The organism is Pseudonocardia sp. ICBG1142, from assembly GCF_020496255.1.
Taxonomy (GTDB): Bacteria; Actinomycetota; Actinomycetes; order Mycobacteriales; family Pseudonocardiaceae; genus Pseudonocardia.
This window is the reverse complement of the sequence record NZ_JAHLJC010000030.1, coordinates 1,239,765-1,351,528: the sequence shown is the minus strand read 5'-3', so window position 1 is coordinate 1,351,528 and position 111,764 is coordinate 1,239,765. Positions and strand designations below refer to the sequence as shown.

General features: G+C 74.5%; 108 protein-coding genes and 2 riboswitches (2 of these 110 cut by a window edge). Of the genes, 55 read left to right on the top strand and 53 right to left on the bottom strand.

Translation table 11 applies throughout. The annotated features are described in order from the left end of the window. Positions 1-618 carry the 3' portion of a TetR/AcrR family transcriptional regulator gene (locus KPL59_RS20700; protein ID WP_020626904.1) on the top strand. Its footprint begins 60 nt before the window's first position, so only the last 618 of its 678 coding nucleotides appear in the window; the start codon falls outside the window, past its left edge; it ends in the stop codon at positions 616-618. Between the two features lie 6 nt (positions 619-624). On the opposite strand, the gene KPL59_RS20695 is transcribed toward KPL59_RS20700, so the two are convergent. Further along, positions 625-1,644: a hypothetical protein gene (locus KPL59_RS20695; protein ID WP_226358096.1), complete on the bottom strand. Its 1,020-nt coding sequence runs from the start codon at positions 1,642-1,644 to the stop codon at positions 625-627. A gap of 86 nt (positions 1,645-1,730) precedes the next feature. On the opposite strand from KPL59_RS20695, the gene KPL59_RS20690 reads away from it, so the two are divergent. Further along, on the top strand, positions 1,731-1,868 hold the full coding sequence (locus KPL59_RS20690; protein ID WP_020627609.1) for a hypothetical protein: 138 nt from the start codon (positions 1,731-1,733) through the stop codon (positions 1,866-1,868). A 2-nt stretch (positions 1,869-1,870) separates the two neighbouring features. On the opposite strand, the gene KPL59_RS20685 is transcribed toward KPL59_RS20690, so the two are convergent. The 4 genes from KPL59_RS20685 to metE form a co-directional block, all read right to left on the bottom strand. Then, positions 1,871-2,689: an ABC transporter permease gene (locus KPL59_RS20685; protein WP_226361724.1), complete on the bottom strand. Its 819-nt coding sequence runs from the start codon at positions 2,687-2,689 to the stop codon at positions 1,871-1,873. After that, positions 2,686-3,630, bottom strand: a complete 945-nt coding sequence (locus KPL59_RS20680) for an ABC transporter permease (RefSeq protein WP_226361723.1) — start codon at positions 3,628-3,630, stop codon at positions 2,686-2,688. Before KPL59_RS20680 ends, KPL59_RS20685 begins: the two co-directional genes overlap by 4 nt. Then, complete coding sequence (locus tag KPL59_RS20675; RefSeq protein ID WP_226361722.1) at positions 3,627-5,153, bottom strand: ABC transporter substrate-binding protein; 1,527 nt, start codon at positions 5,151-5,153, stop codon at positions 3,627-3,629. Before KPL59_RS20675 ends, KPL59_RS20680 begins: the two co-directional genes overlap by 4 nt. 166 nt (positions 5,154-5,319) lie before the next feature. Next, positions 5,320-7,620 (bottom strand): 5-methyltetrahydropteroyltriglutamate--homocysteine S-methyltransferase, encoded by a 2,301-nt coding sequence (gene metE, locus KPL59_RS20670; RefSeq protein ID WP_226361721.1) that lies wholly within the window; start codon positions 7,618-7,620, stop codon positions 5,320-5,322. A 126-nt stretch (positions 7,621-7,746) separates the two neighbouring features. Further along, positions 7,747-7,956: riboswitch (cobalamin riboswitch) on the bottom strand. Positions 7,957-8,186: 230 nt separating this feature from the next. Here metE and mdo point away from each other — a divergent pair. The 3 genes from mdo (at position 8,187) to KPL59_RS20655 (ending at position 12,442) form a co-directional block, all read left to right on the top strand. Continuing rightward, positions 8,187-9,479 (top strand): NDMA-dependent methanol dehydrogenase, encoded by a 1,293-nt coding sequence (gene mdo / locus KPL59_RS20665; protein WP_020626210.1) that lies wholly within the window; start codon positions 8,187-8,189, stop codon positions 9,477-9,479. 136 nt (positions 9,480-9,615) lie between these two features. Then, the gene (locus tag KPL59_RS20660) at positions 9,616-10,887 is read left to right on the top strand and encodes a MoxR family ATPase (RefSeq protein ID WP_226358102.1); all 1,272 of its coding nucleotides are present in this window, start codon (positions 9,616-9,618) and stop codon (positions 10,885-10,887) included. A 13-nt stretch (positions 10,888-10,900) separates the two neighbouring features. Next, a complete protein-coding gene (locus KPL59_RS20655; protein ID WP_226358103.1) occupies positions 10,901-12,442 on the top strand; it encodes a VWA domain-containing protein in 1,542 nt (513 codons plus the stop codon). A 38-nt stretch (positions 12,443-12,480) separates the two neighbouring features. On the opposite strand, the gene KPL59_RS20650 is transcribed toward KPL59_RS20655, so the two are convergent. Then, the gene (locus KPL59_RS20650; RefSeq protein ID WP_226361720.1) at positions 12,481-13,476 is read right to left on the bottom strand and encodes a zinc-binding alcohol dehydrogenase family protein; all 996 of its coding nucleotides are present in this window, start codon (positions 13,474-13,476) and stop codon (positions 12,481-12,483) included. Positions 13,477-13,607: 131 nt separating this feature from the next. Here KPL59_RS20650 and KPL59_RS20645 point away from each other — a divergent pair, with 131 nt between their 5' ends. Both KPL59_RS20645 and mftM read left to right on the top strand, forming a co-directional pair. Beyond that, on the top strand, positions 13,608-14,210 hold the full coding sequence (locus tag KPL59_RS20645) for a hypothetical protein (protein ID WP_139318906.1): 603 nt from the start codon (positions 13,608-13,610) through the stop codon (positions 14,208-14,210). Positions 14,211-14,334: 124 nt separating this feature from the next. Continuing rightward, positions 14,335-15,045, top strand: a complete 711-nt coding sequence (gene mftM / locus KPL59_RS20640) for a mycofactocin oligosaccharide methyltransferase MftM (protein ID WP_020626205.1) — start codon at positions 14,335-14,337, stop codon at positions 15,043-15,045. Here the strand turns inward: mftM and KPL59_RS20635 are convergent. After that, positions 14,999-16,135 (bottom strand): DUF418 domain-containing protein, encoded by a 1,137-nt coding sequence (locus tag KPL59_RS20635; protein WP_226361719.1) that lies wholly within the window; start codon positions 16,133-16,135, stop codon positions 14,999-15,001. The genes mftM and KPL59_RS20635 overlap by 47 nt on opposite strands. Next, positions 16,125-16,724 (bottom strand): hypothetical protein, encoded by a 600-nt coding sequence (locus tag KPL59_RS20630; protein WP_226361718.1) that lies wholly within the window; start codon positions 16,722-16,724, stop codon positions 16,125-16,127. The genes KPL59_RS20635 and KPL59_RS20630 overlap by 11 nt, the downstream gene beginning before the upstream one ends. Before the next feature lie 110 nt (positions 16,725-16,834). Between KPL59_RS20630 and KPL59_RS37050 the strand changes: the two genes are divergently transcribed. Next, positions 16,835-18,076 (top strand): histidine kinase, encoded by a 1,242-nt coding sequence (locus tag KPL59_RS37050; RefSeq protein ID WP_226361717.1) that lies wholly within the window; start codon positions 16,835-16,837, stop codon positions 18,074-18,076. After that, positions 18,073-18,714: a response regulator transcription factor gene (locus KPL59_RS20620; RefSeq protein ID WP_075309853.1), complete on the top strand. Its 642-nt coding sequence runs from the start codon at positions 18,073-18,075 to the stop codon at positions 18,712-18,714. The genes KPL59_RS37050 and KPL59_RS20620 overlap by 4 nt, the downstream gene beginning before the upstream one ends. Positions 18,715-18,746: 32 nt before the next feature. Here KPL59_RS20620 and KPL59_RS20615 read toward each other — a convergent pair whose 3' ends face one another. From KPL59_RS20615 to thiC, 5 genes are all read right to left on the bottom strand, one after another. Then, positions 18,747-19,565, bottom strand: coding sequence for a xanthine dehydrogenase family protein subunit M (locus tag KPL59_RS20615; protein WP_226361716.1), 819 nt, complete (start codon positions 19,563-19,565; stop codon positions 18,747-18,749). Continuing rightward, entirely contained in the window at positions 19,562-20,122 is a 561-nt protein-coding gene (locus tag KPL59_RS20610; protein ID WP_020625950.1) for a (2Fe-2S)-binding protein, read from the bottom strand. The genes KPL59_RS20615 and KPL59_RS20610 overlap by 4 nt, the downstream gene beginning before the upstream one ends. After that, the gene (locus tag KPL59_RS20605; RefSeq protein ID WP_226361715.1) at positions 20,119-22,380 is read right to left on the bottom strand and encodes a xanthine dehydrogenase family protein molybdopterin-binding subunit; all 2,262 of its coding nucleotides are present in this window, start codon (positions 22,378-22,380) and stop codon (positions 20,119-20,121) included. The genes KPL59_RS20610 and KPL59_RS20605 overlap by 4 nt, the downstream gene beginning before the upstream one ends. Before the next feature lie 191 nt (positions 22,381-22,571). Continuing rightward, positions 22,572-23,423, bottom strand: a complete 852-nt coding sequence (gene thiD, locus KPL59_RS20600; protein WP_226361714.1) for a bifunctional hydroxymethylpyrimidine kinase/phosphomethylpyrimidine kinase — start codon at positions 23,421-23,423, stop codon at positions 22,572-22,574. Between the two features lie 195 nt (positions 23,424-23,618). Next, entirely contained in the window at positions 23,619-25,268 is a 1,650-nt protein-coding gene (gene thiC / locus KPL59_RS20595) for a phosphomethylpyrimidine synthase ThiC (RefSeq protein WP_226361713.1), read from the bottom strand. A gap of 199 nt (positions 25,269-25,467) precedes the next feature. Here thiC and KPL59_RS20590 point away from each other — a divergent pair, with 199 nt between their 5' ends. Next, positions 25,468-25,899: a nitroreductase family deazaflavin-dependent oxidoreductase gene (locus tag KPL59_RS20590; protein ID WP_149664357.1), complete on the top strand. Its 432-nt coding sequence runs from the start codon at positions 25,468-25,470 to the stop codon at positions 25,897-25,899. Between the two features lie 55 nt (positions 25,900-25,954). Here the strand turns inward: KPL59_RS20590 and KPL59_RS20585 are convergent, their stop codons facing one another. Together KPL59_RS20585 and KPL59_RS20580 are read right to left on the bottom strand one after the other, a co-directional pair. Beyond that, on the bottom strand, positions 25,955-28,066 hold the full coding sequence (locus tag KPL59_RS20585; protein WP_226361712.1) for an FtsX-like permease family protein: 2,112 nt from the start codon (positions 28,064-28,066) through the stop codon (positions 25,955-25,957). Further along, complete coding sequence (locus KPL59_RS20580; protein ID WP_226361711.1) at positions 28,063-28,845, bottom strand: ABC transporter ATP-binding protein; 783 nt, start codon at positions 28,843-28,845, stop codon at positions 28,063-28,065. Before KPL59_RS20580 ends, KPL59_RS20585 begins: the two co-directional genes overlap by 4 nt. Positions 28,846-28,995: 150 nt before the next feature. Here KPL59_RS20580 and KPL59_RS20575 point away from each other — a divergent pair, with 150 nt between their 5' ends. Both KPL59_RS20575 and KPL59_RS20570 read left to right on the top strand, forming a co-directional pair. Next, positions 28,996-30,159 (top strand): sensor histidine kinase, encoded by a 1,164-nt coding sequence (locus tag KPL59_RS20575; protein ID WP_226361710.1) that lies wholly within the window; start codon positions 28,996-28,998, stop codon positions 30,157-30,159. Beyond that, complete coding sequence (locus KPL59_RS20570; RefSeq protein ID WP_226361709.1) at positions 30,156-30,800, top strand: response regulator transcription factor; 645 nt, start codon at positions 30,156-30,158, stop codon at positions 30,798-30,800. Before KPL59_RS20575 ends, KPL59_RS20570 begins: the two co-directional genes overlap by 4 nt. A gap of 6 nt (positions 30,801-30,806) precedes the next feature. Here KPL59_RS20570 and KPL59_RS20565 read toward each other — a convergent pair whose 3' ends face one another. Beyond that, complete coding sequence (locus KPL59_RS20565; RefSeq protein ID WP_226358126.1) at positions 30,807-31,082, bottom strand: hypothetical protein; 276 nt, start codon at positions 31,080-31,082, stop codon at positions 30,807-30,809. Positions 31,083-31,189: 107 nt separating this feature from the next. Next, positions 31,190-31,771, bottom strand: coding sequence for a peptide deformylase (locus KPL59_RS20560; protein ID WP_075309834.1), 582 nt, complete (start codon positions 31,769-31,771; stop codon positions 31,190-31,192). Between the two features lie 204 nt (positions 31,772-31,975). Here KPL59_RS20560 and KPL59_RS20555 point away from each other — a divergent pair, with 204 nt between their 5' ends. Then, positions 31,976-32,293: a DUF3263 domain-containing protein gene (locus KPL59_RS20555; protein WP_226358127.1), complete on the top strand. Its 318-nt coding sequence runs from the start codon at positions 31,976-31,978 to the stop codon at positions 32,291-32,293. A 16-nt stretch (positions 32,294-32,309) separates the two neighbouring features. Continuing rightward, positions 32,310-32,942, top strand: coding sequence for a LytR C-terminal domain-containing protein (locus KPL59_RS20550; protein WP_226361708.1), 633 nt, complete (start codon positions 32,310-32,312; stop codon positions 32,940-32,942). A gap of 219 nt (positions 32,943-33,161) precedes the next feature. Here KPL59_RS20550 and KPL59_RS20545 read toward each other — a convergent pair whose 3' ends face one another. The 4 genes from KPL59_RS20545 to glp all read right to left on the bottom strand — a co-directional run bounded on the left by KPL59_RS20545 (position 33,162) and on the right by glp (position 39,093). Next, on the bottom strand, positions 33,162-35,495 hold the full coding sequence (locus KPL59_RS20545; RefSeq protein ID WP_226361707.1) for an AAA family ATPase: 2,334 nt from the start codon (positions 35,493-35,495) through the stop codon (positions 33,162-33,164). A gap of 24 nt (positions 35,496-35,519) precedes the next feature. Continuing rightward, on the bottom strand, positions 35,520-36,527 hold the full coding sequence (gene pssA, locus KPL59_RS20540) for a CDP-diacylglycerol--serine O-phosphatidyltransferase (RefSeq protein WP_226361706.1): 1,008 nt from the start codon (positions 36,525-36,527) through the stop codon (positions 35,520-35,522). A 10-nt stretch (positions 36,528-36,537) separates the two neighbouring features. Further along, on the bottom strand, positions 36,538-37,248 hold the full coding sequence (locus tag KPL59_RS20535; protein ID WP_060714270.1) for a phosphatidylserine decarboxylase: 711 nt from the start codon (positions 37,246-37,248) through the stop codon (positions 36,538-36,540). 603 nt (positions 37,249-37,851) lie between these two features. After that, positions 37,852-39,093: a gephyrin-like molybdotransferase Glp gene (glp, locus tag KPL59_RS20530; RefSeq protein WP_226361705.1), complete on the bottom strand. Its 1,242-nt coding sequence runs from the start codon at positions 39,091-39,093 to the stop codon at positions 37,852-37,854. Between the two features lie 217 nt (positions 39,094-39,310). Here glp and groL point away from each other — a divergent pair, with 217 nt between their 5' ends. Then, positions 39,311-40,939: a chaperonin GroEL gene (gene groL / locus KPL59_RS20525; RefSeq protein ID WP_020622657.1), complete on the top strand. Its 1,629-nt coding sequence runs from the start codon at positions 39,311-39,313 to the stop codon at positions 40,937-40,939. Positions 40,940-41,080: 141 nt separating this feature from the next. On the opposite strand, the gene KPL59_RS20520 is transcribed toward groL, so the two are convergent. After that, on the bottom strand, positions 41,081-42,046 hold the full coding sequence (locus KPL59_RS20520) for a YafY family protein (RefSeq protein ID WP_226358133.1): 966 nt from the start codon (positions 42,044-42,046) through the stop codon (positions 41,081-41,083). Positions 42,047-42,109: 63 nt separating this feature from the next. Here KPL59_RS20520 and KPL59_RS20515 point away from each other — a divergent pair, with 63 nt between their 5' ends. Then, positions 42,110-42,727: a TIGR03086 family metal-binding protein gene (locus tag KPL59_RS20515; protein ID WP_226358134.1), complete on the top strand. Its 618-nt coding sequence runs from the start codon at positions 42,110-42,112 to the stop codon at positions 42,725-42,727. 47 nt (positions 42,728-42,774) lie between these two features. Here KPL59_RS20515 and KPL59_RS20510 read toward each other — a convergent pair whose 3' ends face one another. The 3 genes from KPL59_RS20510 to KPL59_RS20500 all read right to left on the bottom strand — a co-directional run bounded on the left by KPL59_RS20510 (position 42,775) and on the right by KPL59_RS20500 (position 45,469). Further along, positions 42,775-43,368: a PspC domain-containing protein gene (locus tag KPL59_RS20510; RefSeq protein WP_226361704.1), complete on the bottom strand. Its 594-nt coding sequence runs from the start codon at positions 43,366-43,368 to the stop codon at positions 42,775-42,777. 101 nt (positions 43,369-43,469) lie between these two features. Beyond that, positions 43,470-43,724, bottom strand: a complete 255-nt coding sequence (locus KPL59_RS20505) for a hypothetical protein (RefSeq protein ID WP_226361703.1) — start codon at positions 43,722-43,724, stop codon at positions 43,470-43,472. 83 nt (positions 43,725-43,807) lie between these two features. Then, positions 43,808-45,469, bottom strand: a complete 1,662-nt coding sequence (locus KPL59_RS20500; protein WP_226361702.1) for a DNA repair helicase XPB — start codon at positions 45,467-45,469, stop codon at positions 43,808-43,810. Between the two features lie 362 nt (positions 45,470-45,831). Between KPL59_RS20500 and KPL59_RS20495 the strand changes: the two genes are divergently transcribed. The 4 genes from KPL59_RS20495 (at position 45,832) to KPL59_RS20480 (ending at position 52,141) form a co-directional block, all read left to right on the top strand. Continuing rightward, the gene (locus KPL59_RS20495) at positions 45,832-50,328 is read left to right on the top strand and encodes a nitrate- and nitrite sensing domain-containing protein (RefSeq protein ID WP_226361701.1); all 4,497 of its coding nucleotides are present in this window, start codon (positions 45,832-45,834) and stop codon (positions 50,326-50,328) included. Then, on the top strand, positions 50,325-50,753 hold the full coding sequence (locus tag KPL59_RS20490) for a roadblock/LC7 domain-containing protein (protein WP_020623626.1): 429 nt from the start codon (positions 50,325-50,327) through the stop codon (positions 50,751-50,753). The genes KPL59_RS20495 and KPL59_RS20490 overlap by 4 nt, the downstream gene beginning before the upstream one ends. 76 nt (positions 50,754-50,829) lie before the next feature. Continuing rightward, positions 50,830-51,543: a DUF742 domain-containing protein gene (locus KPL59_RS20485; protein WP_226361700.1), complete on the top strand. Its 714-nt coding sequence runs from the start codon at positions 50,830-50,832 to the stop codon at positions 51,541-51,543. Between the two features lie 28 nt (positions 51,544-51,571). Then, positions 51,572-52,141 carry an ATP/GTP-binding protein gene (locus KPL59_RS20480; RefSeq protein ID WP_086002304.1) on the top strand — a complete coding sequence of 190 codons (570 nt, stop codon included), beginning with the start codon at positions 51,572-51,574 and terminating at the stop codon, positions 52,139-52,141. 78 nt (positions 52,142-52,219) lie between these two features. Here KPL59_RS20480 and KPL59_RS20475 read toward each other — a convergent pair whose 3' ends face one another. Continuing rightward, complete coding sequence (locus tag KPL59_RS20475) at positions 52,220-54,550, bottom strand: helicase-associated domain-containing protein (protein WP_226361699.1); 2,331 nt, start codon at positions 54,548-54,550, stop codon at positions 52,220-52,222. Between the two features lie 126 nt (positions 54,551-54,676). Between KPL59_RS20475 and KPL59_RS20470 the strand changes: the two genes are divergently transcribed. After that, entirely contained in the window at positions 54,677-54,859 is a 183-nt protein-coding gene (locus KPL59_RS20470) for a hypothetical protein (RefSeq protein WP_020623622.1), read from the top strand. Between the two features lie 2 nt (positions 54,860-54,861). Then, complete coding sequence (locus tag KPL59_RS20465; protein ID WP_226361698.1) at positions 54,862-55,464, top strand: NTP transferase domain-containing protein; 603 nt, start codon at positions 54,862-54,864, stop codon at positions 55,462-55,464. Positions 55,465-55,536: 72 nt separating this feature from the next. Here the strand turns inward: KPL59_RS20465 and KPL59_RS20460 are convergent, their stop codons facing one another. Next, positions 55,537-56,142 carry a transglycosylase family protein gene (locus KPL59_RS20460; protein ID WP_020623620.1) on the bottom strand — a complete coding sequence of 202 codons (606 nt, stop codon included), beginning with the start codon at positions 56,140-56,142 and terminating at the stop codon, positions 55,537-55,539. 454 nt (positions 56,143-56,596) lie between these two features. Between KPL59_RS20460 and moaC the strand changes: the two genes are divergently transcribed. The 3 genes from moaC to KPL59_RS20445 are packed head-to-tail and all read left to right on the top strand — an operon-like array spanning position 56,597 to position 58,031. Then, entirely contained in the window at positions 56,597-57,106 is a 510-nt protein-coding gene (gene moaC, locus KPL59_RS20455; protein ID WP_226361697.1) for a cyclic pyranopterin monophosphate synthase MoaC, read from the top strand. Beyond that, the gene (locus KPL59_RS20450; protein ID WP_226361696.1) at positions 57,103-57,585 is read left to right on the top strand and encodes a molybdenum cofactor biosynthesis protein B; all 483 of its coding nucleotides are present in this window, start codon (positions 57,103-57,105) and stop codon (positions 57,583-57,585) included. The genes moaC and KPL59_RS20450 overlap by 4 nt, the downstream gene beginning before the upstream one ends. Next, entirely contained in the window at positions 57,582-58,031 is a 450-nt protein-coding gene (locus tag KPL59_RS20445; RefSeq protein ID WP_020623617.1) for a molybdenum cofactor biosynthesis protein MoaE, read from the top strand. The genes KPL59_RS20450 and KPL59_RS20445 overlap by 4 nt, the downstream gene beginning before the upstream one ends. A 174-nt stretch (positions 58,032-58,205) precedes the next feature. Here KPL59_RS20445 and KPL59_RS20440 read toward each other — a convergent pair whose 3' ends face one another. Further along, positions 58,206-58,769 (bottom strand): transglycosylase family protein, encoded by a 564-nt coding sequence (locus tag KPL59_RS20440; protein WP_075309808.1) that lies wholly within the window; start codon positions 58,767-58,769, stop codon positions 58,206-58,208. Positions 58,770-59,308: 539 nt separating this feature from the next. Here KPL59_RS20440 and KPL59_RS20435 point away from each other — a divergent pair. The 10 genes from KPL59_RS20435 to KPL59_RS20390 all read left to right on the top strand — a co-directional run bounded on the left by KPL59_RS20435 (position 59,309) and on the right by KPL59_RS20390 (position 70,539). Continuing rightward, a complete protein-coding gene (locus tag KPL59_RS20435; protein ID WP_226361695.1) occupies positions 59,309-60,202 on the top strand; it encodes a MoxR family ATPase in 894 nt (297 codons plus the stop codon). Between the two features lie 10 nt (positions 60,203-60,212). Then, on the top strand, positions 60,213-61,394 hold the full coding sequence (locus KPL59_RS20430; protein ID WP_226361694.1) for a VWA domain-containing protein: 1,182 nt from the start codon (positions 60,213-60,215) through the stop codon (positions 61,392-61,394). Continuing rightward, positions 61,387-62,502 (top strand): XdhC/CoxI family protein, encoded by a 1,116-nt coding sequence (locus KPL59_RS20425; RefSeq protein ID WP_226361693.1) that lies wholly within the window; start codon positions 61,387-61,389, stop codon positions 62,500-62,502. The genes KPL59_RS20430 and KPL59_RS20425 overlap by 8 nt, the downstream gene beginning before the upstream one ends. Positions 62,503-62,627: 125 nt before the next feature. Beyond that, entirely contained in the window at positions 62,628-64,010 is a 1,383-nt protein-coding gene (locus KPL59_RS20420) for an iron-containing alcohol dehydrogenase (RefSeq protein WP_226361692.1), read from the top strand. A 22-nt stretch (positions 64,011-64,032) separates the two neighbouring features. Further along, positions 64,033-65,433 carry a histidine kinase gene (locus tag KPL59_RS20415; RefSeq protein WP_308187925.1) on the top strand — a complete coding sequence of 467 codons (1,401 nt, stop codon included), beginning with the start codon at positions 64,033-64,035 and terminating at the stop codon, positions 65,431-65,433. 470 nt (positions 65,434-65,903) lie between these two features. Then, positions 65,904-66,524 carry a response regulator transcription factor gene (locus KPL59_RS20410; protein ID WP_226361691.1) on the top strand — a complete coding sequence of 207 codons (621 nt, stop codon included), beginning with the start codon at positions 65,904-65,906 and terminating at the stop codon, positions 66,522-66,524. 498 nt (positions 66,525-67,022) lie between these two features. After that, entirely contained in the window at positions 67,023-67,604 is a 582-nt protein-coding gene (locus tag KPL59_RS37775; protein ID WP_374111646.1) for a DUF222 domain-containing protein, read from the top strand. 640 nt (positions 67,605-68,244) lie between these two features. Further along, positions 68,245-68,700, top strand: a complete 456-nt coding sequence (locus KPL59_RS37770; protein WP_374111660.1) for an HNH endonuclease signature motif containing protein — start codon at positions 68,245-68,247, stop codon at positions 68,698-68,700. Between the two features lie 440 nt (positions 68,701-69,140). Then, positions 69,141-69,764, top strand: a complete 624-nt coding sequence (locus tag KPL59_RS20395) for a hypothetical protein (protein ID WP_226361689.1) — start codon at positions 69,141-69,143, stop codon at positions 69,762-69,764. A gap of 253 nt (positions 69,765-70,017) precedes the next feature. Next, entirely contained in the window at positions 70,018-70,539 is a 522-nt protein-coding gene (locus KPL59_RS20390; protein WP_075309798.1) for a gamma carbonic anhydrase family protein, read from the top strand. Positions 70,540-70,576: 37 nt separating this feature from the next. Here KPL59_RS20390 and KPL59_RS20385 read toward each other — a convergent pair whose 3' ends face one another. The 3 genes from KPL59_RS20385 to thiO form a co-directional block, all read right to left on the bottom strand. Beyond that, the gene (locus KPL59_RS20385) at positions 70,577-71,347 is read right to left on the bottom strand and encodes a thiazole synthase (RefSeq protein WP_255677222.1); all 771 of its coding nucleotides are present in this window, start codon (positions 71,345-71,347) and stop codon (positions 70,577-70,579) included. 2 nt (positions 71,348-71,349) lie between these two features. After that, positions 71,350-71,550 carry a sulfur carrier protein ThiS gene (gene thiS / locus KPL59_RS20380; protein ID WP_226361688.1) on the bottom strand — a complete coding sequence of 67 codons (201 nt, stop codon included), beginning with the start codon at positions 71,548-71,550 and terminating at the stop codon, positions 71,350-71,352. Next, on the bottom strand, positions 71,550-72,722 hold the full coding sequence (gene thiO, locus KPL59_RS20375) for a glycine oxidase ThiO (RefSeq protein ID WP_226361687.1): 1,173 nt from the start codon (positions 72,720-72,722) through the stop codon (positions 71,550-71,552). The genes thiS and thiO overlap by 1 nt, the downstream gene beginning before the upstream one ends. Continuing rightward, positions 72,719-72,828: riboswitch (TPP riboswitch) on the bottom strand. Its footprint overlaps the gene before it by 4 nt. A gap of 39 nt (positions 72,829-72,867) precedes the next feature. Between thiO and thiE the strand changes: the two genes are divergently transcribed. After that, positions 72,868-73,560 (top strand): thiamine phosphate synthase, encoded by a 693-nt coding sequence (thiE, locus tag KPL59_RS20370; protein WP_075309790.1) that lies wholly within the window; start codon positions 72,868-72,870, stop codon positions 73,558-73,560. Positions 73,561-73,576: 16 nt separating this feature from the next. On the opposite strand, the gene KPL59_RS20365 is transcribed toward thiE, so the two are convergent. Next, positions 73,577-74,890 carry a hypothetical protein gene (locus KPL59_RS20365; protein ID WP_226361686.1) on the bottom strand — a complete coding sequence of 438 codons (1,314 nt, stop codon included), beginning with the start codon at positions 74,888-74,890 and terminating at the stop codon, positions 73,577-73,579. Between the two features lie 161 nt (positions 74,891-75,051). Then, positions 75,052-75,720 carry a DUF3159 domain-containing protein gene (locus KPL59_RS20360; RefSeq protein ID WP_226361685.1) on the bottom strand — a complete coding sequence of 223 codons (669 nt, stop codon included), beginning with the start codon at positions 75,718-75,720 and terminating at the stop codon, positions 75,052-75,054. A gap of 154 nt (positions 75,721-75,874) precedes the next feature. Between KPL59_RS20360 and KPL59_RS20355 the strand changes: the two genes are divergently transcribed. Then, a complete protein-coding gene (locus tag KPL59_RS20355) occupies positions 75,875-76,675 on the top strand; it encodes an SGNH/GDSL hydrolase family protein (RefSeq protein ID WP_226352881.1) in 801 nt (266 codons plus the stop codon). A 64-nt stretch (positions 76,676-76,739) separates the two neighbouring features. Here KPL59_RS20355 and thpD read toward each other — a convergent pair whose 3' ends face one another. The 4 genes from thpD to ectA form a co-directional block, all read right to left on the bottom strand. Further along, entirely contained in the window at positions 76,740-77,663 is a 924-nt protein-coding gene (gene thpD / locus KPL59_RS20350) for an ectoine hydroxylase (RefSeq protein WP_226361684.1), read from the bottom strand. Between the two features lie 126 nt (positions 77,664-77,789). Beyond that, on the bottom strand, positions 77,790-78,185 hold the full coding sequence (locus KPL59_RS20345; protein WP_020625166.1) for an ectoine synthase: 396 nt from the start codon (positions 78,183-78,185) through the stop codon (positions 77,790-77,792). 7 nt (positions 78,186-78,192) lie between these two features. Continuing rightward, positions 78,193-79,446, bottom strand: a complete 1,254-nt coding sequence (ectB, locus tag KPL59_RS20340) for a diaminobutyrate--2-oxoglutarate transaminase (protein ID WP_020625167.1) — start codon at positions 79,444-79,446, stop codon at positions 78,193-78,195. Further along, positions 79,443-80,045, bottom strand: coding sequence for a diaminobutyrate acetyltransferase (gene ectA / locus KPL59_RS20335; protein ID WP_226352880.1), 603 nt, complete (start codon positions 80,043-80,045; stop codon positions 79,443-79,445). Before ectA ends, ectB begins: the two co-directional genes overlap by 4 nt. Before the next feature lie 325 nt (positions 80,046-80,370). Between ectA and KPL59_RS20330 the strand changes: the two genes are divergently transcribed. Continuing rightward, positions 80,371-80,679, top strand: coding sequence for a hypothetical protein (locus tag KPL59_RS20330; protein ID WP_149666278.1), 309 nt, complete (start codon positions 80,371-80,373; stop codon positions 80,677-80,679). A gap of 114 nt (positions 80,680-80,793) precedes the next feature. Here KPL59_RS20330 and KPL59_RS20325 read toward each other — a convergent pair whose 3' ends face one another. Further along, positions 80,794-81,534, bottom strand: coding sequence for an SDR family oxidoreductase (locus KPL59_RS20325; RefSeq protein ID WP_226361683.1), 741 nt, complete (start codon positions 81,532-81,534; stop codon positions 80,794-80,796). A 20-nt stretch (positions 81,535-81,554) separates the two neighbouring features. After that, the gene (gene tatA, locus KPL59_RS20320) at positions 81,555-81,830 is read right to left on the bottom strand and encodes a Sec-independent protein translocase subunit TatA (protein WP_226352879.1); all 276 of its coding nucleotides are present in this window, start codon (positions 81,828-81,830) and stop codon (positions 81,555-81,557) included. Between the two features lie 204 nt (positions 81,831-82,034). On the opposite strand from tatA, the gene KPL59_RS20315 reads away from it, so the two are divergent. From KPL59_RS20315 to KPL59_RS20300, 4 genes are all read left to right on the top strand, one after another. Then, the gene (locus KPL59_RS20315) at positions 82,035-82,904 is read left to right on the top strand and encodes a pre-mRNA-splicing factor SPF27 family protein (RefSeq protein ID WP_226352875.1); all 870 of its coding nucleotides are present in this window, start codon (positions 82,035-82,037) and stop codon (positions 82,902-82,904) included. Beyond that, positions 82,904-84,694: a choline/carnitine O-acyltransferase gene (locus KPL59_RS20310; protein ID WP_226361682.1), complete on the top strand. Its 1,791-nt coding sequence runs from the start codon at positions 82,904-82,906 to the stop codon at positions 84,692-84,694. The genes KPL59_RS20315 and KPL59_RS20310 overlap by 1 nt, the downstream gene beginning before the upstream one ends. Before the next feature lie 17 nt (positions 84,695-84,711). Continuing rightward, positions 84,712-85,686, top strand: a complete 975-nt coding sequence (locus KPL59_RS20305) for an NAD(P)-dependent oxidoreductase (RefSeq protein WP_226361681.1) — start codon at positions 84,712-84,714, stop codon at positions 85,684-85,686. Positions 85,687-85,806: 120 nt separating this feature from the next. Beyond that, positions 85,807-86,949 (top strand): hypothetical protein, encoded by a 1,143-nt coding sequence (locus tag KPL59_RS20300; RefSeq protein WP_226361680.1) that lies wholly within the window; start codon positions 85,807-85,809, stop codon positions 86,947-86,949. Positions 86,950-87,014: 65 nt separating this feature from the next. On the opposite strand, the gene KPL59_RS20295 is transcribed toward KPL59_RS20300, so the two are convergent. Beyond that, entirely contained in the window at positions 87,015-87,848 is an 834-nt protein-coding gene (locus KPL59_RS20295) for an alpha/beta fold hydrolase (protein ID WP_226352871.1), read from the bottom strand. Between the two features lie 108 nt (positions 87,849-87,956). Between KPL59_RS20295 and KPL59_RS20290 the strand changes: the two genes are divergently transcribed. Next, the gene (locus tag KPL59_RS20290) at positions 87,957-88,541 is read left to right on the top strand and encodes a hypothetical protein (protein WP_226352870.1); all 585 of its coding nucleotides are present in this window, start codon (positions 87,957-87,959) and stop codon (positions 88,539-88,541) included. Positions 88,542-88,587: 46 nt separating this feature from the next. On the opposite strand, the gene KPL59_RS20285 is transcribed toward KPL59_RS20290, so the two are convergent. Genes KPL59_RS20285 through KPL59_RS20275 form a run of 3 tightly spaced genes read right to left on the bottom strand, consistent with a single transcriptional unit; the run spans position 88,588 to position 90,868 of the window. Then, positions 88,588-89,127: a VOC family protein gene (locus KPL59_RS20285; protein ID WP_226352869.1), complete on the bottom strand. Its 540-nt coding sequence runs from the start codon at positions 89,125-89,127 to the stop codon at positions 88,588-88,590. Between the two features lie 5 nt (positions 89,128-89,132). Beyond that, positions 89,133-89,744, bottom strand: coding sequence for a CE1759 family FMN reductase (locus KPL59_RS20280; protein WP_060714240.1), 612 nt, complete (start codon positions 89,742-89,744; stop codon positions 89,133-89,135). Then, on the bottom strand, positions 89,744-90,868 hold the full coding sequence (locus KPL59_RS20275; RefSeq protein WP_020622882.1) for an LLM class flavin-dependent oxidoreductase: 1,125 nt from the start codon (positions 90,866-90,868) through the stop codon (positions 89,744-89,746). Before KPL59_RS20275 ends, KPL59_RS20280 begins: the two co-directional genes overlap by 1 nt. 81 nt (positions 90,869-90,949) lie before the next feature. Between KPL59_RS20275 and KPL59_RS20270 the strand changes: the two genes are divergently transcribed. Next, on the top strand, positions 90,950-91,411 hold the full coding sequence (locus KPL59_RS20270; protein WP_226352867.1) for a MarR family winged helix-turn-helix transcriptional regulator: 462 nt from the start codon (positions 90,950-90,952) through the stop codon (positions 91,409-91,411). 177 nt (positions 91,412-91,588) lie between these two features. Here the strand turns inward: KPL59_RS20270 and KPL59_RS20265 are convergent, their stop codons facing one another. Genes KPL59_RS20265 through KPL59_RS20255 form a run of 3 tightly spaced genes read right to left on the bottom strand, consistent with a single transcriptional unit; the run spans position 91,589 to position 94,361 of the window. Next, on the bottom strand, positions 91,589-92,614 hold the full coding sequence (locus KPL59_RS20265; protein WP_226352866.1) for an NAD(P)-dependent alcohol dehydrogenase: 1,026 nt from the start codon (positions 92,612-92,614) through the stop codon (positions 91,589-91,591). Then, a complete protein-coding gene (locus tag KPL59_RS20260) occupies positions 92,611-93,348 on the bottom strand; it encodes an iron-sulfur cluster assembly protein (protein ID WP_020622885.1) in 738 nt (245 codons plus the stop codon). The genes KPL59_RS20265 and KPL59_RS20260 overlap by 4 nt, the downstream gene beginning before the upstream one ends. After that, positions 93,345-94,361, bottom strand: coding sequence for an amidohydrolase family protein (locus KPL59_RS20255; protein ID WP_149666502.1), 1,017 nt, complete (start codon positions 94,359-94,361; stop codon positions 93,345-93,347). The genes KPL59_RS20260 and KPL59_RS20255 overlap by 4 nt, the downstream gene beginning before the upstream one ends. 170 nt (positions 94,362-94,531) lie before the next feature. Between KPL59_RS20255 and KPL59_RS20250 the strand changes: the two genes are divergently transcribed. The 5 genes from KPL59_RS20250 (at position 94,532) to KPL59_RS20230 (ending at position 98,742) form a co-directional block, all read left to right on the top strand. Then, on the top strand, positions 94,532-95,953 hold the full coding sequence (locus KPL59_RS20250) for a helix-turn-helix domain-containing protein (RefSeq protein ID WP_226361679.1): 1,422 nt from the start codon (positions 94,532-94,534) through the stop codon (positions 95,951-95,953). A 65-nt stretch (positions 95,954-96,018) separates the two neighbouring features. Continuing rightward, a complete protein-coding gene (locus tag KPL59_RS20245) occupies positions 96,019-96,177 on the top strand; it encodes a hypothetical protein (RefSeq protein WP_226352863.1) in 159 nt (52 codons plus the stop codon). 94 nt (positions 96,178-96,271) lie between these two features. After that, positions 96,272-96,895: a DedA family protein gene (locus tag KPL59_RS20240; RefSeq protein ID WP_020622889.1), complete on the top strand. Its 624-nt coding sequence runs from the start codon at positions 96,272-96,274 to the stop codon at positions 96,893-96,895. Between the two features lie 127 nt (positions 96,896-97,022). Then, positions 97,023-97,940 (top strand): undecaprenyl-diphosphate phosphatase, encoded by a 918-nt coding sequence (locus KPL59_RS20235; protein ID WP_226352862.1) that lies wholly within the window; start codon positions 97,023-97,025, stop codon positions 97,938-97,940. A 52-nt stretch (positions 97,941-97,992) separates the two neighbouring features. Continuing rightward, the gene (locus tag KPL59_RS20230) at positions 97,993-98,742 is read left to right on the top strand and encodes a DUF1345 domain-containing protein (protein WP_226361678.1); all 750 of its coding nucleotides are present in this window, start codon (positions 97,993-97,995) and stop codon (positions 98,740-98,742) included. Positions 98,743-98,768: 26 nt separating this feature from the next. Here the strand turns inward: KPL59_RS20230 and KPL59_RS20225 are convergent, their stop codons facing one another. Together KPL59_RS20225 and KPL59_RS20220 are read right to left on the bottom strand one after the other, a co-directional pair. Continuing rightward, the gene (locus KPL59_RS20225) at positions 98,769-99,635 is read right to left on the bottom strand and encodes a vWA domain-containing protein (RefSeq protein WP_226361677.1); all 867 of its coding nucleotides are present in this window, start codon (positions 99,633-99,635) and stop codon (positions 98,769-98,771) included. An 83-nt stretch (positions 99,636-99,718) separates the two neighbouring features. Beyond that, positions 99,719-100,696 carry a MoxR family ATPase gene (locus KPL59_RS20220; RefSeq protein ID WP_226361676.1) on the bottom strand — a complete coding sequence of 326 codons (978 nt, stop codon included), beginning with the start codon at positions 100,694-100,696 and terminating at the stop codon, positions 99,719-99,721. Positions 100,697-100,850: 154 nt separating this feature from the next. On the opposite strand from KPL59_RS20220, the gene KPL59_RS20215 reads away from it, so the two are divergent. Further along, positions 100,851-102,248, top strand: a complete 1,398-nt coding sequence (locus tag KPL59_RS20215) for an amidase (RefSeq protein ID WP_226361675.1) — start codon at positions 100,851-100,853, stop codon at positions 102,246-102,248. 45 nt (positions 102,249-102,293) lie between these two features. Here KPL59_RS20215 and hppD read toward each other — a convergent pair whose 3' ends face one another. Both hppD and KPL59_RS20205 read right to left on the bottom strand, forming a co-directional pair. Beyond that, a complete protein-coding gene (gene hppD / locus KPL59_RS20210) occupies positions 102,294-103,490 on the bottom strand; it encodes a 4-hydroxyphenylpyruvate dioxygenase (protein WP_226361674.1) in 1,197 nt (398 codons plus the stop codon). Continuing rightward, positions 103,490-104,536 (bottom strand): Glu/Leu/Phe/Val dehydrogenase dimerization domain-containing protein, encoded by a 1,047-nt coding sequence (locus KPL59_RS20205; RefSeq protein WP_226352694.1) that lies wholly within the window; start codon positions 104,534-104,536, stop codon positions 103,490-103,492. The genes hppD and KPL59_RS20205 overlap by 1 nt, the downstream gene beginning before the upstream one ends. Before the next feature lie 189 nt (positions 104,537-104,725). Between KPL59_RS20205 and KPL59_RS20200 the strand changes: the two genes are divergently transcribed. The 5 genes from KPL59_RS20200 (at position 104,726) to KPL59_RS20180 (ending at position 107,208) form a co-directional block, all read left to right on the top strand. Then, positions 104,726-105,340 carry a carboxymuconolactone decarboxylase family protein gene (locus tag KPL59_RS20200; protein WP_083695339.1) on the top strand — a complete coding sequence of 205 codons (615 nt, stop codon included), beginning with the start codon at positions 104,726-104,728 and terminating at the stop codon, positions 105,338-105,340. A 34-nt stretch (positions 105,341-105,374) separates the two neighbouring features. Then, positions 105,375-105,815: a CBS domain-containing protein gene (locus KPL59_RS20195; RefSeq protein WP_226352693.1), complete on the top strand. Its 441-nt coding sequence runs from the start codon at positions 105,375-105,377 to the stop codon at positions 105,813-105,815. Between the two features lie 87 nt (positions 105,816-105,902). Beyond that, positions 105,903-106,106: a CsbD family protein gene (locus tag KPL59_RS20190; protein WP_020621565.1), complete on the top strand. Its 204-nt coding sequence runs from the start codon at positions 105,903-105,905 to the stop codon at positions 106,104-106,106. Between the two features lie 124 nt (positions 106,107-106,230). Beyond that, positions 106,231-106,836, top strand: coding sequence for an NAD(P)H-dependent oxidoreductase (locus tag KPL59_RS20185; protein ID WP_020621566.1), 606 nt, complete (start codon positions 106,231-106,233; stop codon positions 106,834-106,836). A gap of 60 nt (positions 106,837-106,896) precedes the next feature. After that, positions 106,897-107,208, top strand: a complete 312-nt coding sequence (locus KPL59_RS20180; RefSeq protein WP_226361673.1) for a hypothetical protein — start codon at positions 106,897-106,899, stop codon at positions 107,206-107,208. 31 nt (positions 107,209-107,239) lie between these two features. Here the strand turns inward: KPL59_RS20180 and KPL59_RS20175 are convergent, their stop codons facing one another. From KPL59_RS20175 to KPL59_RS20165, 3 genes are all read right to left on the bottom strand, one after another. After that, positions 107,240-109,942: an acetoacetate--CoA ligase gene (locus KPL59_RS20175; protein WP_226361672.1), complete on the bottom strand. Its 2,703-nt coding sequence runs from the start codon at positions 109,940-109,942 to the stop codon at positions 107,240-107,242. A 119-nt stretch (positions 109,943-110,061) separates the two neighbouring features. Continuing rightward, positions 110,062-111,060: an LLM class flavin-dependent oxidoreductase gene (locus KPL59_RS20170; protein ID WP_226352688.1), complete on the bottom strand. Its 999-nt coding sequence runs from the start codon at positions 111,058-111,060 to the stop codon at positions 110,062-110,064. Next, positions 111,057-111,764 carry the 3' portion of a long-chain fatty acid--CoA ligase gene (locus KPL59_RS20165; RefSeq protein WP_226352687.1) on the bottom strand. It continues 894 nt past the right edge of the window, so only the last 708 of its 1,602 coding nucleotides appear in the window; the start codon falls outside the window, past its right edge; it ends in the stop codon at positions 111,057-111,059. The genes KPL59_RS20170 and KPL59_RS20165 overlap by 4 nt, the downstream gene beginning before the upstream one ends.

The window sequence follows — 111,764 nt, the reverse complement described above, 5'->3', positions numbered from 1 at the left end:
CGCGAGGAGATCGTCGAGGCGGCCGTCGAGGTCGGCGTCGACCGGCTGACCGTCGCCGCCGTGGCCGACCGGCTCGGCGTCGCGGCCGGCACCCTCTACCGCTACGTCGACGGCCTGGAGGAGATCGCCGGCGCGGCACTGGCCCTGGTGCTCGCCCGCACCCCGCTGCCCGACGCGTCGGCCGGCTGGCGGGCGTTCCTCGAGGCAGAGGCCGCACTCGCGTTCGACCTGCTGCTGCGCTATGCCGCACTCGCCCAGGACGTGGGGGCCGACCTCGGCGCGGTCGCCGGCGACCGGCTGGACCGGATCGTCGGCACGCTGCGGGACACCGGCGGCTTCGACACCGCGGCCGCGGTGCGGATCGCCGACGCCGTGCTCGACATCGTCGCCGACGGGGCGACCCAGACCCGCTGGGTGCGCGGCCCCGACGGCGGCCCCGGCGACCTGTCCGAGGCCGCGCGGGCCTACCTCGGGTCGGTCACGGAGGGGATCCGCCCGAGCCTGGAGGCGATCATGGCCGACCCGCACGAGCACGTGCTGGACAAGGTCGCCCTGGTCCTCGACGGCGTCGAGCTGCGCCGGGCCGCCGGGCGGCCCGGGTACGGCGGGGCCGGCTGAGCGGCCTCACCCGCCGTTGCGGTCGCCCTCCGGGTCGAGCAGGTCCCGGGCCGAGGTCCGGCCGCGCCAGGCGTCGAGCACGGCCGGGTCGACCCCGCCGGCGACGGCCAGCACCCGCAGCGCGACCGCCTGCGCAGCGCGCGCCGGCGCCGTCGCGGGGCGGGGGCCCGGCGGCTCGCCCGCGGCGACCGAGCGGACGACCTCGGCCGTGACCGCCTGCTGCTCCGGGTCGCCGAAGCGCTCCAGCAGCCGGTCGAAGCAGGCCGCGCGGGTCGGGTCGAACGGGATCGGCCGCCCGGTCAGGTCGGTGAGCGGGTGCGCCGGGTAGAGGTGCGCGCAGGGCAGGTGACCGGCGGGCACGGGAACGGTCGCCGCGTGCGTGCGGCCCTCGCGCAGCACGTGCGGGAGCAGGTGGGTGTGCGGCCCATCCGGGGAGCGGCCCTCCGGCGGCGGGATCGCGGCGTACACCTCGACCCGGCCGAGCGCGGTGGTGAACACCCGGTGCGGGCCCGCCGCGACCAGGGCGGCGGTCAGCGCGCCGTCGAGCGGGCCGCCCTCGGCGCGGCGCAGCAGCCCGAGCAGGTCGGGATCGGCCGTGCGCACGCAGGCGTCCACGGTGGCCGTACCGAGCCCGAGGTCGACGAGCACGGCGTCGCGGTCGGCCGGTCGCAGCGCGCAGCGGTCGGGGCCGAGCACGGTGACCGAGGTCCGCGCGGCCCTGCGTGCCGCGGCCGCGGGCAGGCAGAACGCGACCGCGTGGTTCCAGTGCTCGTGCGGGCCGACCGGCGTCCGGTAGGCCAGCGGCCGGGTCGCCGGGTGCGCCGCGATCCGGATCCCGCCGCGGGCGGTGACGACCGCACCCGGCCCGGACGGCACGACGGCCTCGTCGGGGGTCCGGACGAACTCGGCGATCGCGCCGGGCGCACCCATGCTCCAGCCCGCGTACGGGTCGGCCAGGTACGCACCCAGCAGCCCGGCCACGGCGTCCCCGGCCACAGCGTCCCCGGCCACGTCGTCCACGTCCACGCCTCTCACCCTGCCCCTCCGACGGGAGGGTTCACACCCCGACACGACCTGTCGCACAGTGATGGCAACAACGATCGGGAGGCATCGTGGACGAGCACCCGCACGACGGCCAGGAGTGCGCAGGCTGCGACTGGGAGGGCAGACCGGAGGCGTTCCGGTGGTTCCCCGAGCTGGGCAGGCCCCTCGACCCGGCGGGCGGGCGCGGCCAGGGTCACGCGGCCTGAGCTCACCGGGCGCCCACCCGTTCCCATCGGCGTCCCCACCACAGGGCCGTCCCGGCCGTCAGCACGACCGCCAGCGAGGGCACGAGCACCACCTGGGGCGCGCCGAACAGGTACTCGCGGCCCTCGGCCACCATCGCGCCCCACTCCGCGGTCGGCGGCTGCACGCCGAGCCCGAGGAACGACAGTCCGGAGACGGTGAGCAGGGTGCTCGCGAACCGGACGCAGGCGTGCGCGGCCAGCGGCGGGACGAGGTTCCGGGCGACGTGCCGGGTCAGGACCCGCCCGGGCCCCGCGCCGAGGGCGACCGCCGCCGTCACGTACTCCCGCTGCCGCTCGGCGAGGGCGAGCAGGTAGGCCTGCCGGGCGAACGGCGTCCAGGCGATCACCGTGACCGCCACCAGCAGGGATCCGACGCCCGGACCCAGCGCGACCGCGGCGAGCAGCCCGAACAGCACCACCGGGATCGCGGCCAGGACGTCGACCACCCGCATCACCGCCCGCCCGACCGGGCCCGCGACCGCGGCGAGCGACCCGACGGCGACCCCGACCACCCCGGTGACCAGCACCGCGGACAGCGCCAGTCCGACCGTCAGCCGTCCGCCGTGGACGGTGCGGGCGAGCAGGTCCCGGCCCAGCTGGTCGGTGCCCAGCGGGTGGGCCGCGGACGGGCCGGCGAGCATCCCGGCGAAGTCGACGGCGTCCGGGTCGGGCAGCGGCACCCAGAGCAGGCCTGCTGGAACGAGCATCGGCACCGGCCCCACCACGAGCAGGGCGGCCACCCCGGCCGCGACCCACCACGCGGTCCGCGCCCGGGCCCTCACCGCGACCCCGCCGAGCGCAGCACCGGGTCCAGGGCCGTCGCCAGCACCTCCACCAGCACCCCCGCGACCACCGCGACCGCGACGACGAGCAGCGTGCCCGCCTGCACCACCGGCAGGTCCTGCGCGACGACGGCCCGGTGCAGCAGGCGCCCCAGCCCCGGGATGCCGAACACGACCTCGACCACCACCGAGCCGCCCAGCAGCCCGGCGACGAACATCCCGGCCAGCGCGGTCACCGAGGTCGTCGCGAGCCGGGCGCCGTGCCGCCACAGGACCCGGTGCTCACCGAGCCCCTTGGCCCGCGCGACGAGCACGTGCGGCCGGGTCAGCACCCCGGCGCTCTCGGCGCGGACGAGCTGGGCGGCGAGCGCCGCCGGGTAGGCGGCCAGGGTCAGCACCGGCAGGACGAGGTGGGCGGGGTCGCCCCAGCCGAGCGCGGGCAGCGCCCCGGCCCACACCGCGAACACCAGCACCAGCCAGGGGGCGAGCACGAATTCCGGCACCGCGACCCCGGCGACGGTGCCCAGCCCGAGGAACCGGTCGAGCGCCCCGCCGGGACGGCGCGCCGCGTACACCCCGGCGGGGATGCCGACGACCGCGGCCAGAGCGAGGGCGAGCACCGCGAGCAGCCCGGAGACCGTCGCGGCGTCGGCGATCTGGCCGGCGACCGGGGTCCGCGCGACGTAGCCGTAGCCGAGGTCGCCGCGCAGCACCCCGCCCAGCCAACGCAGGTACTGCTCGGTGACCGGTGCGTCCAGCCCGAGCGAGGACCGCAGCCGCGCCTCGGTCGCCGGGTCCGGCACCGCCTCGGCGCTGCGGGCACGCAGGACCGCCCGCGCCGGGTCGACGCCGACCAGCCGCGGCAGCGCGAACACCAGCACCGACGCGGCCAGCAGCACCGGCCCGACGACGAGGAGCCGGCGCAGCAGGAGCCCGATCACCCCGTGGTCGGGGTGAGCTGCGGCAGCACCGGGCGGATCTGCAGCGGGTCGGGGACGAAGCCGGTCGCCCCGCGCAGCACGGCGGTGTTGAGCGGGTGCACGACCATGACGCCGACGGCGTCGCGGGTCAGCATCGCCGCGGCCTCGCGGAACATCCGCTGGCGGGCCGCCGGGTCGACGGTGGAGTTGAGCCGGTCGACCAGAGCGTCGTAGGCGGGGCTGCAGTACTGGTCGATCGCGTAGCTGCCGTCGCAGGTGTAGTCCGAGGTCAGCGTGCTCGCCGCGTCCGGGAAGTCGGACAGGTAGCTGCGCGAGTTGAGGAACATGTCGTAGTCACCGGCGAGGACCTTCGGCTCCTGGGCGTCGTAGTTCCCGACGGTGATCTCGACGCGCACCCCGGCGGAGGCGAGCATCGCCTGGATCGCGTTCGCCAGCGCGGGCAGCTCGGGCCGGTTCGGGAAGGTCCACAGCCGCACGGTCAGCGGGTTCTGCTCGGTGTAGCCGGCCTCGGCGAGCAGCTGCCGGGCCCGGGCGACGTCGGCGCCCGGCGGCGGAGCGGTCTCGCCCCAGGGGACGGCCCCGCCGAACAGGTCGGCCGCGGGCGCGGCCCCACCGGCGAGCACCTGCCGGGCCAGCACCGGGCGGTCGATCGCCGCGGTGACGGCCTGGCGCACCCGCAGGTCGTCGAACGGCTTGGCGGACTGGTTGAGCTGCAGCGGCACGGTGCGCGCGTTCGGGTACTCGACGACCGCGGCCCCGGCCGAGCGGACCTGGTCGAGCTGGGCCTGCGGCAGGCCCTCGGCGAACTGGACGTCACCGGACTGGATCGCGAGCGCCCTGGCCTGCGGGTCCTCGACGTAGCGGACGGTGACCCGGGCGGCGCCCGCCGGCTCGCCCCAGTAGTCGTCGTTGCGGACCAGCTGCGCGGAGTCGGTGCCGCTGACGGACTCCAGCACGAAGGGACCGGTCGCGGTGCGCAGGTACTCCGGCGCCCCGCCGCCGGTGTACGCGGCGGGCGCGAGGATGCCGAGGTTGCCGCTGGACAGGCGCAGCGGCATGACCGGGTCGGGCTCGGTGGTGGTGATGCGCACGGCGTCCGGGCCGTCGGGGGCGACGGCGAAGCCGATGCCGCGGATCGCCCGCGGCGGGGCCTCGACGCCCGCGACGTAGCGCAGCGCGGTGACGACGGCGTCCGGGGTGAGCAGGGAGCCGTCGTGGAACCGCACGCCCTGGCGCAGGGTGAACCGCCAGGCGTTGCCCTGCTGCTGCCACGCGGTCGCGAGCATCGGCGCCGGCCGGGCGTCGGCGTCGACGGTGGTCAGGGTCTCCGCGACGCCGAGGGACTGCAGCCGGGCGCCGTCGTCGGCGTCGAAGGCGTAGTCGGAGCGCGGCGGGAACTGCAGGGCCACGGTCAGCTCGCCGGACGGGTCCGGGGTCGCGGCACCGCCGCCCCCGCCGGCGCCGCATCCGGCGAGCAGCAGGGCGGCGGCCGCGAGCAGTGCGGCCATCTGTCGTGCGATCACCCCGCATGCCTACATCTGAGCACCTATTCAATCAATGCGGCGTGAGCAACGCCCTCGTCCCGCACGACTCCCCGCCCGAGTCCCCGCACGGGCGGGCCGTCCGTACCGAACCTCCGTACGGACGGCCCGCTCGTCACCCGTGACGAGTGGCCGGCGCGGACCGGGCTCAGCCGGTCGCGGTCGCCTCACGGACGCGGCGGGCCGCGGCGACCAGGTTGGTCAGCGCCGCGACCGTCTCGGGTTCCGCGCGGGTCTTGAGCCCGCAGTCCGGGTTGGCCCACAGCCGGTCCGGGCCGATGTGGCGCAGGGCCGCGCGGAGCTGGTCGACCAGCTCGTCGGTGGCGGGGACCTCGGGCGAGTGGACGTCGTAGACGCCCGGGCCGAGCCCACGCGGGACCCCCGGGCCGAGGTCGGCCAGTACCTCCATCCGCGACCGGGCCGCCTCGACCGTGGTGACGTCGGCGTCGAGCCCGTCGATCGCCCCCACCACCTCGCCGAACTCGGAGTAGCAGAGGTGGGTGTGGATCTGGGTGGTGTCGGCGACGGCACCGACGGCCAGCCGGAACGCGTCCACCGCCCAGTCCAGGTAGGCGGCCCGGTCGCGCTCGTGCAGCGGCAGCAGCTCGCGCAGCGCGGGCTCGTCGACCTGGACGATGCGGATCCCGGCCGCCTCCAGGTCGACGACCTCGTCGCGCAGGGCCAGCCCGACCTGCCGGGCGGTGTCGCCCAGCGGCTGGTCGTCGCGCACGAACGACCAGGCGAGGATGGTGACCGGCCCGGTGAGCATCCCCTTCACCGGCGCCTCGGACAGCGACTGCGCGAACTCCGCCCAGCCGACGGTGATGGGCCGGGGCCGCGACACGTCGGAGTGCAGGATCGGCGGGCGCACGCAGCGCGAGCCGTAGGACTGCACCCAGCCGTGGTCGGTGGTGGCGAAGCCGTCGAGGTTCTCGGCGAAGTACTGGACCATGTCGTTGCGCTCGGGCTCGCCGTGCACCAGGACGTCGAGCCCGATGTCCTCCTGCAGCCGCACCACCCGGACGATCTCCTGGCGCATCCGCTCGGTGTAGGTGCCGGTGTCGATCACGCCGGAGCGGTGCGCGGCCCGGTCGCGCCGGATCTGCGCGGTCTGGGGGAAGGAGCCGATCGTCGTCGTGGGGACGACGGGCAGGCCGAGCGCCTCGCGCTGGACCTTCGCCCGCACGTCGCCGTGGCTGCGCCGGTAGTGGTCGGGGCCGAGCGCGGCGAGCCGGGAGCGCACCCGCTCGTCGCGGCGCGCGGTGGCCGCGACCCGCTCCCTGGTGGCTCGTGCGGCGTCGAACTCCGCCGCGACCGCGTCCGGTCCCTCGTGCAGGGCGCGCCCGAGGAGCACGACCTCCTCGACCTTCTGCCGGGCGAACGCCAGCATGTCGACGACGTCGCCGGGCAGGGCCGTCTCGACGGTCAGGTCGTAGGGGACGTGCAGCAGCGAGCACGACGTGGAGACCTCGACCCGCCCTGCGACGCCGACCAGCCGCTGCGCCGTCGCCGGCGCCCGGTCCAGGTCGGTGCGCCACACGTTGCGCCCGTCGACGACGCCGGCCAGCACCACCTTCCGGTCCAGCCCGGGGACCGCCGGGTCGAGGGCATCGAGGTCGGCACCCCCCGCGACGAGGTCGAGCGCCAGCCCCTCGACGGCCGTGGCGGCGAGCGCGGGCAGCGCCGGGCCCAGCTCACCGAAGTACGACGCGACGAGGATCTTCGGCCGCCGGGTCGCCGAGGCGAGCCGGTCGTAGGCCCTGCGCAGCGCCGCGATCTCCTCCGGCGTCCGGTCGGCGGCGAAGGCCGGCTCGTCGAGCTGCACCCATTCCGCGCCCGCCTCGGCGAGCTCGGCGAGCAGGTCGCGGTAGACCTCGACGAGCGGCCCGAGCAGGTCCAGCGGGCGGAAGCCCTCCGGTGCGCCGTCGGCCGGTTTCGACAGCAGCAGGAAGGTCACCGGTCCGACCAGCACCGGGCGGGTGGTGACCCCGATGCGCAGGGCCTCCCGGAACTCGTCGAGGGCCTTGCGGCTGCCCGGCGCGAGTCGGGTGGCCGGGCCGACCTCGGGGACCAGGTAGTGGTAGTTCGTGTCGAACCACTTGGTCATCTCGCAGGCCGGGGCACCGGTGCGGCCGCGCGCCATCGCGAACAGCCGCTCCAGCGGGTCGGTGATGCCGGCGAAGCGCTCCGGCACCGCCCCGACCGCCAGCGCGGTGTCTCCGACGTGGTCGTAGAACGAGAACGTGTTGCCCGGCACCGAGCCGAGCCCGGCGTCGCGCAACCCGGTCCAGGTGTCGCGGCGCAGCCCGGCGGCGACGTCGTGCAGTGCCGACGCGTCGCTCCGCCCGGCCCAGTACGCCTCGGTCGCCCGCTTGAGCTCCCGGTCCGGCCCGATCCGGGGGTACCCCAGGACGGTACTGCCGATGGTGCTGCTGGAAGGAATGCTCACGGCCCTCTCTCCTCGCGAGTGCGGTGGAGGACCCGTCGCCGGCAGGGGGCGCCCGCGACCGCCGAGCACGACGGTGCCCGGTCGTCCGCCCGGCCCTCCCGCGAGGCCACGGATCCGCGCACGCCGGACGGCGCACGCACCGGCGGCAGGTCTTCGGACTCACGGGCGCACTGCTCACACCTACTGGCCGTCGCTTCCCGGGATCACTCCCAGTGCTGTTGACGGCGGTCGTTCCCGTTCACCGCTGCGGGGCAGTCCCGGATTCCCACCGGGTTCCCTCTTGCCTCGTGACGCCCCGTTCCCGGGATGACACGAACCGTCGGCGGACCGACCCTAACCCAGGACGAGCCCGGCGAACTGTTGCCGAACTCTCCCTGTTGCAATATGTTTGCAGCACTCAGCCCTCTCCACACGGATCGACGGGCGACCTCACCCTGCCCCCCTCCGTTCGGAGGGGTTTCCTGCCCGGTCTCCCGAGGGGTAATGCCGATCACCCCTGTGCGCGCGGCCACAGGGGTCCTAGCGTTCGGCCTCGACCCCATCCGCCTGCCTCAGAAAGGGCTGACATGCAGGTAGACGAGCTGCTCAAGCCGTTCCCCATCAAGGAGTTCCACCCGTTCCCGCGTGCGCTCATGGGCCCGGGGTCGCACGAGCTGATCGGCCCCGAGGCGCTCAAGCTGGGCTTCAAGAAGACCCTGGTGATGACGTCGGGCCTGCGCGGCACCGACATCGTCCACAAGATCGTCGAGTCGATGAAGTACCACGGCCTCGAGGTCGTGCTGTACGACAAGGTCGAGTCGAACCCCAAGGACTACAACGTCATGGACGCTGTGGGCCTCTACCAGCAGAACAACTGCGACTCCTTCGTCTCCATCGGCGGCGGCTCCTCGCACGACGCCTGCAAGGGCGCGCGCGTCTCGGTCGCCCACGACGGTCGCAACGTCAACGAGTTCGAGGGCTTCAACAAGTCCGAGAACCCGGCCAACCCGCCGCACATCGCGGTCTCCACCACGGCCGGTACCGGCTCGGAGACCTCGTGGGCCTACGTCATCACCGACACCACGACCGACCCCGACAACCCGCACAAGTACGTCGCCTTCGACGACGCGTCGGTCACCACCCTCGCGATCGACGACCCGGTGCTCTACTACGACTGCCCGATCGACTACACCGCGCAGTGCGGGTTCGACGTGCTCGCCCACGCCTCGGAGCCCTACGTCTCGCGGCTGGACTTCCAGCCGTCGCTGGGCAACGCCCTGCACGCCATCAAGCTGACCTCCCAGAACCTGCGCAAGGCCGTCTGGAACGGCCAGGAGCTCTCCGGCCGCGAGGGCATGATGTACGCGCAGTACATCGCCGCCCAGGCGTTCAACTCCGGTGGGCTCGGCATCATCCACTCGATCAGCCACGCGGTGTCGGCGTTCTACGACACCCACCACGGCCTGAACAACGCCATCGCGCTGCCCCGCGTGTGGGCGTTCAACATGCCGGTGGTCTACGAGCGCTTCGCCGACATCGCCGAGGCCATGGGTGTCGACACCCGCGGCATGACCAAGCCGCAGGCCGCCGACGCGGCGCTCGCCGCGTCCATCCGGCTGCTGCGCGACGTGGGCATCCCGGAGAAGTTCGCCGACGTCAAGCAGGACACCTACTCGAAGAACCGGCTCGGGGTCGGCCCGACCAAGTTCTACGAGAACGCGCCCACCATCATCGGCGACGCGGCCGACGTCGACCGGATCACCAACCACGTCCTCGGCGACGCCTGCACCCCGGGCAACCCGAAGGAGTGCACGTTCGAGACCGTCCGCCCGGTCGTCGACCACTCCATCAACGGTGACCTGGACGACCTGCTGACCTGATCCGCAGGTCAGGAGGTCCACCGTCGCACCGGCGGGCCCAGCCGTCCGAGGCGATACTCGGGTGGGTGGGCCCGCCGGCCGCGGCCCCGCTCGTCCCCGCACCAGAGCCGGTGCGGTCCGCGAAGGAGATACCCGAGTGTCCGAGGCTGTCGTCCCCACGGTGACCGAGGCGGCGGAGGCCGTCGCCTCGACCGGCCCCTTCGAGTCCGTCGACCAGGTGGTCGAGACCCTGCGGGAGCAGGGCTACATCGCCGACACCCGCCTGGCGACGACGGTGTTCCTGCTGACCCGCCTGGACAAGCCGCTGCTGCTGGAGGGACCCGCCGGGGTCGGCAAGACCGAGCTGGCCAAGATGCTCGCCGTCGCCACCGGGCGCCGGCTGCTGCGTCTGCAGTGCTACGAGGGCCAGGACGAGACCAAGGCCCTGTACGAGTGGGACTACGGCAAGCAGCTGATGTACACCCAGATCCTCCGCGAGAAGATCGGGCAGCTCGTCTCCGACGCCCCGGACCTCGCCTCCGCGGTCGACCGCATCGGGTCCCAGGAGAGCGTGTTCTTCTCCGAACGCTTCCTCGCGCCGCGTCCGCTGCTGGAGGCCATCCGCTCCGAGCAGCCCGTGGTGCTACTGATCGACGAGGTCGACCGCGCCGACGAGGCGCTGGAGGCCGTGCTCCTGGAGACCCTCGGCGAGTTCCAGATCTCCGTCCCCGAGATCGGGACCTTCGTCGCGACGCAGCGCCCGTACGTACTGCTGACCTCCAACAACACCCGGGACCTCGCGGCCGCGCTCAAGCGTCGCTGCCTGCACCTGTTCCTCGACTACCCGTCGGCCTCCCGCGAGCTGGAGATCGTGAAGTCGAAGAAGACCGGGCTGTCGGACCAGCTGGCCGAGGAGCTCGTCAACGTCGTGCGCGGACTGCGCGAGCTGGAGCTGCGCAAGTCGCCGTCGATCTCGGAGACCATCGACTGGGCCCGCACGCTGGCCGTCCTGGGCGTCGACGAGCTGAGCTCGCAGATCCTCTCCGACACCGTCTCGGTCGTGGTCAAGTACGACAAGGACGTCACGAAGGCCCTGGACGCGCTGCCGCGGCTGGTCGACCCGAACGCAGTCGTCGCCGAGCACGGACACGGGCACGGCCATGGACATGGACATGGACATGGCCACGACAGCGACCACGACGAGCCCGCCGCCCCGCCGGCGCGCACCGCGGGCGCCCGTGGCGACGACCCGGACGACGGCGACGTCGACGGCCGCGCCAAGCGCGCGGCGAAGGACCAGGCGGGCCGGCACGGCGGCATCTACGGCGGCCTCCCGGGCGGCGTGGCCCCGCCGCCGTCGGCGATCCGGAAGGTCTCGCCCGGCCAGGGCACCCGCTCCTTCGGCGGCTCCCGCAAGCGCCCGGTCTGATCGGGGCGTCGGCATGGAAGCGAGCATCCACCGCTTCGTCCGGCTCCTGCGGATCCGGTCGGTGCGCATCTCGGTCTCCGAGGCGCTCGACGCGATGGCCTGTGCCGCCCAGCCGGGGGTGCTGTCCGACAGGTCGGTGCTGAAGGAGGCGCTGCGCATCGCGCTGATCAAGGACCGCCGCGACGAGGCGACCTTCGACGAGGTCTTCGACCTGTTCTTCTCCCTGGTCAGGGTGGGCGAGGCCGACACGGGTCACGGCCACGGGCACGGGCACGGCGACATGTCCGACGACACCCCGCTGGAGAACTTCACGCTGTCCGAGGAACCGTCGGAGACCCCGCAGGAGGGGCACGACCACGGCTCCCCGGTCGACATCAAGGAGTTCTTCGACCCGGAGGACCTGGCCGAGCAGTACAACCTGCACCAGGAGGCCAACAAGATCGACATGGCCTCGATGACGGACGAGATCGTGCTCTCCAAGGAGCAGGCAGGCGACGTCGCCGACGGCCAGCGCGTCCAGATCGAGACCGACCGGTTCTCCGGCGGTGGCCGGCCCGGTGACATCTCCCAGCAGCAGGGCACGAAGGTCGACGCCGACCTGTCGGTCGCCCAGCAGGACGCGCTGCTGGGCTGGCTGAACTCCGAGGAGGACCGGCTCTCGGAGTCCGAGCAGGGGACCGAGGACGACGCGGCCGCCCTGCGCCGGCGTCTCACCGGGGTGCTCGACAACCTCCCCGAGCTGCTCAAGGCCCACCTGGAGAAGCTGCTCGCGATCGAGCAGCGGATCGTCGAGGGCCACGACGACGCCGAACGCGTCGCCGAGGTCGACCGGGCGAACGAGTCCGAGCGCATGCAGCTGGAGGAGTCGCTGCGGCGGCTCGCGAAGTCACTGCACGGCGCGCTCACCCACCGCAGAAGGGTCTCAGCGCGGGGCCGGATCGACTCGGCCCGGACGATGCGCAGGAACATGCGCTACGACGGCGTCCCCTTCTCCCCCGTCACCGTGCAGCGCCAGGAGGACAAGCCGCGCCTGGTGGTGCTGACCGACGTCTCGCTGTCGGTCCGGGCCACTGCACGGTTCACCCTGCACCTGGTGCACGGTCTGCAGGACCTGTTCGGCCAGGTGCGCTCGTTCGCGTTCGTCGCCGACCTGGTCGAGGTGACCGACCTGTTCGCCGACCACCCGGTCGAGCACGCTCTCGGGCTGATCTTCGGCGGCGACCAGCTCGACGTCGACGCCAACTCCCACTACGGCCTGGCCTTCGGACAGTTCCTGGAGGACCACGGCTCGGCGGTCACCCGGCGCACCACGGTGCTGGTGCTCGGCGACGGCCGGGGCAACGGCAACGACCCCAACATGGAGGCGTTCGTCGAGATCACCCGGCGGGCCCGGGAGACGATCTGGCTGACCCCGGAGCCGCGCTACTCCTGGGGACTGGGTCGCTGCGACCTGCCCGCCTACGCCGAGTACTGCGACCGCGTCCGCGTGGTCCGGGACCTGTCCGGCTTCGAGGCCACGACCAACGAGATGGCCGGCGAGCTGATCGGCCGCTGACCCCGGCCCCGCCCCCGATGGCGCACGAACCCCCGGGGTCAGCGCTCGACGACGATCTTCCCGACGGTGCTGCCGGACTCGATGAGCCGGTGCGCCTCGCGGACCGACTCGGCGGTCAGTCCCTGCAGCCGCCGCGTCTCGGTGCTGCGCAGCTCGCCGGCGTCGACCAGGCGGGCGACCTCGTCCAGGATTTCCCGCTGCACCGTCGAGGTCGGCTCGGACAGCGGCCGGGTGAACATCAGCTCCCAGTGCCAGGCCTGCGACTTCGCCTTCAGCGGCAGGGTGTCCAGCCCCTCCGGCTCGTCGATGGCGACGACGATGCCGCGCGGGGTCATGAGCTCGGCGTAGGCCTCGACGTTGCCCTCCGAGACCGGTGAGAACACGTACTGGACGCCGTCCGGAGCGGCCGCACGGACGGTCGCGACGAGGTCGTGGTGGTCGGCGATCGCGTGCGCGCCCATCGCGCGGGCCCAGTCCGCGGACTCCGCCCGCGACGCGGTGCCGACCAGGGTCAGCCAGGTGCGGCGGCCGAGCTGCAGGACCATCGAGCCGACGCCGCCCGCGGCGGACACCACGAGCAGGGTGCCGGTGGACTCCGCGGTGACCCGCAGGTGGTCGTGCAGGCACTCCCAGGCCGTGAGCGAGGTCAGCGGCAGCGCGGCAGCGGCGGCGAAGTCCAGGCTCGAGGGCTTGCGGCCGACGATGCGCGAGTCGACGAGCTGACGGTGGGCGTTGCTGCCGGGCCGGTCGATCGCGCCAGCGTAGTAGACCTCGTCGCCGGGGGCGTACCCCTGCACCGACGCCCCCACCCCGACGACGACGCCCGCCGCGTCGTACCCGAGGACCTTCGGCCCGTCGGCCGGGTCGAAGGAGGCACGGACCTTGCGGTCGACCGGGTTCACCGAGACGGCGCGGACGTCGACGAGCAGGTCGTACGGTCCGGGGTCGCCGACCTCGATCTCCGAGTCCACCAGGGCCTCGGGATCCTCGATCGGCAGCGGGCGGGGTGCGACGACGGCGGGGACGAGAGCCATGACCGAACGCTAACCGCGCGAGCGTCCGGCCGCGCACCGCGCCGGCCCCCGGGATGGGCCGTTCGGCCCATTTCGGACCGCGCGGCGGCCGCCCCACGTATCATGGGGGGTCCCTTCGGAAGGCGGGCCGTGTGGTGGGTGAGGGTGGGCTGGTCGTCCGGGCCGTCGGGCGGGTGTGCACGGCGCTGTGGGGCTACACGCCCGGGGTGATCCCCGCGATGGTCGCCACGATGGGCAGCGGTCCCGCGCTGCGCTGGTTCGCCGCGAACTTCCCGCGTTTCCTGGTCACCCTGCGTGTGCTGGGCCCCGTCCGCACCCACCTGGCCGGGCTCACGATCTCCCTGGTGAACGGGTGCACGTACTGCGCCTACGGCCGCGCGCACGCCCTGGAGCTGATCCACCTGCGCGACCGGGGCCGGTTGTTCCCGCTCGACGCCCGGACCCTGGAGAGCTGGAACGGGCTGTCCCGCCGCGAGATCGGGCTGCGGTTGCGCGGCGTGCTCGAACAGGCCGGGATGCACGCCGAGGTGATCTGGGTGGACCGCACCCTGGCCCTGCTGGACGGCGCCCCGCCCGTCGACGCCGACGAGCGCCGCATCGCCCACCTATGCCGGATGGTCGGCACCATGAACGCGATCGCGGTCGCCGCGGGGACCGTCCCGGACGGCGCCCACGACCCGGTCAACAAGGACACCGCGCTGAAGGCCCGGCTGCTCGCCGCGCAGACGGTCTGAGCCCCCGGACGCCGGCACTCGCCCCCACCGTCCGGACGGGGAGGGACCGGGCCGTCGGACGTGGTGCGGCGTGCCCCTGACCGCCTAGCGTGGCGTGGGTCCCCCGCACGCACAGGAGCGATCCATGATCGGAACCGACCGGCTCTCCAACGACCTCGCCGGCTGGCTGGACCGCACCCTGGTGCAGCCCGGGATCCTGCCTGCCGAGCGCTTCGAGGAGGCTTTCGTCGCCTGCGTCGCGAGCGCCGCGAAGGACCCCGAGCTCCCGGACGACGCGTGGCTCGCCTTCTACCGCAACACCCTCGACGCGCTGGCCGGAGAGCCCGAGCCGGGCGGCACCAACGCCGAGATGGCGCCGGTGCACGCCCGCGCCCGATCCCTCGTGCTGGGCGAGGAGGTGCTGGAGCTCGGCTGCTGCTTCGGCTTCCTGTCGCTGCAGCTGGCCCGCGACGGCCACCGCGTCACCGCCACCGACCTCACCGGCGGCACCGTCGAGCTGCTGACCCGGATGGCGCCACAGCTCGGCGCCGACCTGGAGACCCACGTCGCCGACGCCCGTGCCGTCGCGCTGCCCGACGGGTGCGCGGACACCGTGTTCGCCGTGCACCTCGTCGAGCACCTGTCCGAGTCCGACGGCGACGAGGTCGTCGCCGAGATGCTGCGCCTCGCCCGGCGACGGGTGGTCGTCGCCGTCCCGTTCGAGGACGAGCCGAACCCCGCCTGGGGTCACGTCCGGGTCTTCGACGAGCGCGTCCTGACCCGGATCGGGGAGCGCACCGGCCGGTCGTTCACGGTGTCCGAGCACCACGGCGGCTGGCTGGTGATCGACCTCTGAGCAGGGCGTGGGTGAGCGCCTCCAGCGGGCCGCGGTCGTGGCCGCGCAACCACCACCCCGCCGCCGCGGCCGACCCGGCGACGACGAGGGCCCACACCGCGACGACCACCCCGGTCCGCAGCGGGGCCGGCACGCCGACGAGCGCCCCGGCCAGGCCGAGCCCCCAGGCGCCGAACAGGACTGCGGCCACGACGTTCTGGCCGACGTAGCAGGTCATCGCGGTCCGGCCGAGCGCGGTGAGCCCGCGCCGCACCGGGCCGGCCGGGCCACGCAGCCGCGCCAGGACCTCCGGGACCAGGCCGAGCAGCCCCAGCGCGACCAGCGGTGCCACCAGGTAGCGCTCGACGAGGAACCACGGGCCGCCGCCGAGCGTGGTGAGCAGGGTGAGCACCACCCCGACGGCCCCGGTGCCGATCAGCCGCCGGCGCAGGGTGACGGCGGCGGCGTCGAACAGGCCGGCGCGCAGCAGGGCCGACCCGGCCAGGAACAGCGCCACCGCCGACGGGACGATCAGCACGAGCTCGACCCGGTAGAGCAGCGGGTCGGTCAGCCGGGCGGCGACCTGTCCGGTCCAGGTCGCCGGGTACGGCGGGAGCGGCACGTCGGCCCCGGTGCTGCCGGCCGTCGCGACAGACGCACCGGCCACGAGCAGCACCGTGACCGCCCCGGCGACGCAGGCCGCCGCCGTCCGCACCCGCGCCGAGCGGCCCACCAGCCACGCGACCAGCACCGAGGCGATCGCGTAGCCCATCAGCACGTCGAACTCGAAGACCAGCACGTAGTGCAGCAGCCCCTCGGTGAACAGGATCGCGGCCCGGGCGAGGTAGCGGCCGGGCCACCGCAAGCCGCGGCGCACCGCGGAGCGGTACTGCAGCTCCATCCCGATCCCGAACAGCAGGGTGAGCAGCGCGAGGAACTTCCCGTTCGCGACGGCGCGGAGCGCGGTGTCGAGCCACCACCCCGCGGAGAACCCGGCGAACACCGCACCCGGCCCGCGCGGGTCGGCGAACACCCAGACGTTCGTCGCGAAGGTCCCGGCGATCGCGAGGCCGCGCAGCACGTCCGGCGCGGCGAGGCGGTCACCGGGCACCGGAGCGCTCCCGGTCGTCGGTACCGGGGAACACCGTCGCCCACAGCGGCCCCGCGACGAACCAGATCCCGGCGATCAGCGACGCCGTCGCCAGCCAGGACCACATCGGGTCCCCCGACCAGGCGCCCGGCACCGGGACCGCGCGGCCGCCGACCACCGACAGCAGCACCAGCACCGCCGCCGTGATCACCCAGGCGGCGACGACCTTGCCGTACTCGCGCCACTCGTACCGCATCCGGGCGGCCCCGCCCCGGGGCGGGCGTACCGGTGCCGGGCCGCCCGCGAAGCGGTGGGCGAACCGGACGTCGGCCCAGCGCACCAGCGAGTGTCCGAACGCGACGGTGATCCCGAGGTAGAGCGCGGCCAGCCCGTGCACCCGCGACGGTTCGCCGCCGGTCGCCAGGTCCACCGTCGAGGCGGTGACCAGCACGAGGTCCATCAGCGGCACCCCCAGCAGCAACACCGCACCCAGTCCCCGGCGACGCAGCACGTAGCGCGCCCCCAGCCCGGCCAGCAGGAACACCCAGAACCCGATCTCGGCACCGACGATCAGCCACAGCAGCGGCTCGGCGAACAACGACTCCCCCATGGCCGGCGATCGTGCCGCCCCGCCCGCGGTGGCGCGTCCGGCGTGCGACCGATCCGCGCGTACCACCTTCGACGGACGCGGCGCGGGCGCCGGGCGTGCTGGGATGGGGTGTGATCACGTACCTGGTGAACCGCGACGGCGGCGCACCCTCGGTGCTCCGCGACGCCGGGACGGGCGTCGTGTGGTTCGTGGTCGGGCTGCTGCTGATCTGGGCGCTGCCCGACGCGGGGATCGCCTGGTCCGGCGCGGGGTTGGGAGGGGCGACACCGGCGTCGCTGCTGTTCATGGGGGTGGGCTGCGCCGCGTCGGTGCTGCGCCGGATCGCGGTGCCCGCCGGGCTGCTGGTCGGCACGGCGGCCGTGGTCGCGGGCCCCGTCCTGGAAGGCCGGACCGAGATCGGGACCGTGCTCGTGTTCACCGACCTGCTCTACTGCGCCGTGGTGTTCCCGCCGTGGCGCACCGCACGGGCGGTCGCCGTCGCTGCCGGTGGGGTCGCCACCGTCCTGGGCGTCGTGGCACTGCTGACCACGGGCATGCGCACCGGCACCTACGCGGTGCTCAACCTGACGCTCGTCGTCGGGCTCCCACTGGTCTGGGGGCTGGAGGTGCGCCGGTTCCGGGACCTGGCGGCCGTCGAGCGGGAGCGGGCCGCCGCGGTGGAGCAGACAGCGGCCCGGGAGCGGGACGCCGCCGTCGCCGCGGAGCGGGCCCGGATGGCCCGCGACCTGCACGACGTCGTCGCCGGTCGGCTGTCGGCGATCGCGCTGCAGTCCGAGGCGGCGCTGCAGCCCGGCGCCGACCCGGCGTTGGTCCGGCAGGTGCTGGGGACGGTGCGGTCCTCCGGTGTCGCCGCGCTCGGGGAGATGCGCACGATGATCGGGCTGCTGCGCGACGGCGGCACGGCCGACCCGCCCGGGGCGCCCGCCCGGCTGTCCGAGGTCGACGCGCTGCTCGACGAGGCCCGCGCCGCCGGCCTGTCCCCCGTCCTGCACGACGAGCGCGGCGCGGACCCGCTGCCCGCCCCGGTCGACCTCGCCGGGTACCGCATCGTGCAGGAGTCGCTGACCAACGCCGCGAAGCACGCACCCGGCTCGCAGGTGACGGTGCGCCTGAGCCTCCACTCCGATGCCCCGGGCCGGCTGCTCGTCGAGGTCCGCAACGGCCCCGGGCGGCGCCCCGCGGCGGCTCCAGGGCTGCACGGCGGCACCGGCCTCGACGGCCTGCGCGAGCGCGCCCGCGCCGTCGGGGGGACCCTGCACGCCGGCGCCGGCGCCGACGGCGACGGCTGGCTGGTCCGGGCCGATCTGCCGCTGGCCGCCGGCGCCCCGGACACCGACGTGGTGGCGCGATGACCGTGCGGGTGGTCGTCGCCGACGACCAGGAGGCGGTCCGCACCGGGCTGGTGCTGATCCTGGGCTCGGCCCCGGACATCGACGTCGTCGCCGAGGTGGCCGACGGGCTCTCGGCCGTGCGAGCGGCCGCGGAGCACCGGCCCGACGTGGTGCTGATGGACATCCGGATGCCCGGCATCGACGGCATCGAGGCGACGCGGCGGATCCTCGCCGGGGGCGGGCCGACCCAGGTCCTGGTGCTGACCACGTTCGACCTCGACGAGCTCGTCGACGGCGCGCTCGCGGCCGGGGCTGCCGGGTTCCTGCTGAAGTCGGTCGACGCGACCCGGCTGACCGACGGTGTGCGGGCCGTGGCCCGCGGCGAGGGAGTGCTGGCACCGGAGGTGACCCGGCGGGTGATCCGCCGCTACGCGGGGGCGCCGCGGCCGTCGTCGGTACCGGGGCTGGAGACGCTCACCGCGCGCGAGACCGACGTGCTCGCCGGGCTGGGCCGCGGGCTGTCCAACGCCGAGCTGTCCGCGGAGCTGGTCATCTCGGAGGGGACGACGAAGACGCACGTGTCCCGGGTCCTGGCGAAGCTGGGCCTGCGCTCCCGCACCCAGGCCGCGATCGCCGCCCAGGAGGCCGGGCTCGTGTGAGCCCGGCCCCCGTGCCGGCTCGGCGGGGTGGCTCAGCCCTGGCCGCGCGCCGTCTCGAGCGCGCGCCGGGTCAGCACCTGCACCAGGTGGGTGCGGTACGCGACCGACCCGTGGGTGTCGGCCGGCGGCTCGGTGCCCTCGGCGGCCAGCGCGGCCGCCTCGGCGACCGAGCGCCCGTCGGCGAGCGCCTGCTCGGTCGCGGACGCCCGCAGCGCGGTCGACCCCATGTTGACCAGGCCGATCCGGTCACCGGACACCGCGACGGCGACGATCGCCCAGTCGTTGCTGCGCCGGGTGAACTTCTCGTACGCCCAGCCCTGGTCACCGCAGCGCGGGATGCGGATCTCGACGATCAGCTCGTCGGGCTCCCGCACGGTGGTGAACACGCCGGTGTAGAACTCGCCGATCGGCACGGTCCGCTTCCCGCGCGGCCCCTGCAGGACGACGATGGCGTCCAGCGCGAGCAGCGCGGCGGGCAGGTCCGCGGCCGGGTCGGCGTGGGCGACGGTGCCGCCCAGCGTGCCCCGGGCCCGGATCTGCGGGTCGCCGACGGTACGGGCGACGGCCCCGAGCAGCGGGACCTCCGCCGCGACCTCGGCCGAGTCGACGACGTCGCGGTGCTTGGTCGCCGCACCGACGGCGAGCTCGTCGCCCTCGACGCGGATGTAGCTCAGCTCCGGCAGCCGGCCGATGTCGATCAGGAACTCCGGCGCGCCGAGGCGCACCTTCATGACCGGGATCAGCGAGTGCCCGCCGGCCAGGACGCTGGCGTCCTCGCCCTTCTCGGCGAGCAGCGCGATGGCGTCGTCGAGGGTGTCCGGGCGGGCGTAGTCGAAGGCGAGGGGGATCATGCGCGGGCCTCCTCGGCGGACTCGCCACGGGAGAAGCCGGGCGCGGTGCGCAGCGCGTCGGACTCGGCCTCGGCCTTCTGCGCGGCGTCCGGGTCCTTGCCCGCGGCGACGAGCACCGCGCGCACGATGTTGTGGTAGCCGGTGCAGCGGCAGAGGTTGCCCTCCAGGCCCTCGCGGACCTTCCGCTCGTCCAGGTCGTCGTCGTGGCTGATCAGCGACACCGCGGACATGACCATGCCCGGGGTGCAGAAGCCGCACTGCAGCCCGTGCTCGGACCGGAACGCCGCGGTGACCGGGTGCTCGGGGCGGCCCTCGGACGCACCGTCGAGCCCCTCCATGGTGGTGACCGACTGCTGGTCGGCCTGCACCGACAGCACGGTGCACGACTTGACCGCGTCGCCGTCGAGCAGCACGGTGCACGCGCCGCAGGACGTGGTGTCGCAGCCGATGTTGGTGGCCTTCAGCCCGACGGTCTCCCGCAGGTAGTGCGCGAGCAGCTGGCGGGGCTCCACGTCGGCGCTGGTGGGCTCACCGTTGACGGTGATCTCGACCTTCACTTGGAGGCCTCCTGGATGGCTTCCCAGACCCGCATCGGGGTCAGGGGCATGTCGATGTGCGTGACGCCGAGGTGGGACAGGGCGTCGATGACCGCGCTCTGGGTCGCGGGGGTGGAGCCGATCGTCCCGGCCTCGCCGATGCCCTTGTAGCCCATCGGGTTGACCGGGGTCGGGGTCGTCATCTCGACCAGGTCGAAGCTGGGGAGCTCGGCCGCCGACGGGATGCCGTAGTCGGCGAAGGTGCCGGTCAGCGGCTGGCCCTCCTCGTCGTAGACGACCTCCTCCAGCAGCGCCTGCGCGATGCCCTGGGCGATCCCGCCGTGCCGCTGCCCGTCGCAGAGCAGCGGGTTGAGGATCGGGCCCGCGTCGTCGACGGCGACGATCTTCTCGACCGTCACCTTGCCGGACTCGGTGTCGACCTCGACGACGCAGACGTGCGAACCGAACGGGAAGGTCGGCTTCTTGCCGTCCCAGGTGGTGTCGACCTTGAGCGGCTCGGCCGCCGCCAGCTCGGCGAGGGTCACCGACTTCGCGCCGGGGACGCCCTTGACGGTGATCGCGGCGTTCGCCGGGTCGAGCTCCAGGTCGTCGACGCCCGCCTCGAGCAGGTCGGCGGCGCGCTGCTTGGCCAGGTCGATCAGCTCGACCGAGGCCTGGTGCACCGCGACGCCGCCGGTCTGCAGCGACCGGGACCCCATGGTGCCGCCGCCGCGCGGGACGAGGTCGGTGTCGCCGTGCTTGACGGTGATCTTCTCGATCGGGATGCCGAGCTGGTCGGAGGCGAGCATCGCCCACGCCGTGGCGTGGCCCTGCCCGTGCGGGGAGGTGCCGGTCAGCACGGTCACCGAGCCGTCCGGGTGCACCTCCACCGAGGCGTCCTCGGCGAAGGCGCCGCCGCCGGTGATCTCGACGTAGGAGGAGACGCCGATACCGAGCTGGCGGGCGTCGCCGCGCTCGCGGCGGGCCTTCTGCTCGGCGCGCAGCCGGTCGTAGCCGGCGTTCTCCAGGGCCAGGTCGATGGCCTTGGCGTACTCGCCGGAGTCGTACTCGACGCCGCCCTTGGTCTGGAACGGGAACCGGTCCGGGGCGACGACGTTGAGCTTGCGGACCTCGGCCGGGTCCTTGCCGATCTCGGCGGCGAACAGGTCCATCGCGCGCTCGATCGCGGCGGTCGCCTCCGGACGCCCGGCGCCGCGGTAGGCGGCGATCGAGGTCGTGTTGGTGACGACGGTGCGCGCGCGGGAGTCGACGTTCGCGATGTCGTAGGTGCCGGGGGCCATCATGCGGGTGAACATCGGCAGGAAGGTGCCCAGGCGCGGGTAGGCGCCCAGGTCCTGCACGACGTCGATCCGGTAGTGGGTGACCCGGCCCTCGCGGGTGCCGCCGATGGTGACGGTCTGGCGCTGGGCGCGGCCCTGCACCATGCCGGTCATGTTCTCCGAGCGGGACTCGTTCCAGCGGACCGGGCGACCCTGCTGCCGCGCGAGCCACGCGACGAGGGCGAACTCCGGGTCCGACCCGATCTTCGCGCCGAAGCCGCCGCCGACGTCGGGCAGGACGACCCGCACCTTGTCCTTGTCCAGGCCCAGCCAGCCGGCGATCTCGTCGCGGCCGCCCTGGGCGTTCTGGTTGGACATGTAGACGGTGAGGTGGTCGCCCTCCCAGAAGGCGCTCGCGGCGCGCGTCTCCAGCGGGGCCGCGGCCAGGCGCTGGTTCACCAGCTCCCGGGTGACGACGACCTCGCAGCCGTCGAAGAACGACGCGTCCGGCTCCTCGTCGAACCCGTAGGCGGCCGCGGTGTTGGTCCCGGCCTCGGGGAACAGCAGCGTCTCGTCGCGGACGGCCTCCAGCGGGTCGATCACCACGTCGAGCGGCTCGTACTCGACGTCGACCAGCTCGGCCGCGTCCTCACCCTGGTAGTACTCCTCGGTGAGGACCGCGGCGACCGGCTCGCCGACGAACCGCACGCGGTCGGTCGCGAGGAACGGACGGGTCATGGCCTTGTTCGCGCCCGGGAACAGCAGCGCCGGGGCGATGTCCAGGTCGGCGCCGGTGACGACGGCGACGACGCCCGGCGCCGCGAGCGCCGCCGAGGTGTCGATCGAGGTGATCGTCGCGTGGGCCAGCGGGGAGCGGACGAGCGTCAGGTGCAACGCCCCGGTCAGCCGCTCCTCGGTCAGGTCGTCGGTGTAGGTCGCGCCGCGCGTGAGGAAGACCGGATCCTCGGTGCGGACGACGCGGGTGCCCAAGATGCTCATCGCGCGGAAGCGTATACATCTCCACGGACGAGTGCGATGCAGACCACAGTCACTGATCCCCAGGTCAGGGCACCCTTCGCGGAGCGACGCGCGAGCACTGCGCCGCATCTGCGGCGTGTGACGGGCCGGTCGTTCCCGACCTCGGAGTTGTTGAGTTCGCATGCATCTCGCGGGCGCGACGATGGCGAGGGTCAGTCGCCGTCGTCCCACCACGGCCGCACGGCCCACAGCGGCGAGACCGGCCCGTGCCCGGCGCCCAGCGGGTAGGCGTGGCGGACCGCCTCGACGATGTAGCGCTTCCCGAACCGGACCGCCGCCTCCAGCTCCATCCCGCGGGCGAGCCCGGACGCGATCGCGGCGGCGAGTGAGTCCCCGCCGCCGTGGGTGTGGCCGGTGTCGAAGCACGGGCCGGGCAGCTCGACGGCCGTGTCGCCGTCGTAGAGGAGGTCCAGGCAGCCGTCGGTGTCCTCGGTGAGGTGACCGCCCTTGACCAGGACCGCGCGCGGCCCGAGCGCGTGCAGCGCCTTCGCCGCCGCGTACTGGCCGTCCCGGTCGTGGACGTCGTGCTCGACGAGCAGCCGGATCTCGTCGAGGTTCGGGGTGACCAGCGTGGCCCGCGGGAACAACGTGTGCCGGTAGGCGTCGAGGGCCTCGGCGGCGAGCAGCGGGTCCCCGTGCATCGAGGCCGCGACCGGGTCGACGACCAGTGGCGTGGCCAGGCCGGCGCCGATGCCGCTCTCGTCGCAGGCCCGCGCGACGGTCCCGATGATCTCGGCGTTCGCGAGCATCCCGGTCTTGGCGGCCTGCAGCCCGATGTCGGAGGCGACCGTGGCGATCTGCCCGGCGATCGTGTCGACCGGGACGGTGTGCACGCCGGTGACCCCGACCGAGTTCTGCACGGTCACCGCGCAGACGGCGAGGCACCCGTGCACCCCGCAGGCGGCGAACGCACGGAGGTCCGCGGCGATGCCCGCGCCACCGCCGGAGTCGGTGCCGGCGATCGTCATGACCCGCGGGGGTGTGGTGCCGACGGTGGGTTCCATGGACGTGTCCTCCCTGGCCGGCATTACCCGGCCGGTCCGCGGTCGGCGACGCCGGTCCCGGTGGGACCCGGCCGCCCTCTCAGCCCGCCTGCTCCGCGAGCTCCCGCGTCGTGCGTGTCGCCGACGACGGTAGACGGTGCCGGGGCCGCGGGTGGGTCCCGCGGCCCCGGCGGTGCACACCCCCGGCCCGGGGCCTCAGCCCGAGGCGGGGTCCGATGCGGAGATCGGCAGGTACACCCGACCGCCCTCGTCACGGAACTCCCCGGACTTCTCCGCCATCCCGGCCTCGATCGCCTCGACGCTGGTCAGCCCATGCGCCTCGGCGTAGTCCCGGACGTCCTGGGTGATCTTCATCGAGCAGAACCTCGGCCCGCACATCGAGCAGAAGTGCGCGGTCTTCGCGGGCTCGGCCGGCAGGGTCTCGTCGTGGTAGGCGGTCGCGGTGTCCGGGTCGAGCGAGAGCGCGAACTGGTCACGCCAGCGGAACTCGAACCGGGCCGCCGACAACGCGTCGTCGCGGGCCTGGGCGTGCGGGTGCCCCTTGGCCAGGTCCGCGGCGTGCGCGGCGATCTTGTAGCTGATCACCCCGACCTTGACGTCGTCGCGGTTCGGCAGGCCCAGGTGCTCCTTCGGCGTGACGTAGCAGAGCATCGCGGTGCCGGCCTCGGCGATGCGGGCGGCGCCGATCGCGGAGGTGATGTGGTCGTAGCCGGGCGCGATGTCGGTGGCCAGCGGGCCGAGGGTGTAGAACGGCGCCTCGTCGCACCACTCCTCCTCCAGCCGCACGTTCTCGACGATCTTGTCCATCGGGACGTGGCCGGGGCCCTCGATCATGACCTGCACGTCGTGGGCGCGGGCGATCCGGGTCAGCTCGCCGAGGGTGGCGAGCTCGGCGAGCTGCGCGGTGTCGTTGGCGTCGGCGATCGAGCCGGGGCGCAGGCCGTCACCGAGGGAGAACGTGACGTCGTAGCGGCGCAGGATCTCGCACAGCTCGGCGAAGTGGGTGTACAGGAACGACTCGCTGTGGTGCGCCAGGCACCACGCGGCCATGATCGAGCCGCCGCGGGAGACGATCCCGGTGACCCGCTTCGCGGTGAGCGGGACGTGCCGCAGCAGCACCCCGGCGTGCACGGTCATGTAGTCCACGCCCTGCTCGCACTGCTCGATCACGGTGTCGCGGTAGATCTCCCAGCTCAGCGCGGCCGGGTCACCGTTGCACTTCTCCAGGGCCTGGTAGATCGGGACGGTGCCGATCGGGACCGGGGAGTTGCGCAGGATCCACTCGCGGGTCTCGTGGATGTCGCGGCCGGTGGACAGGTCCATCACGGTGTCGGCGCCCCACCGGGTCGCCCACACCATCTTCTCGACCTCCTCGGCGATCGAGGAGCTCACCGCGGAGTTGCCGATGTTGGCGTTGACCTTGGTGAGGAACCGCTTGCCGATGATCATCGGCTCGCACTCGGGGTGGTTGCGGTTGGCCGGGATCACGGCCCGACCGCGGGCGACCTCGGCGCGGACGAGCTCCGCGTCGCACCGCTCGCGGACGGCGATGTAGGCCATCTCGGGGGTGACGATCCCGGCCCGCGCCCAGGACATCTGGGTCCCCGGCTCCCGCGAGGACACCCACGGCTCCCGCAGCCGGGGCAGCCCGGCGTGCAGGTCGATCACGGCGTGGGCGTCGGTGTAGGGGCCGGAGGTGTCGTAGACGTCGTGGTGCTCACCGGTGGAGAGGGCGATCCGCCGGACCGGGACGGTGATGCCGTCCGGGCCGTCGATCCAGGCCTTGGCCGAGCCCTGGATCGGGCCGGTGGTGACCTGCTGCGGACGCACTGGTGCCGTTGTCATGACGGTCCTCCCTGGCCGGCATTACCCGGCCGGTTCTGCGGTCGGCGACCGGCGAGTCGCCCTCTCAGCCCCGCGCGACGGAGCTCCCGCGTGTTCAGTTGGTCGTGCACCCGCACCGTAGGCACCGTCCGGCGACGGACACCAGCCCCTCACCCGGCTGCGAGGAATGATCACCGGTGGTATCGGGTTCTCCACCGGTATGACGCAGAATGCTGAGCTCTCCCCGACCGACTGGGTCCGCGAGCAGACCGAGAAGATCCTCGAGAACGGCACCACCGAGGGCGTCACCGTCATGGACCGCCCGATCATCCTGGTCACGACGACCGGCGCGAAGTCCGGCAAGAAGCGCTACGTGCCGGTGATGCGCGTCGAGCACGACGGTTCCTACGCGATGATCGCGTCCAAGGGCGGCACCCCGGAGCACCCGGCCTGGTACCACAACGTGGTCGCGAACCCGCAGGTCCAGGTGCAGGACGGCACCCGGACCGGCACGTTCGTCGCCCGCGAGGTCTCCGGCGACGAGCGCCAGGAGTGGTGGGACCGCTCCGTCGAGGCCTACCCGCCCTACGCCGAGTACCAGGAGAAGACCTCCCGGGTCATCCCGGTGTTCGTGCTGGAGCCCGCGAGCTGACCCACCGGGGCACCCCGCGCGCCCGACCCCCCGGTCCGGGCGCGCGGGTGCGCCTTCACGCGGCGACGACGCCGTGCGCGGGCTCGATCCGCCCGGCGCGGCGCAACGGCCCCACCGACGCGAGCACCGCGACCGCGACCACCGCGACCGCCAGCCCGGCGAGCTGGCCCAGCGGCGGCACCGTGAGCGATCCGAGGCCGGATGCCGTCAGCGCCAGCAGGCCGTAGACACCTCCCAGCACGACACCGAGCACCGCCGCGACCGCGCCGGCGAGCGCCGCCTCGATCGCGACCGCGCGCCGTGACGCGGCCCGCGACAGCCCGAGCGTGCGCAGCAGCGCGATCTCCCGGGTCCGCTCGCTGACCGACAGCGCCAGGGTCACCCCGATCCCGACGACCGCCACCAGCAGCGTCACCCCGACCAGGCCCAGTCCGACCCCGCGGACGGCGCCGACCGCGGTCTCGGCCTGTTCGCGCAGCTCCGCGGTGAACGTGACCGGTGCGTCGCCCGCGGCCCGCACCACCGCGGTCCGCACGGCCACCGGGTCGGCCCCCGGCGCCGGGTCGACGAGCACGAGGCCGTCGGCCTCCCGGGCGGTCAGCTCGGGCACGGCGTCGAGCCGGGCCGCGAGCGACGCGGCCTCGCCGGCGTCGGCGTACACGACGATGTCGGCCGGGTAGTCCCGTTCGAGGGACGCCGTGACGTCCGCCGAGGCGCCTGCCACGGCGACGAGCATCGCTGCGGTCAGCCCCACGCCCAGCGACAGCACCGTCGTCATCGCCGCGGTACGCCGCGACATCCGTCGCGCGTTGCCCACCGCGATCCGCCCCGGCGCCCACCGCGCGACGACCGGCGCCACCAGCGCCGCGGCCCCGGACACCACGAACGGCCCGGTCGCCACGAGCGCCGCGAACACCAGCATCCCGGACAGCGCAGCCAGCACCAGCCCGCCCAGCGGGCTCCCCATGGCGGCGCCGGCGACGGCTAGCAGCACCGCCAGGACGAGCGAGACCGCGGCGAGCGACAGCCGCACCCGGGCCCGCGGCGCGCGTGCACCGCTCGCGTCCGCCGCGCCGAGCGCCACCACCGGCGGGGTCCGGCCGGCGGCGAGCGCCGGGGCCAGCGCCGCCAGCACCGTCACGAGGACGGCGAGCAGCACGCATCCCGCGATCCGTCCCCACGGCACCACGAGCGCCGGGGCGTTCATCCCGGCCGCGCCCGCCGCCGCCAGAGCGGCCCACCCGCCCGCGACGGCGACGGCCGCCCCGGCGACCCCCGCGACCAGTCCGGTGAGCGCCGCCTCGGCCAGCACCGACCGCGCCACCTGCCCGCGGCTCGCACCGACGCAGCGCAGCAGCGCCAGCTCACGGGTGCGGCGGGCCAGCACGATCCGGAACGTCGAGGCGACCACCACGGCCGCGGCGACCAGCGCCAGCCCGACGAACACCGACAGTCCGGCCAGCAGCGCGTCCGCCGACGCCGAGGCCGACGCCAGGTCCTCGGCGCGCTGCTCGTCGGCGGTTCGGACCCCGGTGACGCCCGGGACGGCGGCGAGCGCGGTCGGGTCCGGCTTCCCGGCGACCGCGATGCGGTAGGCGGACAGCCCGGCGGCGGCCGGGTCGTCGTCGCGGACGACGAGCGCGTCGATGCCCTCGGAACGGACCGGCACCACCCCGGTCACCGTCAGCGTGCGGTCGCCGAGGCCGACCGTGGCGCCGGGGGCGAGCCCGGTGCGCTCCGCGGTGCTCGCCCCGACCAACGCCTCCCCCGGGCCGGCGGGCAGCCGACCGGCCGTCAGCGGCTCCAGCCCCTGCAGCGGCCCGGTCATCGGGTCGGTGCTCAGCAACCAGGTGCCGCTCGCGCCGCCCGCGACGACGGCGACCGCACCCGACCGGGAGGTCGACACCGCGGTCACCCCCGACAGCGCGCGCAGCCGGCCCTCCAGCTCCGTCGTGGCCGCCCCCGACGAGGCGTCGGTCTCCAGGGCGAACGTCGCGCCCGCGGGCACCGACGACGTGTCCCCCAGGAGGTCGGCGCGCAGGCTCGCCGTCAGCAGCACCGCCGCGGCGGCGAACACCGTCGCCACCAGCACGGCGAGCCCGGTCAGCAGCAGCTGACGCGGGCTGCGCCGGGCCCCGGCGACGGCCGCGCGGGTCGCCGGGTTCACCGGGCCACCGGGCCGGTGATCGTGGCGTCGGCGATCGCGGGGGCGCCGGTGCCGGTGAGCGCGCCCATCGCGGACAGCACCCGGTCCGGGGTGGGCCGGTCCAGCCGGCCCGCGGCACGGCCGTCGCGCAGCAGCAGCACCTGGTCCGACGCCGCGGCCGCCAGCGGGTCGTGGGTGACCATGACGACGGTCTGGCCGTAGTCGTCCACGCAGGCCCGCAGCAGACCCAGCAGCTCACGCCCGGAACGGGGGTCGAGTGCGCCGGTCGGCTCGTCGGCGACGACGATCTCCGGGCGGCCCAGCAGCGCCCTGGCCACCGCGACGCGCTGGCGCTGCCCGCCGGACAGCTCCGACGGCAGGTGGGTGAGCCGGTCACCGATGCCCAGCCGCTCGACGAGCTCGGCCCGCCACGCGTGGTTCGGCCGGCGCCCGGCCAGCGAGGCCGCGAGGTCGATGTTCTCGCCCGCGGTGAGGTGTGGCAGCAGGTTGCCGTCCTGGAAGACGAAACCCATCCGGTCGCGCCGGACGCGGGTCAGCGCGGACTCGTTCAGGGCCCCCAGGTCGGTCTCGCCCAGCAGCACCTGTCCCGACGTCGGCCGGTCCAGACCGGCCAGGCAGTGCAGCAGCGTGGACTTGCCCGACCCGCTCGGCCCCATCACCGCGGTGAACCGGCCCGCGGGCAGCCACAGCGTGACCCCGTCCAGTGCGCGGACCGCGGCCCGGCCGCTCCCGTAGGTGCGGACCAGGTTCACCGTCGCGGCGGCGATCCGCTCGGGCACGTCGGCCGGATTCCTCGAACCATGAATCATGGCGCTCACGGTGCCGTCGGGAGGGCGCCGGGGCATCAGCCCGTGGTACGGAGTTCACCGACGGGTCGTCGTACTTCCGACCGAGGGCGACGGGTCGCGGTGCGCCCTACCGTGATCCCCATGATCGCCGGAACACGCCGCGGCCGGAACGTCCTGGTCGGGCTCGAGCTGCTCGCCTACCTGTTCTGGGCGCTGTGCGACGCTCTGCTGAGCCTGAGCTGGGACGTCCGAGCGCCGAGCGGCGCGGTGTACGGCCTGCTCGTGGCGGGCACCGTGCTCCTCCGGTACCGGACGGGCACCCGCCCGCTGCACGTCGCGGCGATCGCGTTCGGGCTGTCCGCGTGCGGCTCGGTCGCGGGCCTGCTGACCGGCGGGGTCCCGTTCCTGTCGCTGACCGAGCTGTTCGCACTGGCCGTGGTCACGGTGTCGACGGTGCGGACCGCACCGGTCCGGGCGGTGATCGCGACGGCGGCGGTGTCGCTGTGCGTCATCGTGAGCATGCCGCTGCTGCGCGTGCCGGGCATCGACCGCGAGGTCTTCGCCAGCCTGACCGTGGTCGGCTGGGCCGGCACGATGGTCGTCGCGACCGCGGCGCGCGAGCTGTGGCAGCGCCGCTCGGCCCGGCTCGCCCAGGCCCGCAACGACGAGCGTCTCGAGCTGGCCCGCGAGCTGCACGACACCGTCGCGCACCACGTCACCGCGATCGTGGTGGCGGCGCAGGCCGGCGTGGTGGTCGCGGGCAGCCGCCCGGAGGAGGCCGGCCGGGCCCTGGAGGCGATCGAGCGGGCCGGTGCCGAGGCCCTCGACGGCATGCGCCGCATGGTCGGCGTACTGCGCTCGGGCGCCGGGGACGACACCGGGGACGGGGCCGTGCGCACCCCCGGACACGGCCTCGACGACATCGAGGACGTCGTCGCCCGCTTCGACCCCGACGGCGGCCGGGCCCGGCTGGAGATCGCACCCGAGGTGCGGACGGCCCGGCTCGGCCCGGCCGTCGCGGCGACCGCGTTCCGGGTGGTGCGCGAGGCACTGACCAACGTGCACCGGCACGCGCCCGGCGCGAGCAGGGTGTCGGTCGGCCTCCATCTGCAGGCGGGCAGGCTGGTGACCGTGGTGCACAACGACGGGACCGGGACGGAGAACCCGCTGCGCGACCCGGGCGGGTACGGGCTGGCGGGGATGCGGGAACGGGTGGAGGCCCTCGGCGGGTCGCTGCACGCCGGGGCGGACGGCCCCGGCCGGTGGATCGTCGTCGCCGAGGTGCCAGCCGGGGACGGCCGGTGAACGCGATCCGGGTCCTGCTCGCCGACGACCAGGAGATGGTGCGCACCGGGTTCGGGCTGATCCTGTCCGCCGAGGACGGCATCGAGGTCGTCGGGGAGGCCGCCACCGGCACCGACGCCGTCGCCATGGCCCGCGAGCTGCGCCCGGACGTCGTGCTCATGGACGTCCGGATGCCGGGGATGGACGGGATCGCCGCGACCCGCGCGCTGACCGCGGACCCGGACCCGCCGCGGATCGTGGTGGTCACGACGTTCGACCTGGACGAGTACGTCTACGGTGCGCTGCGCTCGGGCGCCTGCGGGTTCCTGCTGAAGACGGCGGGCCCGCGGCTGCTCGTCGAGTCGGTCCGCGCCGCCGCGGCGGGCGACGCGCTGGTGTCGCCGTCGGTCACCGTGCGGCTGCTGGAGCGGCTGACCGAGCCGGAGCCGGCCCGCGCCGACGTCCACGCCACGCTCTCACCGCGCGAGCTGGAGGTCGTGAAGGCGGTCGCCCGCGGCCGGACGAATTCCGAGATCGCCGGGGACCTGTTCGTGTCGCTGTCGACGGTGAAGACCCACATCGCCAACATCGGGTCCAAGCTCGACGCCCGCAACCGGGTGGAGATCGCGGCGTGGGCCTGGGAGAACCGGCTGGTCGAGTAGCGCCGTTCAGACCCGGGCGGCGTTCCGGCCGACCGGGGTGAGCGGGCGGCGCTGCGCCGGGATCCGCAGCGGGGCGACGACGTCGCCGAGCGCCTCCGGGTACGCGGTGGGCGCGGCCGACAGCGGCGCGGGCACGGCGTCGTCGGGCAGCGGGACCTGCGCACCGAGCTGGGCGGCGCCGCGCTCGGACGCGCGGGCGTCCCACAGCTCGAACAGCGGCTGCGCGGCCATGACGAGCAGCACGGCGAGGACGGGGAGGACTGCGAGGATCGTGAGCACCATGGCGTCCACGATGCCCCCGGGGAGCACCCCGCCACATCGGTCGTGGGGCCGGTTCTCCCAGGTCGACCCCTAGTACCGGGGTATGACTCCCGGGGTCGACCCCGGGGTCATCCCCGGGGGACGTCCTCCGCCTCGACGGCCGACGGGTCCCAGGAGTCCGACGGCGAGCCCCAGCCGTTGCGCTTGAGCATCTTCTTCGCCGCGCGCTGGTGGCGGCCCATCAGCCGGTCCAGGTACAGGCGACCGTCGAGGTGGTCGGTCTCGTGCTGCATGCAGCGGGCGAAGAAGCCGCGCCCCTCGTACGACACGGGCTCGCCGTCGAGATCGGTGCCGGTCACCCGGGCCCACTCCGCCCGGCCGGTCGCGAAGTTCTCGCCGGGCACCGACAGGCAGCCCTCCTGGTCGTCGTCCGGGTCCGGCATGATCTCCGGGATCTCCGAGGTCTCCAGCACCGGGTTGACGACGAGCCCGCGGCGCATGGTGCGGGTCTCCTCGTCGGGGCAGTCGAAGACGAACAGCCGCAGGTCCACGCCCACCTGGTTGGCCGCGAGGCCGACGCCGTTCGCGGCCGCCATCGTCTCGAACATGTCCTCGACCAGCGTCCGGACCGAGTCGTCGACCGTGACGACGGGGCGGGTGGGGGTGTGGAGCACGGGGTCGCCGACCATGCGGATGCGCAGAACCGTCACCGGAGCAGCCTACGGTCGCCGCCGGAGGTGACCCGGCCGGGCGGTTTCGTTGTGGACCGACCCGCTCTCCAGGCGCGTCGCGGCCGGGGACCGTCGGTCCCCTGTGGTTGAATCCGCACCGCGAATGACAGACGTGTCGTTCGTCGTCGCGGTGCCCGGGCGGGGCCGCCGCAGTACGAGATCGTCGTCCGCTCGAGGAGCGTGATGGAGTCCGCCGGGTCCCTGCCGGAACGCCGCGGAGCGCACCGGCGCACCGCTGCCGTGTCCTCCCGCGAGCTCGACCGCCGCGAACGCGAGATCCTCGCGTTCGCGGCCCAGTGGTGGAAGTACGCGGGTGCCAAGGAGCAGGCGATCCGCGAGCTGTTCGACATGTCGGCCACCCGCTACTACCAGGTGCTGAACGCCCTGGTCGACAAGCCCGAGGCGCTGGCGGTGGACCCACTGCTGGTCAAGCGCCTGCGCCGGCTGCGCTCCAGCAGGCAGCGCACCCGCGCCGCCCGTCGCCTCGGCCTCGAGCCCTGACAGCCAGGAGGTCACGATGACCGCACCCGCGTCCGGTGGGCAGTCACCGCTGAAGATCGCCGGTATCGCGCTGGTCGGCGTCGGTGTGGTCGCCGCTGTCGTCGGCCTGATCGGCCTCACCGGCGGCGGTGAGGACGGCGGCAACCAGGCCGCGCCCCCGTCGGCGTCGGCCGAGCCCGCCCCGGGCACGCCCGGGGAGACCTCACCGTTCACCCCCGGAGCGCCCGGCACGCCGGGCTCCCCCGGGTACGAGGGCGCCGGCCCGGCCGTCGCCGCGCCGCCGCCCGCCGCGGGCTCCGGCCCCGGCTCCGCGGGCCAGGGCGGCTCCGGCTCCGCCGCCGGAGAGGGGTCCGCGGTCGCGGCCCGTCCGGTCGTGCGGATCTACAACAACTCGACCATCCGCGGTCTCGCCGAGAAGGCGGCCGGGGAGTTCCGTACCAACGGTTGGACCGTGTCCCAGGTGCAGAACTACTCCCAGGGCGTCATCCCGACCACGACCGTCTACTACCGGCAGGGCACCGCCGAGAAGGCCGCGGCCGAGGAGATCGCGAAGAAGTTCGGCATCCGTTCCGAGCCCCGCTTCGACGGCATCCAGGACGCGACGCCCGGCGTCATCGTCATCGTGACGCGGGACTTCTCCGCCGCCTGACCCGACCGACCACAGCGGCCCCGGACGATCCGTCCGGGGCCGCTGTGCTGTTCCGGGGCCCGCTGTGCTGTTCCAAGGGTGCTGCGTCGATCCGGGGCGCAGCGCCGTTCCAAGGACGCTGCGCCGTTCCAGGGGTGCTGCGCCGTTCCAGGGGTGCCGCGCCGTTCCAGGGGTGCCGCGCCGTTCCACGGGTGCCGCGACGCGCCGGGCCGCGGCGACTCAGCCGTCGCTGCGACGGCGGGCGTAGGCCTCCAGCTCGGCGACCTGCGCCGGGTCCAGCGACGCCCGCACGGTGCGGCGAGCCGTCGCCAGGTGCGCTGCGGTCACCTCGCCCGCGTCGAGGGACTCCCGCATCGCGGTCAGTGCCGCCTCACGCAGCAGCGCCGCGCAGTCCGCCGCCGAGTAACCGTCCAGTTCGGAGGCGAGCGCGTCGAGGTCGACGTCGTCGGCCAGCGGCACGTCGCGGCCCGCCGCGCGCAGGATGTCCGCCCGCGCGTCGGCGTCCGGCGGCGGGACGAACACCAGCCGCTCCAGCCGGCCCGGGCGCAGCATCGCCGGGTCGATCAGCTCGGGCCGGTTGGTCGCCCCGACCACGACGACCTCGCGCAGCGGTGTGGCCCCGTCCAGCTCGGTCAGCAGCGCGGCGACGACGCGGTCGGCCACCCCGGCGTCGGTGGAGCCCCCGCGGCGCGGGGCGAGCGCGTCGACCTCGTCGAGGAAGATCAGTGCCGGAGCGGCCTTGGCCGCGCGGCGGAACAGCTCGCGGACCGCCCGCTCGGACTCGCCAACGTACTTGTCGAGCAGCTCGGCGCCCTTCACCGCGAACACGTTGAGGTCACCGGAGCCGGCGAGCGCACGCAGCAGGAACGTCTTGCCGCCGCCCGGCGGACCGTAGAGCAGCACCCCGCGCGGGGCGTCGACCCCGAGCCGGGCGAACGAGTCCGGGTGGCGCAGCGGCCACAGGACCGCCTCGGTGAGGGCAGCCTTGACCTCGGCCATGTCACCGACGTCGTCGAGGGTGAGGCCGCCGCTGCCCAGCGTGCCGCCGCCGGACAGCGAGATCGGCCGGACCGAGCCGACGGCGTCGAGCAGGTCGGACTGGCGGACCTGCTCGGTGGGCTCGGTGCCCGTGCCGCGCAGTGCCGCGCTCACCGCGGCCTCCCGGCGGACCGCCGCCAGATCGGCGACGACGAAGCCGGGCGTCCGGGCGGCGACCGCGCCCAGGTCGACGTCGTCGGCCCGGGGCACGTCGGCCAGCAGCCGCTCCAGCAGGGCTCGGCGGGTCGCGGCATCGGGGAGGCCGACCGACAGCTCGCGGTCGACCAGGTCCGGCGCCCGCAGCCGCGGGTCCAGCGCCTCCGGCTCGGCGCTGGTGACGACGAGTGCCGGCCCGCCCGGCGCGGTCGCCACGCGCAGCTCGTCGAGCACCAGGGTGGCCAGCGGCGGTGGGTCGGTGGCGGGGAGCAGGGCGTGCGCGTCGTGCACCAGCAGCACCGCGGGGCCGCCGGTACCTGCCCCGCCACCACGGGCCTGCGCGATCGCCGCCCGGACCCGCTCGGCCGCGGCGGCGGGTTCGACGGCGGCGACGGCCGGGGCGACGAGCTCCACGCAGCGCGCGCCCGCCGCCGCGGCCGCGCTGCGCACCAGGGTCGCCTTGCCCGCGCCCTCCGGCCCGGAGACGAGCACGCCGAGCCGGGCGGCGCCGCCGAGCCGGGTCAGCAGCTCCGGGCGGCGGAACATGAGCTCGAACCAGTCCAGCAGCCGGCGCGCGACGGCCTCGTTCGCGGCGAGGTCCTCCAGCGGCAACACGGGCTCGGTGGATCCGGTGGGCCCACCGGGCCCCTCCACGGCCCCTGGAGCGGCTCCCGCGGCCGCGGCCGAGGCTGTGGCGGTGGCCAGGGACGCAGGGGACCTGACGGGCCCGCCAGGGCCGGGGCCCCCGAGCGCAGCGGGGGCGGTGCCGCCGGTGTCCCCGGAATCCCCCGTGTCCCCGGTGTCCCGACCGCCCTGCCAGCCCACGACCGTCGACGGCGTCACCACGACCGGCCCGGCCGGATCGGCGACGGCGACGGTCAGCAGCTCCGAGGTCCACGTCCCGCCGACGGCCGCGGCCAGCGCACGACGCACCGAGCGGACGTCGGACCCGGCCGCCGGGGCGATGTCCTGCGGGAGCAGGGACACGGCGTCACCGCGTACCAGGACCTTCCCCATCAGGGCGAGGCGCAGCGTCGCCGGGGTGACCGTCGCGGTGGTCAGCGCGGACCCGACCAGGCGCACCTCCCGGGCCGCGGTGACCGGCGCCGGCGCGACGACGACGGTCGCACCGTCGGTCAGCCCGGCGTTGGAGAGGGTGACGTCGTCGAGCCGGGCCTGCCCGTGCGGGTCGCCCGGCGCACCGGCGACGGCGAGCGCCGCAGTGACCCGGGCCCCGGTGAGGGTCACCGCGTCCCAGGAGCGCAGGCCGAGCGCGGCGAGCACCTCGGGGTGCAGCCGGACGACACCACGGCGGGCGTCGGCGGCCGCGGGGGCCAGTCGGGCGACGAGCTCCAGCACGGGCGGTCCTCCGGAGGGTCGGGGTCAGCGACGGCGCAGGCCGAGGCGGCGGCCGGAACCGCGGGGCGCGGCGGCGACGCCCGGACCGCGCGGGTCGCGGACGGCGCGGGTGTCGCGCAGGCCGTCGCGGCGGGCCTCGCCCTCCGGGTCGAGCCGGCGCCGGACACCCCGGGCCACCGCCCCGGCCCGGCCGGCGACCCGGCGGCGCAGCGGCGGTCGCAGACCGAGCCGACGGGCGGACCGGGCCGCGCGGGCGACGGCGCGGCGCTGGCGGGTCGGCACGTCCCACGCCTCGGGGTGGCGCGAGAGCCAGCGGTAGCGGTAGGCCGTCCAGGGCAGGAGCAGCAGATAGGCGACCCCGGCGACGGCGATGCCGAGGAACGGGATCGTGATCAGGATCGCGACGACCGCGGCCACGCCGACCAGCAGCCAGCGGGTGGCGCGGGGCGAGACCCGGACCGTCTTGAGCGACAGCGTCGGGATGCGGCTGACCATGAGCCCGGCCGTGACCAGCGCCCACACCGCCACCAGCGCCCGCTCCGACCACCAGCCCTGGCCGAAGTGCAGCCAGAGGTAGAGCGGGATGCCCGCGGTCAGCGCGGCCGCGGGGGCCGGGACGCCGACGAAGAACTCGCGGGCGAACGGCGGGGCGCTGTCGTCGTCGATCAGGGTGTTGAAGCGGGCCAGGCGCAGCGCCATGCACACCGCGAACACCAGGGCCACGATCCAGCCGGCCCGGGTCCCCTCGAACGCCCAGATGTAGATGACCAGAGCGGGGGCGACGCCGAAGGACACCAGGTCGGCCAGCGAGTCGAGCTCGGCGCCGATCCGGCTGGACGCGTCGAGCAGCCGGGCCAGGCCACCGTCGAGGGCGTCGCAGAGCGCGGCCACGAGGATGGCGACGATCGCGAAGTCGAAGCGCGACTGGAGCGCGAAGTAGACCGCGGTCAGGCCCGCGCAGAGGTTGAGGACGGTGACCGCGTTGGGCAGCAGCCGCACGCCGGCCGGGTATCCGCCGGCGGGGCGGGACATCCCCACGACCTCAGCGCTCCGCCGCCTCGGCCACCAGGCCGAGCACGGTCTCCCCGCCCACGGTCCGCTGGCCGGGGCGGACCAGCGCGGTCGTCCCGGGCGGGAGGTAGGTGTCCACCCGCGACCCGAACCGGATGAGACCGAACCGCTCGCCCGCGGCGACCTCGTCGCCGTCGCGCAGGGCGCAGACGATCCGGCGGGCCAGCAGGCCGGCGATCTGCACGACCCCGACCCCGACCCCGTCGGCGCGGACCACGGTGATCGCGTTGCGCTCGTTGTCCTCGCTGGCCTTGTCCAGGTCCGCCGACAGGAACGTGCCGGGCGAGTACTGGACCCGCGCGACGCGGCCGTGCACCGGCACCCACTGGACGTGCACGTCCAGCACGGTCAGGAAGATCGAGACCCGGGTGTGCGGGACGCGCGGCAGGTCGAGCTCGGCGGGCGGGACCGTCTCGGTCACGGTGGCGACCGTGCCGTCGGCGGGGGCCAGCACGGCGTCGGTGCGCAGCGGCGGGGTGCGGACGGGGTCGCGGAAGAACAGCGCGGTGGCCGCGGTGGCGAGCAGACCCGGCAGGGTGCCGCGGCCGGTGAGCGCGCGCACTCCCGCCGCGGCGAGCGCCACACCGGCGACGATCGGACGGCCACCCGGGTGCATCGGGGGGATCGCGTCCCGGACCAGCCGGGCGATGTGGGTCGGGGAGGTCCCGGTTCCTTCGGCCATGGTGGGTCGTCGGCTCCTGATGCTCCGGTAGGGGATCACCAACGCTACGCGGGCGCCACGGACGGCCGTCCGGCGGGACGACCGGGACACGCCGAGGATCCGGGGGTCCCCGTGCCGGGGTGCGACCGGTGGCAGGATCGGCCGTTCGTGCCCGACGCCGTCCGCATGCGGTGCGCGATCCCGCGGGCCCGGTCGACGGCACAAAAAGGGCCGGGGCCGTCGTCCCCCGAGACGACGACCCCGGCCGTGGAACCGCTCGTCCGCTCCCCAGCGACGGGCGGTGGGTCTTGTGCTGTAAAGGGTCTACCCCTCCACAGCGGAAAGTATTCCTCTCCGACGACCGGCAGTCCAGATCACGACGGATGTCCGCCGTGATCTACCTCTTTCGGCCGAACGGACACCCTCCACGACGTCGCGCGCGGTGAGATCGTTGCCCCGGCTGCCCATGAAACAGCTCACACTTTCGGCGCAGCCGCGCATCCGCGCGAGTGGTGGCCCGATTGCACAGCGCAGTCCTGCTCGCGACACCCGGACGCCATTCCGGGCCGCTCGGCTCCGCAGGTCACCGCTCGGCGCGGCACGCGGACGACCACCGACGTCGGGTCACGGGGCGTCGAGCAGCCAGACCGCGACCTGCTCGCCGTCGGCGACGGCGGTCGTGTCGGCGGGCAGGTCGATCAGGCAGTCGGCCCTGGCGAGCGCCGCGATCAGGTGCGACCCGGTGGATCCCACCTCCGACACGGTCCCGGCGGCGGCGTCGAGCAGGCCGCGCCGGAACTGGCGGCGCCCGGCGGGCGAGGACAGCGCCCCGGACAGCCGCGCCGTCACCACCGGCCGCGCCGGCGCGGGATGGCCGACCGCCGCCCGGAGCGCGGGCCGGACGAACACCTCGAACGACACCTGCGAGCTCACCGGGTTCCCGGGCAGGGTGACCGTGGCGACCTCGACCCCGCCCAGCTCGAGCAGTCCGCAGCCCTGTGGGCCGCCGGGCTGCATCGCGACCTTGCCGAACTCCACGCCGTGGCCGGTCATGGCGTCCTTGACGACCTCGTAGGCGCCCGCGCTCACCCCGCCGGAGGTGAGGACCAGGTCCACGCCCTCGCCGACCCGCTCCGCGAGCACCGCCCGGAACCGCTCGACGTCGTCGGGGACGAAGGACAGCTGCTCGGCGGTCGCCCCGGCCTCCCGGACCGCGACGGCGAGCATCGTGCCGTTGGACTCGTAGATCTGCCCCGGCTCCAGCGTGCCACCCGGGGCGACGAGCTCCGAGCCGGTGGACAGGACCAGCACGTGCGGGCGGCGGCGCACCGGCAGCTCCGCCCGGCCGACGGCGGCGGCGAGCCCGATCTGGGGGGCGGCCAGCACGGTCCCGGCCCGCAGCACGACGGCGCCTGCCGCCGCGTCCTCCCCCGCCCGGCGCACGAACGCGCCCACCTCGGGGGCCTCGGTAATCCGCACCCGCTCGACGCCGGCGTCGGTCCGCTCCACCGGCACGATCGCGTCGGCACCCGCGGGCACCGGGGCACCCGTCATGATCCGGGCGACCGTGCCCGGCGCCAGCGCGGGGACGTCGGTGCGCCCGGCCGGGATGTCGGTCGACACCGCGAACTCCAGCGGCGCCCCGGGGGAGGCGCCGGCCAGCTCGGCGGCGCGCACCGCGTAGCCGTCCATCGCGGAGTTGTCGAAGGGCGGCAGCGCGACGCCCGCCGTCAGGTCCTCGGCCAGCACCCGGCCGCTCGCATCGGCCAGCGCGACCTGCTCGGTCCCGGTCGGCGGGAGCAGGGCCGCGACCGCCGCGGCATGCTCGGAGACGGTGCGCGGACCGGCCTGCGACCAGGTGCTCATGACCCCATCCTGCCCGCCCCCGCGCGAGGCCCGCAGCCGGGCGGGCCCGCTTGCACTCTCCACGGGCGAGTGCTAGAAACGGGCTCAGCATCCACTGGCACTCGTGTCCGTGGAGTGCCAAGGTCGGGTCGGTGAGTCCGGCGCAGGGTTGCCGGGCGTCCGTCGCGGGCACCGCATCCGATCACTCGACTCACCTCTATCGGAGGGCAACACCCCCATGGCGAAGCAGATCGCGTTCGACGAGGAGGCCCGTCGCGGCCTCGAGCGGGGCATGAACACCCTCGCCGACGCCGTCAAGGTGACGCTGGGCCCGAAGGGCCGCAACGTCGTGCTCGAGAAGAAGTGGGGCGCGCCGACCATCACCAACGATGGTGTGTCGATCGCCAAGGAGATCGAGCTCGAGGACTCCTGGGAGAAGATCGGCGCCGAGCTGGTGAAGGAGGTCGCCAAGAAGACCGACGACATCGCCGGTGACGGCACCACCACCGCCACCGTGCTGGCCCAGGCGCTGGTCCGTGAGGGCCTGCGCAACGTGGCCGCCGGCGCGAACCCGATGTCGCTCAAGCGCGGGATCGAGAAGGCCACCGAGGCCGTCTCCCAGGCGCTGCTGAAGTCGGCCAAGGAGATCGAGACCAAGGAGCAGATCGCTGCCACGGCCTCCATCTCGGCCGCCGACCCGCAGATCGGCGAGCTCATCGCCGAGGCGATGGACAAGGTCGGCAAGGAAGGCGTCATCACGGTCGAGGAGTCGCAGACCTTCGGGCTCGAGCTCGAGCTCACCGAGGGCATGCGCTTCGACAAGGGCTACATCTCGCCCTACTTCGTGACCGACGCCGAGCGCATGGAGGTCGAGCTCGAGGACCCGTACGTCCTCCTCGTCTCCTCCAAGATCTCGACCGTCAAGGACCTGCTCCCGCTGCTGGAGAAGGTCATGCAGTCGGGCAAGCCGCTGGCCATCATCGCCGAGGACGTCGAGGGCGAGGCCCTGGCCACCCTGGTCGTCAACAAGATCCGTGGCACCTTCAAGTCCGTCGCCGTCAAGGCCCCGGGCTTCGGTGACCGCCGCGAGGCGATGCTCGCCGACATGGCCATCCTGACCGGTGGCGAGGTCATCTCGGAGAAGGTCGGCCTCAAGCTCGACACCGCCGACCTGTCCCTGCTGGGCACCGCCCGCAAGGTCGTCGTGACCAAGGACGAGACCACCATCGTCGACGGCGCCGGTGACGCCGACCAGATCGCCGGCCGGGTCAACCAGATCCGCGCCGAGATCGACCGCACCGACTCCGACTACGACCGCGAGAAGCTCCAGGAGCGCCTCGCCAAGCTGGCCGGCGGCGTCGCCGTCATCAAGGCCGGCGCGGCGACCGAGGTCGAGCTCAAGGAGCGCAAGCACCGCATCGAGGACGCCGTCCGCAACGCGAAGGCGGCCGTCGAGGAGGGCATCGTCGCCGGCGGCGGCGTGGCGCTCATCCAGGCCGGTGCTGGCCTGTTCGAGGGCCTCGGCCTGGACGGTGACGAGGCCACCGGCGCGAACATCGTCAAGGTCGCGCTGGAGGCCCCGCTCAAGCAGATCGCGGTCAACGCCGGCCTCGAGGGCGGCGTCGTCGCGGAGAAGGTCCGCAACCTGCCCACCGGTGAGGGCCTCGACGCCGCCACCGGCGAGTACAAGGACCTCATCAAGGCCGGGATCATCGACCCCGCCAAGGTGACCCGCTCGGCGCTGCAGAACGCGGCCTCCATCGCGGCCCTGTTCCTCACCACCGAGGCGGTCATCGCCGACAAGCCGGAGAAGGGCGGCGGCGCCCCCGCCGACCCGACCGGTGGCATGGGCGGCATGGACTTCTGATCGGTCCTGCCTCACCAGGCACACAGCACCACCCCGCGGGGCGGTACCGGTTCGCCGGTGCCGCCCCGCGGCGCGTCCGGGGGGCGCCGTCGGGGGTCGCGGTCGGGGGTCGCGGTCGGGGGTCGCGGTCGGGGGTCGCGGTCACACCAGGGCGGCGACGGCCGCGCGGGCCCGCTCCCGCAACGCCGTCAGCAGCTCCGGCGGGTCCAGCACCCGCACGTCCGGCAGGAGCGGCCACAGTGCCCGTCCGGCGTGGGCGAGGTCCCCGAACGCGGCGACCACCTCGGTCGTCCCGTCCCGGGTCCACTCCTCGTGGACGGTGACGGCGGACAGCGCCTCCCGGCGGTCGGCGGGCAGCGCGAGCCGGACCCGGAGCCCGGGCCGCCGCGCCCGGAAGTCCTCGCGACGGCGCAGCCACAGCTCCTCCAGGTCGACGCCCTCGGGCCGGTGTGCGGGTTCCGTCAGCGGCTCGGCCTCCTCGATCCGCGACACCCGGTAGGTGCGGTCCTCCCCGTCGCGCAGCGCCAGCAGGTACCAGCGCCCCGCCGCCTGGACGAGCCCGACCGGGTCGACGACCCGCTCGGCAGCGGGCCCGGGCTCCGTCCCCGGCCGGGTCCCGGCCCGGTAGCGGATGCGGAGCCGGACCCCGCCGAACACCGCGCGCTGGACCGCGGTGAGCACGTCGGTGGTCGCGCCGTCGTCGGTGTCGCGCAGCCAGCCACCGCGCCGGACGAGCACCCGTCCGGCGGCGTCGGTGGCCTGCTCCCGGGCCGCGTCCGGCAGCGCGGCGACGATCTTGCGCATGGCCGAGGCGAACTCCGTGCCCAGCCCGAGCGCGCCGGGCGTCGACGTCGCGCCGGAGCCGAGCAGCGCGACCGCCTCCGCCGGGGTCAGGCCGGTGAGGTCGGTGGTGAAGCCCGGCAGCAGCGCGAAGCCGCCGTGCCTGCCGCGTTCGGCGTAGACGGGGATGCCCGCGGCGGACAGGGCCTCGACGTCGCGCAGCACGGTGCGCTCGGAGACCTCCAGCTCGCGGGCGAGCACGGCGGCGGTCGCCCGGCCGCGGTGACGCAGCAGGAGCACGAGGGACAGGAGCCGGTCGGCGCGCACGTCACGGAGAATGCCACGGAATCATGACAGGAGATGTCAGGTATCGCGGGCACGCTGACGCCCATGACGAACCCGACGCTCACCGCCGACCCCCGTCCCGCCTACCTGGCCGCCCTCGACTGGGTCTCCGACCTCGCGAGGGCCGTCCCCGCGGACCGGATGGCCGACCCCACCCCCTGCGACGGCTTCGACGTCCGCACCCTGCTCGCACACCTGGTCACGACGCTGCGCCGACCGGCGTCGATCGCCGCCGGGACCGACCCGCTGGCCCATCCGGTGGTCAGCGAGGACGTGCTCGACGACCCGGCGACCGCCTACGTCGCTGAGGCGGCGGCACTGAAGGCCGCCTGGGAAGGCCCCGAGGGCGAGGCGCTGCTCGATCGGGTCGCACGGCTGGCGTTCGGCGAGGTCCCGGCGCGGACCGCGCTGACCGTGTTCCTGAACGAGACGCTCGTGCACGGCTGGGACCTGGCCGTCGCGACCGGGCAGGACCCGGAGGCCGACCCGGACCTGGCGACGACGGCGCTCGCCACCGCCCGCGCGTTCCTGCCCGCCGAGCCGCGTGGCGGTCCGGTGCCGTTCGGGCCGGTCGTGGAGCACCGTCCGGAGGCGGGACCGACCGAGCGGCTGGCGAACTGGTCGGGCCGGGTGTCGACGGGCTGGGTGACGACAGCCGGGTGACGACGGGCCGGGCGGGCCGACAGAGGGACTGAGCTCCCGGCACGGGCTCAGGCGGCGGGCGCGATCAGCCAGACGGCGAGGTACACCAGCGCCGCCGCGCCGCCGGTGAACAGGGTGAGGACGAGGACCGCGATGCGCAGCAGCGCGGGATCCACACCCAGGTCGGCGGCGAGACCACCGCAGACACCGCCGAGCATCCGGTCGGTGCTGCTGCGCCGGAGCCGGAACGCGGCGACGCGGTCGCCGATCCCGGGCGTCGCGGGCCGGGGCCCGGCGCCGGAGGGGCCTCCGGCAGGCGTGCCGGCGTGCGCGGACGGCCCGGGAGCGCCGGCCCCGAGGTCCCCGAACGGGCCGGGCCCGGCCGCGTCCGGGCCGGAGGCGGCGGGAGTGGGGGCAGGGGTCGCGCTATCCTCGACCACCGGCACCCGGTCGGTGACCGGATCGGCCTCGGTGCGTCCGGTACCCCCGGCGTCGGGATCCGCAGCGATCCGGGCGGTCGGCTGCTCGTCGACCCCGGTGATCCCCGTGATCTCGGGGCCGTTCTCGGCGCCGTTCTCGATGATCCCGGTGCCGCGCTCGGTGCTCTCGAAGGCGTCGGTCCCGGTCGACGCGGTACCGGTCGTGCTCGTGTTGTTCTCCATGGCTCCACGGTGTCGCCCGGGCGCCCGCCGGGACTCGGGACGAGCCCGGAGACCACCCCGGAACCGGCACCGCCCCGTCTCAGGGCCCGGCACCGCCTGTCTCAGGGCCCGGCACCGCCCGGCCCGGGGTCACGGCGGCGCTCAGCCGGGCGGGGCCTCTGCGGACGGCCGCACGGCGGCGGCTCGACCGGACGACGCCGCACCGGCGGCACCGCGGACGGCGGACCCGGCCGGGGCGGCGGGTCGGGCACCTGCCGGTCCCGCATGCGCAGCACGCGCCCGAGCACCAGCGCGACGACGACCGACACGACCAGCCACGCCGCGACCCCGACGAGGACCCAGAGGGCGGTCGGCATGCGCCCTCCTCCGGCGTCGTGGACTCGACTCAGTGTGCCCCTGATCAGCGACGCGCGGAGGTCGCGCGTCCGGGTGAGCGTGCTCAGCCGGCGTCGGGCAGGGCGGGCCCGAGGAGGTCGTCGGCGTCGACGATCCGGTAGGCGTAGCCCTGCTCGGCGAGGAACCGCTGCCGGTGCGCGGCGTAGTCGGTGTCCACGGTGTCGCGGGACACCACCGAGTAGAAGTGCGCCTGGCGACCGTCGTTCTTCGGGCGCAGCAGCCGGCCGAGCCGCTGGGCCTCCTCCTGCCGGGACCCGAACGTCCCGCTGACCTGCACCGCGATCGTCGCCTCCGGCAGGTCGATGGAGAAGTTCGCGACCTTGGAGACGACCAGGGTCGTGATCTCGCCGCGGCGGAAGGCGTCGAACAGCTTCTCGCGCTCCCGGTTGCGGGTGGAGCCCTGGATGACCGGGACGCCGAGCTTCTCCCCCAGCGCGTCGAGCTGCTCCAGGTAGGCCCCGATGACCAGCGTCTGCTCGCCCTTGTGCCGGTCCAGGATCGCCTGCACGACGTTGAGCTTGGTGTCCGCCGTCGACGCCGTCCGGTAGCGCTCCTCGGCGTCGGCCGTCGCGTACGACATGCGCTCGGCGTCGGTCAGCGTGACCCGCACCTCGATGCACTCGGCCGGCGCGATCCAGCCCTGGGCCTCGATGTCGCGCCACGGGGCGTCGTAGCGCTTGGGGCCGATCAGGGAGAACACGTCGCCCTCACGGCCGTCCTCGCGGACCAGGGTCGCGGTGAGACCGAGCCTGCGACGGGACTGCAGGTCCGCCGTCATCCGGAAGACCGGGGCCGGCAGGAGGTGCACCTCGTCGTAGACGACCAGGCCCCAGTCGCGGGAGTCGAACAGCTCCAGGTGCTTGTACTCGCCCTTGGTCTTGCGGGTGACGACCTGGTAGGTGGCGATGGTGACCGGGCGGATCTCCTTCTTCTCGCCCGAGTACTCGCCGATCTCCTCCTCGGTCAGCGACGTCCGCGCGACGAGCTCGCGCTTCCACTGCCGCCCGGACACGGTGTTGGTGACCAGGATCAGGGTGGTCGCGCCGGCCTTGGCCATCGCGGCCGCACCGACCAGGGTCTTGCCCGCGCCGCAGGGCAGCACGACCACGCCCGAGCCGCCCTCCCAGAACCCGTCGACGGCGTGGCGCTGGTAGTCGCGCAGCGTCCAGCCGTCCTGCTCCAGGGCGATCGGGTGGGCCTCGCCGTCGACGTAGCCCGCGAGGTCCTCGGCGGGCCAGCCGACCTTGAGCAGTGCCTGCTTCAGGTGCCCCCGCTCGGACGGGTGGACCACGACGGTGTCGTCGTCCACCCGGGCGCCCAGCATCGGGCTGATCTTCTTCTGCCGGAGGATCTCCTCCAGCACGGCACGGTCCAGCGCGGTGAGGACCAGGCCGTGCGCGGGGTGGTTGGACAGCTGCAGCCGCCCGTAGCGCCCCATCGTGTCGACGACGTCGACCAGCAGCGGCTGGGGGACCGGGTAGCGGGCCCAGCGGACCAGCGCGTCGACGACCTGCTCGGCGTCGTGCCCGGCGGCACGCGCGTTCCACAGGGCCAACGGGGTGACGCGGTAGGTGTGGACGTGCTCGGGTGCCCGCTCCAGCTCGGCGAAGGGCGCGATGGCCGCACGGGCCGCCGCGGAGTCGGGGTGGTCGACCTCGAGCAACAGCGTCTTGTCGGACTGCACGATCAGGGGGCCGTCGGTCACGGAACGAATCCTCTCGAGGCCGGAGAACGGGGCGGGGCGGGTCCGCCGGACGCCGAGCGGAGACGAACGGTCGACGTGTGTCACGTCACGTGACGACGGAGCAACCGGCCATACGCCACTCGGGAGACGAGGGTTCCGGGGGCTAGACTCGGCAGCCGTCCGTCACGCACAGACGGGACCCGACACGATCCTATCCGTCCGACTCCCCCGGGACGCGGCAACCGCCGCCCCGTGTCGGTCGCGATGCGGTCGAGCGGTCCCGTCGTGACCCCGAAAGGCGCACCGGACCAGCTGATGCTCCCCGACCTCGTGCCCGCCGCGCCGCCCGTCCCCGGACCGGAGACCGACAGGGAGATCTCGCCGTGACCACCGTGACTAGCACGGAACGCCCGAGCACGTGGTCGGAGCGACTCGACCCGCGGAACTGGAGCCTGGTCGCCAAGCTGGCGGTCGTCGGCCTGGTCCCCACGGTCCTCGCCCTGTCCATCGGCGCCATCCGCGTCGTCGACCAGGCCAACGTGGCCGAGGAGCTCAGCCGCGGCAGCGGACTGGTCGACGTGCACCGCCAGATCGAGACGCTGACCGGCGCGCTGCAGAACGAGCGCGACGCCGCGGTCCGCTTCGTGGCGGGCAACCGGCTCGGTGACCGGGCCGTCGTCGAACGGGCGCAGGCCACGACCGACCAGGCGCTGCAGGCCACGACGGCAGGGCTCGACACCGCCGAGCAGCAGGCCCCCGACCTGGCCACGGCCCGCCGGCAGGCGAACACCACGCTGGGCCAGCTCCCGGTCATCCGGTCGCAGGTCGCCGAGGGCCCGACCCCGGCCGCCGACCTCACCGGCCGCTACACCGCGGTCGTCCAGCGCACGCTGGGACTCGACCGGGCCCTGGTGGGGCGGCTGCAGACCGCCGACACCGCGGGTCTGACCACGGCGATCGCCGCCGGGGCGAGCGCCCGCGAGGCCCTGCAGCTCGAGCGCACCGTGATCGGTGGCGCGCTCGCCGCGGGGACGCTGGAGGAGCAGCAGCGCGCACAGGCCACCGGTGCCGAGGCCTCGTTCCAGGCCGCGGCCGGTGACTTCCAGTCCTCGCTGACGCCGGAGCAGGCCCAGTCCTTCGGGAACTTCGCCGCGGGCCAGGCGAACGCCGAGCGCAACGCCCTGCGCGACCAGGCGCTGTCGGTCCCGCCGGGCGTCGCACCGCCGGTGGACCCGAACGCGTGGAACACCGCCGACGACCGCTCGGTCGCCGCGGTCGACCAGTCCACGGCGGCCGCCCAGCAGGCGTTCGTCGACGGCCGGGCCAGGGCCGCCGAGCAGGCGGGCAACACCGCGGGCCTCAACTCCGTGCTGTTGATGCTCACGATCCTGCTGACCGCGGGCATCATCCTGCTGCTGGGCCGGCAGATGGTCCGTTCGCTGCGCCTGCTGCGCAGCTCGGCGCTCGAGGTCGCGGAGCAGAAGCTGCCCGCGGCGGTGCAGAGCATGCGCTCCGGTCAGGCACCGAACGCGCTCGTCGAGCCGGTCCCGCTGGACAGCCGCGACGAGATCGGCCAGGTGGCGCGGGCCTTCGACGCCGTGCACGGCCAGGCCATCCGCCTCGCCGCCGACCAGGCCGCGCTGCAGCAGAACGTCAACTCGATGTTCGTCAACCTCTCCCGCCGCTCGCAGGCGCTGGTCGAGCGCCAGCTGCAGCTGATCGAGCAGCTGGAGAGCAACGAGCAGGACCCGGACCAGCTGTCGAACCTGTTCCAGCTGGACCACCTCGCGACCCGTATGCGCCGCAACAGCGAGAACCTGCTGGTCCTCGCGGGCACCGACCTGGCGAAGCGGAACGTGGCGCCGGTGCAGGTCGTCGATGTCCTGCGGGCCGCAGTGTCGGAGGTCGAGCAGTACCAGCGGGTCGTCGTGCAGACCCCGCCGAACGCGACGATCGCCGGTCGTGCCGCGAACGGCCTCGTGCACCTGCTGGCCGAGCTGCTGGACAACGCGACGAACTTCTCGCCGCCGGACTCGCAGGTCGTCATGACGACGACCCGCACCGCCGACGAGTCGCTGCTGATCGAGATCTCCGACCGCGGCGTCGGCATGACCGACTCCGAGCTGGTCGACGCCAACCAGCGTCTGTCCGGCCCGGCCGAGGTCGACGTGTCGGCGTCGCGGCGGATGGGCCTGTTCGTGGTCGGCCGGCTGGCCGCCCGGCACCGCGTCGGCGTCCGGCTCGCCTCGGCCGCCGTCGGCGGCGGCTCCGGTGGGCTGAGCGCCTCGGTGACCGTGCCGCCGCAGCTGGTGCCCTCGGCGCAGCTGCCCGAGCAGCGCCGCGACGGCGATCCGGGCGGCTGGGGCGGCGTGCCGCCCCAGGGTGGCGACCAGCACGCCCCGCAGGTGCCCGCCCCGGCGCTGACCGGTGGCGGAGCGCCCGACGGGCCCCCGTCGGCCGCCCCGACCGCGGTGAACGGGAACGGTCGCGGTGGTTCGCTGCCGTCGATGGTCGCGGGCTCCGACGGCCCGATGACCCCGACCTTCGAGGCCGGTGCGTCCTCGTCCACGACGCCGCGCAACGGCTCGGGCTCGAGCCTGCCGACGCGCCGTCCGGGGTCGTCGCTGACGAAGAACGCGGCCCCCGGCGACGCCGGTGGGCAGACCGCCGACGGACCGGCCCCGACCCTGAACGGGTCCGCCCCGCAGGGTCTGTCGGCCTTCGCGCCGTCGCAGGACGGGGGGCGCGACGCGCGTACCCCGGCCGACGTCTTCACCCCGGCCGACGAGGCAAGCCCCGGTCCCGCCGACGGCGACTCCCCGCGCGGCGCCGAGGCGTTCCGGGGCACCGGCCCCGCGCCGTACGGCGCCGACGACCGCCCGTCCGGCGACGCCGGCCCCGGCGCCGAGGCCCTCGCCGACACCGAGGACGGCACCGAGGGCACCGAGTCGACCACGGCCCCGGCCGACAGCACCGACAACGCCGACAGCACCGGCACCGAGGCGGACCGCTCCGGCGGCACCGCTGCCCCGTCGGCGGCCGCACTCGGACTGGCGGGTGCCGCTGCGGCGGCCGCCGCGGCCCGGGCCCGCGGTGACCGCGACATGGACGACACCGTCGTCCTGGACCGGGCGATCGGTGACGGTCCCGAGGACCACCGGCAGGCCCCGGCCGACGACGAGCGCTCCGAGGCGACCGACGCCGGATCCGACGACCGGGACGGGGCCGGTCAGGACAGTGCCGATCAGGACCGTGCCGCCCCGGGCACCGACGGGACCCCGGACCACCGGATCACCGGCACGGTCGCCGACCGGGACACCGACGGCGCCGCCGAGGACTCCACCGACGGGACCACCCCGCAGGAGACCCCGGTCGCGGCCCGCACGAACGGCATCGCGCCGTTCCCCCCGGCCCCCGCCGACCGCGCGGACGCCCCCGGCACCGACGGTGACGCCCACGACAAGGCCGGCGCCGCGGACACTGCCGGCACCGAGGACGCGGCCGACACCGAGGTGAGCGCGCCGTCCGGCGACACCGACCACGCCGACGCCTCCGGGGTCGCCGAGGTCGAGGCGGGCCACACCGGGCCCGACCTCGCCGAGGACGACGCCGCCGACGCCACCGGTGCCGCCGGCTCGACGGACACTCCCGGGACCGGTGCCGACGGCGCCCGCCCCGCGGACACCGCAGCCGAGGACGGCGCCGCCCGGAGCACCGGGGCCGGAGACAGCGGCACCGGGGACAGCAGCACCGGGGACGGCGACACCGGCGACGGCAGGACCGGGGACACCGCCCCGACGCGCAGCGACCCCGAGACCGCCGGATTCCCGACGGTCCGCACGTCCGGCCGCACACCCATGGGCGGACCGCTCCCGGCCCGCACCAACGGGACCCGCCCCTCGCCGTCGCGCCGCCCGGTCATGCCGGTCCGCGGCGCCGGGCCGGCGCTGCCCACCCGCGGTCCGGGCCGCCAGGGCCCGCCCCCGGCACCGGCCCGCGGCCCGCAGCAGCCCGCACCCCAGCAGGCTCAGCCGGTCCAGCAGCAGGCGCGTCCGGGTCAGCAGGTCCAGCCGGCGACGGGTCGGCAGGAGCCCGCACCGCTGCCGAAGCGCGAGGGTGGCCGGGCCGGCGGTCCGGCGAGCCTCGCCGCGGCCTCCGCCGGCTCCTCGCAGGACGAGCTGTTCGCGCCGAAGGTGGCCGTCGAGGGCGATCGGGGTCAGCTCCGGCGCCCCGGGGCGGTCGAGTCGGCCCGGGCCCAGACCGGGTTCGACATGGGTCAGACCACCCCGATCTTCGACGACATCGCCTCGGCCTGGTTCCGCTCGAACCGGTCGGTGCCGGTCCGCTGGCAGGACGCCGCCGGCCCGAACGGTGGCGCCCCGGCCGGTGCCCCGGCCCCTGCCACGGCCGACGCCCCGGCGCCCCCGGCGGCCTTCGCCTCCCCCGCCGACGACGTCTGGCGGCAGGCCCGCGAGGCCACCGACGGCGACGACTCGGAGACCGCCGGTGACGAGCTGACGACCGCCGGACTGCCCAAGCGACGCCCGCGGGCGCGACTGCTCCCGGGCAGTGCGGCAGGATCGACCGTGCTCAGCCCCGCTCCGGCGGAGCCGAGGGACGCCGAGAGCGTCCGTGGCCGTCTCGCCAGCTACCAGCAGGGCGTGCGTCAGGGCCGGGAGAGCGCTTCCGGTGTCCGTCGCAACGCACTCGCCGGCACGACCGAGACGGTCGACGGCGACTCCGATCCGCAGGACCAGCACGACCCGCAGGACCAGCACGACCGGCAGGGCCCCCGGGCCCCGCAGGACACCACCGCGACCGGCACCCCCGAGCCCGCCGCGGACCGACCGAACTCGTCCGACCCCGAGGAGAACCAGTGAGGGCACCGCAGGCACAGCCGAGCCAGAGCCGTTTCGGCTGGCTGGTCACCAACTTCGCGGAGCGCGTCCCGGGTGTCGCGCACGCCATCGTGGTGTCGACCGACGGACTGCTGCTGACCGCCTCCGACCGGCTGCCGCGCGACCGGGCCGACCAGCTCGCCGCCGTCGCATCCGGTCTGGTCAGCCTGACCCAGGGCGCCGCGCGCTGCTTCGACGCCGGTGGTGTCGTGCAGACCGTCGTCGAGATGGACCGCGGGATCGTGCTGCTGATGTCGATCAGCGACGGGTCCTGCCTGGCCGTGCTCGCCTCGCCGAGCTGCGACATCGGCCTCGTCGGCTACGAGATGACGCTGCTGGTCGACCGGGTCGGCCAGCTGCTCACCCCGGAGCTGCGCGCCGAGCTGCAGGGCTCGTTCGGGCCCTGAGGCCACGACTCCGGACCCGAGGACGCGTTACCGTCATGCACCCCATCCGAGGATCGACCAGAGCGGGTGAGATCCGATGACCCAGGACCCGGGCGGACACGGCCCCGAGCCGACGTTCGCCGACGTCATGAACGGGTTCAGCCTGGACTCCAAGCGCACGCCCAAGAAGCGCCGATGGGGGCGCAACCGTCCGGAGGACGACGTCGAGCCGGAGGGTGCCGCCCCCGCGCGCCGGGTCCCGCCGCCGAACCCGGGCGAGGTGACCGGCCCCATCGGCGGGTCGGCGGCCTACGGGCTGCCGCCCACCCCGGCCGAGCTGGAGGCCCAGCGGGGCGGTGACCGACCGGACCGGCCGGACCGGCCGGCGCCGCAACCGGCCCAGAACACGGGGCAGAACCCCACGTACGACCCAGTGGCAGCGCCGCCGCCGGTGCCCCCGTCCGCGGGTGGTGCCGCCTTCGTCCGGCCCTACGCCTGGACGCGGGGACGGACCAAGTCGGGCTACGAGCTGGCCATCGAGACCCTGGTCTCGGTCAGCAACCGGGCCCGCAGCCAGCTGGAACGGCTGCCGATGGAGCACCGCTCCGTCGCCGACCTGCTGCTCGAGCAGACCCGCTCGGTGGCCGAGGTCGCGGCGCTGTTGTCGCTCCCCCTGGGCGTGGCCCGGGTGCTGCTCGGGGACATGGCCTCGAACGGCACGGTGACCGTTCACCAGACCGCGAGCACCCCCGGCAACGCGCCGGACCTCGCGCTGATGGAAAGGGTGTTGAGTGGACTCCGTCGGCTCTAGGCCACAGCCGCCCCAGCCCGCGGCCGGGATGGCCCGTGCCGCGACGATGTCGGCCAAGATCGTGGTGGCCGGTGGGTTCGGCGTCGGGAAGACCACCTTCGTCGGGTCGGTCTCGGAGATCATGCCGCTGACCACGGAGGCGGTGATGACCGAGGCGAGTGCGTCGCACGACGACCTCTCCGCCACCCCCAACAAGCGGTCGACGACCGTCGCGATGGACTTCGGTCGTGTCTCGCTGGACGCCGACCTGGTGCTCTACCTGTTCGGCACGCCCGGCCAGCAGCGGTTCTGGTTCATGTGGGACGACCTGGTCCGCGGCGCGATCGGCGCCGTCGTCCTCGTCGACACCCGGCGCCTGGCCGACTCCTTCGCCGCGATCGACTTCTTCGAGGACCGCGGACTGCCCTACGTCGTGGGTGTCAACGCCTTCGACGGGCAGCTGCAGCACAGCCTCGACGACGTGCGCGAGGCGATGTCGATCGACCCGGCCGTCCCGATGGTCGTGTGCGACGCCCGGCACCGGCAGTCGACCAAGGAGACCCTGATCGCGCTGGTGCAGCACGCGATGCACCAGCGGATGGCCGCCGGCGCCCGCTGACCCGTACCCGACGGCGGCGCCGGCACATCCCGTGCCGGCGCCGCCGCGGTAGCGCGTCCCTCCCGCGAGGGGATCCGTTCACCCCCGGGCCTGGTCGCGCCCGGCCGGCTGCTCCGCTCCGGCGTCGACCGGGGCGATCGAGGTGATGCGGTGCAGCTGGATCCGGCGCAGCTCGCCGTCGAGCGCGTCGCGGCCCTCGACGTAGCCGCCGCCGACCGAGACCGGCGCGAGCACCCGGTCCCCGGCGACCCCGTGGGCGTCGACGTAGCCGATCCACACGGTCCGGCCCTCGCGCACGGCCTCCTGCAACGACGCCAGGTTCCCGGTCGCGCCGGTGAGCTCACGCCGCCCGGCGACGCTGTCGCGCACCCCGGCCAGGCGGTCCCCCGCCCGCAGTCGCTCGACCAGCTCCTCGGCCCGGTTCGTCGGGGACCGGTCGACGACCCGGCCGGCGTCGCGGGTGCCGCGCCGCAGCCGCGGCTCTGTGCGCCGCCCCTTCGGCCCGAGGTCGACGACGGCACCGCCCGCGTCCTCGGCGGCCGGGCTGAACCCGGCGGCCCGCAGCCCGTCGAGCACCTCGGCCAACGGCAGCGAGCTGACCATGACGGTCGGGGCGATCCGGCGCAGCCCCAGCTCCTCGGCCGCGGAGTGCGCGAGCACCTCGGACAGGAGCACCTCGTCGTCCGAGCGCAGGAAGCAGCTGACCGCCCCACCGCGCAGCCTGCCGTGCCGGCGGGCGACGTCGTCCACCAGATAGGTCAGGGTCTGCGGGACCGGGGTGCGGGAGCGGGCCTCGAGGATCGCGCGGACGTCGTCGGCGGTGCGGCCGGTGTCCAGTGCCCGGCGCAGGCTGCGCTCGGTGAAGCGGTACACCGTGGCGCCGCCCGCGGACTCGACCTCGGCCAGGATCGCGAGCTCGTGCGCGAGGTCCGCCGACAGCCGCCCGGGTGCGACGGCGGTCAGGTCGGCCTGCAGCAGGATCTCCTCCACCGGGGCGGGCAGCGCCGCGTGCAGTGCGGCGGCCAGCTCGGTGGGGTGCCGGGTGGGGTGCGCCGGGTCCGGGCGCAGGGCCGGGTCGAGCAGAACCCGTCCGGCCGTGGTGAGCGCGTCGAGGGCGACCACGCCGATCGCGGTGGCCTCGGCGACGGTCCAGCCGACCGTCTCGTCGCGCAGCCGGCCGCCGCGGCGCGGGGCGTGCCAGGCCAGCAGCCGCGCCAGGTCCTCCGGTGACCCGACCGAGGTGCCGGGTGCGAGATCGGCGAGCGCGTCCAGGACGCGACGGCGGTCCCGCGCGGCGGGGGGCCGACGCGGCCCGTCGGACAGGGCGGTGATCGGCTTGCCGGTCTCGTCGCGGCGCCCCACCAGCCCGGGCAGCCGCGGCAGCTCCAGCCAGGCCTGGGCCAGCACCGCCCAGCGGGACTCCTCCGGGCCGGTGCCCCAGACGTCCCAGGTGGTGGTCGGCAGCCACTCCGGGGTCACCGACTCGGTCGCCCCGACGAGGTCCGCGGCGTACAGGACCTCCAGGATCAGCGCCGCGGTCGGCTCGTCGGTGTCGGCCGCCTTCGCCGCCCGCTTGAGCTCGCGGACGCCGAACCCGCCCGACCGCAGCACCGGCACCGACTCCCGCGCCAGCCACTCCAGGAGCAGGTCGGTGCGGCGCAGGAACTCCAGTGCGGCCCCGGCACCGGTGCCGTCGACCACCGAGGTCTCCCTGGCGCGCAGCGGGACGTCCGGCCGGGACAGGTCCAGCGGCCCCATCGGACGGTCGCCGCGCAGGGCCAGCGCGACCTGGCGGGGCAGCTCGACGGTGTCGGCGTCGCGGCGCACGAGCAGCCCCTTGTCGAGGAGCGACCCGACCGGTCCGGCTGAGCCGTTCGCGTTGCGGGAGCGGCCGACCGGCGGGCCCTGGGAGAGGACGTCGAGGACCTTGCGCTCGTCCTCGCCCACCCCGGCGAGCAGGGTGTCGAGCTCGGAGCTCGCGGCCGGACCGGTGGCGGGGGCGCCGAGCCCGGCGGGCCACGGCCCGACGACGTCGGCGGCCGCGGGGACCAGCGACACCGCGTCGTCCGGGCCCCAGGCCAGCGCGCGGTCGCGCAGCGCGGTGAGTCCCTCGGCGACGGTGGCCGCGTCCACGTCGGGGCCGAGCCAGCCGCGCAGGCCGGCGCCGGGGGTCGTCGCGTCGACCGGGGTCCGCCACGCCGTCGCCAGCACCAGGGCGTCCAGCACGGTCAGCGCCACGGTGCCGAGGTCCTCGCAGGCGCGCTGCACCGACGCCCGGATCGAGGCGCGGGTCGCGAGCACGGTGAGGTCGCCGGGGGGTGGGACGGCGAGGTCCGGACGTGTGCGCAGCAGCGCGGCGAGGAACCCGTCGTCCTGCCCGCGCAACCACTCGACCAGGGACGTCTGCATCGTCGCCAGGGTAGTCGGACGATCGCGGGCGCACCGGGGCGGACAGCCGCGCCCGCGTCCGCGATACTGGACACAGGACACTGCCGCGGTCCCGCTCGGGACCGGACGACGACGCTGGAGGACGCGATGGCCGCCAAGCCCGCGAAGCAGGACCGGATCCACCCGGAGTGGCCGCACTCCGAGGACGGCGACCACCCGGTCACCGAGCTCCTGGGCAGCGTCCAGGGAAACATGTCGCCGTTCGGTGACATCGAGTTCCCGGTCGCCAGCGTGCCCTACGAGCACCCGGTCACCGAGATCAACCGCTGACCGTGGTCGCCGGTCTGTTGCTCGCGGGCGGCGCCGGGCGCCGCATGGGCACCCCGAAGGCGCTGGTCCGGCTGCACGGCGAGCCGCTCGCGGTGCGGGCGGTCAAGGCGCTGCAGGCGGGTGGGTGCGGCCCGGTCACCGTCGTGCTCGGCGCCCGCGCCGACGACGTCACCGACGTGCTGCGCAGCGCGGGCCTGGGCACCGACGGCAGTGACGTCGGTGTCGTGGTCGCCGAGGACTGGGACGAGGGCATGGGCGCGTCGCTGCGGCGCGGGCTGGGGTCGCTGAGCCACCTGCCCGGCACCGGCGCGGCGCTGGTGCACCTGGTCGACCTGCCAGGCATCGGGCCGGAGGCGATCCGCCGGGTCGCCGAGGGTGCGGGACCGTCGTCGCTGCGGCGGGCCGCGTTCGACGGCGTCCCCGGACATCCCGTCCTGATCGGCCGGGACCACTGGTCGGGCGTCGTCGCACTGTCCTCCGGGGACTCCGGCGCCCGCGACTACCTGGCCGGCCGCTCCGACGTGGAGCTGGTCGAGTGCGGCGACGTCGCCGTCCCCGACGACGTCGACACCCCGGGGCAGCTGCGCCGCCTCGCCGGGACCTGAGCCGCCGCACCGGCCCCGACACACCCGTGCCCCGGTCCCTCCGCGAGGGGCCGGGGCATCGTCGTGCCGGGGTCAGATGTTGATGACCTGGCCGGGGGTGATCAGGTGCCCGGCGCCGAGGCCCGGGTTCTTGGACAGCAGGTTCTTCCAGTTCGCGATGCCGTGCGCGGCCGCGATCTTGCCCAGGGTGTCGCCGGACTTCACCGTGTAGGTGCCGCCGGACGACGCCGCGGGGGCGCTGGCCTTCACCCGCTCCGGGGCCCGGGTGCCGGCGTCGGTCTCCAGGGTCCGCGGCGTGGCGGACCCGGATGCGCCGGTCTTGGACGAGCAGGACGGCCAGGCGTTCCAGCCCTGGGCGGCCAGGACCTTCTCGGCGACGGCGATCTGCTCGGCCCGGGTGGCCTGGTGCGCCGACGCGGCGTACTCGCCACCGCCGTAGGCCTTCCAGGTGCTCGGGCTGAACTGCAGGCCGCCGTAGTAGCCGTTGCCGGTGTTCGCGGCCCAGTTCCCGGTGCTCTCGCAGTGCGCGAGCGAGTCCCAGGTGGAGTCGGAGGCGGCGTTCGCGGTGCCCACGACGGTCAGCATCGGGGCGCCGAGGACGGCACCGGCGACGGCGGTCCGGACGATCGTGCGGCCGGCGGTGCTCGGTTTACGGTGTTTCCCACGGTAACGAGGCATGGCAGGTCTCCCGCGTGACGCCACCCGAACCGCACCCGGGGAGTGGGTGCCCGTACCGGCAGCCGGGGGAGCGGCCACCGATCCGTCTGACGATCGGCCCTGTCCCACACCGATACCTCGGGGGCCGGTGACCGCCGGACAGGGAGCGTTGCGGCACCGGAGCCCGACCGCATGGGGGAGTCGGCCGAGCCGGGACCGAAGGTAGGTCACGTCAGAGCGACGCGAAAGTCGACGGCGACACGGCGTGGCGTCGGACGTACCGGACACCCGATGGCCAGGTCTCGCGTTTGCGCAGGTGACAAGCCCCGATCACGAACCGGAAACGTTCGCGCAAACGGTTCGATCAGTTCCACAAACGTGATACAGATCACATCCATTGCTCCATCCGGAGGCCCCTCCTCGGGCACGCGGAGTGGCGAGGGCCACCCCGCCGAGACCCCCGTACTGTCGGGGCGTGACCACCGAGCACCGCCGGCCCGACCCCGCGCTCAGCCACGTCGACGACGCCGGGGCGGCCCGGATGGTCGACGTGTCGGACAAGCAGCCCGGCCGCCGCGCCGCCGTCGCCACCGGGACGGTGCACACCACAGCCGAGGTCGTGCGCCTGCTGGAGACCGACGGCCTCCCCAAGGGCGACGCACTCGCCACGGCCCGCATCGCCGGGATCATGGGCGCCAAGCGCACCCCGGACCTCGTGCCGCTCTGCCACCCGATCGCGATCAGCGGGGTGACACTGGACCTGACCCCGGCCACCGACGGCGACGCCGGCCGGGTCGCCATTCGTGCCGAGGTCCGCACCACCGACCGCACCGGGGTGGAGATGGAGGCCCTGACCGCGGTCGCCGTCGCCGGGCTCACCCTGCACGACATGATCAAGGCCGTGGACCCGGGCGCCGTGCTCGACGCCGTGCGCGTCGAACGCAAGGAGGGCGGCAAGACCGGCCTGTGGGAGCGCGGGGCATGACCGCCGCACGCACCGCCCGGGTGGTCACCGCCTCCAACCGCGCCGCGGCGGGCGTCTACACCGACCGCGGCGGGCCGCCGATCGTCGCCTGGCTGCGCGAGCGCGGCTACGACACCCCGGACCCGGTCGTCGTGCCGGACGGGGAGCCGGTCGGGCAGGCACTGCGGGCCGCCGTCGCCGACGGCGTCGCGGTCGTCGTCACGACCGGGGGCACCGGCATCTCCCCCACCGACGCCACCCCCGAGGTCACCCGGGCCGTGCTCGACCACGAGATCCCGGGCCTGGCCGACGCGATCCGCCGCGCCGGGGAGGACAAGGTCCCCACCGCCGTACTCTCCCGTGGCCTGGCCGGGGTCGCGGGCCGCACCCTGATCGTCAACCTGCCCGGCTCCCCGGGCGGGGTGAAGGACGGCCTCGGCGTGCTCGCCGGGGTCCTCGACCACGCGGTCGACCAGCTGCACGGAGGAGACCACCGATGACCGATCCCGCGACCACGCGGACCGCGACGGTCCTGCGTGCGGCCGTCGGCGAGGAGCCGCTCGACGTCGAGGAGCACGCCCGCCTGGTCGAGCACGCCGCCGCCGGCGCGGTCGTCACCTTCGCCGGTGTCGTCCGCGACCACGACGGCGGGAAATCGGTGCACGGCCTGGAGTACAGCGCGCACCCGACGGCCGCCCGGATCGTCGCCGAGGTCGCCGAGCAGGTGGCCGCGCACTCCCCCGGCGTCCGGGCGCTCGCGGTGAGCCACCGCGTCGGCCCGCTCGACATCGGCGAGGTCGCCCTCGCCTGCGCCGTCGCCGCCGAGCACCGCCGGGAGGCGTTCACCGCCTGCGCCGAGCTCGTCGACGAGGTGAAGCGCCTGCTGCCGGTGTGGAAGCACCAGCGGTTCGCCGACGGTTCCGACGAGTGGGTCAACTCCACCTGAGCCCGGCTGCGCGCCCCGGAACAACGGCGCACCCCCGGAACGACGGAACGGCCCGGGTCCGCCTCCCCACGAGGGGAAGGGGACCCGGGCCGTCGTCCGCCGGGGCGGGTGCTGGGGACACCGCGCGCCCCGTGCCGTCCGTCCCGGATGGCGGTCCGGGGACGGTCGGCGGGATCAGCCGAGGTTCAGGACCTGACCGACGCTGATCACGTTCACGTTGCCGATGCCGTTCGCGGCGGCCAGCTTCGCCACCGAGGTGCCGTGCGCGGCCGCGATCCGGCTCAGCGTGTCGCCCGCCTTGACGGTGTACCCACCGGCGGCCGGGGCGGCGGCCTTCTTCGGCGCGGACGCGGCGGGGGCCGACGCCTTCACGCGCTTGCTCGTGTCGGCCGAGTAGCCGGTGATGCCCAGCTTCTTCGAGCAGGACGGCCAGGCGCCCCAGCCCTGAGCGGCCAGCACCCGCTCGGCGACCGCGATCTGCTCGGCGCGGCTGGCGTTGGCCGCCGAACCCGAACCACCGAAGGCGGCCCAGGTGGACGGGGAGAACTGCAGCCCGCCGTGGTACCCGTTGCCCGTGTTGATCGACCAGTTGCCGCCGCTCTCGCACTGGGCGAGCTGGTCCCAGACGCTGTCCGGGGCAGCGTTGGCGGTGCCGGCGATCGCAGCCGTCGCACCGACCGCGACGACACCCGCCGCAGCCATGCGCAGGAGACTTCGGCCCTTGGGTCCCTTGGTCATCGTTTCGCTCCCACCGCGCCGGCCCGAGGACACACACACTCCGCACAGGAGGTCCCCTGGGCACAGGTGTGCCCGCCGTGTCGTCGCGGGTGCGTCGATCGGGACCGGGGAGCGACGTCCATGACGTCCGCGGAGGTGGTCTCTCTCGTCCCCGTCCCGTTCCGTTCCTCGACGGACCGGACAGCCGCGGGACGGGGGTGGTTCGGCGCGGCGGGTCCGGATGTGTTGCTCGTTCAGGTGGCCGATCCGGTGGACCGACCGACAGAAAGGTGAATGGGCGGAAAGAATTCGTCAACGAAGGGGCCCGTGAGCGGAATCACTGTAACAAGCGTGTAATTATCAGATTCCCCCTAAACGCACTGGTCAACGACGTCACATCACGGACCTATCACGCGGTCATGAACATTTCTGATTCGGAAGCAACTCGAACCTTCCGGGCCGCTCGTTCGTCCTCAGGGCGAGGTGCTCGACCCGCCCGCGCGGGGAGGAGGGCCCTCCTGCTGTGGCCTCGTTCACCGCTCGTCCTGCATGCTGGTTCGGTGAACGACACCGCACCCGGCCCCGGGAGCCCGGCCGAGCTCGCCGACGCGTTGCGCGCGACCGGCTACCTCGCCGACGACGGTCTCGCGGCGGCGGCCTTCCTCGCCCTGCGCATGAACCGTCCGCTCTTCTGCGAGGGCGAGCCGGGGACCGGTAAGACCGCGCTGGCCCAGGCACTGGCCGCCACGCTGGACGCACCGCTCATCCGTCTGCAGTGCCACGACGGCATCGACTCCGGTCAGGCCCTCTACGACTGGGACTTCCCCCGTCAGCTGCTGCACCTGCGCACCCTGGAGGCCGCGAGCGGCCGCGACGGGTTCGACCCCGACACGGTCGAGGCAGGTCTCTACGACGAGCGCTTCCTGCTGGCCCGCCCGATCCTGCAGGCGCTGCGCACCAGCCCGTCGGTGCTGCTCATCGACGAGATCGACCGCGCCGACGACGAGTTCGAGGCCTTCCTGCTGGAGGTCCTCACCGAGCACGCGGTGACCATCCCGGAGCTCGGGGAGGTGCGCGCCGCGACACCGCCGGTCGTCGTCCTCACCTCGAACCGGACCCGGGAGGTGCACGACGCGCTCAAGCGCCGCTGCCTCTACCTCTGGCTGGAGCACCCGAACATCGAACGCGAGATCGAGATCCTGCACAGCAGGCTGCCCGAGGTACCCGAACGGCTCGCCGCGTCGGTCGCGCGGGCCGTGCAGAAGCTGCGCCACACCGACCTGATCAAGCCGCCGGGCGTCGCGGAGACCCTGGACTGGGCGCGGGCGCTGCAGCTGATCGGCGCCCGGCACCTGGACCCGGAGTCGGCGGCGCGCACCCTCGGCGCCGTCCTCAAGTACCGGGAGGACGCCGACCGGGTCCACAAGCAGCTCGACACCCTGCTGGCGTCCTGACCCGGCCGCGATGACCGTTCCCCCGAGCCCGTCCCCGGCGGCCCCGCCCCGGCCGCCCGCGGCGGAGCCCACCGGCACCCCCGACGAGCTGCTGACCGGATTCGTCGGGTTCACCGAGGTCCTGCGCGCCGCCGGGGTCCCGGTCACCCAGGACCGGGTGACCGCCTACCTGGAAGCGCTGGACACCCTGGACGTGACCGACCGGGACCAGGCGTACTGGGCCGGCCGGCTGACGCTGTGCGCCGACCCCGACGACATCGTCCGGTACGACCTGGCGTTCCCGTCCTGGTTCGAGCCGACCAGCAACCGTCCGTCGAGCAACCGCGACGACCGCCCGCCCGCACCGCCGAAGCTGGCCGCACTGCTGCCGGGCCGCGAGGGCGGGGAGGACGACTCCGACGACTCCGACGGCCCGCAGATCAAGGCCGCCGCGACCGGTGCGGAGATCCTGCGCAACCGCGACGTCGGGGAGCTCTCCCCCGCCGAACGCGAGCACCTGCGCCGGCTGATGACCCTGCTCAGACCGGAGCCGCCGACCCGGGCGTCGCGGCGGCGCAGGCGGAACCGGCACGGTGAGGCCGACCCGCAGCGCACGTTGCGCGCGGCGCTGCGCAACCAGGGCGAGATCTTCCGGCTCGCCCGGCGCGACACCTCGCGCCGGCCGCGCAAGGTCGTGCTGCTGATCGACGTGTCCGGCTCGATGGAGCCCTACGCGGACGCGCTCGTGCGCTTCGCCCACGTCGTCGTCCGTCGTTCGCCGCGCTCGGTCGAGGCGTTCACCCTGGGCACCCGGCTCACCCGGATCACCCGTGAGCTGCGGCTGCGCGACCCCGAGCACGCACTGCGCGCCGCGGGGAGGGCCATCCCGGACTGGTCGGGCGGCACCCGGCTGGGCGAGGTGCTGCAGGCCTTCGTCGACCGCTGGGGACGCCGCGGGGCGGCCCGCCGGGCGGTCGTCGTCGTCTTCTCCGACGGCTGGGAGCGCGGCGGCACCGAGCTCCTCGGCACCCAGGCCGAGCAGCTGTCCCGGCTGGCCCACCGGCTCGTCTGGGTCAACCCGCACGCGGGCAAGGACGGCTACGCCCCGGTCCAGGGGGGAATAGTCGCGGCCCTTCCGCACTTGGACGACCTGCTGGCCGGGCACAGCCTGGACACGCTGGAGAAACTGCTCGAGGTGGTGCGCAATGCGTGACGTGATCGACCAGCTCGAAGGCTGGTGGCGCAAGGGTGAGCCGGCCGCGCTCGCGACGGTGGTCGGGACCTTCCGGTCCGCACCGCGCCAGCCGGGGGCCTCGATGCTCGTCGGCCCGGCGGGCGAGGCCGTCGGCTCGGTCTCGGGCGGCTGCGTCGAGGGCGCGGTCTACGAGCTCGGGCAGCAGGTGCTGTCCGAGGAACGACCGGTCCTGCAGCGCTACGGCGTCTCCGACGACGACGCGTTCGCCGTCGGCCTGACCTGCGGCGGCATCCTCGACATCTTCGTGGAGAAGGTGACCCCGGAGACCTACGAACAGCTCGGCCGCATCGCCGAGGCGATCCGCGACGAGGACCCGGTAGCGGTGGCCACGGTCGTCGCGGGCCCCTCGGAGCTGCTCGGCAAGCGGCTGATCGTCTGGCCGGACAAGACCGAGGGCGGCACCGGCTCGGACCGGATCGACGACGCCGTGCGCGACGACGTCCGCGGCCTGCTCGACTCCGGCCGCAACGCGACGCTGACCTACGGCGTCCACGGCGAGCGTCGCGGGGAGGGGCTGCAGATCTTCGTCGAATCGTTCGCGCCGCCGCCCCGCATGATCGTGTTCGGGGCGATCGACTTCGCCGCCGCGGTGGCCCGGATGGGCAGCTTCCTCGGCTTCCGGGTGACCGTCTGCGACGCCCGGCCGGTGTTCGCGACCGCGAGCCGCTTCCCGGGGGCCAACGAGGTCGTCGTCGAGTGGCCGCACCGCTACCTGCAGGCCGAGGCGGACGCGGGCCGGATCGACCAGCGCACCGCACTGTGCGTGCTCACCCACGACCCGAAGTTCGACGTACCGCTGCTGGAGGTGGCGCTGCGGCTGCCCGAGGTCGGCTACATCGGGGCGATGGGCTCGCGACGCACCCACGACGACCGGCTCGAGCGCCTGCGCGAGCGGGGCGTGACCGAGGCCGAGATCGCGAAGATGTCGTCGCCGATCGGGCTGGATCTGGGCGCCCGTACCCCGGAGGAGACCGCGGTGTCGATCGCCGCGGAGATGATCGCCCAGCACTGGGGCGGCGAGGGCATCCGGCTGGCCGAGCGCGAGGGGCCCATCCACGCCTCCTGACATCCCCCCGCTTTCGGCCAGGTCGGCGGCGTGACGTGCTCGCCGCCGACCTGCGGCTCCGCGCGCCGCCCGCCGATCGAGAGGCCAGGAGAGAGGGGTGTCCCTGTACCGTGGGACACACGCTCGTGACCGAGCCGCCCGCCGTCCGGGGCGGGCCGTCGACCATCACGGAGCAGGAGGAGGGCAGCGTGGTCCTCACCGGTCAGGCAGGCACCGTCGTCCCCGGGCACGGGGCGGACCGCGCCGTGGCACGGGAGACGGTGCTGGTGCTCGACGGCGGGACCGGCGGCGCCGGTGCCGACGAGGGGTACACGGTCCGCGCGGCGCAGTGCCCGCGGGAGCCGCGACCACGGCTGTCGAAGTTCCACGCGCCGGAGATCGTGTTCGGGCCCGATTCGCTGCCCGAGACCGCCCACGCCGCGCTGCGTCTCGGGGCGCGGCGCCCGTTCGTCGTCACCGACCCGGGGGTGACCGAGGCCGGGTGGCCCGCCGAGCTCCTGCGCCACCTGCGCGCCGCCGGTCTGCGGCCCCAGCTGTGGAACGAGATCACCCCGAACCCGAAGGACCACGAGATCCAGGCCGGGTTCGAGCGCTACGAGAGCTCGGGCTGCGACGTGGTGATCGGCATCGGCGGAGGCTCGGTGATCGACGCCGCGAAGGGCGTCGCCCTGCTCGCGGCCAACGGCGGCACGATCCTCGACTACGAGGGCATCGACCGCATCGCCAACCCGATCCCGCCGCTGGTGATGGTGCCGTCGACCTCGGGCACCGGCGCCGACGTCTCCCAGTTCTGCATCATCACCGACACCGAGCGCCTCACCAAGATCACGATCATGGGCCGCGCCCTGGTCCCGGACGTCTCGGTGATCGACCCGCGGCTGCTCGTCACGATGCCGGACTGGCTCAACGCCGCGACCTGCCTGGACGCGCTGACCCACGGCATCGAGGCGTTCGTGTCGCTGGCCCACGGGCCGCTGACCGACACCCACGCGCTGCACGCCGTCGCACTCGTCCACGCCAACCTGCCGACCACGATGATCCGCCGCCACGACGACGGCCCCCGCACCGCGATGGCGCAGGCCGCGCTCGAGGCGGGCCTGGCCTTCACGAACGCGATCCTCGGCGCCACGCACGCCATGAGCCATCAGGTCGGCGGCATGCTCGACCTGCCGCACGGCCTGATCAACGGCGTGCTGCTGCCGCACGTGATCCGGTTCAACGGCTCGGCCTCCGACGCCGACGCGGCGCGCTTCGTCCCGATCGCCCAGGCCATGGGGCTGCCCGCCCGGCCCGGGATGCCCGGCGACGAGGCCGTGGACATGGTCGCGACCGAGGTCCGCAAGCTGGCCGACGAGGTCGGCGTCCCGACCGGGCTCGCAGCCATCGGGGTGCGCGAGGCCGACGTCCCGCGACTGTCCCGGCTCACCCTCGGCGACGCCTGCCTGACCACCAACCCGCGCACGGCGAGCGTGGAGCAGATCGAGGACCTGTTCCGGGAGGCGCTGTGACGCCGTCGCGGAGGCCCACGCGGTGACCGCCGCCGACCGCTTCCCGCGCCGCCGCACACCCGCCCCGTCCTCGTCGCCGGCCGCCGCGGGTCGGGCCCGGCCCGACCTCGACCAGCTCACCGGCCTGCGGACGGGCAAGCCGTCGTTCTACTCGGAGTACCGCGAGGGCGCCGAACGGCTACGCCGGGTCATCGTCGCGCTGGACCGGATCTCCGCCGCGCTGGTCCGCACGATGGAGGGCTCCGAGGCGCTGGTCCGCGCGGTCGCCGACGCGGCGGCCGACCACCTGTCCGCGGACTGGGTGGTGCTCGGGCTCGTCGACGGCGAGCTGCCCGACGCCGCGCCGCGGCACGTCGTCCTCGGGCCGGACGGCGTCGAGTGGGCCGACCTGGCGTCGGTGCCCGAGCGCGTGCGCCGGCACGTGGAACGGCTGCACGCCGGCGACGGCCACCACGACCACGACGACCACCACCAGCACCACGACGACCAGCGCCCCCGGCACCTGCACGTCCCGATCCGGCTCGACGGCCGCACCGTGGGCGGGTTCGTCGCGTGGACGCCGCCGGAACGCCACATCGACGACACCGACCACTCGGTGCTGCGCATCCTGGCCGGCCAGACGGCGTCGGCGCTGCAGAACTGCGCGCTGCTGGAGCGGGCCGAGCGACTGCACGCGCGCACCGCGGCCCAGGCCGAGGACCTGCGTGTCCGCAACGACGAGCTGATGCTCACCCAGCAGGCGCTCGGCGCGGCACGCCAGCGGGAGGTCCTCGACAACGAGCGGCACCGCATCGCCCGCGAGCTGCACGACAGCGTCACCCAGTACGCGCTGTCGGCCGGGATGCACATCGAGCTGTGCCGGTCGGAGATCACCGATCCGGACCTGCTCCAGCACCTCGACACGGCCAAGGACCTGACCCGGCGGGCCGTCGAGCAGCTGCGGTCGGCAATCTACGCGCTCAACGACGACGACCACGCCGACAAGGACCTGCCGTCGATGCTGCGCCAGCTGTCCACCGTGCACATGCCCGACGAGCTGCGGGTGGAAGTGACGATCGGCGGGGCCCCGGTGCCGCTGCCGCACGAGCACGAGCAGTCGCTGTTCCGGATCGCCGGCGAGGCGCTGTTCAACACGGCGATGCACGCCTCGGCGCCGCGGGCGGTGGTGCGGCTGGCCTACGCCGGCGGTCGCGTCCGTCTGTCGATCTCCGACGACGGCGGCGCCTCCCCCGAGCAGATCCGCCGCACGCTGCGTGCGGCATCGGTCCGCGGACCCTCCGGGGAGCACCGCGGCCTCGTGAACATGGACGCCCGCGCCCGCGAGATGGGTGGGACCCTGCGGTTCCGCCGCTCGCGGATCGGTGGGCTGCAGGTGCAGGTGGACGTCCCGCTCGGGACGCCGGGGCAGGAGGAGCTCGGATGAGCAGCGGCACACGGACCGCCCCGGGAGGTCCCGGGGCCGCACCGGCACCCACCGCGCCCGCAGCCGGCAGGGCGGGACTCGGCACCCGTCGCGGCCCCGGCCACGACGGTGTTCCTCCTGGCCCCGGGCAAGGCGGTTCCGGGCTCGGCCGCTCCGGGCAGGGCGGCTCCGCGGGTAGCGCTGTCGTGCCCGGGCAGGGCAGCTCCGTCGGCAGCACTGTCGTGCCCGGGCAGAGCGTCTCCGTCGGCAACGCTGTCGCGCCTGGGCAGAGCGTCTCCGGGCAGGGCGGATCCGGACAGGGCGCTGGGAATCCGCCGGGCGGTGGGGTGCACGGGGCCGGCGGGACCGTCGCGACCCGCACCGGTCCTGGTCCTGGTCCTGGTCCTGGTCCTGGTCCCGGTCCCGGTCCCGGTCCCGGTCCCGGTCCCGGTCCCGGCTCCACGAGCGTCGCGGCACCGCCGATCCGGATCGTGCTGGTCGATGACCACTCGATCATGCGGCAGGGGCTGCGCGCGGTTCTGGAGCGCGAGGACGACCTGCGCATCGTCGGCGAAGCGGGCAGCGCTCCGGAGGCGTTCGCCGCCGTCGCGGCCGGCCGGCCTCAGGTGGTGCTGCTCGACCTCAAGCTGGCGTCCGGCCCGCAGACCGACGGTCTCGAGGTCTGCCGCAGGCTGTGCGCCGACCACCCCGGCATCGGGGTGCTGGTGCTGACGACCTTCGCCGAGGACCGTCTCGTCGTCGAGTCGGTGCAGGCGGGTGCCCGCGGCTACGTGGTGAAGGACGTCGACACCACCGAACTCGTCCGCGCCATCCGCGCGGTGTCCCGCGGGGAGAGCGCGTTCGACGCCCGGTCGGCGTCGGCGATGGTGCGGTCGCTGTCCGGCGGAATGCCCGACCGGGAACGGCTGACCGACCGCGAGCTCGACGTGCTGCGCCTGCTGGCCCGGGGGCTGTCCAACCGCGCGATCGGCGCCGAGCTGTTCATCTCCGAGACGACGGTCAAGTTCCACGTCGGCAACCTGATGCGCAAGCTGATGGTGTCGCGCCGCGCCGAGGCGGTCTACGCGGCCACCAAGCTCGGCCTCCTCTGACACCACCCACCCCCCGCCGCCGCCCTCGCCCGACACCGCGGCACGGCGGCACGGCGGCACGGCGGCACGGCGGCACGGCGGCACGGCGGCACGGCGGCACGGCGGCACGGCGGCACGGCGGCACGGCGGCACGGCGGCACGGCGGCACGGCGGCACGGAGCGAGGACGTGCGTTCCGCGGAACGCGGTCTGACTTTTCGACGGCCGTCACGGGGCGGTCGGCAGCGCGATCGGTCAAGATCGGAGCGCCGGTCGGACCAGTCGACAACCGCCCCGATCGCGTTCCGCGAAACGCGGTCCTGGTCCTGGTCGACCGTTGACCGACGGGTCGGCAGGATCCGACGGGTCCCGTTCCGCTTCGTCGACCCGTCGGCGTCCCGACCCGCAGCTGCGTTCCGCGGAACGCGATCGCCCCAGGCCCCCTCCTCCGCCGGGCTCGAAACTGTCGGACCCACCCGGCACACTCATCTCGAACACACGTTCGAAGAAGGAGAGTGCCGTGCCCCAGCCCGCCTCCACGACCACGCCGGCCGATGAGCTGAGCCTGCCGGACCTCGAGTCCGAGCTCCTCGGCCTCGCCGGCCACATCGCCGCCGCCGAGTGCCGCTTCCTACGCCTGCTCGCGGAGTTCGACGACCGCGGCGGCTGGTGCGGGGTCGGCGTCCGGTCCTGCGCCCACTGGCTGACCTGGCGCGCGGGGATGAGCCTGCGCACCGCGACCGAGCACCTGCGCGTCGCGCACGCGCTGACCCGGCTGCCCCGGATCACCGCGGCGTTCGCGGCCGGCCGGATCTCCTACTCCAAGGTCCGGGCCGTCACCCGCCTCGTCGGCACGGGAGACGCGATCCTCGACCGCGTGACCGTCCCGTCCCCGATGAGTCCCGCCACAGACCCCCTCCGGGGCCCCGGCAGCGACCCCGACATCGACTCCGTCGGGAGCGCATGCCGGCTCCGGTGTGCTGGACACCGAGAGGACGGCGGAGACCGCCACGCCGCCGACCGACAGCGGGGACACCGTTGCGCACGACGACACGGCGAGCGAAGCGGCGGTCGCCGTCGGCGCTCCGGAGCCGCAGGGTGAGGCCGGGGCTGTCGCCCTTCCCTGTGCCGCGGCCGGGCCCAACGCCGAGCAGGTGCTCCTGGACCTCGCCCTGGGCGGGACCGCGAGCCATGTCGAGACCGTCGTCCGCGCGGTGCGTCGACGCTGCGCGCCGCCGAGCGACGTCGCCGCCCGGCGCGGGGTGAGCTGGCACCACGACGTCGACGGATCCCTGGTCGTACGAGCCCGGCTCACTCCCGAGAACGGCGCCCTCCTGATCGCCGCGATCGAGGCCGGGGTCGCCGCAGCGCTCCCGGCTCCCGCCGGCCCGACCGGCAGCGACAGCGACGATCCGGCCGCACGGGAGGGGCGGCGGTCGGGGTGGGGCGGGGTCGATCCCCACGAGCAGGCCCGCCGCACGGAGGACCAGGCACCGGGCGCGGTTGTCGACTCCCTGGCGGCCCGGCGGGCCGACGCTCTGGTGGACCTGGTCGGCCGCGGGCCCGGCGCGGCTGGCGCCGCGGTGGTGGAGCGGGGCTCGGCGCGGGTGACGGTCGTCGTCGACGCAGGGACCGGCACCGCACGCCTCGCCGGTGGGCCTGAGATCGCCGCGAGCACCGCCGAGCGCCTTGCCTGCGACGCCCGGGCCCAGGTGCTGCTGAGCGATCGCACCGGGAACCGGATGTACCTCGGCCAAAGCAGGCGGCTGGCGAGCCCGGCACAGATCGCCGCCCTGACCGCCGACGGTGGCGGCTCCTGCCGGTTCCCGGGGTGCCACCACACCCGTCACCTCCATGCCCACCACGTCCGTCACTGGCTGCGGGGCGGGCCGACGGACGTCGACAACCTGGTCCTGCTCTGCTCGTTCCACCACCGTCTCGTGCACGACGACGGGTACCTGGTCCTGCGCCCGCCCGGTGAGGGCTGGTTGTTCCACCGACCCGACGGCAGCCCTGTCGAGGCCACGGGCAGACCGCTGGACGGCAGCGCCGAGTCCCTCGTCGAACGGAACACGCGGGCCCGACTGCGGATCGATCGCAGCACCCTCGCCCCTGACTGGTACGGCGATCGCCTCGACCCCGAGCCGATCCTCGACGCCCTGCTCCCGCCCGGCGCGGCGGCCACCACCGCGGCCTGAACCCGGAGGCACTCCGCCGGACAGCCCGACACGGACACAGGCACACGGGTACGGCCGGGGAGCCGACGCGGACCGCGGCGCACCGAGCCTGCGGGAGCCCGGCGCAGACACCGGTGCGCAAGGGCGCGGACGCCGACTGTACGAGGTGCTGGACGTCGGCCGCCCACGTTGCCGCCGGACCGCGTTCCGCGGAACGCGGCACCGGAAGCCCGCCCGGTCGAGGAGCGCGGTGACGATCGCGCCGAGCCGTGGTTCCGCTCCTGGGTCGCGGTCAGGGGCGTCGGGGCTCCGGGCGCGCAGCGGGGCACGTCGTCCCAGGAGGCGCGGCCGAGGGCGAGCGAGCGGTCCACCGGCCCGGCAGAGCACGGGCAGGCCGCGACGACGACCGGTTTCCGGCCTCGGTGGACAGGGCCGGCGGGCAGGACCGGTAGACAGGACCGATGCGCTGGTACGCCGAACGCCCCGACCGGATCGCCCGACAGGTCGTCGCCGACCTCGTCGCCGTGCTGTGGACGGTCCTCGCCGTCACTGCCGGCGTGGCCGTGCACGACGGGTTGTCCGCGCTGCGTGGGCCCGGTGACTCGCTGGTCGTCGCGGGCGGTCGGGTCTCCGACGCCTTCACCGGGGTCGCCGGGGCGGTCGGTGCGGTCCCGTTCATCGGTTCCGACCTGGCCCGCGCGCTGGATCCGGCCGCGGGGGCGGGCACCGAGCTCGTCGCCGCGGGGCGGCAGTTCGGGGGCGCCGTCGACGCTCTCGCGACCGGAGCGCTGGTCGTCGTCCCGCTGGTGATGCTGCTGCCGGTGCTGCTCGGCTGGCTCCCGCTGCGGCTGCGCTACGCCCGGCGGGCCGGCGCCGCCGTCGCCGCGCGCGCCACCGCCCCGGACCTGCTGGCCGTGCGGGCGCTGTCGCGGGTGCCGGTGTCACGGCTGGTCCGGGTCGCGCCGGACCCGGCGGCGGCGTGGCGGTCCGGGGACCCCGCCGTCGTGGCGGCGCTGGCCGCGCTGGAGCTGTCCGACCTCGGCCTGCACACCCACGTCCACGACCGGCCGACGACAGGGCGATGACCGGCGGCTGAAGAAGCGGGGACAGAGCCGGCGACAGAGCCGGCGACACGCCGGCAGATCGACGGCAGCGTGACGAGACGGCGGCGTGGCGAGACGGCGGCGTGGCGAGACGGCGGCGTGGCGAGACCGGCCGTGTCGAGACCGGCCGCGTCGAGGCGGCAGGGCGGCGGGCGACACGACAGGGCGGCGACACGGCTGCGGTGCCGGCCGCGGCGCCGGGAGAACCACGGAGCGGGGTGCGACGCTGTCGACCATGCCGCTGTTCGCCCTGGAGGGCCTCTCCCCCACCGTGCACCCGGACGCCTTCGTCGCCCCGACCGCGACGCTCGTCGGGGACGTGCGCGTCGAGGAGGGTGCCTCGATCTGGTACAACGCCGTGCTGCGCGCCGACCTGGGGCCCATCGTCGTGCGTGCCGGCGCCAACGTGCAGGACGGGTCGGTGCTGCACGGCGGCGACGACCCGGTCACCGAGATCGGCGAGGGCGCCACGATCGGGCACCTGTGCGTGGTGCACGGTGCCGTGATCGGGGCGCGGGCGGTCGTCGGGAACGGCAGCACCGTGCAGGACGGTGCCCGGATCGGCGAGGGCGCGATGGTCGCCGCCGGGTCGACGGTCACGCCGAACTCCGAGCTGCCCGCCGACCGGCTGATGCTCGGCTCCGCGGCGAAGGAACGCGGCGAGCTGACCGAGCAGGCCCGCTGGTGGGTGCGTACCAACCCGGACTTCTACCGCGCCCTGGCCCGGCGGCACGCCGACGGCGTCACCCCCGCCTGAGCCGCCCCCGGAGCGTTCCGCGGAACGCTCCGGGCCCTCAGCCCTCGACGTCGGGCGAGCTCGCCTGCGCCCGGTAGCGGCGCGGGATCCGGCCGGCGTGCCGGGCGTCCCACCCCGCCTCCACGCCCCGTCGCATCGCGCGCGCCATCCGCTCCGGATCGGCGGCGCAGGTGACGGCGGTGGCGAGCAGGACGGCGTCGCAGCCCAGCTCCATCGCCAGCGCGGCCTCCGAGGCGGTGCCGATCCCGGCGTCGAGCACGACCGGCACGCCCGCGGCGGCCACGATCATCTCGATGTTGTGCGGGTTGCGGATGCCGAGCCCGGTGCCGATCGGGGAGCCGAGCGGCATCACCGCGGCGCACCCGACCTGCTCCAGACGACGGGCCAGGATCGGGTCGTCGTTGGTGTAGGGCAGCACGGTGAAGCCGTCGTCGACGAGCTGCTCGGCGGCGTCGAGGAGCTCGACCGGGTCGGGCAGCAGGGTCGTGTCGTCCGCGACGACCTCCAGCTTCACCAGGTCGGTCTCCAGCGCCTCGCGGGCCATCCGCGCCGTGAGCACCGCCTCGGCCGCGGTGCGGCAGCCCGCGGTGTTCGGCAGCACGGCGATCCCGAGGCGACGCAGCAGGTCCAGCAACCCGGTCCCGTTCGCGACGTCGACCCGGCGCAGCGCCACCGTGGTCAGCTCGGTGCCGGACGCGACCAGCGCCCGCTCCAGGATCTCCAGGTTCGCCGCCCCGCCGGTACCCATCACCAGCCGCGAGTCGAAGAGGTGGTCGCCGAAGGCGAGCTTGTCGGTCTGCACAGCCATGCTCATCCTCCTTGCACCGCGGTCAGGACCTCCACGCGCGCGCCGTCGCCGGGACGGTGCCCGGCCCACGACGTGCGCGGCACGACCTCCCCGTCGACGGCGACGGCGATCCCCCGCTCCGGCAGCCCGGCCTCGGCCAGGATCCGGGCGAGGTCGGCGTCGGCGTCGACCTCGTGGTGCTCGCCGTTCAGCACGATCAACATCAGTGGTTCCCCTCCTCGCGCGCCCCGGCGGCGGCCGGGACGAACCGTCGCGGGTCCGCGGCGCGGACCGCTTCGGGCACGTCGTCGCCGCGCAGCAGCGCCGCCCCGGCCACCGCGGTCACCGGCACCAGCAGCATCCCGTTGCGGCCGTGCCCGGTGGCGACGATCAGCCCGTCGGGCCCGGTCCGCCCGATCAGCGGCAGGTTGTCCCGGCTGCCGGGCCGCAGCCCGGCGGCGGTCTCGGTGAGCGCGTACTCGGCGATCCCGGGCAGGATCCGCTCGGCGTCACGTAGCAGGTCGCGCACCCCGCCGACGGTGACGTCGGTGTCGAAGCCGTTCTCCGCCGTCGTCGCGCCGACGACGAGGTCGCCGTACCCGGGCAGCGTCCGCGGCACGGCGTAGACCGCCCGCCCGTCGACGAGCGCCCGCACCGTCCGCGACGGCGGCGGCAGCGCCCCGGCGCGCCGGGTCAGCCGCAGGATCTCGCCCTTCACCGGGCGCACCAGCCCGTCGAGCACCGGATGCAGCGACGACGAGTGCGCCCCCGCGGCGACGACGACCGCGTCCGCCGCGACCGTCACCCCGTCCGCGAGGCGCACGCCGGTGACGCGGGCGCCGTCGTCGAGCACACGCGCGACCCCACGGTCGGAGACCACGACCCCGGCCCGTTCGGCCGCGGCCGCCAGTGCGGCGAGCAACCGCCGGTTGTCCACCGACGGGTCGTCGGGCACCGACAGGCCGCCGCGGACCTCGGGGCCCAGCGCGGGTTCGAGCCGGCGCAGCTCGCGGCCGGTCAGCGGGCGCACGTCGCGGCCGAGGGACTCCAGGTAGTCCGCGAGCGCGGTCAGCTCGGCGCGGTCGCCCGACCCGGTCGCGGCGACGACGGTGCCCTCCGGGTGCAGCCCGGCGTCGGTGCCGGCGTCGGCGGACAGGGCCGCGGCGAACTCCGGCCAGCGGGCGACCGAGTCCAGCCCGAGAGCGAGCAGGTCCTCCTCACCGGGCCAGGCCTCGGTGACCGGGGCGAGCATCCCGCCGGCCACCCAGGACGCGCCGCGACCGGGGGCCGGGTCGAACACGGTCACCGACCAGCCGTCGCGGGCCGCCGCGCGGGCGAGGGACAGGCCGACCGCGCCCGCCCCCGCGACGACCAGTCGTCCGGCACTCGCGCTCATCGGATCCACCTCACTCCCTGCGCCGGCATGACCCGGATCAGGTTCGACGGTCGGGACCGCGTCGCGGGTCCCCTCTCAGCCCGCTGCCCGGGCTCCCGTGGTTCGTCGTCGTCCGGGGCACAGGCTACGCCGTAGCCTGCGAGCCGTGTCCGACACCGATACCCGCCCCGGCACCCGCGACACCCGTCGCGCCCGGCTCGACGCCCTCACCGACGCCCGCCTCTACCTGTGCACCGACGCCCGCACCGCACGTGGTGACCTGGCGGAGTTCGCCGACGCCGCGCTCGCCGGCGGGGTCGACATCGTCCAGCTGCGGGACAAGGGCGGGCCCGACGGACCGCTGGAGGCACGCGCCGAGCTCGCCGCCCTGGAGGTGCTCGCCGACGCCTGCCGCCGGCACGGCGCGCTGCTCGCGGTGAACGACCGCGCCGACGTCGCGCTCGCCGCGGGCGCCGACGTGCTCCACCTCGGCCAGGACGACCTGCCGGTGCCGTGGGCACGCCGGGTCGTCGGCGACGACGTGCTCGTCGGCCGGTCCTCGCACAGCCCCGAGGAGACCCTGACCGCCGCCGACGAGGACGGCGTGGACTACTTCTGCGTCGGTCCCTGCTGGCCCACCCCGACCAAGCCGGGACGCCCGGCGCCCGGCCTGGACCTGGTCCGCACGGTCGCCGGGCGCGCCCCGGCGCGGCCGTGGTTCGCGATCGGGGGCATCGACGGCGACCGGCTGGACGAGGTCCTCGACGCCGGCGCCGACCGGATCGTCGTGGTCCGGGCGATCACCGAGGCCGAGGACCCGCGTGCGGCCGCGGCGGCGCTGCGGGCCCGGCTGGTCTGAGGCCCGACCGCGTCGATCAGTTCTGCGTGCCCGAGCCCTGGCCGCCGGAGTTCTGACCGCCCGAGTTCTGGCCGCCGGAGTTCTGGCCGCCCGAGTCCTGCCCGGAGCCCGGCTGCTGGGTCGGCAGGACCCGGTTCAGCCCGTCCTGCAGCGGGTTCGACGAGCCCGAGCCGTCCTGACCGGAGTCCCGGTCGCGGGTGCTGGTCGTCGACTCCGACGTGCTGGTCCCCGACTCCTCGGTGGAGGTCGAGCTCGACGACGACGTCGACGAGTCGCCCCCGGAGCCCTCGCCCCGGTCGTTCTCCTGCTGGGCCGGAGGCGCGCCGCCGCGGACGACGTTGCTCACCGAGGTGCCGGAGGAGCCGGACAGCGACGAGCCCTTCACGAACTCGATGCCGGAGATCAGGAACATCGACACCGCGAAGGTGACGACCCCGAGCACCGCGGACACGACGACCGTCTTGCGGGTGACCCGCACCCGGCGGAACCGGCCGTGGCCCGTTCCGGCGGCGCGGGTCGTGCCACCGGGCGTCTGCCACGGGTCCAGGAGCACCGTCTCCTCGCCGGTGGGCCCGGCGATGCTGCGGCCGGCAGCGTCCTGCGCGGCGGCCGCGGTGCCCTCGGCGACGCCCTTGCCGCGCCGGGTCGCCTTCTCCTTCAGCGCGAGGGCCTTGTCCTTGCTGACCTCGAGCGAGCGCGTGAACAGCGTGGTGGCCAGCGTCGAGATGACCGAGCCGAGCGCCGCGCCGATCACCGTGCCGACCGCGCCGAGGAACGAGCCGAGCATCGCCGTGACGATCGCCGCCCCGGCGCCGGCCGCGATCTTCGTCGGGCTGAGGTCGGCCTTGAGACCGCTCGCCTTCGTGGCGTCCGACGAGCCGTCCCCGGAGCCGTCACCGGACCCGCCGGAGCCCCCGGACCCGCCGGGACCGTTCGGTCCGCCCCCGACCGGCCCCACCGGACCGCCGGGACCGGCCGCGCGGGTCGTGTCCGACGCGGGCGGCAGCACCCGGGTGCGCGGACGCCCGCCGGGCGGCGTCCCGACCGGCACGCCCGGCCCTGGCACGACCGGGCTCACCGGACGGGCACCGGGCGGGGTCTGCGTGGTCCGGCCGCGGGTGGTGTCCGACGGCGGCTGCGAGCCCCGTCCACCGTGCGTACGGGACGGGTGCGCCGTGCGCTGCCGGGGCAGCCGCGGGGCGTCGGGAGAGGCCACCGGACGACCGGTGCCGGGTCGGGGAGCGGACGGCTGGGCGGGGGGACGGGCCGGGCCGGGGACGCCACGGGGGGCGTCGCCGGAGCCGGGCTCCGGGGGGCGCTGGTGTGGCATGGCTCCTTGCAGTGATCGTCGGTGCAGGCGGATCGCCGCCGGGGGAACGTCCGGGGACGCAGTGACTGCGCCGGACGATCACCCGATGTGGTGACCTTCACACGATCGCGCAAAGATCACGGGAAGATCACGATTCTACCGTCACCGGTTGTCGGACAGCGTCACCGGGGGTGACGAATGCCCGGGTGATCGGCCGGCAGCGCCGTACGCAGCAACGGCCACGACACGAGCACGCTCAGCCCGACCAGCAGCGGGCTCAGCACCGTCCGCGCGACGCCCAGCAGCACCACCTGGTCGGCCGCCCACAACGGGAGGAACACCGACAGCCGCACGACGTACTGCGCCACCCACGCCCAGGACGCCCGCTGGTACCCGCGCAGCAGGTCCGGGTCGCGCCGCCACCGGGTCCGCTGGCCCAGCAGTCCGCCGACCACCACCCCCAGCAGCGGCCAACGCACCACGATCGAGATCGCCCAGGCCAGGGCGCTGCCGACGTTGGACACGATCTGGACCAGGAAGAAGTCCGACGCGCGCCCGGTGATCAGCGCGATCGCGGCCGCGACGACGACCCCGGCCAGCCCGAACAGCACCGCGCGCGGCCGCCGGCCCCGGTACAGCCGCCATCCGGCCACCCCGGCCCCGGCGACGATCGCCGCGCCGGCCCCCCAGTTGATCGGGAACAGCGACCCCGCGGCGTTCGCCGCCACCCAGGCGAGCACGAACGCGACGACCGGGACCGAGGCGTCGACGGCACCGGCCCGGCCGCCGAGCAGCTCGGCCAGCCGCGGGTCCTCCCGGGGCGCGGTGCGGGAAGCGGGATCGGGTGTCACCTGACTAAGGGTGCCCTATCTCGGGCCGCAGGTCGACGGATCCGATTGGCGTACGGGCCCGGAGAGGGTGATCATCGCTGTAACGCCGCACGTCGTTGCGGTGAACAACAGATGGGCACATTTCAGGATCACGGACCGGGAGGGGGCGGTGCCGATGGCCACACAGCGACACGATCAGGGGCGCGCACAGCACCGGAGCTTCGTCGCGATCGGGGACAGCTTCACCGAGGGCCTCGACGACCTGACCCCCGACGGCAGGGCACGCGGCTGGGCCGACCGCGTCGCCGAGATCCTCGCCGAGCGCCGCCCCGGCTTCGGCTACGCCAACCTGGCGGTGCGCGGGAAGATCCTGGACCAGATCGTCGACGAGCAGATCCCGGTCGCCGAGGCGATGCGCCCCGACCTGATCACCTTCTGCGCCGGCGGCAACGACATCATCGGCTGGAGCTGCGACGTCGACGACCTCGCCGCCCGCTTCGACGCCGCGCTCGGCAGGCTGGTCGCCACCGGGGCCGAGGTGCTCATCTTCACCGGCTTCGACCTGCGCCGGATGCACCCGCTCATCCGCAGGCTGCGGGGCCGGATCGCCTGCTACAACGAGGACATGCGGGCCGCCGCCGAACGGCACGGCTGCCGCGTCGTCGACCTGTGGGCGATGGACTGCCTCGCCGACCCGCGGGCCTGGGGCCCGGACCGGCTGCACCTGGTGCCGCACGCGCACGAGCGGGTCGCCTGGCGGGTGCTGGAGACGCTCGGCGAGGACGCGCCGGACTGGCGCGGCCCGTGGCCGGAGCCGGCGGTCGAGCCCGCGCCGTGGACCGCCCGGCAGGCCGAGGACCTGCGGTGGGTCACCCAGCACGTGATGCCGTTCCTGCGCCGGCGCCTGCGCGGCACCAGCACCTGGGACGACTACCACGCCAAGCGTCCGCAGCTGGCTCCGCTGCAGGACGCGTGAGCCGTACGTCGTCGTCCCGCGGTGCTCCCGCGGGACGACGACGTCGCGGTACGCGGTCGGCCGCTCAGCGGACCGGGGTGTGGTCCCGGGCCGCGATGTAGGACGGCCGCGGCCGCGGTGCCGAGAACGGCGCGACGCACGCGTTCTCGACGCCGTTGAACACCAGGAAGATGTTCGACCGCGGGTACGGCGTGATGTTGTCGCCGGAGCCGTGCATGCAGTTGGAGTCGAAGAACGTCGCCCCGCCCGCGTCGCCGGTCATCATCGTGATGCCGTGCCGCTCGGCGAGCTTGGCGATCGACCGTGCGTCGGGCGTGCCGATCTTCTGCTCCTTCAGCGACGTCCGGTAGTAGTCCTCCGGCGTCTCACCCACGCAGGACACGAAGGTCCGGTGCGATCCGGGCATGATCATCAGACAGCCGTTGAACGGGTGGTTGTCGGTCAGCGAGATCGAGCAGCTGACCGCACGCGGGCCCGGCATGCCGTCCTCGGCGTGCCAGGTCTCGAAGTCCGAGTGCCAGTAGAACCCACCGCCGCCGAAGCCGGGCTTGTAGTTGATCCGGCTCTGGTGGACGTAGACGTCGGAGCCGAGGATCTGGCGGGCCCGAGAGAGCACCCGCTCGTCGCGCACCAGCCGGCCGATCGCCTCCGAGATCCGGTGGACCTCGAAGATCGAGCGGACCTCGTCGGAGGACTTCTCGACGATGCAGCGCTCGTCGGCGCGCACCTGCGGGTCGGCGGCGAGCCGGTCCAGCTCGGCCTGGTACTCCGCGACCTCCTCGGCCGTCAGCAGGCCCGGCACCTGCACGAAACCGTCGCGCTCGTGCGCCTCCAGCTCCTGGGCGCCGAACATGCCCGCGCTAGCCCGGTCGCTCCAGACGGTGGGCTCGGCGCGGTCGATGAAGACCGGTGTGTTCGAGACGCGCGTCGGGTAGCGGTCACCCGCGGCGCGCACGAGACGCGGTTCGTTGCCGACCAGTGCGGTCATGGACCCTCCTGTGAGTCGCTGTCGGTTCGGTTCCCTTCGAACGGGTGTCGTATGAACGACCGCGAGGGGCGTTCCCGCTGTAACACAGCGGAAACACCCCTCGCGGTGTGATCTCGGAACGGAGGTTCAGTCCTCCGTGACCAGCGGGTACACGCCGTTCTCGTCGTGCACCTCCCGGCCGGTGACCGGCGGGTTGAAGACGCACACGCACTTGATGGTGGTCTTCGGACGGAGCTGGTGCTTCTCGTGGCCGCTCAGCACGTAGATCGAGCCCGGCTTGAGCTGGTACGTGACGTCGTTGTCCTTGTCGTACAGCTCGCCCTCGCCCTCGGTGATGAAGACGGCCTCGATGTGGTTCGCGTACCAGAAGTCGTTGATCGTCCCGGCCTGCAGGGTGGTCTCGTGGACCGAGAAACCGACCTTGTCGTTGGCCAGCACGATCCGCTTGCTGCGCCACTGGCCGTTCTCGGACTCGACGTCCCGATCGGTTCCGGTGATCTCGTCGATGGTGCGGACGATCATGTGGGTATCAGCTCCCGATGACGGTGCGGACGGACTCGCCGATGATCGCAAGACCCTCGTCGAGCTCGTCGTCGGTGGTCGTGAGCGGCGCCAGCAGCTTGAGGACCTCGTCGTTCGGACCGGCGGTCTCCAGCAGCAGGCGGTGCTCGAAGGCCTTCGAGGCCACCTTCTCGGCGAGCCCCTCCCCCTCGAACTGGATGCCCCGCGCCATCCCACGGCCCTTGGTGAACATCTCGGTGCCCTGGTTGTCACCGATGATCTTGTTGAAGGCCTCCTCGACCTTCTCGCCCTTGCGCAGCGTCTCCTTCTCCAGCGTGTCGTCGGTCCACCAGTTGCGCAGCGTGTGCGTGGCGGTGACGAACGCGGGGTTGTTGCCACGGAAGGTGCCGTTGTGCTCGCCGGGGCCCCACTGGTCGTACTCCGGCTTGATCAGCACGAGTGCCATCGGCAGGCCGTAGCCGGAGATGGACTTGGAGATCGTGACGATGTCGGGCTGGATGCCGGCGATCTCGAACGAGAAGAACGGACCGGTCCGGCCGCAGCCCATCTGCACGTCGTCGACGATCATCAGGATGCCCTTGCGGGTGCACAGGTCGCGCAGCCCCTGCAGCCACTCGATGCGGGCCGGGTTGAGCCCGCCCTCGCCCTGCACAGTCTCGACGATGACCGCGGCCGGCTCGTTGAGGCTGGAGCCCGTGTCGTCGAGGACCTTCTCGAACCACAGGAAGTCGGGCATCTTGCCGTCGAAGTAGTTGTCGAACGGCATCGGCGTCGAGTGGACCAGCGGGATGCCCGCGCCACCGCGCTTCATCGAGTTGCCGGTCACCGACAGAGCGCCCAGCGTCATGCCGTGGAACGCGTTGGTGAAGTTGATCAGTGCCTCGCGACCGCTGATCTTGCGGGCGAGCTTCAGCGCGGACTCGACGGCGTTGGCGCCGGTCGGGCCGGGGAACTGGACCTTGTACTGCAGGTTCCGCGGCTTGAGGATGATCTCCTCGAAGGTGGTGAGGAACTCGCCCTTGGCCGAGGTGTACATGTCCAGGCCGTGGGTGATGCCGTCGCGCGTCAAGTACTCGATGAGCGGCTTCTTCAGCACCTCGGGGTTGTGCCCGTAGTTCAGCGCGCCCGCGCCGCCGAAGAAGTCGAGGTAGGAGTTGCCGTCGACGTCGGTCAGACGGCTCCCCTTCGCCGTGTCGAAGACGACGGGCCAGTTGCGGCAGTAGCTGCGGACCTGGGACTCGAGATCCTCGAAAACGGTCATGTGTTCTCACCCTTGTCTGCTGCGATCGGGCCGACGAGATAGAGGTTCTCCGGCTCGTGGGAGTCACCGAGCAGATCGGGACCGAACAGGTCCTCCCGCTCGATGGTGGTGTCGTGGCGCTCGGCGAACTTGGTGAACAGCCGGATCGACGAGGCGTTGTCCGGCGTGATGGTGGTCTCCATCCGCTCGGTGCCGCCCACGGCGACCGCCTGCTCCCAGACGGCGTCCAGCATCCGACCGGCGAGGCCCGCCCCGCGTGCCACCGGGTCGACGCACACCTGCCAGATGAACAGGGCGCCGTTCTCCGGGCGCAGGTAGCCGGTCACGTAGCCGACGGCACGGCCGTCGTCGCGCCGGGCGATGACCGAGGTGCGCGCGAAGTCGCGACACCACAGGATGTAGGCGTAGCGGGAGTTCACGTCCAGCGTCCGCGACTCCACCGCCAGCCGCCACATGTCCACCCCGTCCGCCGGGACCGGGGAGCCGATCTCGTACGTATGGTCACCGTCGGCGTCGGCCGCCGGGCCGGATGCGCCGGTCGCGGCGTCTCCGTCCGGAACCGTGGACGCCCGAGGAGGAGCCTGTTCGGGAGCGGTCATGACTGGCGAGGTTAGTGCCGTCGGGCGCTCGATGCAGCCGCTGACGACGGGCGGCGACCCCCGGAGCCGTGATCCACGTGATCGGTGCCACAATGGGCGCTGACGCCGCGACACCCGGTGTCCGCCCTGGAAGACACCGTGATCACCGGCCCGTCCGATCGGTTCCGGGGCCCGGCCCGGGGCGGCCGGAGGTCTCGGACGTGGCGCTCACCACGCTGCGCCACCACCCGGCCGCGCGTTCGGCCAATCGTGCGGATGCACTTGCATCTGCACCGCTGTGGGGTGACGATGGCTACTCCGTCGAATCGTGCCCGGAGGAGCTGTCGTGTCGGTGACACCCGCCAGTACGCGCCCCGTGGCCGTGGTGACCGCACCGGACGAGGGGCAGACCGTCACGGTCACTTGCGCCCGGGACAGCCGCAGCCACGTCGTGGCACAGGCGGTCCTGGCCGACTCGCTCGCCGCCGGGACCGGCCACTGCACCGCCCTGTGCGGGCACGTGGTGCTGCCGGCGTCGCTGGCCTCACCGCCCGGGGACGGATGCCTGCTGTGCGCCGAGACCTCCGGGGCCGGGCGTCGTGCCCGCCGCCGCGGACGGATCGGCTTCGGGCGCTCGGCCCGCGCCGCCTCCTGAGCGCCGCCGCCGACCGCCGTCCACAGCCGATCCGTTCCCCTACCGCCGGCCGGGCCCCGACCCGCGCCGGTGGACCCCCGACGTCGGGCCGACACGGGGTTCCCGACCCGCCGGTCAGCGCCCGCCGGACACGTCCAGCACCGCGCCGGTGACGTAGCTGGCCTCGTCGGACAGGAGCCAGGCGATCGCCGTCGCCACCTCGTCGGGGTGACCGGCCCGGCCCATCGGGATCGACGGCGCCATGCGCTCGATCCGCCCCGGCTCGCCGGCCCTGGCGTGGAAGTCGGTGTCGAGCAGGCCCGGCCGGACGGCCGCCACCCGGATCCCGTCCGCGGCGACCTCCTTCGCGAGCCCGACGACGAGCGCCTCGACCCCGGCCTTCGCGGCCGCGTAGTCGTTCCACTCGCCGGGCGAGCCGAGCACCGCCGCGCGGGAGGTGACGTGCACGAGCACCCCGCCCGCACCGCCGTAGCGGGTGGACATGCGGTGCACCGCCTCGCGCGAGCAGAGCAGTGCCGCACGCAGGTTCAGCGCGCCGACCTCGTCGATCCGGGCGTCGCTCATGTCCTCGAGGCGCTGCCGCGAGGGGGCACCGCCGGCGTTCGCGACCACCCCGGTCAGCGGCGACGGCAGGGCCGCCGCCGCGTCGAACAGCTGCTCGACGCCCTCGGTGCGGGTGACGTCCGCGGCGACCGCGGCAGCATTCACCCCGGCCGCACGGCACTCCGCGACGACGGCCGCGGCGTCCTCCGGCGAGGCCCGGTGCCCGACGAGGACGTCCTGGCCGCGTGCGGCCAGCAGCCGGGCGGTGGCCGCGCCGACCCCGCGGCTGGCCCCCGTCACGAGCACCGTCATGCGTCGTCCGTCCTGCGGCGTCAGGCCCGGTGGGTCTCGGGGCCTGGCTCGGGACGGGCGGTGGCCTCCGCCGCCCCCGGCTGCCGGGTACCGGGGTCACGGACCTCGGTGTCGGCCCGGGTCGCGCCGCCGGGGCCGATCTCCCCCGGGCGCTCGTCGTCGTAGCGCAGGCCGCGCATCTCGCTCTTCAGGATCCGGCTGGACCGACCGACCGACCGCGCCATCTCCGGGAGCTTCTTCGCGCCGAACAGCAGGACCAGCACGACCAGCACGATCAACCAGTGGGTGGGGCTCATAGCTCCCATGACAGCCTCCTCGCTCGCCGACGGAATCAACGAACCATCCTCCGCCGGGGTTCCCTCTCGCAAGGACAGCCTCCCACGGCACACGGGATCTGATCATTCGGTCACTCACCGTTGATCCGTCGACACCGATCGGGTTTGGATGACGGTGACACCGCGGGCGGCACCGGTGCTGCCCGGGCACGAAGGAGCTGATCCGTGCAGCCGTCCGCACTCGCGGCCCCGCAGGAGCTCGACCCGGTCGACCTGACGCGCTACCCGGTGCACGAACCGGGCTCGTCCGGCTGGGAGGACGCGGTCCGCCGGGCCCGTGCCCAGCTCGCCGCCGACGGCTGCGCGGTGCTCCCCGGGTTCGTCCGGGCGTCGTGGCGGGACCGGCTGCGGACCGAGGGCGAGGCGGTCGCCCCGCTGGCCCACCACGAGACCGCCTTGGTCAACGTCTACAACACCGACCCGGACCCCACACTGCCCGCCGACCACCCGGCGCGCGTGCGGATGGAGCGGGGCAACGCCTTCGTCGCGCGGGACCGGATCCCGGCCACCGCGCTGATCCACCGCCTCTACCCGCAGCCCGCGTTCCGCGCGTTCCTCGCCGCCTGCACCGGCGTGCCCGAGCTGCACGAGCTGGCGGACCCGCTGGCCGGGCTGTGCCTCAACGTCGTCGGCGACGGCCGGTCGCACCCGTGGCACTTCGACACCAACGAGATCGCGATCAGCTTGCTCACCCGCGCGCCGGAGGCCGGCGGGGTCTTCGAGTACTGCCCCGACATCCGCGACACCACCTCGGAGAACACCGCCGACGTCGCCGAGGTCCTGCACGGGAGGGGCGGCGCCCGGGTCCGACGGCTGGTGCTGCGCCCCGGTGACCTGCAGCTGTTCCGCGGCCGGTACTCGCTGCACCGGGTGACCGAGGTGCGCGGCGAGACCGCCCGGCACACGGCGATCTTCTCCTACAGCACCCGCCCGGGGGTGGTCGGCAGCGCGGCCCGCACCCGCCAGCTGTTCGGGAGGACACTGTCCGAACACGGGGGGTCGCGCGCCGTGCGCGTCGACGGGCTGCTGGACTGATGGGCGTGACCACCACGTTCGCGGCCGACGACGACCTGCCGAAGGTGCCGCTCCCGACGCTGTCCGCCTCGGCCGACCGCTTCCTCGAGTGGTGCGCCCCGCTGCTCACCCCGGACGAGTACGCCCGCACCGAGACCGCCGCCCACGAGCTGCTCGTCGAGGGCGGCCCGGCGTCGGTGCTGCAGGCCGACCTCGAACGCTTCGACGCCGGCGCCCACAGCTGGCTGGACGCGTTCTGGCCGTCGCGCTACCTGGGCCGGCGCGACCGGATCGCGCTCAACGCGAACTTCTTCTTCCTGTTCGGGCCGGGCACCACCACCGACCCCTGCGAGCGGGCCGCGCAGCTCACCGTGGCCGCTCTCGGGCACAAGGCCGACCTCGATGCCGGGACGTTCCCGCCGCTGGTCAACCGGGGCGTGGCGCAGTCGATGGACCAGAGCCGCCACATCTTCTCCACCACCCGCATCCCGGGCGACCCGCAGGACACCGTCCGCACCCCCTACAGCGACGACTGGCCGGGCCCGTCCACCGAGCGGCACGTCGTGGTGTTGCACCGCGGCCGGATCCACCGCCTCGACGTGATCGGCGAGGACGGGGCGGCGCACACCGCCGGGGAGATCGCGGACGCGCTGCGGGAGATCCGCGAGGCCCACCCCGAGCGGGCCGCCACCGGCGACGCGGTCGGCGCGCTGACCACCCTGGCCCGGGCCGAGTGGGCAGCGGTGCGGGACCGGCTGACCGGGCTGGACCCGGCCAACGCCGAGGCCGTCGACCTGGTGGAGCGGGCACTGCTCGCGGTCTGCCTGGACGAGACCGACCCCGCCGACGAGGAGTCCGCCGCGCGGACCCTGCTGGCAGGGGACTCCGGCGACCGCTGGTTCGACAAGGCGCTGTCGATCGTCGTGCTCGCCGACGGCACCGCCGGGGTCAACATCGAGCACTGCGAGCTCGACGGCACGACCGTGCTCACCCTGGTCGACGCCATGTTCGCCGACCCGGTCGAGGTGCACGCCGAGCGGATCGGGACCCGCCCGCAGGGCACTGCGCCGCACGGCGAGCTGCGGTTCGTCCTCGACGACGACCTGCGCGCCACCGTCTCCCGCGCGCACGACGAGTTCGCCGCGTTCCTCGACGCCACCGCCACCGAGCTCGTCGCCTTCGACGACTTCGGCGCGGACGACGCGAAGGCCCTCAAGTGCTCCCCGGACGCCTTCGTGCAGGCCTGCTACCAGGTCGCACACCGGCGGGCCAAGGGCGTCACCGGCGCCACCTACGAGTCGATCGCGACCCGGCAGTTCCGGCGCGGACGCACCGAGGCGATGCGGGTCGTCACCCCCGAGATGGTCGCGTTCGTCGACACGATGGGCGACCCGCAGGCGTCCGACGCCGACAAGGTCGAGACCTTCCGGGCCGCCGCCGCGGCACACGGGGCCCGCGCGAAGCAGTGCCAGCAGGGCGACGCACCCGAGCAGCACCTGTGGGAGCTGGACTGGATCCGGCGTCGCCGCGGGGCGGAGCTGGGCGTCACCGAGCAGCTCGCGGTGTTCGACTCCCCCGGCTGGACGATCATGCGCGACGACTGGCTGTCGACCAGTTCGGCTCCGTCGGACAACATCCGGTACTTCGGGTTCGGCTCGACCAGCTCGCGCTGCATCGGGGTCGCCTACGTGCTGCTGCCCGACCGCTTCCACGTGCACCTGTCCACCCCGGCCGACCAGGCCGAGGGGATGCACGCGTTCGCCAGGGAGCTGCGGGCGGCGGTGACCGAGCTGCGGAACCTGCTTGCCTGAGCGGGTTCACTGGTGGGGTGGAACGTGTTCTCGTCACCGGCAGTTCCGGCCACCTCGGTGAGGCGCTGGTCCGCACCCTGACCGACGACGGGGTGCCCGTCGTCGGCCTGGACCGGCGGCCCTCGCCGTGGACCGCGGTCGTCGCGTCGCTGACCGACCGCGACGCCCTGCGGTCGGCGTTGCGGGGGGTCACCCACGTCCTGCACGCCGCGACGCTGCACAAGCCGCACGTCGGTTCGCACAGCAGGCAGGACTTCGTCGACACGAACGTGTCGGGCACCCTCGCGGTGCTGGAGGAGTCCGCCGCCGCGGGGGTGCGGGGCGTGGTGTTCACGTCCTCGACCAGCGCGTTCGGCCGTGCGCTGACCCCGGCACCGGGCGGGCCCGCGACCTGGATCGACGAGACCGTGGTGCCGCGGGTCCGCAACGTCTACGGAGCGACCAAGACCTCCGCCGAGGACCTGTGCGAGCTGGCCGCGCTGGACCCGGGGCTGCCGGTGGTGGTGCTGCGAACCTCGCGGTTCTTCCCCGAGGCCGACGACCGCGACGACGTCCGCGCCGCCCACGACGACACCACGCTCAAGCTGGTGGAGTTCTGCCACCGGCGGGTCGACGTCGCCGACGTCGTGTCCGCGCACCTGGCCGCGGCCCGGCGGGCGCCCGAGCTCGGGTTCGCCCGCTACGTGGTCAGCGCGCCGTCGCCGTTCCGCCGGTCCGACCTCGCCGAGCTGGGCAGCGACCCGGCCGCCGTGCTGGAGCGGCGGGCCCCGGCGCTCGCCGAGCTGCTGGCCGAACGCGGCCGGCCGGTCCCGCCGGTGGACCGCGTGTACTGCCCGGACCGGGCGGTCGCCGAGCTCGGCTGGACCCCGATCTGGGACGTCGACGCCGTCGTCGCGCGGGCGCGGGAGGGCGGGCCGCCCCGCAGCCCGCTGGCCGATGTCGTCGGGGCGAAGGGATACCACGATTCCCCGACCGGGGTGTACACCCGGTGATTTCACCTCGCCGGACCGGGTGACTGTAGGTCGACAGGGCTAACGCCGTGGGTACATCCGGCGGTAGACGTGACACAGCACGTGTCGCCGACCGTGACGCCGTACCCCGGAGGTCCTGCCATGACCGGCCCGCAGCACCGACCCAGCCCCGGCCCACGCGGTGCCGACGCCGACCGTGCACGGCCGTCGCCGCGGCCGCGGCACGGGTTCGACGACCACGAGTTCCCCGAGGACTCCTACCAGGGGGACTCCTACCGGGAGGACTCCTACCAGGGCGGCGGCTACCCGGACCTGCGGTCCTCGCGGCCGGTGGAGCGGGCGACACCCACCGACCCGGAGGGCTTCGGCGAGCTGTACGGCGGGACCGGGCCGCAGCCGACCGTCGGGCGTGGCGGGTACGCCGCACCGATGCGCTACGAGGGCTACGGCGCCCCCGTGCAGGCCGGCGGGTCGCAGACGAGCGGTGACGGCCCCGATGACGGCGGGTACGACGCGTACGCCCGGGCCGCGCACCGCATGCCCGAGGAGCCGGCCACCCCGGCCCGGGCCGCCTACGGCGAGTACGGCGACCCCGAGTCCCGCGGCGGGACCTCGATCGACGGCGGCCCGCCCTACCCGGCCACCTCGGAGCAGGACGACACCGCCCGGCACGATGCGGACCGCCACGATGCGGACCCGCACGACACGAACTGGGACGACACGAACTGGGACGACGCCGCGCCGACCGCTGCCTCGGCCGCCGCGTACGGCCGGGACGAGCACCCGATCCACGGGGAGACCGGTGGCACCGCGGTCGCCGAGCGCACCACCGTCGGAACCGGGGCAGGGACGGGGGCCGGGGCCGTTCCGGTGCCGCGGTCCCCGTCGGAGTCCGGCGGGCGTCGTCCGGCGACGGTGGCCGAGGCCGCCGCGGCCCGCTTCGGCGCGTCCGCCCGGACCACCGACCCGGCCCGGGCCGGGCTCGCCGAGCGGACCGAACCCCCGGCCCGGGCGGCCGCACCCGCGGGACCGGGCGTCGAGGCGACCGGTCCGGTCACCACGACGCGCCGCCCGGCGACCGCGGCGGCCGTGCCGGCCCCGGTGACCGTGGCCCGGGACGGGACCGCGCTCACCGTGCTGCGGGTCGTCACCTACGTGCTGGTGTCGCTGTCCTGCCTGGTGTTCCTGGCCGGTGCGGTCTACGGGCTCGTGGCGTTCCTGGAGTTCCGCACGGCGCTGGGCACCTCGCCGCTGTTCGGGGGCGGCACCGCGTTCGGGAACTGAGGTCGTCCGTCGTGCCCGACCGTGGGTCGACGGCGGTGGGGTCGGTGCAGGCGACGTAGCCGCTGTCAGGCGCGGGACAGGACCTCCCGCAGCCGTCGCGCGAACGCCGACGTGTCCTCGACGAACCCGACGTGTCCGCCCGGGAACGGCTCCGGTGGGCGGCCCAGCCCGGCCGCGAGGGCCCGCGAGGTCAGGTCGCACAGCTGCCCGGCCGAGGCGTCGCCGATCCCGACGGCGATCCGGGCGTCGCGCAGCCGGTCCAGGTCGGGGGCCCACCGCACGGTCTCGCGCATCTCGTGCAGGAAGAAGTGCCGCTCGTCGGCGGTCTGCCGGGCGGTCGCGTCGTCGCCGGCCGCGGGCAGGGCGGTGCGTTCGGGCACCTCCTCGGGTGCCACGGCCGGCAGTCCGGCGGAGGCCAGGAAGAGCCCCCAGGCCGCGGCAGGACCGTGTTCCCGGTAGGTGCGGACGATCTCGTCGGTGGCGGTCCGGCGCTCGTCGGCGTCGGGCAGCAGCTCCTCCAGCGGCGGTTCGTGCGCGACGACGGTCCCGACGAGATCCGGGCGCTCCTGGGCGAGCGCGAGTGCCACGACCGCCCCTCCGCTGGACCCGAACACCGTCGCCGGGCCTCCGCCGAGGTGCTCGACGAGCGCGGCCAGGTCGGCGGCGCGCACCGCCACCGGGGAGTCGGCGTCCGGGTCCTCGACGACGCTGCGGCCGGTACCGCGCGGGTCGAACGTGACGACGGTGTGGTCGTCGGCGAACAGCGACGCCAGCGGCCCGAACGGTCCGGCGCCCATCGGCGACCCGGCCAGGACGAGCAGCGGGCCGGATCCGCGCACGTCGAAGGTGATGCGGGCACCCGGCCGGTCGAGCAGGTCGGTGCTGACGGCGGTCGACATGGCGGCTCCCCTGCTCGGTGGACGTGCCCCGCCGATCCTGGCCGCCGCACGGGCCGGTGTCACCGCCGTAGGCTGGAACCGACTCCGACGGAACGGACGAAACCCCCTGTGAAGACCCGCATCGCCCCCGCTCTGGGTGTGTTCCTCGTGCTGGCCCTGCTCGTCGGCGGGCTCGTGTGGTTCGCCGGGAGCCGCGGGTTCACCGCCGACGACCTGCGCGACCTGGTCGACCCGCCCCCGCCGGAGCAGTGCGACCAGCCGGACCCGACGACGTCGGGCTGTCTCACCCCGTCCGCGCTGCGCCTGCACGACGCCCTCGTCGAGCGGTTCGGCGAGCCCGGCCCGTCGGCGCCGGTACGGGCGATCACCTGCTGGTCGGAGCATGCGTGGAACCCGTCGAGCGACCACCCCGCCGGACGGGCGTGCGACGCGTTCCCGGCCGGCTACGGCGACTTCCCCGCCGGGCAGGACCTGGAGGACGGCTGGGCGGTCGCGACCTGGCTGCGTGAGAACGCCTCCGGGCTGCGGGTCCGGTACGTGATCTGGCAGGGCCGGATCTGGTACCGCGGCACCGGGGACTCCGGCGAGGGCCGGGAGAACTGGGGCAGGCCCTACGACGGCGGCGGGGTCTACGACCCCGCCGACGCCACCGGCGGGCACTTCGACCACGTCCACGTCAGCGTGCGCCGGTGACGCGCCCCGCCCGGCGCACGCGACCGAGCACGTGTCGGAGCAGGTGTCAGAGCACGTGCTGGCCGTACATCTCCCCCAGCGGGTCGGCGATGAGCTCTATGCGGGCGCCGTCGGGGTCGCGGAAGTAGACCGAGACGCCCGAGTGCACCTCGTGCTCCACCCCGGCCTCGGTGAGCCGGGCGACCAGCTCGTCCCAGCGCTGCGGCTCGACGCTGATCGCCATGTGGTGCAGCCCGCCGAGGACCTCGGCGTAGGGGCCGACGTCGAGGCCCGGGAAGTCGAAGAACGCGAGCAGGTTCCCGTTGCCGATGTCGAAGAAGAAGTGCGAGGACCCGGGGTAGTCCCGGTTCTCGATCAGCTCGGTGAGCGGGAAGCCCAGCACGTCCTGGTAGAAGCGCACGGTCCGCTCGACGTCCGAGCTCACCAGGGCGGTGTGGTGCAGCCCGCGGGCGGTCGAGGCCGGACGCTGTCCCGCCGGCTTCAGGTGGGCCGAGCGGATCCGGTCGCGCGCGGCATCGAGGGCCGCGGTGTCGGTGCCGGTGCCGGTCGGGGTCGGGGTGTCGGTGGAGGTGCTGGTCTCGGTCATCGTGGTCAACCCTTCAGCAGTGCGGTGAAGTCGGGGACGTCGTCGAAGGCGTCGGTGCGGGTGGCGGCGGGCCGGGCCGCGACGGCAGCCGCCAGCTCACCGGCGGCCCGCTCGACGCGGCTCTCCAGTGTGGTGCCCACCTCGGTCGCGCCCCAGTCCTCGGGCGCGGCGAACACCGCGGTCGGCACGGTCGCCGCCCGCAGGTACGCGAACAGCGGGCGCATCGCGTGCTCGAGTGCCAGCGAGTGCCGCGCCGTGCCGCCGGTCGCGGCGAGCAGCACCGGGGTGCCGGTGAGCGCGTCGCGGTCCAGCACGTCGACGAAGGTCTTGAACAGGCCGCTGTAGGACGCCGAGAAGATCGGCGTCACGGCGACGACCGCGTCCGCGGCGGCCACGGACTCCAGCACCGGCGCCAGCGCGGTGTTCGGGAAGCCGGCGACCAGGTGGTCGGCGAGGTCGCGGGCGTGCTCGCGCAGCTCCACGACCTGCACCTCGGCCTGCTCTCCCCGGTCGGCCAGGGCGGTCGTGACCGCGGCGGCGAGCCGGTCGGCCAGCAGCCGGGTCGACGACGGCGTCGACAACCCGGCGCTGAGCACGACGATCCTGCGTGTGGTCATCACGCGACCTCCTGCTTCTCCTGCGTGCTCTTCTCCTGCGTGCGGGCGGCGGCGTCGCGGGCGGCGACCAGCGAGGCGTGGGTCGGCGCGTCCGGGACCCCGGGCGCACGCAGCGCGGCGAACTCCTTGCGCAGCACCGGCACGACCTCCTCGCCCAGCAGGTCGAGCTGCTCCAGCACGGTCTTCAGCGGCAGGCCCGCGTGGTCGATGAGGAACAGCTGGCGCTGGTAGTCGCCGACGTACTCGCGGAAACCGAGGGTGCGCTCGATGACCTGCTGCGGGCTGCCGACGGTCAGCGGGGTCTCACGGGTGAAGTCCTCCAGCGAGGGCCCGTGCCCGTAGACCGGGGCGTTGTCGAAGTAGGGCCGGAACTCCCGCACCGCGTCCTGGCTGTTGCGACGCATGAACACCTGTCCACCGAGGCCGACGATCGCGCGGTCGGCCGGTCCGTGACCGTGGTGCTCCCAGCGCTTCCGGTAGAACTCGACCATCCGCTTGGTGTGCGACGCGGGCCAGAAGATGTGGTTGTGGAAGAAGCCGTCGCCGTAGTACGCGGCCTGCTCGGCGATCTCGGGGCTGCGGATCGAGCCGTGCCAGACGAACGGCGCGACGCCGTCGAGCGGGCGCGGGGTCGAGGTGAAGCCCTGCAGCGGGGTGCGGAAGCGCCCCTCCCAGTCGACGACCTCGGTGTCCCAGAGCTTCCGGAGCAGTGCGTAGTTCTCGATCGCGAGGTTGATCCCCTGCCGGATGTCCTGGCCGAACCACGGGTAGACCGGGCCGGTGTTGCCGCGTCCGAGCGTCAGGTCGACGCGCCCGCCCGCCACGTGCTGCAGCATCGCGAAGTCCTCGGCGATCTTCACCGGGTCGTTCGTGGTGATCAGCGTGGTCGCGGTGGACAGCTGCAGGGTGCTGGTGACACCCGCGAGGTAGCCGAGCGTGGTCGTCGGCGACGAGGAGAAGAACGGCGGGTTGTGGTGCTCGCCGAGGGCGAAGACGTCGAGACCGACCTGCTCGGCGTGCCGGGCGATGGTCAGGACGTCCTGAATGCGCTGCGCCTCGGTCGGGGTGGCGCCGGTCGTCGGGTCCGGCGTGATGTCGCTGACCGAGAAGACTCCGAACTGCACGGCTTCCTCCAGTAGTTGATCCGTCATCTACATCCTGCACCAACATGGATGACGCGTCAACTATTCCGGTACCCTGCAGCCGTGACACGGTGGCTGGACGAGCGCGAACAGGCGGCCTGGCGAGGGCTGCTCCGGATGCAGGCGCGGTTGCACGCCGAGCTGCACCGGCGGCTGCAGGCGGACTCGGGGCTCTCGCTCGCGGACTTCGACGTGCTCGTCGCGCTGACCGACCGGCCCGACGAGCGGTGCCGCGCGATGGAGCTGGCGGGCCTGCTGGACTGGGAGAAGAGCCGGCTGTCGCACCACCTCGCGCGGATGCAGAAGCGCGGCCTGGTCGCCCGCGAGGAGTGCGACGACGACGGCCGCGGCAACTACGTCGTGCTCACCGGGGCGGGCCGGGCGGCGATCGAGGCCGCGGCGCCCGGGCACGTGGAGACCGTGCGGGAGCTGGTCTTCGACGCCCTCTCCGACGACGACGTGGCCGCGCTCGCCCGGATCACCGCCGCCGTGCAGGCCCGGCTCGACGGCCGGGCCCCCGCCTGACCGGCCCGCGACACCGGCCGGTCCCGGTCCGCGGCCGCGCCCCCGGGACATCCGCCCACCGCGTTCCGCGGAACGCGGACCGAGGGCGTGACACCGCGTTCCGCGGAACGCACGACGGCCCGCACCGGCGTCACCGGTACGGGCCGTCGTGAACGGGACCGCGGGCGGACCAGCAGGTCAGGGCACCAGGATGGCGCGTCCCCTGACCTTCCCCGCGTCGAGGTCGTCGAGCGCGGACTGGAAGTCGTCCAGGGCGTACTTGGTGGTGTGCAGCGTGACCCGCCCGCGCCCGGCCAGCTCCATCAGGTCGCACAGGTCGTTGTAGGAGCCGACCAGGTTGCCGACCACGTTCACCTCGGCCGAGATCAGGTCGATCGTCGGGACGTCGACGTTCTCGCCGTAGCCGACGACGTGGTAGTCCCCGGCGCGCCGCGTCATCGCCAGGCCCTGCGAGGTGGAGCCGCCCTCGCCGACGAAGTCGATTACGGCCTCGGCGCCGTTCCCGCCGGTGCGCGACAGGACCTCGTCGACCTGGCCGCCGTCGGCGACGATGCCGTCGTCGGCGCCGATCTCCAGCGCCAGCTTCACCGCGTCGGGGTTGCGGTCGAGCACGACCAGCCGGGCCGGGGTCAGCGCCTTGAGCACCTGGATGCCGATGTGGCCGAGCCCGCCCGCACCGATGACGACGCAGGTGTCGCGCGGGCCGAGACGCCGCGAGGCCTTGGCGGCCGCGTGGTAGGCGGTGAGCCCGGCGTCGGCGAGCGCGGCGACGTCGGCCGGCTGCAGCGACGGGTCGAGCTTGACCACGCTGCGCGCCGAGGTGCGCAGGTACTCGGCGTACCCGCCGTGGGTGTCGATGCCCGGGAACGCCGAGGCGGTGCAGTGCACGTCGTCGCCGGAGCGGCAGGCGCGGCACAGCCCGCAGGTGGCGAGCGGGTGCAGGATGACCCCGTCGCCCTCGCGGACGTGGGTCACCGCGGAGCCGACCGACTCGACCCAGCCCGCGTTCTCGTGGCCGATCGTGTACGGCAGCGCGACCTGCGACTTCTCCGCCCACTGGCCCTCGAGGACGTGCAGGTCGGTGCGGCACACGCCCGCCCCGCCGATCCGCACGACGACGTCGAACGGGTCGGCGACCTCCGGCTTCGCGACCTCGGTCAGCTCCATCGGCCGGTGGTAGCCGACGACCTGTACTGCTCTCACGGACGGGTTCCCTTCGTGGTGTCCCCGGAGACGGACTCCGGGTAGCGGGTCTTCAGCAGCCCCCGGCAGAAGTGGGCGTTGCCCTCGATCGAGATCCGCACCGAGCGGGCCATCCGCAGCTTCAGCGGGACCTGCTCGGCCGGGTACGGGACGCCGTCGTGCCCGACCAGGACCGGCAGGTGCCCCGCGGTGCCCAGCCCGAGCGTGGCGCGGCGACGCAGCAGCGCGTCGGTGGTCGGGCCCGCGGGCAGGTCGGCCAGGGTGACGCCGTGCAGCGTCTCCGGCGCCCGGTCCGGGTCGCGGCGCAGCAGCCCGGTCAGCGAGCGCTCCATCGCGGCGGCGTGCGCCTTGCGCCGGAAGGTGACCCGCAGCTCGTCGAGGTCGGACTCGGCCTCGTGGCGGAAGGTGCCCTTGTAGCCGGCGTCGGCGGCCAGCCCGGCGTTGATGAGGTCGGAGTCGTGGTGGTCGTCGAGCTCGACGGTCACCGCGGTCGTCCAGTCCAGCGCCGTCAGCACGTCCTTGGCGTCGGAGCACATCAGGTAGGCGAAGTTCGGCGCGCAGAACGCAGTGGGCAGCCGCAGGTGCACGGTGACCCGGCCGCCGTCGACGTCGAGGGTCCGCACGAACTCCAGGTCGGTGATCGGCTCGTCCAGCTCCGGGTCGACGACGGCGTCGAGCGCCCGCCAGGCCTGCTCGGCCCGCGTCGCGTGCGCGGTCAGGGCCGGCGCGCTCACGAGGCCACCGGCACTTCCTGCGGGGTCTCGTCGCGGAGCGCCAGCTCGGCGGGGACCTCGATGTCGTACATCTTCGCGGCGTTGAGGCCCAGGATCTTCTTCTTCTGGGCGGTGGTCAGCGGCGCGTACTCGGACAGCTCCTCGGGGATCTGGAAGTCCACGAAGCGCTCGACCAGCCAGCGCGGGGTCCAGATGGCGTAGTCGCTGGAGAACTGGATGCGGTCCTCGCCGAGCCAGTAGAGGAGCTCGCCGAGGATCTGGCCGAAGTACTTGGGCCGGGTGTGGATGAACGGCATCGCGACGGCCAGACCGGCGTGCACGTTCGGCTCCTGGGTGGCGATCCAGCAGAAGTCCTCCAGCCGCGGCAGGCCGCAGTGCTCGACGACGAAGTTCAGGTCGGTGAAGTCGGTGGCGACCTTGTCCACGTCGGCGACGTCGAACGCGTCGCGGTCCAGCGGGCGGATGGTGGGGCCCTTGTGGATGTGGACGTTGCGGATGCCCAGCTCCTGGGCCGCCTCGAGGTACTTGTAGGACCAGTGGTCGTCGAGCTTCCAGCCGCGGGACTCGCCGTGCCACTCCGCGGTGTAGAGCTTCACGCCCTTGAGCCCGAAGCGCTTCGCGTCCTCGCGCAGCTGCCGCAGGCCCTGCTCGCCGTTGCGCGGGTCCCAGTGGTGGTTGTAGGTCAGCTTGTCCGGGTGGGCCTGGGCGAGGGCGAACGCCTCCTCGGTCTGGCCGAACCCGTTGGCGTAGAACTCGCCCAGGTACGCGGGCTGGAAGACGGCGTGGTCGACGTGGCCGTCGGCGAACAGGTCCTTCATCAGCCGCTCGCCGCCCTGGTAGAGGTAGTCCTCGTAGGGCCACACCTCGGACTCCGGGCTGAGGTTGCGGTGGTAGTCGTAGAAGCAGTCGATGAACTGCTTGCCGTGGATGTTGCGCTGGTTCTCCGGGCGCGCGTCCCACAGCGCCACGTGGGCGTCCACGATGAAGTAGGACTCACCGTTCTTCGAGTACATCGTCGTCCCTCTCAGGTCGCGGCGAGGTGGTGGGCACCCCGCGACTGCGCGGGCCGGTGGGGTCCCGCGTCGGCACCGAAGGTAGGAACCGGCGGGCGGCGGCAGTGGTGACCGCCGTCTCAACCTGAGACGAGACGGTGTCGCGTCGGCGTCGCAGGTGTGACACCGTCGTGAGCAGCAGGTACGAGGAGGTACGCGCGATGGGGCAGTCCCTGGCTCCGGCCCGCATCTCGGCGTCCTGGGCACGCAGCGAGACCTACGGCGCCCCCACCGAGGTGGTCGACCCGGCGTACGCCGGCACCGTCGACGACGAGTCGCTGTTCGCCCGCTGCGGCGGCGAGGTGCTCGCCGGGCTGCACGAGGGACTGCCCGGCGAACCGATCTCGCTGATGCTCACCGACGCCGACGGGATCGTCGTCTCCCGGCTCTGCGACGAGCGCGACCTGGTCGACGCGCTCGACCGCACCTACCTCGCGCCCGGCTTCGCCTTCGGCGAGCGGGAGGCCGGAACCACCGGGCTCGGCCTGGCCCTGGCCGACCGGGTCCCGTCGCTGGTCCGCGGCGACGAGCACTACTGCACCGGGCTCTGGGGCTACACCTGCGCGGCCGCCCCGGTGCTCGACCCCGTCGACGGGTCCCTGCTCGGCAGCATCAACCTCACCACCTGGTCGCAACGCTCCGACGGGCTGCTCCTCGCGCTCGCCCGCACCGCGGCCGGGCAGACCTCCGCGCTGATGCTGGCCCACGGGCGGGGCGCGAGCCCGCGGCCGGCGCCCCGCGGCGAGGTGTTCCGGGTCGCCCCGCAGCCCACCGGCGGCACCGCCGAGCTGGGCCGCAGCTGGACCGCCGCGCTGGACGAGGTGCGGGCGGCGCTGCGCGACGGCGCCCGGGTCGGGGTCGTCGGCGAGCCAGGCGTGGGGAAGTCCGCGCTGCTCGCGGCGGCCCTGCGCACCGTCGCGCCGCGGCACCGGGTGCTGCACGCCCGCCCACCGGCGGCCGAGGACGCGGTGTCCTGGCTGTCGCTGTGGTCTCCGGAGCTGGGCAAGGCCGACACCGCGGTGATCGCGGGCCGGGTGCACGAGCTGCCCGCGCCCGTCGCGACCCGGCTGGCGGCGCTGGTGCGGTCGCTGCCGCACGCGGCGCTCAGCGTCACCGCGCGCGACGTCGGGACGGTCCCGGAGCCGCTGTCGCGGCTGCTCGACGTCGTGGTCGAGCTGCCGCCGCTGCGGCACCGGGCCGAGGACGTCCCGGCACTGGCCGCACACTTCACCCGCGACGGCGTCACCTTCACCGACGCCGCGGACCGCGCGCTGCGGACCTACAGCTGGCCGGGCAACGTCGAGCAGCTGCGCCGCACGGTCCGCGACGCCGCGGCCCGCAGCAGCGTGGTCGACGTCCGGCACCTGCCCCCCGAGCTGCTCGCCACCCGCTCCGGCTCGCTCACCCGGATCGAGTCGCTGGAACGCGACGAGCTGGTCCGCTGCCTCACCGAGCACGGCATGAGCGTCACCCGGGCCGCGGAGACGCTGGGGATCAGCCGGGCGACGGCGTACCGGCGGGTGCAGCGCTACGGGATCGCCACCCCGCGCTGAGCGGCTGCGGCACCATCGGTGCCGTCATCCGAACAGGTGGCGCGCTCACCGGACCGGTGCTACCGGTGGCCGTGCTCACGGACGCCGCGGGTGCTTCGGACCTGCCGATCCCGGCCGGCGGTGGGACCATCGGTGTGCCGGGCAACGACGCCCCGGGAGACCCGGCGGCCGGCCCGGCCACGGGACTCGACACCGCCACCCGACGACGCCGTCACACCCGGTGACGAGGAGCCCGCGTCGCGCGACGACGGCGGGGCGCCCGCCGCCCGGTGCGGCAGACAGGGCACCATTCGGTGGAGGACCTGATGGGAGGCGTTCGTGTTCGGACTCACGGACACCGTGGCCGCACTGCTGGCCGCGATCCCTGCTGCGCCCGTTCGGTCGCTCCTCGTGATCGGGGTCGGGGCGTTCCTAGAAGGTCCGATCGTCACCGTCGCCGCGGCCGCGCTCGCCGGGGCCGGGCAGCTCCCCTGGTGGGGTGTGTGGCTGGCCGCGCTCGTCGCCGACGTCGTCGGGGACACCGCGCTCTACGCGCTCGGCCGCAACGGCGACCGGCCGGCCGTCGCCCGGGTACTGAACCGGCTGGGCCTGACCGAGGAGCGTCGCGAGGTCCTGACCCGCGAGGTCCACACGCACCTGCCGCGGATCGTCATCGGCGCCAAGCTCGTCGACATCGGCGCGATCCCGGCCTACCTGGCCGCCGGGCTGTCCAAGGTCGGCTACCGCCGCTTCCTGGCCTGGATCGTCCCCACCACCGCGGTGCGCGCCGCGGTGCTCGTCGGGATCGGCTACGCGGCCGGGGACCGGCTCGCCACCGACCTGGAGTCGCGGCCCTGGCTGCTCGTCGTCGGCGGGATCGCCGTCGGGCTGTCCCTGGTGCTCGGACGCACCGCGATCGTGCGGGCCACCGGCTCGCGACGCCGCGCCGACGCCCGGTCCTGACCGGGTCGCCCCCCTCGCGCCGAACGTCCCCGACGTCCCGGGCCGCCTCCGGCGTGTCACCGCGCCTCGGCGGCCCGCGGCGAGCACCGTCCGGAGCGGACGGCCGGACCACGGGGAGGACCACGCGGTGAGCACGTTGACCTGGGCCGAGGCGATCGTGATCGGGGCGATGCAGGGCGTCGCCGAGCTGTTCCCGGTCTCCAGCCTCGGTCACAGCATCCTGCTGCCCGCCGTCATCGGCGGGAGCTGGGCGGCCGACCTCGACGTGAGCGCGCCGCGGTCGCCGTACCTGGCGTTCGTCGTGGGCCTGCACGTGGCGACCGCACTGGCCCTGATCGTGGCATTCCGCGCGGACTGGGTGCGGATCGTGCGCGGGCTGGTGACGTCGGTGGCCCGCCGCGAGGTCCGCGACCCCGACCAGCGCCTGGCCTGGCTGCTGGTGCTCGCGACCGTCCCCGTCGGGCTGGCCGGGCTCGCACTCGACCGGGTCTTCCGCACCTACCTGGCGCTGCCCGTCCCGACCGCGCTGTTCCTCGTCGTCAACGGCGCCGTCCTGCTGGTCGTCGAGCACCTGCGCCGGCGCCCCGCACCCGCGACGCCGGTCGACGGTGCCGAGCCGGGCACCGTGTTGCTCGCCACCGAGGTCGCCTCCGACCACCGCATCGCGCGGCTCCGGGTGCGTGACGTGGTGACCGTCGGCGCGGCCCAGATCGCCGCGCTCGCCCCGGGGATCAGCCGGTCGGGGTCCGCGATGACGGCCGGGCTGCTGAAGGGCCTCCCGCACGTCGACGCGGCACGGCTGTCGTTCCTGCTCGCGACGCCGGTCATCCTGGCCGCGGGCGTGCTGAAGCTGGGTGACCTCGCCGGTCCGCTCGGGGACGGCATCCGACCGCAGATCCTGGTGGGGAGCCTGCTGTCCGGGCTCGGCGCGTACCTGTCGGTGCGGTTCCTGTCCCGGTACTTCGAGACCCGCTCGCTGCGCCCGTTCGGGATCTACTGCGTGGTCGCCGGGCTCGCGTGCCTGCTGTGGTTCACCCTTCGCTGACGAGGAGCGGGGTCGACCACGAGCAGGATCGACGAGGAGCAGGATCACGGTCATGAGTGACCCGTCGGCCGACCCGCACCGGCACGCCCTGGACGTCATCCGCCGCGAGCTCGACCGGCTCGGCGACGGCGGGCGCCGCGTCGTGCCCGCCTGGAAGCGGGTCACCCCTGGCGAACACCGGTGGCCCGCCGCGGCGGCGATCGTCGTCGCGATCGGGCTGCAGCTGCTGCTGCCCGACCAGCTCACCCTGGTGTCGCGGTGGTTGCTGCCGTCGCTGGAACTGGTGGTGCTGGTCGTGCTCGCGGTGACCGGTCCGGCCCGGATGGACCGCGAGTCGGCGCTGCTGCGCGGCCTCGGGCTGACCCTGGTCGGGCTGCTGAGCGTGGCGAACGCGGTGTCGGCGGGGCTGCTGGTCACCGCGATCCTCGACGGCGCCTCCGGCGGCTCCGCCGCGCCGCTGCTGGCCAGCGGGGCGGCGATCTGGTTGACCAACATCATCGCGTTCGCGGTCTGGTACTGGCAGCTCGACCGTGGCGGGCCTGCGGCGCGGGCGCACGGCCGTCGGCCCACCGCGGATTTCCTGTTCGTGCAGATGCAGAGCACCGACCCGCACGACGCCGACTGGGAACCCCTCTTCGCCGACTACCTGTACCTGTCGTTCACCAACGCCACCGCGTTCAGCCCGACCGACGTGATGCCGTTGAGCCGGTGGGCGAAGATGCTGATGCTCGTGCAGGCGCTGGTGTCGTTGGTGACGATCGCGCTCGTCGTGTCCCGGGCCGTGAACGTCCTCGGCGGCTGAGTCCGGGCGGTCGGGACCCGGCGGGCTCAGCCGCCCAGGAGGGACCGCAGCACTCCCGGTGCGTCCGACGGACCGGCGACCGGCGCCCACCGCGCGTTGCTGCGCGCGGCCAGCTCGGCCGCCTGCTCGTGGTCGGACTCCGGGGCCAGGATGAGCAGCTCCGGGACACCCCGCGCCGCCGGGACCGGGTCGTGGTCGTCGGTGGCCCGGCAGTCCGACAGCAGCACGACGATCCGCCGCTCCGCCCGCGTCCGTTCCAGCTGCGCGGTGACCGCGCGCAACGCACCGGACAGCGCGGTCACCCCGTGCCCGCGCAGGCCCAGCACCCGGTCGACGACCGCCGACGGCCCACGGGTGGAGCCGATGTCGCGCAGGACCCGGGTCTCGGCCGCGAACGACAGCACCGCGTGGTCGCCGGGTGCCCGGAACGCGCAGGCCGCGGCGGTCAACGCCGCCGCGGCGAGCCGTTCCCCGCCCATCGACCCGGACGCGTCCACGAGCAGGCACAGCGCGAGCTCCGGCCGTGCCCAGGTGCGCGCGGTCAGCTCGTCGAGACCGACCGGGCGCCGCGCCGCGCGGGCCTCGGCCACCGCGCCGAGCGAGGCGTCCAGGTCCAGATCGCCGCCGCGGTCGGCCGGGACCACCCGCAGCCTGCCGATCCCGCGCCGGGAGACCCGGCCGGACCGGCCGATCTCCAGGACGACCCGGCCGGCGAGCCTGCGGGCCGCCGCCCGCAGCTTCTCGTCGGTGGCCCTGCCCATGTCGATGAGCAGCGTCAGCGTCTCGTCGGGGCGCTGTGCCAGGGCGGCGTCGAACGCGTCCACGTCGAGCACCCCCACCTCGGGCGAGATCTCGGTGAAACCGGTGTGGCCCGCCAGGGAGCTGCGGGCCACCGTGCGGTCCTCCGGTCGCGCACGGGGCCGCCCCGGGCGGGTGGAGCCGCCCGCGGGTCGGGGACCGCCCGCCGGTGGCGGGCTCAGGCTCCCCCCGACGCATCACCGCCGTCCCGGGCGTCGTCGGCGTCGTCGGCGGGTTCCCGGCCGAACTCGGCCGTGTAGAGCTCGCGGACGATGTCCTCGGCGCTGCGGGAGCCGGACTCGGCCAGCCGGATCCGGCCGGACAGCGCCACCAGCGCGGCGTCCAGCCCGGTCCGCCAGTCGGTGATCTCCCGGCCACGTCGTGCCGCCAGTGCCGTGGTGATGCGGACGATGTCGATCGCCCCGCGCACCGAGGAGCCGACGTGCACGTCCGGGTGCTCCCGGGTGCGCCGCACCAGGGAGACGACCTGGGAGCGCCACCGCTCGTCGACCTCGGGGCCGCGGAGCGCGACGACCGCGGTCTCGTCGCCCGCGGTCTGGTAGCCCATCGCGATCCGGCAGACCCGGTCGTAGACGGCGGAGGAGATCCGGGCGGTGCCGACGGCGTCGAACGGGTTCATCGCGGCGACCAGCCGGAAGCCCTCGTGGGCGGTGATCCGGCCCAGCCGGGGCACGTGCAGCTCGCCCTCACTCATCACCGTGATGAGGACGTTGAGGGTCTCCTCCGGGATCCGGTTGATCTCCTCGACGTAGAGCAGGGCACCGGAGCGCAGCGCCTCGGCCAGCGGGCCGTCGACGAAGGTCGCGGGGGTGTAGCCGCGCTCCAGCACCTGGGCCGGGTCGAAGTGCCCGACCAGCCGGGCCGGGGTGAGCTCGGCGTTGCCCTCGACGAACACGAACGGCAGCTCGGCCTCCTCGGCCACCGACCGCAGCAGCGTCGTCTTCCCGGTGCCCGGCGGGCCCTCCAGGACCACGTGGGCGCCGGCCTCCAGCGCCGCGACGAGCAGCTCGACCTCCCGGCCGCGGCCGACGCCGGGGGTCACCACAGGGGTCACGGCGGGGGTCAGCACGGGGCGGCTGCCTCGGTCTTCACGGGCGTGCTCCTCGGCGCTGGTGACGTCGGTGTCGTCCTGCATCCTGCCCCACCCGCGGTGGGCGTGGCGTCCTCCACGTGGGGCCCGTGCGCACTGTTGCACACCCGACGCCACCGTGGTTGGCGGAGGCGACACCACCCGCGCCGGGCCGGGCCTCCCGTCGTACGCGGACGGGCGGGGTGCAGGATCGTCCGACATGGACCGACGCGTGCACGCGTTCACCGACGACGCCCTGGGCGACGACGACGCCGTCGCCCTCGCCGGGAGGCTGCGCCGCCGTGAGGTCGCGCCCGCCGAGCTGCACGCGGCCGTCGCCGCGCGTGCCGCCCGGGTCGAGCCGCACCTGCACGGCTTCGCCCTGGACCGCACCGCGGACCCCGTCACCGGCGCCGTCGACGGCCCGCTGGCCGGGGTGCCGACGCTGGTCAAGGACAACGTCGAGGTCCGGGGCTGGCCCGCGGGCCACGGCACCCGGGCGTTCGTCCCGGCGCCCTCGCGCGAGCACGCCGAGGTGACCCGGCAGCTGCTCGGCTGCGGGCTGGACCTGCTGGGCACGACCCGGATGCCGGAGTACGGGCTGAACGCCTCCACCGAGTTCGCCGACGACGAGCCGACCCGCAACCCGTGGGACCCGCGCTTCTCGGCCGGCGCGTCGTCGGGCGGGGCGGCCGCGCTCGTCGCCGCCGGGGTGGTGCCGCTGGCCCACGCCAACGACGGCGGTGGCTCGATCCGCATCCCGGCCGCGGCCTGCGGGCTGGTCGGGCTCAAGCCGTCGCGGGGGCGGCTCGCGCCGAACGCGACCGGCGCCCGGATGCCGATCGACCTCGTCGCCGACGGCGTGGTGTCCCGCTCGGTCCGCGACACCGCGGTGTTCCTGGGCGCCGCCGACCGGGGGCGCCGCAACCCGGCGCTGCCACCGCTGGGCCTGGTCGAGGGCCCCGCCCGGCGACGCCTGCGGGTCGGCCTGCTGCTGGAGTCCCCCACCGGGGCGGCGGTCGACGCCGACACCCGCGATGCCGTCACCGCCGTCGCCCAGCTGCTCGCGAAGCAGGGCCACGAGGTGTCCGAGGCCCACAGCGGGGTGGGGACCCGGTTCGTCGACGACTTCCTCGACTACTGGGGGCTGCTCGCGTTCTCCGTGGTCACCGGCGGGCGGCTGCTGCACGGGCGCACCTTCGACCCGCACCGTCTCGACGGCCTGACCCACGGTCTGGCCGACCACTACCGTCGCGCGCTGGCCCGCACCCCGGTGTTCCTGCACCGGCTGCGCCGGGTCGCGGCGACCCACGCCGAGCTGTTCACCCGGCACGACGTGCTGCTCTCCCCGGTGCTCGCGCACACCCCGCCGGAGATCGGGTGGCTCGCGCCGACGGTGCCGATCGAGCAGCTCACCGCCCGGCTGCTGGACTACGTCGCGTTCACCCCGCTCGCCAACGTCGCCGGGGCTCCCGCGGTCGCGCTGCCCGCCGGTGCGACGGCGGGCGGGCTGCCGGTGGGGGTGCACCTGCAGACCCCGGTCGGCGACGAGCGGACGCTGCTGGAGCTCGCGTACGCGATCGAGGCCGACCGCCCCTGGCGGCGGATCCAGGACTGATCCGAACCGGTCCAGAACTGCTCCGCCGCCGGGGCAGCGCCCCGCTCAGACGTTGCCGCGGCGCTCCTGCTCCCGCTCGATCGCCTCGAACAGCGCCTTGAAGTTGCCCTTGCCGAAGCCGAGCGAGCCGTGCCGCTCGATGAGCTCGAAGAACACCGTGGGCCGGTCCCCGATCGGCTTGGTGAAGATCTGCAGCAGGTAGCCGTCCTCGTCGCGGTCGACGAGGATCCCGCGGGACTGCAGCTCGGCGATCGGCACCCGCACGGACCCGATGCGGGCCCGCAGCTCCGGGTTCTCGTAATAGGCGGCCGGGGTGTCAAGGAACTCCACGCCGCGGGAGCGCAGCACGTCGACGGCGCCGAGGATGTCGTTCGTCGCGAGCGCGAGGTGCTGGGCGCCGGGGCCGCGGTGGAAGTCCAGGTACTCGTCGATCTGGGACTTCCGTCGACCCGGGCTGGGCTCGTTGAGCGGGAACTTCACCCGGTGGTTGCCCGACGCGACGACCTTGCTCATCAGCGCCGAGTAGTCGGTGGCGATGTCGTCGCCGATGAACTCGGCCATGTTCGTGAAGCCCATGATCCGGTGGTAGAAGTCCACCCAGTGGTCCATCCGCCCGTACTCCACGTTCCCGACGACGTGGTCGAGCGCCTGGAACACCCGCCGCGGCGCGTCCGCGGGCCGGGCCACCGACGAGCCGCGGGCGACGTGGCCGGGCAGGTACGGGCCGGTGTAGCGGGACCGGTCGACCAGGGTGTGCCGGGTGTCGCCGTAGGTGGCGATCGCGGCGGTGCGCACGGTGCCGTGCTCGTCGGTCGTGTCGTGCGGCTCGACGAGCACGGTGGCGCCCTGGGCGCGGGCGTGGTCGATGCAGCGGTCGACGTCGGGGACCTCGAGGGCGATGTCGACGACGGAGTCGCCGTGCCGGCGGTGGTGGTCGGCGAGCGGGCTGTCCGGGTCGACGGCGCCGCGCAGCTCGAACCGGACCGCGCCCGAGCGCAGCACGTAGGAGTGGTGGTCGCGGTTGCCCGTCTCCGGTCCGGAGTACGCGACGAGCTCCATGCCGTAGACGACCTGGTAGAGCTGCGCGGCCTGGGTGGCGTTGCCGACGGCCCAGACCACGGCGTCCCAGCCGGTGACCGGGAACGGGTCGGCGGAGTCGTCGTGTTCGACGAGGCCGACCAGCCGGCGCAGGGCGGCGGCGTCGAGGTCGGCGAGCTTCTCGGAGTCGGTGAGGATGTCCATCAGTGCTCTCCCGTCAACGTGCGTGCTGCCAGGTTCTCCGCCGCGGTGACCGTGGTGGTGCCGTGTGCGCGGGCGTCGGCGAAGATCCCGGCCAGGGTGTCGCCGATGGCACGGGTCCGGTCCGCGACGGCGGCAGCACTCCAGCCGAGCACCTCGCGGCCGACCAGGTGGATGGCCCCACCGGCGTTCGCGACGAAGTCCGGGGCGTAGGTGATCCCGCGCCGGCGCAGGACATCGGCAGCGTACGGGTCGGCGAGCAGGTTGTTCGCCGCACCCGCGATCACCGCGGTGGGGACGGTCGCGGCGACCTCGGCGGTGATCAGCCCGCCGGTGGCGCACGGGACCAGCACGTCGCACGCGCGGGTGGTCACCGCCGCGGTGTCGACCACCTCGGCGCCCAGCTCGTCGGCGGCCGCGGCGCAGCGGGCCGGATCGACGTCGGTGACGATCAGCTTGGCCCCTGCGTCGGCGGCGAGCCGGGCGACGTCGGCGCCGACCGCCCCGAGCCCCTGGACCAGCACCCGCAGCCCGTCGACGCCGTCGAACCCGGCCTCCGCGGCTCCGGCGCGGATCGCGGCGAACACCCCGAGGGCGGTCATCGGGCCGGAGGAGCCGGGCCCGCCCGCCGCGACCGAGCGGCCGAACACGTGCGGGGTCAGGCCGGCGAGCACGTCCATGTCGGCCGAGCAGGTCCCGACGTCCGGGCCGGTGGTGTAGTTCCCGCCGAGCAGCTCCAGGTTCGCCGCGTGGATCTCCAGGATGCGCCGCCAGGTCGCGTCGTCGAGCTCGGCGCGCGGGGCCGGGAGCGCGATCACCGACTTGCCACCGCCCATCGGGAGGCCCGCGGCGGCCATCTTCAGCGTCATCGCCCCGGCGAGGCGACGGGCGTCGGCGACGGCGTCGTCGGGCGAGGGGTAGACCATCGCGCGAGTCCCGCCGGACGCCGGACCGAGCCGGGTCGAATGCACCCCGATCACGAACCACGCGCCCGTCTCCCGGTCGTACCGGACCGAGGTCAGTTCGCCGTCCCACTCGGGCAGAGCCATCCCGCGCCTCCATCTCCTCGCTGGTGTGCAGTGAGGACACCGTGGGCCGTGGCATCTGCGCAACCGGCCCAGAACCAGCTACGCACCTACCGCAGATCGGCGGGGCAGCACGCCGGGACAGCTGGGCTGATCGTCCAGGAGACCGGCGTCACCCCGGGGACCCGCCGTCGGCGTCCGTAGCCTGGACCGGTGACGACCAGCGACGCCACGACGCCCGCCGACCTGCGTGGCAGGCCGCGACCGCCGGCCCACCCGCGGACCGCGCCGTCGGACCCGGCAGGGCTCGATCCCGAGCGCGCCGCGCTGCACGCCCGCATCGCGACCGGCCCGCGACGCGCGCAGGCCAGGGTCCCGCTGGTCGACGACGCCGACCGGCTGCTCGGCCCGTTCGCGACGATGCTGTTCTCGCCGCGCATCGGCGACGCCGTCCAGCAGGTCGGCGCGGCCCTGCGCACCGACGACGACCTCCCGCCACGGCTGCGCGAGCTGGCCGTGCTCGCCGTCGCCGTGCACCACGGATCGGCGTTCGAGTGGTCCGCGCACGAGGGCCTCGCCCGCGACACCGGGCTGACCGGCCCGCAGCTGCAGGCCCTGCTCGACGGCGGTGTCCCCGACGGTCTCGACGAGGCCGAGCGGGTCGCGCTGACCACCGTCCGCGCCCTGCTCACCCAGCACGACCTGGGCGACGGCGCCTACGCGACCGCGCTGGACGCGCTCGGCCGTGACACCCTCGCGGCGCTGGTGTGGCTGACCGGGTACTACTCGATGCTGGCCACCGCCCTGGCCGTGTTCCGGCCGGAGTGAGTCCGGGTAACCCGTGCGGGAGGGGAGGTCCGCCATGAACACCGCACCGAGCACCGCACCGGACGGGGTGCGTGTGGCAGCCGCCATGCACACCTTCCCCAAGACCTGCGGACCCGCGACGACCGTCGCGCAGGCGTGGGCGGCGTTCGAGCGGCCCAAGGTGCACTCGCTGCTGGTCCTCGACGCCGGGCGGCTGCTCGCCGTCGTCGACCGGGCCGACCTGAGCGGGGCGGTCCCCGACCGGCCCGTCGCGCCCCTCGGGACGCTCGACGGGCGGGTGGCCCGCGCCGGCGACGACCTGGCCTCGACCTGGGCGGCGATGGCCGACGCCGGACGGCGACGGGTCGCTGTGGTCGACGGCTCCGGACGCCTGCTCGGGCTGCTCTGTCTCAAGCGCCACGGTCGCGGCTTCTGCTCCGACGCCGGCATCCAGGCCCGGATCGACGAACGCGCAGCGGCCCCGGGCCGGTCGTGAGGGCGCGTTTCCGGTGTCCTGTGTCACATGCCCGCGAGGACCGGCGGGCGCGCGCCCTCCTACGCACAGTCCACCGAGGAGGTAGTCATGTCGTTCACCGACAAGGTCAAGAACAAGGCCGAGAACGCCGTGGGCGTCGCCAAGGAGAAGACCGGAGAGGCCACCGGCGACCGCGAGCTGCAGGTCGAGGGCAAGGCCGAGCAGTCGAAGGCGTCGCTGAAGGACGCCGGCGAGAAGCTGAAGGACGCGGCGGGCAACGTCAAGGACGCGCTGGGCGGCTCGACGAGCTGACCCGGCGTCACCGTGACGGGGGCGACCGGCAGGCATGCCGGTCGCCCCGAACGGGAAGGCCCTCGGCGTACCGAGCCGGGTCCGACGCCGTACCGGGCTCCTCCCCGAACCCCACGGAGGAACCATGAGCACCGTGAAGCTCGCCATCGTCTACTACTCCGCCACCGGCACCGTCGACGCGATGGCCCACCGGGCCGCCGCGGCCGGTGAGAAGGCGGGCGCCGAGGTGCGCCTGCGTCGCGTCGCCCGCGAGGCGACCTCCGGCGAGCGCCAGGCCACCGAGGCGCAGGCCGCGCACGCCGAGGCCGCACCCGAGGTCCCCGCAGCCACCGCCGACGACATCGTGTGGGCCGACGCCGTCCTGTTCGGCTCCCCCACCCGCTACGGCAACATCGCCGGGCAGCTGAAGACCTTCATCGACTCGCTCGGCCCGCAGTGGGGCCAGGGCCTGCTCGCCGACAAGGTCTACGCCGGGTTCACCTCCAGCCAGACCCTGCACGGCGGCCAGGAGTCGACCCTGCTCGCCCTGTACAACACGATCCACCACTTCGGCGGGATCGTCGTCGCGCCCGGCTACACCGACCCGACCAAGTTCGTCGACGGCAACCCCTACGGCGCCTCGCACGTGACCGGGGCGAACAACGACGCCCCGCTCGGCGACGCCGAGAACGCCGCGCTCGACCACCTCGCCACCCGCGTGGTCACCGTCGCCGGGAAGCTCGCGGGCTGACCCCGCGTCGCGGCGGCGCGGAACCGGCCACCGCACGTACGCACGGGTTAGCCTCGACGGATGTACTTCCGGATCACTCCGGGCGACGTCGAGCTCGTCGACCCGGGTGACGTGCGTGCGTTCCACGTCGTCGCCACCGAGGGACTGGCCGACGGGGAGCTCGCCGACACCGTGCGCCGCACCGGGCTCGGCGAGGTCTCCGACGACGGCCGGCACGTCCTGGTCCGGGTGGACGCCGTCCGCGGGCTCGCCGCCGGTCGGGTCGGCCCGGGCTGGGAGGACGACCTGGCCGGCATGCTCGGCTACGCCCGGAGCAAGGGCTGGGTCTCCGACGACGGTACCGCGGTGCGCGCACACGTCGAACGGGCCTGAGACCCGGCACCGGCCCGGGTCCGACGGGGCGCTACGCCAGCAGCGCCCGGACCCGCTCCGGGTCCGGGCCGTCCGGCTCGATGACCACGACGGCGTCGTCGAACCCCGCGTCGGCGTAGCGGTGCAGCGTCTCGCCCAGGCGCCCGAGGTCGGTCCCCGCGGGGACCGGCAGGGCGTAGGCGACAGCGCGGCGCCCGCCGGCGGCCCGGTAGCGCCCCAGCGCCTCGATCATCTCCGCGGGGGTGGTGCGGTAGCCCGAGGCGAGCCAGCCGTCGAAGCGCCGGGCCGCCTTCTGGACGTTCGCGCCCCACGAGCCGAGCAGCAGCGGCGGGCGGGCGGCCGGCGGATCGGCGAGCCGGACGTGGTCGTCGTGGCCGTGTTCCAGCAGGTCGCGGAGTCGGGCCGCGTTCTCGTCGAGGATCCGGAAACGGGTGCGGTGGTCGCGGTCGAGGGTGGCGTAGTCGTCACGGGTGGAGCCGGGGCTGATCCCCAGGGCCAGCCGGTCCCCGCAGACGGCCTGCAACGACAGCATCCGGTGCGCCAGCTCCGCGGGGTGGTGCAGCGGGAGCTGCACGGTGCCCGTCGCCAGCCCGACGCCGTCGGTGGCCCCGGCCGCGGCGGCGAGCGCGACGAACGGGTCCGGCACGAGCCGGCCACGGCCGATGATCTCCGGCGCCCAGAGGTGGGCGAAGCCCGCGCCGGCGAGGCGCCGCGCCCACGGCACCACCGGGTGGGGCGGCGCATCGGACAGGTGCGCGAGCGTCGCGCCCAGGCGCACGGTCAGGCCCGCCGTTCGGCGGCGAACCGGGCGTACCAGCGCAGCACGTCGGGGTCGTCGACCGAGGCGACGTTCGCCGCCTTCTCCAGCGGACGCCCGGCCATCAGCTTCTTGACCGGCACCTCCAGCCGCTTGCCGGACAGGGTGTGCGGCACCGCGGGCGCCTCGACGATCTCGTCCGGCACGTGCCGGGGGGGTCAACCGGGTCCGCAGCGTGGTCACGATCGTCGCCCGGAGATCGTCGTCGAGCGGATGCCCCGCGGCGGGGACGACGAACAGGCCCAGCCAGTACCCGTCGTCGGGGAGGTCCACGCCGACGACGAGGGCCTCGGTGATCTCCTCCATCGTCTCCAGGACGTCGTAGAAGTCGCCGGTGCCCAGACGCACGCCGTGGCGGTTGAGGGTGGAGTCCGAGCGGCCGTGGATGGAGACGCTGCCGTCGCCGTGCACGGTCACCCAGTCACCGTGCCGCCAGACGCCGGGCCAGGTGTCGAAGTAGGAGTCGGTGTAGCGGCGCGCGCCGGGGTCGTTCCACAGGTGCACCGGCATGGACGGCATCGGCTGGGTGACCACCAGGTCCCCGACCTCGTCGACGACCGGGTTCCCGTCGTCGTCCCAGGCGGCGCAGTCGACCCCGGCCAGGCGCCCGCCGATCCGCCCGACCCGCACCGGGGAGTACTCGTTCGCCCCGACGAAGGAGCCGGAGATGTCGGTGCCGCCGCTGGTGGAGTCGACCCGCAGGTCCGGCGAGACGTGGGAGTAGAGCCAGTCGTAGCCGGCGGGCGGCAGCGCCGAGCCGCTGACCATCACGTGCCGCACCCGGGACAGGTCGTGGTCGGCGCGCGGGGAGACGCCGCTGTTCGCCGTCGCGGTGACCACCGCCGCCCCCAGGAGGACGACGTCGGCGCCGGTCCGGGCGGCGACCTCCCAGACCGCGCCCGGCGGGTGGCCGGGGCTGCCCTCGTAGAGCACGATCGACGCGCCCTGGCCGAGCGCGCCGAGCTGCATGTTCCACAGCGCCCAGCCGGTGGAGGTGTAGGTGAACATCCGCTCGCCCGCGCGCAGCCCGCAGTACAGCCCGGACCACTTGAGCCCTTCGAGGGTGATGCCGCCGTGGCCGTGGACCAGCCCCTTGGGCAGGCCGGTGGTGCCGGAGGTGAACAGCACCCACAGCGGGTGCGAGAACTCCACCTGCTCGAACTCCGGCTCCGCGTCGACGGCCAGCAGCTCCGCCCACGGCGTGCTGCCCTCCGGGGCGGTCCGGTCGACCGCGTGGCCGACGTGCACGACGTGCCGCACCGTCGGCAGGTTCTCCCGCAGCCGGGCGACGACGTCGCCGCGGTCGACGACCGTGCCGTTCCAGTGGTAGCCGTCGGCGGCGATCAGGACGGTCGGTTCGAGCTGGGCGAGCCGGCCGATGGTGCCCTCGGCACCGAAGTCGGGCGAGCAGCAGGACCACACCGCGCCGACCGCGGCCGCGGCGAGCAGGCCGATCACCGCGTGCTCGGTGTTGGGCAGGTAGGCGCAGACCCGGTCCCCGGGCTCGACGCCGGCGCGGCGCAGCCAGGCCGCAGCGGCGGCAACCGACCGGCGCAGCCGTGACCAGGTGATCTCCCGGGCGGGTGTGCCGCCCTCGCGCACGCACACCAGGGCCGTGTCGTCGTCGGCGCCGTGGCGCAGCGCGTGCTCGGCCCAGTTCAGCCGCGCGCCGGTGAACCAGCGGGTGTGCGGCATCGGGTCGGTGGTGCGGACCTGCGTGTACGGCGTGGAGAACGCGACGCCGTAGTGGTCGACGACCGAGCACCAGAACCGGTCGACGTCGGCGACCGACCAGGCGTGCAGGGCGTCGTGGTCGTCGAACGGGCGCCCCTCCCGCTCGGCCAGCCGGTCGAGGTAGGCGCGCAGCGCGGACCGCTCGATGCGCTCCGCCGACGGGGTCCAGAGGACGTCGGTCATCGGTGTCTCCTCCGTACGGACGTCCCGCGTGCCGGCGGGCCCACCCGGTGAGGTGGGCCCGCCGGCACGGCGCTGCGGTGCGGTGCTGCGCTGCGGTGCTGCGGTGCGACCCGGGAGCCTCAGGAGGCGAGCACCTTCGGCATGATGTCGTTCTTGATCCGCTTCAGGTCGTCGAGCGTCTTCGCCACCGGCACGTCGGCGAACGGCGGCCAGATCAGCGGCATGGTCATCCCCGCCTCCTTGTACGCCTTGAGTCGGTCGGTGAGCTGCTTCTCCGTCCCCACCAGCAGGTTCGAGGCGACGCCGTTGACGGTCTGGTCGACCTCCTCGTCGGTGATGACCGTCCAGATCATCGAGCAGATCTCCAGGTCCTTGGCCCGCTTGGGGCTGCCGATCTCCTCGAACTGCTCGTCGATCGCGGTGATCCACTGGGCGAGGCGCTCGGGCGAGTCCTGGATGCCGATCCAGCCGTCGAGGTCGTACTTGGTGATCCGGCGCGCCGAGCGCAGCGGGTCCTTGAGGCCGCTCATGAAGATCGGCGGGCGCGGGTCCTGCAGCGGCTTGTGCCCGAAGCCGCAGGCGTCGAAGTCGGCGAACTCGCCGTGGAACTCGTAGTGGTCGGCGTTCTTGTCCCAGATGCCCTGCATGATCTCGATCGACTCGCGCACGTGCTTGTGCCGCCTCGGGAAGATGTCCGTGGCACTCGCCGCGGCGAACTCCTCGGGCATCCAGCCGGAGCCGACGCCGACGTTGAGCCGGCCGCCGGAGAGGTGGTCGATGGTCGCCAGCTCCGCGGCGAGGACGCCGGGCGAGCGGAACGGCGTGTCGATGATGCTCATGCCGATGCGGACCTTGGTGGTCTTCGCGGCGAGCCACGGGATCAGCGGGTAACCCTGGAACCACCTGCCGCGCGAGGACACGGGCAGGCCGTTCGGCAGCCCCTCCATCATGCCGAACGAGTACTCCAGCTCCTGGCGGTCGGACTTCTCGGGGACGACGATCCGGTCGAGCGTCCAGACCGAGTCGAAGTCGAGCTCCTCGGCCAGCGCGGTGAGGTCCTCCAGCTCCTTGACCGTGACCAGGTCACGGAAGTTGGGGAGGTACAGAGCGAGCTTCATGTGATGCTGCCTCCTTGCGGCATGACAGTGTCGCCAACGACGTCGCCGACGATGTCGTCGGTGGTGTCGCTGACGGAGAGTGTGACGCGGATCTCGTTCTTGAGGACCTTACCCACGGTCGAGCGCGGGAGATCGCTCCAGATCTCGATCTGCTTGGGGGCCTTCACGGAACCGATGCGCGCCTTGACGAACGCGACCAGCTCCTCGGTGTCGATCTCGGCACCGGGCTGGGGCTGGACCACCGCGGTGACCCGTTCGCCCCACTTCTCGTCGGGCAGGCCGACCACGGCGCAGTCCCGGACGGCGTCGTGCGCCATCAGGGCCTGCTCCACCTCGGCGGAGTACACGTTGAACCCGCCGGAGATGACCATGTCCTTGGCCCGGTCGACGATGTGGAGGAACCCGTCGTCGTCGAGCCGGCCGATGTCGCCGGTGTGGTGCCAGCCGTGCGCCGACACCTCCGCCGTCGCCTCGGGGTTGCGGTAGTAGCCCGCCATGACCAGCGACCCGCGCACGCAGATCTCGCCACGCTCGCCGCGCGGGACCGGCCTGCCCTGCTCGTCGAGGATCGCCACGACGACCAGCGGTGACGGCCGTCCGGCCGAGGCCAGCCGCTCGGTGGAGATGCTCCCGTCGGGACGGCGGTGCTCGGCGGGCGACATCGTCGAGATCATCATGGGCGCCTCGGACTGGCCGAACAGCTG

Excerpts from the sequence above, each read along its gene's own strand:
- mdo (WP_020626210.1), top strand. The coding sequence starts at position 8,187 with ATGCAGGTAGACGAGCTGCTCAAGCCGTTCCCCATCAAGGAGTTCCAC.
- KPL59_RS20655 (WP_226358103.1), top strand. The coding sequence starts at position 10,901 with ATGGAAGCGAGCATCCACCGCTTCGTCCGGCTCCTGCGGATCCGGTCG.
- KPL59_RS20650 (WP_226361720.1), bottom strand. The coding sequence starts at position 13,476 with ATGGCTCTCGTCCCCGCCGTCGTCGCACCCCGCCCGCTGCCGATCGAG.
- mftM (WP_020626205.1), top strand. The coding sequence starts at position 14,335 with ATGATCGGAACCGACCGGCTCTCCAACGACCTCGCCGGCTGGCTGGAC.
- KPL59_RS20630 (WP_226361718.1), bottom strand. The coding sequence starts at position 16,724 with ATGGGGGAGTCGTTGTTCGCCGAGCCGCTGCTGTGGCTGATCGTCGGT.
- KPL59_RS20620 (WP_075309853.1), top strand. The coding sequence starts at position 18,073 with ATGACCGTGCGGGTGGTCGTCGCCGACGACCAGGAGGCGGTCCGCACC.
- KPL59_RS20615 (WP_226361716.1), bottom strand. The coding sequence starts at position 19,565 with ATGATCCCCCTCGCCTTCGACTACGCCCGCCCGGACACCCTCGACGAC.
- KPL59_RS20605 (WP_226361715.1), bottom strand. The coding sequence starts at position 22,380 with ATGAGCATCTTGGGCACCCGCGTCGTCCGCACCGAGGATCCGGTCTTC.
- thiD (WP_226361714.1), bottom strand. The coding sequence starts at position 23,423 with ATGGAACCCACCGTCGGCACCACACCCCCGCGGGTCATGACGATCGCC.
- thiC (WP_226361713.1), bottom strand. The coding sequence starts at position 25,268 with ATGACAACGGCACCAGTGCGTCCGCAGCAGGTCACCACCGGCCCGATC.
- KPL59_RS20590 (WP_149664357.1), top strand. The coding sequence starts at position 25,468 with ATGACGCAGAATGCTGAGCTCTCCCCGACCGACTGGGTCCGCGAGCAG.
- KPL59_RS20575 (WP_226361710.1), top strand. The coding sequence starts at position 28,996 with ATGATCGCCGGAACACGCCGCGGCCGGAACGTCCTGGTCGGGCTCGAG.
- KPL59_RS20565 (WP_226358126.1), bottom strand. The coding sequence starts at position 31,082 with ATGGTGCTCACGATCCTCGCAGTCCTCCCCGTCCTCGCCGTGCTGCTC.
- KPL59_RS20555 (WP_226358127.1), top strand. The coding sequence starts at position 31,976 with ATGGAGTCCGCCGGGTCCCTGCCGGAACGCCGCGGAGCGCACCGGCGC.
- KPL59_RS20550 (WP_226361708.1), top strand. The coding sequence starts at position 32,310 with ATGACCGCACCCGCGTCCGGTGGGCAGTCACCGCTGAAGATCGCCGGT.
- pssA (WP_226361706.1), bottom strand. The coding sequence starts at position 36,527 with ATGTCCCGCCCCGCCGGCGGATACCCGGCCGGCGTGCGGCTGCTGCCC.
- KPL59_RS20535 (WP_060714270.1), bottom strand. The coding sequence starts at position 37,248 with ATGGCCGAAGGAACCGGGACCTCCCCGACCCACATCGCCCGGCTGGTC.
- glp (WP_226361705.1), bottom strand. The coding sequence starts at position 39,093 with ATGAGCACCTGGTCGCAGGCCGGTCCGCGCACCGTCTCCGAGCATGCC.
- groL (WP_020622657.1), top strand. The coding sequence starts at position 39,311 with ATGGCGAAGCAGATCGCGTTCGACGAGGAGGCCCGTCGCGGCCTCGAG.
- KPL59_RS20515 (WP_226358134.1), top strand. The coding sequence starts at position 42,110 with ATGACGAACCCGACGCTCACCGCCGACCCCCGTCCCGCCTACCTGGCC.
- KPL59_RS20510 (WP_226361704.1), bottom strand. The coding sequence starts at position 43,368 with ATGGAGAACAACACGAGCACGACCGGTACCGCGTCGACCGGGACCGAC.
- KPL59_RS20505 (WP_226361703.1), bottom strand. The coding sequence starts at position 43,724 with ATGCCGACCGCCCTCTGGGTCCTCGTCGGGGTCGCGGCGTGGCTGGTC.
- KPL59_RS20485 (WP_226361700.1), top strand. The coding sequence starts at position 50,830 with ATGACCCAGGACCCGGGCGGACACGGCCCCGAGCCGACGTTCGCCGAC.
- KPL59_RS20480 (WP_086002304.1), top strand. The coding sequence starts at position 51,572 with ATGGCCCGTGCCGCGACGATGTCGGCCAAGATCGTGGTGGCCGGTGGG.
- KPL59_RS20475 (WP_226361699.1), bottom strand. The coding sequence starts at position 54,550 with ATGCAGACGTCCCTGGTCGAGTGGTTGCGCGGGCAGGACGACGGGTTC.
- KPL59_RS20470 (WP_020623622.1), top strand. The coding sequence starts at position 54,677 with ATGGCCGCCAAGCCCGCGAAGCAGGACCGGATCCACCCGGAGTGGCCG.
- KPL59_RS20460 (WP_020623620.1), bottom strand. The coding sequence starts at position 56,142 with ATGCCTCGTTACCGTGGGAAACACCGTAAACCGAGCACCGCCGGCCGC.
- KPL59_RS20450 (WP_226361696.1), top strand. The coding sequence starts at position 57,103 with ATGACCGCCGCACGCACCGCCCGGGTGGTCACCGCCTCCAACCGCGCC.
- KPL59_RS20445 (WP_020623617.1), top strand. The coding sequence starts at position 57,582 with ATGACCGATCCCGCGACCACGCGGACCGCGACGGTCCTGCGTGCGGCC.
- KPL59_RS20440 (WP_075309808.1), bottom strand. The coding sequence starts at position 58,769 with ATGACCAAGGGACCCAAGGGCCGAAGTCTCCTGCGCATGGCTGCGGCG.
- KPL59_RS20430 (WP_226361694.1), top strand. The coding sequence starts at position 60,213 with ATGACCGTTCCCCCGAGCCCGTCCCCGGCGGCCCCGCCCCGGCCGCCC.
- KPL59_RS20425 (WP_226361693.1), top strand. The coding sequence starts at position 61,387 with ATGCGTGACGTGATCGACCAGCTCGAAGGCTGGTGGCGCAAGGGTGAG.
- KPL59_RS37770 (WP_374111660.1), top strand. The coding sequence starts at position 68,245 with ATGTACCTCGGCCAAAGCAGGCGGCTGGCGAGCCCGGCACAGATCGCC.
- KPL59_RS20395 (WP_226361689.1), top strand. The coding sequence starts at position 69,141 with ATGCGCTGGTACGCCGAACGCCCCGACCGGATCGCCCGACAGGTCGTC.
- KPL59_RS20390 (WP_075309798.1), top strand. The coding sequence starts at position 70,018 with ATGCCGCTGTTCGCCCTGGAGGGCCTCTCCCCCACCGTGCACCCGGAC.
- KPL59_RS20385 (WP_255677222.1), bottom strand. The coding sequence starts at position 71,347 with ATGGCTGTGCAGACCGACAAGCTCGCCTTCGGCGACCACCTCTTCGAC.
- thiS (WP_226361688.1), bottom strand. The coding sequence starts at position 71,550 with ATGTTGATCGTGCTGAACGGCGAGCACCACGAGGTCGACGCCGACGCC.
- thiO (WP_226361687.1), bottom strand. The coding sequence starts at position 72,722 with ATGAGCGCGAGTGCCGGACGACTGGTCGTCGCGGGGGCGGGCGCGGTC.
- KPL59_RS20365 (WP_226361686.1), bottom strand. The coding sequence starts at position 74,890 with ATGCCACACCAGCGCCCCCCGGAGCCCGGCTCCGGCGACGCCCCCCGT.
- KPL59_RS20355 (WP_226352881.1), top strand. The coding sequence starts at position 75,875 with ATGGCCACACAGCGACACGATCAGGGGCGCGCACAGCACCGGAGCTTC.
- thpD (WP_226361684.1), bottom strand. The coding sequence starts at position 77,663 with ATGACCGCACTGGTCGGCAACGAACCGCGTCTCGTGCGCGCCGCGGGT.
- KPL59_RS20345 (WP_020625166.1), bottom strand. The coding sequence starts at position 78,185 with ATGATCGTCCGCACCATCGACGAGATCACCGGAACCGATCGGGACGTC.
- ectB (WP_020625167.1), bottom strand. The coding sequence starts at position 79,446 with ATGACCGTTTTCGAGGATCTCGAGTCCCAGGTCCGCAGCTACTGCCGC.
- ectA (WP_226352880.1), bottom strand. The coding sequence starts at position 80,045 with ATGACCGCTCCCGAACAGGCTCCTCCTCGGGCGTCCACGGTTCCGGAC.
- KPL59_RS20325 (WP_226361683.1), bottom strand. The coding sequence starts at position 81,534 with ATGACGGTGCTCGTGACGGGGGCCAGCCGCGGGGTCGGCGCGGCCACC.
- tatA (WP_226352879.1), bottom strand. The coding sequence starts at position 81,830 with ATGAGCCCCACCCACTGGTTGATCGTGCTGGTCGTGCTGGTCCTGCTG.
- KPL59_RS20310 (WP_226361682.1), top strand. The coding sequence starts at position 82,904 with ATGGGCGTGACCACCACGTTCGCGGCCGACGACGACCTGCCGAAGGTG.
- KPL59_RS20300 (WP_226361680.1), top strand. The coding sequence starts at position 85,807 with ATGACCGGCCCGCAGCACCGACCCAGCCCCGGCCCACGCGGTGCCGAC.
- KPL59_RS20295 (WP_226352871.1), bottom strand. The coding sequence starts at position 87,848 with ATGTCGACCGCCGTCAGCACCGACCTGCTCGACCGGCCGGGTGCCCGC.
- KPL59_RS20285 (WP_226352869.1), bottom strand. The coding sequence starts at position 89,127 with ATGACCGAGACCAGCACCTCCACCGACACCCCGACCCCGACCGGCACC.
- KPL59_RS20280 (WP_060714240.1), bottom strand. The coding sequence starts at position 89,744 with ATGACCACACGCAGGATCGTCGTGCTCAGCGCCGGGTTGTCGACGCCG.
- KPL59_RS20255 (WP_149666502.1), bottom strand. The coding sequence starts at position 94,361 with ATGTACTCGAAGAACGGTGAGTCCTACTTCATCGTGGACGCCCACGTG.
- KPL59_RS20230 (WP_226361678.1), top strand. The coding sequence starts at position 97,993 with ATGAGTGACCCGTCGGCCGACCCGCACCGGCACGCCCTGGACGTCATC.
- KPL59_RS20220 (WP_226361676.1), bottom strand. The coding sequence starts at position 100,696 with ATGCAGGACGACACCGACGTCACCAGCGCCGAGGAGCACGCCCGTGAA.
- KPL59_RS20215 (WP_226361675.1), top strand. The coding sequence starts at position 100,851 with ATGGACCGACGCGTGCACGCGTTCACCGACGACGCCCTGGGCGACGAC.
- hppD (WP_226361674.1), bottom strand. The coding sequence starts at position 103,490 with ATGGACATCCTCACCGACTCCGAGAAGCTCGCCGACCTCGACGCCGCC.
- KPL59_RS20205 (WP_226352694.1), bottom strand. The coding sequence starts at position 104,536 with ATGGCTCTGCCCGAGTGGGACGGCGAACTGACCTCGGTCCGGTACGAC.
- KPL59_RS20195 (WP_226352693.1), top strand. The coding sequence starts at position 105,375 with ATGAACACCGCACCGAGCACCGCACCGGACGGGGTGCGTGTGGCAGCC.
- KPL59_RS20190 (WP_020621565.1), top strand. The coding sequence starts at position 105,903 with ATGTCGTTCACCGACAAGGTCAAGAACAAGGCCGAGAACGCCGTGGGC.
- KPL59_RS20185 (WP_020621566.1), top strand. The coding sequence starts at position 106,231 with ATGAGCACCGTGAAGCTCGCCATCGTCTACTACTCCGCCACCGGCACC.
- KPL59_RS20180 (WP_226361673.1), top strand. The coding sequence starts at position 106,897 with ATGTACTTCCGGATCACTCCGGGCGACGTCGAGCTCGTCGACCCGGGT.
- KPL59_RS20175 (WP_226361672.1), bottom strand. The coding sequence starts at position 109,942 with ATGACCGACGTCCTCTGGACCCCGTCGGCGGAGCGCATCGAGCGGTCC.
- KPL59_RS20170 (WP_226352688.1), bottom strand. The coding sequence starts at position 111,060 with ATGAAGCTCGCTCTGTACCTCCCCAACTTCCGTGACCTGGTCACGGTC.